This window comes from Achromobacter anxifer, from assembly GCF_903652925.1.
Lineage (GTDB): Bacteria > Pseudomonadota > Gammaproteobacteria > Burkholderiales > Burkholderiaceae_B > Achromobacter > Achromobacter anxifer.
This window is the reverse complement of the sequence record NZ_CAHLAR010000005.1, coordinates 1-105817: the sequence shown is the minus strand read 5'-3', so window position 1 is coordinate 105817 and position 105817 is coordinate 1. Positions and strand designations below refer to the sequence as shown.

Below are 105817 nucleotides of genomic sequence, written 5' to 3'. Positions count from 1 at the left end.
GAGTCTGGCTGGAACGAAGACAGCCAAATCGTGCATCTTCTGGGCTTTCTGCGAGACAACTGGCTGATGACCACTTTTGCTTCATACGCCAAGAAAGCGGCCGAGGAGGAGAGTGCAGACGCCGGCTTCGATTGCGACATCGATGAGGTTCCGGTGCCGGCCGCCGCCGTATCTGGACATTCATCGCATTGCGTTGATTGCGGCAAGGTGCGTGGGGCTCATGATGGCCACGATGGCCGCTGTGCCGACTGCTGGATGAAGGACTCCGTACCGGTGGTCAACACCGAGACGTATGCCCTCTACTCCTACGAGCTGGCGCGCCTGGCGCGACACGACTTGGAGGACCTGGTCAAGGCTGCGCAGAAGGATCTGCACCTGGAACCGCTGGAAACCGCGCACTGGTCGGAGGCCGACCTGCGGTCCTTCCTGCTTCGCTCCTACGAGAAGATGTTCTGCCGTGCGGCCGAACTGGCCTTCGAGACCTATGATTTCGGTGACGATATCGTGGAATCTCACAGCGGGGCCGAGCATTCTGTCCAGACGGGGATGTGGCAAAAGCCTGTCTTTCTTCGTCAGGAGGGGGATGCTGGGGATACCCGCAAGGTCGTCTTCAGCGTGTTTGTGTTTGATCTGAAGGCCACTGGCATCAAGGTCATTGAAGGCTAATCCCTAGCCACTCCGCGCCACCCTCCTTGCATGGGTGGCGTTTTCCGTTTAATCGCGCGCCGGACGTGAATAGACCCCGCAAAGCGGGGCCTGAGTTAAGGATGGTTCGATGCCGGTCTTCATGCGTTGCGGAAGGAGTCCCGCGTCAGCTTGTCGATCAGGTTTTCAGAATACAGGCGATAGGCCACGGCGTAGGCTGTCCGACCATTCGCCTTGCCCAACTCGACTGGGGTTTTCCCTTTCTTGAACTGGGAGGCGACCCAGATCTTCTCCGAGTCGGTCCAAGGCTCACCCTGCCGTTCGCGACCGTCCTTCACCAGGAATGACGGATCGAATGGCTGACCAGTGCGGCGGGCGGGCTTCGATGCTTCGGCGTCCTGGACGTTCTGCGTGAGACAGAGCTGGCCACCGACGATCTTGTCGCCGAGCGGCTCGCCTTGCGTCAGCAGGCCTTCCAGCAGCAGCATGGTGAAACGGGAATCTGCCAACGCCCGGTGGGCGCCAGAGACTTTCACGTCCGGCCAGAGCATGGAGACTCGTTCGGTCAGGCTGCCCTTCATATCGCTGCTAACGCGCATGAGATCCAGATGGAGCAGGACAGATGCGTCAACTCCGGCGACCGCGCTTTCCTTGCGCACGATGGGCATGTCAGACGATCGGCTGTTGAAGCCGCACCAGATCGCGTCCTTGTTTGGCAGAACGAACTGTTCGAGTACGGTACCCCAGGCGGGTGCTTGCTCGACTGTCTCAGGCCAGATACCAGTGAGCCGGCATACGAAAGGCATGAACTCGCACTCGGTTCGCGGCTTGACCAGGGAGACGTACTCGAGGACGTGGCCGTCGGGTGTCACCCCGGTAGCGCCGAACTCGGTGATGCCACGGCCTTTGCCGCCGGTGTGTTCCAGATCGAAGCCGATCAGCGTCTTGTTCAGGCGCTTGGCCAAGGCAGTTGCGTGTGGATAGGTTTGCATAATGTCCTCCAATTGTTAGATACCTGCTGCGTATAGGCTCAGGAGCTCATCGACGCCGTCGCACGTCGCGGGTCAGCGCTGGCCCAGCCCGGGCGCATCACGGCTCCGGCACTGGCCAATAAGAAAACGCCGTGCAAGCACGGCGTTGAGGGCGGATGTCAGAATTGCGCGACGGGTTTTTCCCTTGCGCGCTTCTTTACACCGCGGATCTGGTTGAGCCACTGACCATCTTCTTGCTGCTTGGAGCTGGTGACGACGCCATAGGTGTCCCAGGGACCGTTCACAGCCACGTAGCTTCCGTTTGGCAGGCGGTTGCGGCTGCACAGTTGATATGCCTGCCCCGTGAAGCGAGAAGATCCGGTTGCCATAGTTGCCATGATGTTTCCTCTTGGTGAAGTTGTACCTGTGTTTGTATAGCGCATTGGCAAAAGCTCCGTATAGCGATATACTAGGTCTACTTTAGCAAATTCTCGGATGCGTCCTAGCGCGTGCCGGCCTTGCACAAAATCCATGTTTTGGCTTACCGCGGAACTTCCGCCTGACATTCCTGCTGCCTGCATCATCCAGGCGTCGAACCATTACTCGGTACCTCCCGAACTGATGGTTGCTGTGCTGCGTCAAGAAGGCGGCAAGGTCGGCGTTGCCTATCCGCGCAGCCATGGGACGTACTTCGGGCCCTACCAGATCTCCGATAAGTGGATTTCGCACCTGTCGAAGTGGGGCTACGACGCAAATGCCCTTCAGCACGACGCCTGCGCCAACGCCACGGCCGGCGCCTACGTGCTGGCCTACTACAAGATCCGCGAGAAGAACTGGCCGGATGCCATCGCCCGATACAACGTCGGTTCGATTGATACGCCGACCCGGCTGGAAGCTGGTTCGCGGTACGCGCGCAAGGTGATTCAGCACTGGCGCGACATCTACTACAAATGGAACGGCAATGCGCCAAAGTAACCCGGTGGCCCTTTCCCGTGCTCGTGTGGCAGGCCTGTACGCCCGTGCCTATGGTGGAGGCGCGATTGGCGCCGCTATCGTGCTCATGGCCGCGCTCTGGCAGTGGTCCATGCCTGGTCAGCCTATTCCACCCAGCCTGACGCAAGCTCGCTTCTCAGTGGCGGTCCTGGCGGGCCCCAAGCAAGCCGCCCAGACGGCTCCAGAGAATGCGGACCAGGTGGTGGAGGCGACGGTGACGCTGCCCAAGCCGCCCAAGGACGCCCCCGTGGTCGTGGCTGAGCGGGAGACCAGCTTGCCCGAAGCAAAAAAGGCGGCCCAATCGACCGCGCCTTCCCCGGCTCCGGTGGTAAAGCCCGTTGAGGTTCTGCCGCCAGCCCGCGTGTCGATGCCTGGCGGCAAGCTCATGGCAGAGGATGCTCCGATCGGTGATGGCGTCCAGGATCCGTTCGCAATCAAGCCGCGCCAGGTGTTCATCCGGCTTCTGGTCAACAAAGAGGGCAAGGTCACCCGGTCCGGCATCGTGCGCAGCGGTGGCGAGCCTATGCGCGACGGCCTGATCCTCAAGGCCATGGCCTCCCGCACTTACGCCACCGAGAACCTGCTGCGAATTGCCGGCGATGTGCCCACATGGCAGGTCGACATGGTCATCGACTATGGCACCAACGACTTCCTCCCGTAACCCTCGTACCCACGTCACATCACATCGGAGTTCCACATGATTGGTCAAATCGTTCAATTCGTCCTCTACGGCCTGCTGGCTCTTGTCGTCATGCTGGGCGTCGCCGGGCTCTTCCTGGTCTTCCAGGTCCGCCGCGGCCTGATCCGCCCCGAGGTTGCAATGAAGATGCCCCTGGTGGGCCTGGCGCTGATCGCGTCGACTGCGCCCTACATCGGTCTGTTCGGGACGGTCTGGCACATCATCGGTGCGCTTGGCGGCATCGGCGCCGGCAACCTCAACGTCGCGGCCATCGCCCAGCCGATCGGCGAAGCGCTGTATGCCACCCTCTGGGGCCTGGGAAGCGCCATCCCTGCCCTGATCATGCACCGCGTGCTGATCGCCCTGGTCCCGGACGAAGAGCCTCACCAGTCGCCGCACGCCGCCGATGCGGTCAGCGCCAGCGCGCAAGACTCCGCCAAGTGAGGCCGACATGCGCAAGGACTTCCTGAAATCCCAAGGGGCGGAGATCAATGTGATCCCGCTGCTCGATGTGCTGCTGGTGCTGGTGGCGGTGCTCCTGCTGCTGACCCCGTTCATGGCCAAGTCGATCAACGTGGACCTGCCGACGACCGCCTCCGGCGCCGTGATGACGCAGGACACGGCGATTACCTTCGAGATCAAGCTGGACGGCTCTGTCTGGCATGAAGGCGTGGTGGTGACCGACTGGTCGACGGTGATGCCACGGATGCGTGGCGCGACCGTCGCCCGGATCTTCGCCGACAAGGGGGCCGCTTTCATGGCGGTCACCGGCGTGATGGACAAGCTGGCCGCGAACGACATCCACAACATCCAGTTCGGAGTGAAAGACTGACCATGGCCGAACTGACCAAGCTCTCGGACTATCTCGACGCCCGCAAACGGATGATCGCAGCACGCGAGGCCTTCTTTGGCGCGCTGAAGATGTACCTGGGCGCCGAGCAACGTCCCGAAGCCGGTGACCTGGATGAACCCCTCTGGAACCATGCTGCACGACGCATCAAGGGCCAGGACTGGGTCATGAACGAAACCCGGGGATACCTGGTGCTCAAGGAGGACCCCAGTTCGAGGCCGTTCCGATTGACCGTCGATCAGCCTGGTCACCTGCTCGTGATCACCCTGAGCCTGGTACCGAAGACACCCTTGTCGGCGGGTCAAGACCCCTTCAGCCTCGTGCAGGCCTCGCTACGCGACCTTGGCATCGGTACAGGGCATCAAACCAAGCTGGAGGCCGCCGATGACCAACATGGCCACCGGCGGCACTACTGCCGTTGGCAGATCATCATGCCCGAGCTCTATACGGACCCACGATCGTTCGAGCAGGCCCATCACATCGTGTGGCGGGTTTTCGACGCCGCCGTGGTTCACCTGTCGCGCACCTGATTGACAGAAAGGCTTCCTATGAAAAAGACAATTTCCATCATCTCCTTCGCCATCGCGGCCGCCATGTCCGCCGGCATCGCCCATGCCCAGACCGCAAAGTCGGCCGGCACCCTTGTCGGTCTCGGTCAGGAGTCGGCGCGTGAGCCGAGCAAGATCCGCAATCTGCGCCTGGATGACCCCCTCGTCCAGCAGAAGTACCTGAACGAGCCCGACATGCTGCGGTTCCTGCGGGCGAGCTACGCGGAGGCTTGCACGCGCGGCGCCGTGCTGAACGCCACGAAACAGGTGCAACTGAACCTCAAGAAGGAATACCCCGCAGAGGCGCGCGAGGTCGCTGGCCGGATGATCGAAGCCAACAGGATCTGGAAGATGAGCTCGTTCGAGCTCGAGGCGCTGGCGGGCAAGGGCTACCTCACCGCGGCCAACTACTGCGACTGCCTGATGAAGGAAGTACCGGATACTGACCTGGTGAATCCCAAGAAGGGCCTCGAAGTGGTCGAGAAAATCCCACAGAGTGTGCGCAATGCCTGCGAGGTCAATGCCGAAGGGCTGGCCCAGAAGCAAATGAACGACCGCAAGAAGATCGAGGCCGAGATGAAAAAGGGCAAGTAGCCAGGGACCGCTCCCGACTGGCCGCTACCCTTTTCCCATAGAAAAACGCCCTAGCATCGCTAGGGCGTTTGAGTTTGGCATCAAGCACAAAGTGCGGTTGCCTGGGGTTCCAGCATGTCCATGACCACGTCGTTCCAGTCCGCGCCCACCTGCGTAGGCATGCGAATCTCGATGACGAGGTGCGGATAGCGCTCAAGCAACAGTTCCCGCGTCTTCTCGGCAGCCTGCAAGCCTGCACCCTTGGCATCGTTGTCCGCGAAGATGACGATGCGCTTGAGTGTAGGCAGGAGCGCGGCCGGCACGACGAAGTTCTTCATGTTGTCCTTGGAATAGCAGGCCCAAACGGGAAGCTCGCCAAGGCCTTCGAAGTAACCGTCCATCGCGAGTTGGAAGCTCGAGATGCCAGTTTCGATGCCCTCCGTGAGACCGAGGTCTTCACAGCCAGTAGCATCGAACAGACGGACTGCTCCGCCGCGTGCATCGTTGGTCTCAGACAGCTTCTTGGCCTTCTTGACGGGAGCCTTGCCTGTACGCTCTTGATTCAACCATGTCCGGTGGATGGCCACAGGATGGTCTTCAGCATCGCGCATCAAGCCCAGGATCGCCGGGAAGACGCCAACCTTCTCAATCTTCGGTCGGCCTCGATCGTCGACCTCACCCTTTACCTTCTGGTAGTAGGCCAAGCCAGGTGTCACGCGCAGGCTTTGCAGCTTGCGCAAGACGTCCAGACGGATACCTCGGCAACCATAGTAGGGAGTCGTGACGGGATCGTAGACCGGGGCCGGATTCCAAAGAGCACGACGCTTTTGCATGAGATCTTCGTCAGATGTTCGAGGTTTGGGCTCGACCAGTGGAACGGGTGCTCTCATAGGCAATGACTTCGGTGCGCTGGGCACGCCCGTATCCACGTTCGGACCGTTGAGGTACTCATCCACTTCCTTGAGGATCTCGGAGAAGGAGCAATTAAGCGCCCGCTCCAGAACGTTCAAGCCATCGCTGAACACACCGCATGTGCACATGGCAACGCCACAGGCATCGGTAGACAGTCCCTTCTTAGTGGATACCGCTACGAAGCGGAAATCGTCCTCACCACCGTGAAACGGACATGTGACATGATCGCCAAGATTCCGAATGGCTTCGTCGAACATACCAGGACACATGTACTGGAATATGGCCAGCCACCGGCCCGTTGCATCTCGACGGACACTCGCCGCTGTAACTTTACGTTTTGCCATATGATCCTCTCGATAAATAGTGAAACTCTCCACGTATAGGAAAAAGGCCTGGCATAGGTCGCAAACGCGAACCAGGCCAGGCGTGGAGAGGTGTTGTCCTCAGGTAGGCATCCGGCAGTACCGGGGCATGCTGTTGAGCTGCTCAAGCAGCGGCATCAGCTCCTTGGTCAAGGCCGGGGCCATGTAGTCGTGCACGTCCTTCAAATTCCAGACGATCGCCTTGCGGCGCAGCTGCCATTCCGAATCCGAGTTGGAGAACGTCTGAAGAGCCGTCTCGTAGTTGTCGCTATTAACAAATACGATCTGGTAGGCCCACTCAATGAGATTCACGCTCAAGCGCTGGAGTGCTCGTTCGTGGACCCCAGCGCAGCGGGTGTTCATGCCAAAGTGGGTTGCCGCCAGTTGTGCGGCTGTGGGGCTGCGCAACAGGCCTGCGGTGCAGCAGAACACAACGCGGCGCGCCCGGCCCTGATGCTCGTTGTCGTAAGGAGCGGACAGTTCGAAGATCTCGTCTGTCTTCAACTGAGCGCCTTCGAGTAGTTGGTCCATAATTGTTCCTTTAGTGGCACCGTCAGACCCGAATGTCCGACGGCAGACGGTCATACACGCTCAGGCCAGTGCCCACCGCGCGTCCGAGTGGTTAAGGGAAAGCCGTATGCGTTCCAGCATCTCGCGCGCCGGCAGAAAGGCCTCACCAATCCAGCTGCGAACCGGACCCGTGTAGGGGCGCCAGAACTCGAGATTTGGATGCTTGAGGTTGATGGCCTGGTCAATGCGTTCGCCGATGGGCATGCGGACCTTGCGAATCAATTCGGGCGCATGGCCATCCAGGTGCTCGCACACCCGGTCGACGTCCGCGATTCCATACCAGTTCGCCTTTTCCAGCAGTTCCAGCTCATTGCCGGTCTGTACATACATCGTCAGCGCCAGCAACTGGTCCAGCACAGGCGTCTTGTCGAACAAAACGCACAGCTGAGCCAACCTCTCGCCCTTCTTCGTCTCCAACGTCAACTGGTAAGGCACATGGGATCCGGGAAAGACCGTGCGCTGCACGAGCCACCCCTGGCCTTTGTGTGCCTGCAATCGGAACTGGAAGTACGAGTCAGGATGCGAGATCACGACCTGTTCTCCGCTTACCAGGAGGCGAGCGTTGTCCTCGGCGCCGAAGCGCGTCAGGAGCTTGATCGCCTTCTTGATGGCGCCTTTGGCAGACCGCAGCTGCTTTCGCTTTGCCGCAGCCACACCGCCGGTGTCCACCAGGTGCTCCACCGCGATACGAATCGGCGGCTCAGCAGGAACCCGTAGAACGCGGGCAGCGATTTCTCGCGCCGCTTCCTTGTTGCCAGGTTCCGCAAGCCAGACGAGCGCATCTCTGGTCAGCCGGATGTCCTCTTCGAGCCGGGCGATGGCAGATGCGAACAAGGGATTGATGAAGGCTTGCACCTTCGTCCTGTTCACATCCTCCACCGTGTCGAACACCTTGGGAGGGACGGCGTTGGCCAATTCGGGGTCGTGGTCCTGGATCAGCCGGGAGAAGTCCTCCTGCATACCGAAGTCAACCCGCGCCTTGGTCTCAACGAAGAACTCCATCCGCTCAGAGAGCGCCTTGGCCCCGTACTCCAGATCACGGATACCGCGCAACGCTACGACGTAACGCTCTGGTAGCGTTAGACCGTCCAGGAAGGACCTGGCGGTGTTTCGAAGCCAATGAGCGGACCAGTCGTCAGGGTGCTGACGCCGGCGTTGATACAGCTTTTGGGCTGCGTCGGTCTCATAGGAAAACACCAGGCGTTCAAGGGGCGAGATTTCACCCAACTCGACAGCGCAGTCCAGGCAGTACATCAATTCCGGGTCGCGATCGAAGAAGGCGTGCGGGGGCGGAGTTACATCCACCCCGCGTTCAGCCAGCCTCTGGATCGCGTCCTGAGGGTCGATAACCAGATCGCCGGGCATGATCAGCCTCCTACGATTGGGCGTACAGCCACGGTTTGGTGACGGACGACCTCCTCGGCGGTCACGGCACGGCCCTTTGTTTGGATGTGCGAAGTCCGACCACCGCGAACCAGCTTTGCCGACCCGTCGGCGACCGCTTGCTCGAGGATTGAATCATCCAGCTTGGCCTTCTTCAGCATGGCCAGCGCCTCGGCATCCTCGACAACGACAGCCCCGGCCCTGCGGGCCTGGTCGATGTTCTCGAGGGGCACCTTCTTGGTACCAAACAACCCGAGAAAGCGCGGTTGCACGATGAAAAAGGAATATCCCTTGGCCATTTTTTCCTGGACCAGCGCAAGCATCTGCTCGCGGTTGGTGTCATCCCAGGCAATGGTGATGTCTCCGGTCATGTTCAGAAACGTGATCGAAGCCTCGTTAGTAGTCAGTTCAGTTGCTTGCATGATGTCCTCCATGAAAAGTTGTTACCTGCTTGGGTATAGGTGCGAGGTGGTCTGCTAGGCCCTATGAGGCGGAAACAGGAACGCCGCTCATAGAGCGGCGCTTCTCGCAGGTGGGTTGGAAGGGTCAGCAGCCGGAGCCGCCGCCCGCCATGGGGCGCACATCCTGGGGCGTGGCGGCAAAGCCGTCACCGCTGCCGGGGGCAGCCGACGCCATGGGGCGAACATCGAACCAGGTCTTCTTCATGGATTCCTTTCAAGCAGGGCGCTAGATCAGTGCGTCAGAAGGTTTCGGTGCTGTGGGGGCCCGCATAGCCGTCGGGGTCTCCGGCGACCAGGGCAATGCCGTCCGCTTCCGCGGCAGGTGCATAGATGCCGTCATCGTCCGCGAAGCGGCGGGCAAGCGTGTATTTCATAGGCAATCTCCTTTCAAGGTGTCCTCAGTATAGCGTGTAAGTAGGCATAAAGCTACTAGAACGGTATACTACGGATCAAGCACCAATCCCTGTTTCTCAAGAAAGCCGTCTCCCGTGGCCAAGAAAAAAGCCGTCCCCACTCATATTCCTTTGCAACAAGGCTTCGGATTCGAGGTCTGCGACGCCGCCGGCAATGCGCCTCCGTTCCTCTGGCAACATGACGACGTGATCGATGCTGTTCGGGAAATCGAGGGCGTGCGCTGGGTGGCCACGGACACCGAAGGAACGGGACTGACCGACGCATCAATGCCCGTTGCGCTGAGCCCGGCCGACATCAAGCAAGGTGGCTCAAACATTCTGCGCACCCGTACGCTCCAGGTGCGTATTCCGACCATCAACGGACGGCGCGGGCCGCGCAAGAACTTCGTCTTCGACTGCGACAAGATGGGCCCCGCCCTTACTGAACGGGTCTGTCGAGCCATCCTGTCGCGCGATCTCTATGTTGCCCACAACGCAGGGTTCGACTTGTACTGGCAACGCAAGTACGACGGCCGGCGCACCATGCCTCGGATGGTGGCCGACACCATGCTGCTGACCCGGGCGCTCAATCCCACCCTGGTGCTCAAGCGCGCGGAGATGGTGGAAGGCGTGAAGGACAGCACGCAGATCCACCATTTGTCGCCGGAGGCGCAGGCGGCCTGGAAGTCCCTGGTCAAGGGCGGCTCGGGCGGCAGCCTTGCCGACGTCGTGCTGTCGATGTTCAACGTCATCCTCGACAAGACCTACCAGAAGCCGAATAACTGGACGGGTCTGCTCGGCTTCGAGCACTACGACTACGCGATGGACGACGCCGTCTGGGCCGATCGCGTGCTCTGTAACCTCCTGGGCATCGACGACGAAGGCGACCTGTATCAGGCCTACCTGGGCAATCGTGCGAGACGGTCGGTCGTCCGTCTCATCGAGCCTCAGGTACCTGAGCTGGTCTATCTGCGCGAGAACGGGATGCCCGCCAGCACGCGCGTGGCCTACAACTACGTGCGCCGCAAGCGCCGCGAGTTGGCCGAGAAGGTAAGCGAGCTCATTGCGCTTGAGCCGCGCCTCGAGGCTCACCGTGCCCGCCTGTCCGACCCGGACGCTGGCCTGGATGATGATCTGAAGGAGACCTTGGCAGTCGCCTTCCAGGAGCGTGGTGTCGCGCTGCGCAAGACCGCAGCCAAAGGCTCTGCGCAGGTGGGCGAAAAGGACCTGCGCGCCTGCCGCGCCGCCCAGATCGACGAATCTCGGCCGCTGTTCAATGCCTGGGTCGCCGTGTGCCGCTCGAAGAAGGCCAGCTCCATGGCCCTGGAAGTCGCTGGGTTCATCGAGCGCGGGCCGGATGGCCGACTGCGCTCCCTCCTCTCCCACGGTCCGATCACCGGGCGTCTTGCTGCGTCTGAGCCCAATTGCCAGCAGTGGCCGCGCGATCAACTTTTCCGGGCAATTTGCGTTTCAGAGACTGAAGCAGGGTGTGAGGAAACCACGATCCTGGTGACCGAGCACAACCGTACTTTCATGTGCGACGTGATGGACTCGATCGTCGAGGTTGGTGAGCAGGTCACTGTCATGAGCGCATGGCTGGCGGCGATGTTCTACTCCACCAGGCTCCTGGACGGCATGCCCGACAAGGAACTCGACAAGCTGAAGGAGCATGTCGGCAAGCTCAATCTGGATGGCGAATCGGCTGATACCGTCCTCCGGGTGACCGAGCACAATCGTGTCTTCCTGTGCGACCTGACGGATTCCGTGGTGAACCTGGGTGACCAGGTCACTGTGAATAGCGCCCGGCTCGTTGACGCCTTCAAGACGACCAAGCTCTTCGAGCCGATGGCCGGCGATGAGCGCAAGGCGCTCCGTGAGCACATTGATTCGCTCTTCACCCACGTCATTGTGGCATCTGACTTCGGCGCCCTTGACGTGCGCGTGGGCGCGGCGCTGTGCGTTCGCTCTCAGCGCGAAATGATCGCCGCCGTCAATGGGGTACCGGTTCCTGGCATCGTCCAGCCGCCTGACGCTGTCATGGGGGTGTTGAAGACTGTCATCCCCGCGCTGGATACGCCTGACGCTGTGGACCAACTCGCAACGCTCAAGGCCAAGTACGGCAAGGAGCTCGAGCGCCTGGAAAAGCGCATGGAAACCCTGAAGGCGGACTTGGATGCGGAGCGCATTCCCCGCAAGCAGTTCTTCCAGCGCCGCAGCGAAGTCAAGGAACTGATGCTGTCGGTCAAGCTGGGCTGGCGCCTGGCTCAGTGCCTCGAGCTGGCGGCACGCCGAGGCGAGCGGGAATACTCGGCCTTGCGTGACGCTTTCGTGGCGGACATCGACATCCACACCTTCACGGGGATGAAGCTGGTCGGCCGCGACCCCATGGCGGAGTTCTCAGGACTTTCCGTTGCCGATCGCAAGTCGCTGGAAAAAAAGCTCAAGAAGGAGCTGGGCCCCCGGCGCCAACAGGGCAAGATCGCTAACTTGTCGCTGCTGTACGGGATGGCGGATGCCGGCTTTCAGGAGGCCGCCGCCCGCGGCTACGACGAGCACTGGACCATGAAAGAGGCCCATGACATCCGCGCCTTGTGGATGGACGCCTACCCAGAAGTGGAGCTGTGGCACCTCTGGACCGAATGCTTGCAGGCGGGTGTCGTCTATGTGCCAGACCAGACCAAGGAAAACCAGAAGGCCGTTCGCACGGGGTGGTGGCTGACCAGGACGCTGGCCGGGCGCGAGATCGTGGCGCTGGGCCTGAATGCCGCACTGTCGTACCAGGACCAATCCTCGGGCGCCGATATCCTGGGCAACATCAATCACCGGCTCAAGCTGGATCACGAGCGCATCTTCTTCTGCTCGATCAACCAGGTGCATGACGAGCAGGTGTTTGCGCTGCCGAAGGCTACGGCCGTGCCCGACCTGGTCGTGATCGAGGACGTAATGGTGGACGAGGCCAACAAGCTCACGATGCCCTACGGGGTGCCTTGCGCGGTGTCGCCCGCGTGCGGCCCGATCTGGGTGAAGGACTGAGGGTACTGCCCGGCGCCTATACGAACGAGTGGAAATCACTCGTTCGTTTTCAATTTAGGAGCACACATGTCCATATCCATCTGCAAGGAAATCGGCCTCTACCTGCGCCCCGAGCGCGCGATCGCCGTTCTGGTGCCTGACGCGCAGCAGCGCATCGAGGACGCCGCGGAGGACTCCATCCTGTTCGACGGGCTGCTGGAGTTTGTTCAAGAAGCGGCGGCCAAAGACAGCACGCTCACACCGACTGAGCGCGTTTTGCTGGAAGCTAACGCCATAATGCTGGTAGAACACTACCTGGATGGTGAAATTCAGACGTTCGAGCTCGTGAAGCGCGTGCTGTCCTACGACACCTTCGAGGGCTACCTGTTTTGCAATGAAGACAATGCGAACTTGCGTCGTCGCAACAACCAGATCGACTGGCTAGAGCAAAGCACCAACCCCGACGAGTGGCTGTTTCAGGTCAAATCGCTCGAGCGCCCGGCGCACTCCTGGGGCGGCTACCGTGTGGTGGGCCCGGTCCATGAGGAGCTGGCTGCACTGCTCGAGGAAGGCGTCCGTTTGCCGCGTGAATCCGTTGGCCTTCTCGTGCGCATGATGGAAGTCGAATCGGACTGTCCCGCCAGCCGCCACCAAAGGGCATGGCAGGCCTTCATGCAACACTTCCGGCCGGAACGAGATCCGATGTGTTCCTACCTGGCCATGAAGCTGGGGCTGCTGAAGGAAGGTGTTTCACGCGCCCAGTTCGAGCTGGCGCTCGAACCGAGTATCTTGACGACCTGGAACTGACTCGGCGCCCCTTTCGCAGGGGCGCTTTTTTCAAGCTGCAAAGAATAAAACCGGCGCGAGGCCGGTTTTGAGTTGTGCAGGCCTAGGCCCCAACTTACAGGCTGATCTGACGCTCCCTGAACTTCTCGCTCAGGCGTCGCATGCGAGCGTTCGAGCTCTTCGTGAGATCCGAGATCGGGCGCCATTCAGCAGCGTGTACCTCACATTCTTGCGCGGTCGGCACGAAATCGTCCGGGGCCGTGGCCAGGAACATGAAGTCATGATGCCAGTGCGGGCCTTCGTTCTTAGACGGACGAGCCGGGATGGGGTGGGTGTCAATGTCCAGCAGGGGAAGGTACCGGTCCGTCAGGACCAGGCCCGTCTCTTCCAACACTTCGCGCGCGGCCGATTGCCAGAGGCTCGGTGCGTCAGGCTCCATGTGGCCACCAGGCGGCAGCCACAAACCGTACGCTTTGTGGTGAACCAGGAGCGCATGGGTTTCGGACTCGTTGACCACCAGGGCACTGGTTGTGATGTGCCCAGCCATGTTCTTTCGATCAAAGACCGAAACATCGTCCTTCCCCAGGTCGGTCAGTAGACGACCCAAGGCAAAGATTTGCCAGGGATGCTCCAAAACGTAGTTGACAACTTGCTCTTTGGTATTTTCGAGAATTTGCGCCAGATGGTTCATGTGTTTCCTTTCGTGCGAACGTTATCGTTCAGCTTCGTATAGGCGCGAAAGGACCGACCACGAGGGTCGGTCGCGAGAAGAATCAATCAAGATTCCTGGAAGTCGCCCAACGGCAACCACACCGGGTCACTGCCGCCAAGCTCGCAGTACCACTCCCAGCCTGGCGAGCCGGTATCCGGGCCGTCCAAGTTGAGCTGAACCGAGTCCGTGACGTCTGCTCCATCAATCTGGATGGTCAACACACGGTGCATGAATCCTACATAGTCGCTGCGAATCGTGCCCGTACGGCTGTCGGCATGGCGCACTTTGATACCTGCCCAAGACATAGTCATTCCTTCCGTTCCTGTTTCGCCAGGTGAAGATCGGCTTCACGCTGAACCGCTGCAATGGCGTCCTCGCTGGCGGCACTGGCTTTCGCCGTGTCGCCGGTCTGGGCCATGACTTCGTTGAAAACCCGGCTACCCTCGTTGAGCGCAATGGTCTCGCCGAAGCTCGTGAACCCGCTTCCGTCGTTATCCGGATGGACCCAAGCCACATAGGCCTGCGCCAGGCGGGCATGTATATCCGGACCGACGCAGTAGCGGGAGTTTTCAGGCGAATGCATCGACGGTCTCTCCGGTAGCAGCTGCGTGCAGGAGGGCCAGGCCCTCGGTCTGGTGAATGCACAGCTGAGTCTCGATGCCGGTGTTGATGTTCACGACGCGGCAGGCCTCGGGATGGCACTCGCGCACGCTGCGCAGGTCCGGCTCGACCAGGGCATAGCAACCCTCGATCGGCGCCAGGAGCGTGTAAGCGCGGTACTCAATGTCACCACCGATACTGCTCTGCACGCGATCACGCGCCTTCTCGGCGTAGCTGAACATCACGGCCACGGCCAGCTCCAAAGGAGTCTGGCTGGTGTCAACGCTCGCTGTTCCGGCCACGGCGATGGACCAAGCTTTCGCCTCGGTGCCTTGCACGCGCATATATAGTTTCATGTTTGTTTCCTCGATGTGGGCAAAATTGCCTGATTATGTATAGCAAAGTTGGATAAATGGCTGAAAAGAGGTATACTTTCATGAATTAGCCCGTTTCGAGGGCAAACATCTACACCATGACTGCTCACCTGCTACTGATTGACGGCCTGAATCTGGTCCGGCCGATCTACGAGACAAATCCGAGCTCTGACCCGACCGAGAAGCTCGATGGCGTGTTGACCACGCTGAATCGTTCCTTTCTGCGCGCACTGGAAAAACATACCCCTACGCATCTCGCCTGGGTTTTTGAGCGCCGGTGCCATACTTGGCGCCACGACATCTACCCGGAGTACAAATCCAGCCGGGAACCGCCACCACCCCTCTTGCTCGAGGTGGTGCGCCACTTCCGCCAACAGATGGCTGACCAGGGAGTCAAGACGATGGAGTACGAAGGGCTGGAGGCCGACGACGTCATCTCCTGCATTGCAGCTCGTGCGCGGAAGGCGGGCATCAAGGTGACCGTGCTGTCGACGGACAAGGACCTGGCTTTTCTGCTGACCCTGGGAGTTGACGTCTACAACCACTTTGCCAGTTCCTGGCGTGATGCCGAGTGGTGTCAGCGAAAGCTCGGTGGTATCCAGCCGCACCAGATTCTGGACTGCCTTGCGCTCATGGGTGACAGCGCGGACGACATCCCTGGTGTGTCGAAGATCGGGGTGACGACGGCCGGCGCTCTGCTGAACCAGTACGGCGATCTCGAGGGTGTGCTGGCGGCGGCCGCCGCAGGCAAGATCAAGGGTGTCAGGGGCGCTCGGCTGGTGGAAGAAGCCCATCTGGCAAGGCTTTCCCGTCAGCTGACCGACCTGAAGTTCGATTGTGTAACAGACCCGCTGCGGCTCACGGACTTCAAGGTCCAGGCCCCGGCCCACGCATAAGGAGAAGTCCCATGGGACAAGCAAAGCAACGTGGCACTCGCGAAGAGCGTGTTGCCCTGGCCCGCGCCGCTCAAGAGCGGGAAGAGCCGATCAACGTGCCCTGCAAGACGTGCAAAGCGGTGCTCAACGGCTTCAAGCTGTTCAAACACACAGCGGCCGGCGCGGCGTGGCAGAAGACATGCAAATGCGGGGCGGTGACCACGGCGCTGGTGCAGCCGACGAACGGCAATCTGGTGCGCACCTTCCGCCAGTCGCTCAGCTTGCAGGAGGCTATCGTCGACCGGGACCGCCGTACGTCGGTGAGTTTCCTGGAGAAAAACCTCGACACCGTGGAAACCGGGATCATCCGGCTCTGATCATGCTGGTGGCCGTAGATTTCATCAGCCTGGCTGCGCTGGAGGACACTCTCCCGGCCTCAGACCTGGCAGTCCTGAGCCTTGGCGACCCCGACGCCGGGCAGCCGGTCAACCTTCATCGCTTCCCGTGGTACTCGCGGCTGGAGTTCCTGGACGTCGATCCGCGGGAAACGGAATTGCGTGACCCCCAGATGGCCTGCCTGCCGTGGCAGATGCTGGAGATCATCGAGTTCATCGAACGGATCCACCTCGACCCCGAGCACTGGCGTCTGGCGGTGCACTGCACCTTTGGCTCTTCACGCAGCGCGGCGGCGGCGCTCATCGCGCAGGCCATGACCACCTGCCAGATGCCGCGGCACACCGAAGCCCATGGCGCCAACGCTTGGATGCTGACGCTCGCTCAAGGCCAGCTGGGACAACCTATTTCCGTCCCCGCCAAGCCGGAACCGGACACCTACACCTACCTGTCCTCCCGCCTCCAGATCTGATTTCGAGTGGCAGAACGCCTGCCACAGGCTGCTTTCTCGCTATACGGAATGTCTGTATTTGCAAGGAAACATACCATGATAACGAAAATCACTATCGATGATGTGGAACGTCAGTTCGTCGTGTCCACCGGCAACAGCACGAGTTGTCTCAGTTTCGACGTGGTTTTCCACCAAGCGACTGAACTGCTCCGCCGTTTGCGCTCTACCCTAGCTCCATCGGGCTATGTCAGCCCGTCGGAACAGGTGTTGGTGTCGGAGATCGGGACCGAGGCCCAGTACATGCAGCACCAGCGTCTGCTGGAGCTGTACTCACTGATCACCGACAAGCAGACCTGGTTCGATGGCAGGACGCCGGACGCGGTTCAGGAGGTCCTGGAGCGTTATCGGCGGTCGGGTGCCGGCGTACGGATCTACATCGGCGACCCGGCGACCGGTCGTGACGGACTCTATGAGTACGACACGATCGGTACGATCGGTAGAGTCGGCGGTTGGATGTGCCTGCCCACGCTTGTGCCTGTTGGCCAAAGTGAAGGCGGCGCGATCGTTACCCACGCTGTTATTCGCATTCAGGATATAGGGTCCAGCACCGATGTCTACCGGCATCCGCTGTACCACGTACCTGAGATGAAGCTTGTCGAAGTCGTTGCCCCCGATCTGAAGGAGCTCGGCTACACCCACGAGGTCCTCGTTGAGGGCCCTGATGGGCATCAGATGTCTCAAACTCGTACGAAGTCTCTGGCACATGCCGCGCACTGGATTGCCTTCATGCATGGCCGCGTGCACAACCTGCACGAGGCTGAGATCTAGGTCATCCACCACTCAAGAAGCCCTGGTATAGGGCTTCTTTTTTTGCGCAGAACGTTGGCTATTGATGTGTTGTAGTTATACTGGAAATGATCTACCTAGACCCTCCCGAGCCCGAGTCCGAACGCGAACTGGCCCTGCGCCGGCAGGTGGTTGGCTACCTGTCGAGTCTCACCACGCGAGAGCTCTACACGCTGGTGCAGATCCACATGCAGGCAGAGTCTCAACGACGCAAGCTTCGAGCGGAAGCAATGCGCTCGTACAAGACGCTGTTGATGGAAGATTCGTCCCTCGGCTTTGACGATCAGACGCTGCAAATCAGCATGCATGTCCTCGAAAAGGCCGCCCGAAAGGACGACTGAAGCATGACGCTATCCTTCCTTGGCGCGCGCCGCCTACTGACTGCTGCCTTGCTGGCCGCCGGCGCCGCTCACGCTGCCCTGCCCTCCCCAGCCCAACCGCAGGATCTCGCTGGCTTTAAGGACTGCCCACAGCACTTCTTCCGAGGAGCCGCGCCGGTTCCGTTCGTAGGCAGCGCACAGAACCCTGGCAAGCTTCGGGCGCTGTGCTTCGACGGCTTTGCGGTCCTGCATTCTGGCGAAGCGAAGACCCCGGTCTACGTCGCAGAGTTCATCTCACGGGAATCGCTGCGGGACGCGAAAGGTCAGAAACGGACCAACCGGTTCTACGAGGAGGCGCGCCTGCCCGCCAGTGAACGAGCTCGGCTGGCTGATTACCGCGGCAGCGGCTACGATCGTGGGCACATGGCAGCCGCCGGCCAACGCAACACGCCGGAGTCGATGGCCCAGAGCTTCTCCTTGGCCAACATGGTGCCCCAGGCGCCGGAGAACAACCAGGGTGCTTGGCGCGCGCGCGTCGAGGAGCCGACGCGAAAGTATGCCGCACGAAGTGTGGCCGGGATTTACGTCATCACCGGGCCCATCCACAGCCCGCCAGTGGCGACAATCGGTGCCGGGAAGGTCTGGGTGCCATCGAAGCTCTTTAAGCTCGTGTATGACCCGCAGAGCCGCCGCGCGTGGGCATATCTCGTGGATAACACCGACACTGCCAAGGTTGGGACCCCCCTTAGCTACGATCAACTGGTACAGCATCTGGGCATACACTTGCTGCCCGCCACCGCGTTCCAAAAGTAGGCGGCGCGCATCAAAGGAAGGCTATTCGGATTTTTGTGTGGAAGCTAGGCGCCTCTGGACCTCAAGCGTTGCACCAAGCTCTATACCAGTAGATGGACATATTACGAGGACCACCCGATGCACGCCTATTTCTGCGACGCCACCACCGAAGCTCGATACTCTAGCGCTCAACTACAGCACTCTCACCTGCCTGACGTTATGTTTGACGTCTCCCTTGTTTCCGAAGAGGGGTTGAAGCTGGTGGTGAGACTTCCGCTCGAAACGAAACTAGACCCGAATGTGCTCATGAAATGCGCAAAAGACTCGGGCAACGAGGACTGCTACTACCATCCGAACACTGGCGAGATTCTCTATCTCGTATACGACGGATGCGAGCCGGACCACTGTTACACACTAGCCGACCTAATTGCACTGCGTACCCCGGGCAAGGGCCTAGAGTTTGATGTCCAGGCCGATAAGGTCACAATTTTCTGACTCTCAACGCGACCTCTTCGGAGGTCGCTCTTTTTTGGGCCGACGGCAAACCCACATGAAAATCCGAATAGCCCAAAAGAAAGGGGCTCAGTGAACGCCACTGAGCCCCTTTCTTTTGGGCTATTCGCCGGCCGCTTCGTCAGTCCCGTACGGTAACTGGGGTGCGGCTGTTCACTTTCGTCCCGTCACCCAGTTGTCCGTTGCCGTTGGCACCCCAGCACTTTACCTGGGTGCCGACGGTCGCGCAGCTGAACGCCTGGCCCGCGGAGGCGTTGACTGCGCCGCCACTGGCGGCAAGAACGATGTTCGGGGAGAACATGTTGCCGGTGGTCGCAGAAACCTGGCCCAGGGAGTTGAAACCCCAGCACTTGGTATCGCCAGCGCTGGTCGTTGCGCAGACATGTCCGCCGCCAGTCGACAAGCTGGTCACGCCGCTTGTAAGGCCCGTCACGTCAACAGGGACCAGGCTATTGCCCCACGCGCTGTTGCCCAGTTGACCCGAGGCGCCATTACCCCAGCATTTCGCACCACCTGCCGTGGTGACCGCGCATGCGAACTGTGCGTTGGTAGGCAGCGAGATGTACGCCACGTTAGCCGCGAGCCCTGTTACGTCGACTGGCACCTGGCTGTTGTTCTTTGTGCCATTTCCCAGCTGTCCCTCTCCGTTGGCTCCCCAGCACTGGGCACCTCCGGCAGTATTGACCACGCAAGTCGAGGTGCTACCGATGGCGACCTGTTTGGCGGTGACGCCCACCGCGGTCACGGGAGTAATCTTGTCCACTGCGGTACGATCACCCAGCTGCCCCATGTTGTTAGCACCCCAACAACGGACTTCCCCAGTGGTGAGCACTGCGCAGCTATGCGATGAGCCCGTTGCGATGGACTTCACGCCGGAGGTGAGACCGACAACGTCGACCGGAGTCAGCTGGTTGTTCTTGGAAGTGCTATCGCCCAGCTGTCCCGAGTAGTTCCCGCCCCAGCACTTTGCGCCGCCGGCCGTGGTGACGACGCAGTTTTGCCCGCTACCGACGGCCAACTGGGCCACACCCGAGGTCAGGCCGACTACATCCACAGGGGCGACGCTGTCGGTAGTCTTCCCGTTGCCGAGCTGTCCGTTCCCATTCATGCCCCAGCACTTGACACCATTGGTCATGGTGAGCGCGCAGGCGTGGGAATAGCCGACCAGGACCTGCTTGGCAGTCAGGACCGCATCGCCCACCCGGATGGTGTAGGTGCCAATGCCAGCCTTGCTCTTGTAGGTCGCCTGAGCCTGGAAGACGTTCGGATCCGCTTGGATCTTGGTCGGCGTTCCCGAGATGACACCCGTTGCCGGATCCAGCTGAAGGCCAGCTGGCAGTTGGCCCGCATCGCCCTGGTAGATTGACCAGGCGACGCTCTGGACGTCCGCGTTGGGGTCCCCCTTGATCTGCATGTAGGGCACGAGATCCACGCTGTAGGCGCGGCCGATCTTTGCGTCCGGAAGAGCGGCATCCGCCAAGACAACGGATACCGGTTCCTCTACGGTCGCAGCAGCAGTCTTCCCTGGTACGGGAACGAGAACGAGGTAATTGGTGGCGGCAAGCGCCTGGCCAGCGATTGCGGCAAAGGCAAGTGCGACGGTGAGTTTGGAAAGGGAGCGCATCGAGAGTGAGATAGACAGGTGCACGGAAAAGAATCCAATGCATGTATAGCCAAATTCTTTGCGTGAGCGAGCAGATGGCTGGCCAGGTAATGAGCCGCAGCGGCGCAAAGGCGTCGTTGAAAGAAAGACCCCGGGCGAGCGCCACGGGGTCGGAGGTGGATCAGAGCCAGTTGTGCAGCTCAGTCAGCTGCTTGGCGGCAGGATCTGTTGCGTCGAAAGCGATCATCGGTTCGGAGTAGCCGTTGAAGCCTGCGTTTTCCTTGGCCAGTTCGTAGTGCTCGCCGGCCGCGCGCTGTGCGTCCGTAACTTCGGGATCGCAGGAGTGGAACTCGGGGACCCCTTCACTATTTCGGCACAGTACGATGACCTTCACGTGGGTGGTCTGTTCGGCCTGGCAGCTGTCGCACTTGCCGATCTGGCCTATTTCCAGGTCGGCCGAGCAGTTGGTGCAGTTTTCCTTCATGTCGTTGAGCGTCATATGTGTTTCCTCGATTGGCTTAGGCGGGTGCCTGCCTACGTATAGGCTTATGACGCGAGAGCGCTATACGACTCCAGGTTCATCTCACATCTGGAGGTACTCATGAGCACCGAAGCAGCAGTAGGAAGTAGTGGTTGGCAGTATTCGCATTTCAACCAGCAGCATTGGTTGCGTGTTCGCCAGGCGCGTAAGGATCTCGGTCTGCCGCACAAAGGGCCGGATGAAGGGTTCATCGAGGGCCATCCGCTGGTTGGCCGCAAGCTGGTCGACAAGAACGGTGTCGAACGCACGATTTTGGCGGTCGAACGTGATTGGTACCTGGGTTACGGGGTGAGCATTTACCTCGAATCCAGTACGGGCAGTCATGGGCGCTTCTATGTCCGCGGCAATGCCGAGTGGCAAGTCCGTCAAATCGAGTCGTTCATCGAGTTCTTCCCGTCCTGCGCCGCTGAAATCATTGCGCTTAGCTGATCCCCTCTGGCCGCCCCTTCTGGGCGGCTTTTTCTGTGCCATCAATCACAAGGTGCTCTTCAGCGGCATCGCTGGCCCTTCCGTGTGCCTATACTTTTCTTCCACAAAACCATCCCTCAAATATGAACTTCTTCAACAAACTGCACAAACCCGATCACGCTTACCTGATTCTGCGTATCGTCCTGGGCGTTCTCATCGGTATGCACGGCATCGCCAAGCTCAGCAAAGGCGTCACCGGCATTGAAGGCATGCTTACGGGCGCCGGCGTGCCTGCGTTTATCGCGTACGGCGTCTACATCGGCGAGCTGGTGGCGCCCGCGTTGCTGATCCTGGGCCTGTTCGTGGCGCCGGCGGCACTGATCATCGCTTTCAACATGGTCGTGGCGATCGCTCTCGCCCACAGTGGCCAGGTGTTCGACCTGTCGAAGAACGGCGGCCTCGCGCTCGAGCTCCAGTATCTGTTCCTCACCTGCTCAGTCGTCGTAGCCCTGCTGGCGCCGCCCCGCAAGGTGAAACCGTTCGCCTGATTGGCTGCCACGATCAAAGCACTGAAGGGGCCGAATGGCCCCTTTCTTCTGCCATGACCTGATCGAACGGTTGGCTGCCGCCTATACCCCTTCAGGACAACTCAACCTGAAGGAAAGACCGTGAACACGACTATTGACACTGCAACCCTGGCCGACCTCGTCAAGGCTCTTCTGACCAATCCGGATGCCGTCGGCGAACTGGACACCAGGGAGAAGCAACAACGCTTCGTCACCGACATCGCGCGTGTCGTTGCAGAGCATTGTGGCGGCTCCGTCTCCAGCGACGCGGCGCCAATGCAAGAAGGCTTTCTGGTGACCGTGGAATCCGATGAGAGCCTTCCGGAAGGTGGTGGCATATGGGCCGCCATGGCGAAGGACCCTGTGCTGGATGTGCCATTCTCGGACTTGCTCATCGAGCGCATCAATACGAAGGGCGCATGGGCGGCGCGTTACAACGGCGTTCGTCTGACGCACAAGCCCACGGGCGCCCATGCGTCAAGCACGGAGACGTCGAAGTCGGAGCATGCAAACCACTTCGCCGCCCGGGAACTGCTGGCCGCCCACCCGCTGGTCAAGGCCTACCTGGCACGTGGCAAGACACCGGCGCCGATTGTCTCGAACGAAGAGATCACCGCCGTACTGGAGGCGGTTCGCCCCTACGTGAGCGACTGCTATGAATGTGCCTTCCCTAACGAGCAACAGAATGCTCAAGTCTTGCATGATCTGGACGAAATGAAGAAGACACTGAGCTGATTTTGCTCCTCCCCGACCCTGGCCACAACGCCAGGGTTTTTTATTTGGTCTCTTGCCTATACACCAAAGCAGCATTGTCGCTGTGTATGAAGAGGAAACATCAATGAACGAGACAGAATTCAAGGAACTGACCAAAATGGCCAACCGTGTGAAGCGGGTGCGCGATTTGGTGCTGGAGAACATGACTCCTCGCTCGCTGATCTACGGCTACACCTGCGATCGCAAGACCTTCCACGTGTATCTCAGCGAGAAGGACGGGGTCATTCTGGTGATCTACGACAGTGATCGTCTGCTGCGCGAGACAAAGCGTGCGGACGAAGACCTGACGCTGGCGGAATGTGTGCCCGACAAACGCCTCTATCCCAACAAGTGTGACTACGAGTTCTGCTCGAAGCTCATTCAGGCCGGAGTTTCTCTGTCATTCACCATGTGGAATGACGCTCCCGCTTCAAATTGGGAAGGCTTGCGGATCGAGGAGCTCATCACGAGTCTCTCACCGGATGACTTCAAGGTCACCACTGATCTGGCACTGGAGGATCTCGGCATCAATGCCGGCCGACTCATGAAGCCCGATGATTTGCTCGCGAGTTTGCATGAAAATTACTGCGGGCAGATCGGCGGCTACCTGCGAGCCGAAATTCTCGATCCGGAGAACAAGGGCCCCCAGTGGCTCGAAAACATCCCCTTGTCGTTGAAGTCGGTCATCGACCGCTACCTCCGCTACGAGAACGTCGCAGTACCCTCGGGACTGGACGAAAAGCTCGATGCCGTGAAAACCAAGGCCATCACCCAGGCGCATCAGGTCCTGGCTTCCCTGAAAGCCAAGCAGCGCTCGACTGAATCGACGCCGGCATAACCAACGCCGCAACCCTCACAGCCCCGACCAGGTCGGGGCTTTTTCACGCCGTCCCGGGCTGATGCCCCTTACCAGCATTGCGCTCGCAGCGCGTAAAGGCATCATCAAAAAGCTGTCCCAGGTACCTCGCCTCCTGAATTGCCTCATCCAAGAGAGCCAGCACGTCTTGAGGTGTTTTCGGCGTCACGAAGGCCTCGATGTCGAACTTCGTCAGCACTTCGGGGTGCCCGGGCCAACGGGCACTGGTGGCATCACAGGAGAGGGTCATAGGGGCAAGCAGTGGAGTCAAAACAAGGATGGTTGCTGGGGCCCTGGCGCACAGGCATCGGGCCGCGCAACGGCCTCTCTGCGCGCCCGCCATATCTCTGACGCGCGCCGGCGGTCCAGTACCTCCACCGCCCCGAGGCTGACGGCCTTTGCTCGGCGGTTTGGTGTCAGGTCGTAGTGCGGGGCGACCCGGGACTGCTGGAACCACTCTCGGCGCATTCCGATGCGTTCCGCAAAGCAATGCAGCTCTTCCAGGTCCAGCGAATCGGTGAACATGTGGCAACTGTCGACCGTGCGGCCGCGCATGCGCCAGCCCCAGGCATGTAGAGAGTCCACGTAGATCGTCATAGTGTTGACCACTCCCCGCCCTGAAGGACGGGGATTCTTGGCTTTTCAGCCTTGATCTCCGCCCCTGGTGGGGTTCCTTCTGCAAGACGCGCTAGTCCACGCGCGAGGATGGTCTTGGCAGCATTGACGTCGCGATCGTGGATCGTTCCGCAGGCGCTGCAAGTCCATCCTCTCATTCCAAGACCACTTAGCCCGCGGGGACCGGTGCGTTCGTCGCACACATGGCAAGTCTGGGTAGAATACGCCTCATTGACTTCATCGAACCAGACACCTGCGTCATCGCACTTGTACTTGAGCATGGTTCGGAACGTGCTCCAGCCGGCGTCGAGCACGGATTTTGCCATCCGTGTCTGCGCCAGCTTGGAGGCGCTCACATTGCCAATGAAGATCGCCCCATGCTCTTTCACGAGCTTGGAGCTGAGTTTGTGCAGGAAATCCTTCCTGCGATAGGCGATCTTGGCGTGGATCGCCTTCACGCGATGTTTTTTGCCGGCGCGCTGGGCGATGGCCAAGGCGGGCTCGAGGTCGCGGTAGAAGCGCTGGGCCCCTTCCTTGTGGCCATCGCTGGTGGCGAAGAAGTCCTTCAGGCCCAGGTCGATGCCGACTGCCGTGCGCCCCGGGCTGGGGGCCTGTTTCTTGACCTTGACGGTCACGTTGAGGTACCAGCGCCCGCGGCTGTCTTCACTGATGCTGCCGGCGCCGAGCTCGTAGTCGCCCAGGCCGTAGGAGTCCCACAGCGACAGCGCGATGCCCTGGAAGCGCACCTGGCCGGCGCGGTAGGTCAAGCTGCGGGCCTTGAACGGGATCCAGCCCAGGCTGTAGCGGCTGCTCTTGGGGTTGGAGACCCGCCAGGCGAGCCGCGCCTTCTTGAATTGCCGGCGGCGCGTGGCGAATTCTTCGGCCACCTGCTGGAACACTGCCGAGCCGATGCCCAGGCCTTCCTTGCTGGCGCCGTTGAGATACTTCTGAAAGTCGAAGCCGCTCATAAAGCGACCCTCGCGGCGCAGCACCTGCATGCCCAGGTCGTTGCAATAATTCCACACGAAGTTCACCTCGCGCGCCATCGCACGCAAGGCTGTAGCATGCCTGTCCTTCAGGCGGACACGCAACACACGGGTGGACACTTCGGGAGCCATCATTGCGTACAGTCTACCTTAAAACGACGCTTTCGCAAAAGACCTCGCCATTCCTCCCCGCCCAAGTCAAAAGGCGGCAGGGAGACTTGGACGAGGCTTCCTGACGAGTTTGGGTGAGTATATCGAGAAACGTGCCAATGGCCTCGGTCCGGCTATACCCATCATGTCCGAAAAGAACCTTACAAAGGAACGATCTGTGCAGCGTTGGCGCCTGGCTTACCAGGCAATGGGGCTGACGGCGGTGCTGAGCCTCTATCCGCTCACCTTGCAAGCGCTCGAGCACCCGCTGCTCGGTTCTAATCCTGCCCTGCTCCGCCTGGAGCGCTGGAACCTGCCCTTTCTCAAAGCCACGACGACGGCGACCGCCGGCTGGATGTGCGTCTTCCTCGTCGCCATGATGGCACTCTCGGTGTGGCGCATCTACAGCCTGATGGGTGTTCACCTTAAGGATGCACCGCCCCCCGTCAGCCAGACCAAGACGCCGGCGGCAGCCAAGCGTACCCGGGCCCGGAAAGAGACTGGGCGTGGCGGAAAACGATGAGCCGAGCGGGCAAAAGAAAACCACCAGCCGAAGCTAGTGGTTGAGAGTAAGAGAGTTAGGGTGATCTGAGCGATCTGAGCGACGAGGCGCGATGCGTCTCATGACCTCAAGAGCAGGATGTGATTCTCATATTTGTATAGCGCAAAACCGCGGATTCCCGCGGTTTCTAAAAGACCTTGCGCCGTGCCTGTTAGTTCAACAGTCGCCCGATCCACTGAAGCGTGGTGCGATCATTCCAGGTGTTCAGGCCGGGTTGCAGGTAGATCGGCACGACCTCGCCTTCTGCTGGCTGGCGCTGGTTGAACAGTACGATCGTCGTCGGATTGCTGCGGCCGCCCACAGCTGCCTCGACCTTCCAATGCAGGCCCGACTGCCCCAGGGGCTTCACGGATCGGATCTTGGCCTCATCATCAAACGCTGGCGCCTCGAAACCCTGGCCCCACGGATGGCGCATCAGGCGGGCAGCAGACTCCAGGGTGAGATCCGGCATCGGTCCGTCCGATTGCAGGATGTTGTCGAGCATCGAGTCCGTGATGCGCTCGCGCGCGACCTGGTCGAATACATCGCGGAACTGCGCCAGCGATTGCGGGCTGCTCAACGTGGCGCCGGCCGCCATGGCGTGGCCGCCGAACTTGGCAAGGACACCTGGCGCGCGCCGGGCAACCTCCTCGAGCGCATCCTTCAAATGCAGGCCCGGGATAGATCGGCCAGAACCCTTGGCGACGCCGTCCAGTAGGGAGAAGATGAAACTTGGGCGGTGATAGGTGTCCTTCACCCGGGACGCGACCAGGCCCACAATGCCGGGATGCCATGACTCGGAGCCGAACACCAGCGCCCGCACCTTGTCGTCGAAGGCGAAGTCGATGGCGGTGGCGGCATCATCCGAGGCCTCTTTCTGGAGGGCCTTGCGCTGGTCATTGGTTTCGGTGAGCAGGCGCGCCAGGCGGCGGGCTTCTTTGGGATCGGTCGCCAGCAGCAGGTCAATGCCCGCGTCCATGGTTTCCAGGCGTCCAGCGGCGTTGATGCGCGGTGCGATGCCGAAACCGATGTCCTGTGTGGTCAAGCAGTCCTGGGGAAGACTGGCCTCTTGGATGAGCGCGCGAACCCCTACGGGGATCTCGTCGCCCAGCCGGCGCAGACGCTGCATGCCATTCACAACCAACGCGCGGTTGGCGGCATCCAGTGGCACCATATCCGCTATCGTTCCGATCGTGACGTACGCCAGGAGGAAGCTCAGCGGGGGCGTATTGACGCCTTGGGCCGCCAGCAGCTTCTTCACCAGAACCACCAGCCACAGCGCCACGCTCACACCGGCGAGCTTTTGCAGCCCGCTGGTGCAGTCTTTGCGGGACGGGTTGATCACGGCCACGGCGTCGGGCAGCGTGTCGCCAGGCAGGTGATGGTCGGTGACGACAGCCTCGAGACCTCGGTTTGCGGCATGGGTCAGGCCCGCGTGTCCGAGGATGCCGTTGTCGACGGTGATCAGCACGCGCGTGGCTGGAAAGCGCTCAAGTACCAGATCGACCACCGAAGGGGAAATGCCGTAGCCGTGGACCATGCGGTCCGGCACTACGTAGTCGATCTTTGCGCCCAGCGCGCGCAGGCCTGCCACCGACACAGCGCAGGCGGTGGCACCATCGCAGTCATAGTCTGCGACCACAACGATGGGCTCCTGCTTCCTGATAGCCGCGAGGATGCGCTTCGCGCCCCTCTCCAGATCCATCATCGGACGGTCCATCAGCTGGGCCACCGGCACGGCGTCGCCGGCGACCATCCCACGGGAAGACAGAATGGCCGCTTCGAGGGGAGACAGGTTTGCGCTGGTCTGGAGGGAAAGCGCTCGATCAGAATCGACCGAGCGCCTTTGGAGAATGCAGGTTGAAGGCATTCGAGATACTACTTTCTGATCCGATGGATCGGTACTACTGGATGTACTTCGCAACCGAGGCGGCAACCATATCGTTCAGGTTGACGCCAAATTGCTCGGCACGCTGGCGTTCTTTTTCGACACGCTTGTGCAAAGAGATCTTCTTCGGATACTGATCCTCGGACATTCCCATTGCAACACAGCGATCGCGCAGGGACTTCCATGCGCCATAAACCGACGAATTTGAAACCAATTCTTCTTGGATCATCTTCTCGACTTCGTCGCTCCAGAGGCGACGGGTCATGTCGTATTCCTTGATCGGCACCCACGGGGAAAACATCAGCATGCCGTTGAGCAACTGCCAACGCCCACCCGCGCGACGAGCCAGCTTCGAGAGTTCGGGATCATTGTAGATCTTCCACTCAATGAAGGCTTGCGCGTACTCCTCGTCGGCGTCTTCCGGAATCTCGGCCACGAGAGCCTGGGTCAAACCGAAGAGCTGCTCACGGTTGTTCTTCGACTCCTCACCGACCCGCACGCCGATATGGCTGTTGGCCGGCAGATTGTCTTCACCGCCGTCTTCGAGCCACGCGACCGGCACGTCCAGGAATTCCGCCACTTCGGCAGTCCGAGTACAACGTTGCTGACCGATGCCCCATCGACGGATCAACTCCCGGCTGAGACCCAGATGTTGGGCGACAGCGATGTCTCCCAAGCCCTTGTAGTCCCGCGCGATCCGATACCGATCGCCGAAGCTCTCTGCCACTTCCGCGCTCCGAGCCTTATCATTGACCTTGTCCTCCAAGGCCTTGACGGGGGCATCTTCGTATCGCGGCAGACGTCCCGTACGGGGTTCGTCCAAATCCTTGACGAAGCCATGCTCCCTCAGGAACGTGCGTTTGTTGAAACCCATGAATGCGCGGAGCGCCTCCACATATTCCGTCTTAGTATACCTATCGAACTGGCTCATTACTCAATCCTTATAATCGCACCTTCGAGAAGATGCTTTATCCAGTTACTACCTATGCTGATTCTACTTGATATAGCGGAAATGTCAAGTCAAAGAGGTTGAAATTCGCATTGTTGCAATTATTCTACCCAAAAACTCGACCTCCGCCGTCCTTGTTGCCTAGGAATGCCCGGTAAAGAGCTCCCCTGCCATCCCGTATAGCGTGTATTGCGAAATCGCTCTTTAATGGTGGGAATGTTGACGTTAGAACGAAAAAAAGCCCTGGGGAACCAGGGCTAGTTGTGGCCGGATGTGCCGTTTATTTCGCTTCGGCGCCTGTCTCGCAGGCTTCGGGCGTCGGCTTGGCGCTCAGTCGCTCTCGCACGGCCTCGAGATCCTCGAAAATCTTGTGGTTGGTAGCCTCAAGCGCCGTCACCGCAGCCTTGCAGGATTCCACCTGGTCATGCAGCCGGCCCACAGTCTCGCCAGACTTGTTGAACTGGTCGGTGCTCGTTGCACGCAGCTCAGCGATCGTGGCATTTGCCGCGTCCAGCTGGGCTTGCAGGTCCGATTCCAGCCGTTTGGCCGCCGTGAGCTGCGCGCTCAGGGCCGTGTTCTCACCACGCAGCCCTTCCGTCTCAGCCTGGTAAGCCTGGCCTTCCTTCTTTGCGGCCGTCAGCACCTCGATGGCCTTGCCAAGTTCCGCGGTAAGCCCCTGAACCTGGAGGTTGAGTGAATCGACCTCCATGTGGGCAACGCTTGCCGCCTGCCCGGCCAGGTCCTGCGTCAGCTTGGCGGCCTCGAGCTTCGTGTAGAGGTCGGCGGCATCCTTCTGGGCAGCCTGAAGGCTGGCTTGGCTGGCGTCGTAGTCGGTCTTCAACGCGTCGTACTTGTCGAGAACCTCCAGGGTAGTCTCCCCCAGGTGCTTGACGTTCACGAGGGCAGCATTGCGCTGCTCCGTCATGTCGACCAGTGCGGAGTCCGATTCGGCCACGGCACGGGTCAGGGCGACGATGCTCTCCTTCGCCTGATCGAGCTCGGCCCGGGTTTGAATCAGGGCGCGCTCACGTTCGGCGCTGGTGGCCGTTGCGGTAGCCAGCTCGCCGGCATGAGCCTGCGCAAGAACGGCGGCGTCCTGCACCTGGCCTTGAAGGTCTTGACGGGCGCTGTGGGCATCATGCAGCTGAGCCTGGGCGGCAGCGGCCGCGGCCGTGGTTTTGTCGAGTTCTTGACGGACACTCGCCAGCTGCGCCGTCAGGCTCTGTACTTGCGCCATCAGCTCGTCGTTGGTCTTCTGGGCGCTTGCGGCCGCAGCGCTGTCTTCTGCGCGCTGAACGGCGAGCTTGCTCGAGTAGCTCGATTCCAGGCCGGCAAAGTCCGCAGCATGTTCGGCTTGAGCGGACTCCAGCGTCTGCCGCGCAGCCGAAAGGTCGGCAGCAAGAGCAGCTTCGCGGGCTTGCAGTGCGGAGATCTGGGCCATCTGGCTTTCAACCCGCTCGGTCAGCTCCTTGCGCTCAGCCAGCAGGCGAGCCATCTCGGGCGTGACTGTGATGGAGGCCTTGGACAGCTTCGAATCACCCCCCAGCGGCCGATACAGCGTACAGCCGATCTCGGGGCAGTCACGCAGGGCCACGTTGCCGTTGTCCAGGAGAACCGCTTCGCGCAACAGCACTTGCCCCAGCTGACTGGGCTCAGCAAGACGTGCGGTCCGCGTTTGCACGAGATTGGTGCCGTCAGGGTGCGTCACCGCCACCCGGTACTGGGCCAGAACGGACGAAGAGCCGGCCGGCACCGAACCCTTGTAGGTCAGCCGCCAGGGCCCCGCTTCGCACGAAAGCGAGTAGCCGAGGCCTGCGCCGCCGCTATGGGTTACCTCCATCGGCTCACAGGTTTGGATCTGAGGGGCCGCCGATGCCAGGCCGGATGCCATCAGCAGTGCCGCGAAGGGAAGAATTCGAAATTTCATATTGCGGAATTTGTGGGCGAAGAAATGGACGCCGCTCGCCGGCGTCCGCATGCATCAGGGCAGCACGTACGGCTTGATACGCTGGACCCCGTGCTGGAACTCCTCCAGCAGATTCGGGTTGTGCGCGGCCACCTTTTGCTCGGCATAGCGCACCTCGTCGGTCAAGCCGAGGAACTGCGCGCGCGCCGCCAGGCCCCAAGCCCGAGTGATGTCCTTCGGCTTCTTGTCCAGCTGCGCGAGTGCGCCTTGGATCGAGGCCTGTGTCGCCGCCCGGGTGTCGCCGATCAGCACTTCGAACTTGCCATCACGCAAGCCCAGCTGTGCCTCGACCATTGCGGCATCGGCGCCGGAACCAGCGAAGCGGGAATATGCCTTGCCCAGATCGAGACGGATCGTTGCTCGTCCATTCTTCACCGGGGTGGACGCCACTCCGGCATTGACCACCGAGCCATCATAGATGCCGGACTGGCTCATGCTGAAGGCGCGCCACTGTCCGGGAATCTCCTCGATCGACAGCACATTGGCCATCGGGTCCCAGTAGGACTGGGCGGCGAACTGCGAAGGCAGCGCGGCGATCGAGGCGGTGCTTGCCGTCAGCGTACCCGTAGCGACCTGGTCGACCCGCGCTTCCTCGCCCACCTTCCGGGCATGCAGCCCGCGGGTGTCGATGTTGTAGGTCGATTTCACGAGATAGGGGGGGGTGCCGTTGGCAAAGACCTCGCCGGCGAAGGTGATGACGGGGGTGACGGTATTGATGTCCGGCCCCGAGCAGGTGACCGTGTACTGAGCCGATGGGTTCCGAACATCGGCCGGGACTTGAACCACCGGAGGATCGCACTTGAGGTTCGAGCCGCCACCGTGCTCCTGAGCAAAAGCGGGCGCTGCGACAGCGCCCAGCGCGGCGGCGATGGCCACCAAAAGTTTCTTATCCATAAGGGAATCCTTGCGGTAATGCTATTGAATGTGAATCAAGTCACCAAACGACAATGAATGTCGAAATTAGTATAGATAGAAGCCTGCAAATCGCTTGCCCGCTACCGGATCTGCATCTCTGCCGCAAGAACAAGACACGCGTTGAGGAAGCCGCTGAATTCTTCCACGCTCAGCTCGGAGGTGGATGCCAGCGCGTGGAGGGTGATGCCATCTTCGGTGACCACGTCGACGTAGCCGAGAAAGCGCTCCACCAGGTATTCATTCCAGTAAGCGACAGAGCGGCCCTGCTGCTGGGCAAACTTTTGCAGCAGGCGCCGGTACAACCGGTTCTGAGCATCGGTGCGCTTCGCGCCGTTTGCCTCCACGAGGTAGACGGTCCAGCGATGAGGTTTTTCCTGTGCCTTGCTGAGGTCCGCCTGAATGGCAGCATCCGCAAGAGAGCCGTAGAGGTTGACCATGGGGTGTCCTTGAGTGGCAAGTAGTATCACTCAGAACACCTTATTAGTCAATGAGATTTAGAGAACAAAGGTTCCCCCTGCTAGCTTCCAGACGCCGTAGCCGCCGGCTCCGAAGCCCAGAACGATCAGCACCTCATGCTGACCGGAGCGCCAGAGGCCCTTTTTACCGATACGAATTCGCTTGTGGGGAAGGACCCAGGGGATGCCCATGGGATTGGGGGCGTCGCCGATGATGTGGGCGAGGGCACCGATCGCCGCGCCAAATGCCGCAGCGCCTACCCAGCCGCCCATATGGATTCCCCAGGCGATCACTGCGGCCCAAAGCCAAGGCCAGTGGGTGATGGTGCGGTGGGTGATCAGCGACCCTACTCGCTGGCCATTGCGGTAGAACGGAATTTCGGTCCAGTCCGGGATGGTGGTTGAGACGGCAGCCACTGCTGCGGCGACGAATTCGGGCAAGCCGGCTACCCGGGCTGCTGCTGCGGCAAAGAACGCCGTCCCAATGCCCGTCCAACGATGCCCGCGACCTGTCATAAACCCCACCTTTCAACTGAAATCTGATCGCTGGGTATAGAGATAAGTTGGCGTAATGCGGCTAAAAATATATACTATCGACCATGGTACCCACCCTCACCTTCAATGTCATCTATGACCGGCTGGCGGACGCTGCGCGTAAAGGCGCTGTGCCGCGGCAGCTGGCCTACTGTGCTGCTGGCTGGATCTCGATGTTCGGGATCAAACCCAAGCTGCCGAACGCGAATCAGTCAATCCATCTCAGCGCCGTTCTGATCGCTTCCGTGCTGGCGATCCTGTTCCTGATGGTCGTCAGCGCCATCCTGAGCGCCCTCCAGCCTGCCATGATCGCCGTGGGCGGACTGACGCTCGAGCGCGCCGTGGTCGGCACCCTTCTCCTGTTCTTCGGCTGGCGGTACCTCATCGGCCGATCGCTGGTCAAGGCTGTTCTGGCTCACCAGGACGCAGCGGTCCAAGGCGGTGAGCGTGCGTAAATTCTTCCTGGCGGTGTTGCCGTGCGCCATTATGCTGTCGTTGGGCGTCATGGCTGCCGGCTTCTTTCTAGGCCTGGGCGCCAAGGCGGGCCAAATCACCGGCGAGATTCTCTTTCCAGCACCGGTAGAGCCTGCGCCCTCGTTCGTTTGCTATGGCAGCACCGATCTGAGGCGGCCGTTGTGCAAGGCGGTCACCCCTGAACAGCTCCAGCGCATCATTTCAGAATCGGACGTGGCCGAATGAGCATCCTGACGAACCCCACCTGGCGCCTGGTCGGTCCCATCTTTCTGCGCGTCGACTGGCGCCACCGCTACTGGTTTGCCACCCGCAAGGCAGCTTACAACTGGCTGGTGCTGGCGGTACTGTCCGATCTCCTGGCTAAATCGATTGCAGGCAAGTGGGATTGGTGGTCCCTGGTTCTGGCCGTTGTCACCCCACTCCTCTTGAGTCGGCTCCCTCCCCGATTCGGCGCTGCGGCTGGCGGGCTGCTTGTCACTCAAGCCCTGGCTAGCGTCGGTATTGCGTTGGGGCTCTTTATGCTAGGGGTGCCGTACGGCTGGCGCGAAGCGGTTCTTTCCGTCTGGGCGATCTGGTGCGCTTTCGCACTGCTGTACCTGGCGCTCACGTACCTCCGCACCCCGCGCCGGGAGATGCCCGATGCGTGAGTGGGCTTTGCTGCCCTGGCGAGCCTTCGTGGCGATGTGCCGTTCCGACACTCGCTACCCCGTGATCATGAAGCCCGCCCTTGCCGCCATTGCGCTGGCCGGGTCGATCACGGAATGGAACCAGGGCCGCCCCCTCCCTCTGGTTGGCGTGGCAATTCTGCTGGTGCTTCTGATCGACTACCTGTTCACCCTGCGTGACGTGGCCCGGCAACCACCGCCCCGTCAATGAAAAAGGCCCCTCACGGGGCCTTCTCGTTTCTCGCCATTCAGCGGTAGATGGCCTGGGGGACCGGCGTCATGTCGGCGCTGATGCGGGCGGCCACCTTCATCCCGATCATGTCCAGCATGCGCTCAGCCAGCGGCTTGCGGCGCACGAGCGTCTGGGTCGACTCAACGCCCAGGTAGTCCTTGGCTGCGGAGTTCACATTGCCCAAGGCATCAACCAGGCCGAACTTCATCGCCGCCTCACCCGTCCACACGGAACCTTCGAAGAGTCCTGGTGTGCCCAATTTGAGACGATCGCCGCGCCCTTCCGTCACCTCATCCTTGAAGTGAGCGTGAATGGCATTGAGCAGTTCGCGCTGCTTGGACAGCTCAGAGGCGGTAACAGGGCGGAAAGGGTCAAGCATGCTCTTGGAGTCGCCTGCCGTGGTGACCCGGCGCTCCACACCGAGCTTGTCCAGCAGCCCGGTGAAACCGAAACTGGCCGAGATCACGCCGATCGAGCCGGTGACAGTCGAGCGATTGGCTACGATCTTGTCCGCGGCCACTGCAATGAAGTAGGCGCCGGAAGTCATCATGTCTTCGCCCACCGCAACCACCGGCTTTGAGTGCTTGACCTTGAGCTCCTTGACCAGGTCGTGGATCAAGGCGGACTGGACCGGGGTACCGCCGGGGGAATTGATGCTGAGCACCACACCAACCGACTTTGGATGCTCGAAGGCCTGGCGCAGCAACGGGGCCACGGCGTTGTAGCCAGCTGCGCTATCGGGGCCGATCATGCCGTCGATTCGTACGACCGCGGCGAAGGGTTTGTTTGGGGCGTCCGAGCCGGAGGTCATGTTGGAGCCAACCAAGACATACCACCCGATGGCATACGCGATGACAGCCAGCAGGACCAGACTGGCCTTGATGATCCCCGCCTTGCGGTCGCGCCGGCGCTCGCGCAGTAGTTCTTCCACAAGGATATCGGAGGTGAGGTGCGCCGGCGAGCTGCCGGTGTTGATCGGTTTGGGGGTGACGTGCATGGGCCTTGGCTGAAATGTCAAAGCTGAGTATAGAGACACCAGTGGGACAGAAAACGAAAAAACCCGACAACGCTCCTGAGAGTGTTGTCGGGCTGAGGGTTACGAGATGTCCTGAATCAGATGTCGTTGGACGCGTCGTAGTCGTCAGAAGTCAACGCTTCAGCAACCTGCACGAGGTTGACGTTCACGTTTTCCGGAAGAACGCCAGGGGCGGCAGCCTTGGTCAAGAGCGCACCCAGAGCGGCCGAACCGCCCACTTTCGTCACGGCAGGCGTGGCGCTGGCCGTGGCAGTTGCTGTCGCAGCCGGTGCAGGGCTCGATACCGCAGAGCCGCCCGTCTTCTCCGGAGGAGCGCAACGGATGCTGCTACGCAGATCGCACTCGTCCTTGTCATCGCGCTTGCCGAGGTACACGGGTTGGTACAGCGAACCTCCCGGATGCGCATAAAGGTACTTGACCTCGATCAGATCATCAGCCTCCGGCAAGGGATAGCTGACCGGGATCGTCACGTTGCCCGCCGGGATTTCTTCGCCATCGTCATCGCGCAGCGCGATTTGAACAGAACGCTTCGAGTTCACCGTGAGAACACGGCAGGTACACGATTCCCAGAACTTCTCCTTCTTGATGGCGTCAGAGACGCCAGCCAAGTAGAGAGCGTCGACGTCCAAGTGCATCAGGCCTTCCCAGGCCTCAGCTTCCGCGCGAGCGCGCATCGCAGCCTTCTCAGACTCGCTCCATGCTGTTTCTGCCAGGAGACCAAGGTTGGAGTCCAGCAGCAGTTCCAGGGCAGAGAAACGCTCAGCGAATGGCATGTCACGCATGTCATTGTTGCGCAGGGTAAGGATGTCGTAGGCCACGTAGACGTCGCCCATCAGCTCGCCGTCCAACACCGTCTCGCGAGCGTTGTTGAAGTCGGGCTGCGTGAGCAGCGCCTCGAACTCCTTCTCAACTTTCGCACTGACGGACATTTGCATGCCCTTCAGATTGAAGCCGACAATCTGCCCGCGACGCAGCGACATCACACAACGCTCGCCGTCGTATTTGCGCTGAGTTGCCCAGTCCGACGAAGCATTGAAGACGACGATTTCTGCCGCAGCAGCGACCTTGGCCTTCTTGGGCGTCGGACCGATGGCCGCGGGCGCCGCAGTGCTGGCGCTCGGCGTACCAGGTACCGAGGCACCGCCGAAGACAGGGACGCCAGATGGCATTCCTGCAATGGTCGCGCCAGCAGACACAGCCATGGTGGTGTAGCGACTCGAGCCGGTGCGCTTGTCGCGCTCGACCGAGTTCGCCTTGGCCAGGGCTGACGCTTCGCTAGGTCCGTTGTACTTCTCCTGTTCCGTTAGCCTTCCGCCGCGGCGACCGGAGTAGCCGCAGGTGCGAAAGTTGGGAATCGGGCCCGTGGTGTCTTTCTGCACCTGGATGACGTAGACCTTGTCACTGGTGCCGGAACGGCACTCGAGTGCGACCTGGTGAATGCATTCGATTGTCATAAATGTAACCTCCAAATAAGGAATTGCACTAGGGAGCCCAAAACTGGGCCGATATGTCCAGTTCTGTATAGCTCGCAAATGGCAATCTCCCGCCACCAGCTCCTGATAAGACATAGCCATACAGCAGTGTGGAAGCTATACGAGACGTAGGAACACATCTCGCGCCGCAAGGTGCATTTTGATTAACTCAGGAGGTAAACCATGGCAATCATTGCCCCAACCAGTATTCCGTCCCACGTGCAAGGCGCTGGCGACGCCAAGTCGGCGACCGTCAGCCTGTCCGGCAGCATCATGGAAATGCTGGCCACTGTGTATTCGCACATCCTGATGTCGGCGATCCGCGAGGCCATCCAGAATAGCTGTGACGCCGCGCGGCGGGCCGGCCTTTCGTTCGCGGAGGGCGTGCTCGTTGAGCTGCCCACTGCTGAAAACCCGGTGATCACCATATCGGACAAGGGCTCCGGCATGACGAAGGAGTTCATGGAAGCCGAAGACGGCTACTTATCCTTCGGCACGTCCACCAAGGTAGCGGATGATGACTCGGCCGGTGGCCTGGGTGTTGGCCGATGGGCTGCTTACGGGTACATCCGTGAGTGTACTGTCGCGACCACCCATGCCTCCGACATGATGGAGCATTGCTACTTCCAGTTCCAGGGCAGCAACGACATGCCGCAGGTGGCCCCCGCGGTCTCCCGCCCTGGTACCAGGACGGGGACAATCGTTTCCTTTCCTGTGCACCTGGGTGACATCGAGGAGGCCCACCGCGCTGTGGCCTGGCTGAAAGACGTTATGCAGCTGACCATGGGGGATTCGTTCTCTGTGGATGCGCCGGCAGCGCTGGCGGCCGCCACTGCAACGGCGACCACCAAGTTGCCCGGGCATAGCGGCATCATCCTCGATCTGGAACCTTTCGATCCCATGCTCAAAGGCGTCCGCGTGTACCCCATGCTGACGAATAACCTGCAATACAGCCCGAAAGAGTTGACAACAGGGTCACTCGTGGTGCTTACGAACCAGAAGTCAGGTGTGGGCGGCTTACCGTTCCATGTCAAAACTTCCGGGATGTCTGCATTCGGTGGCGGCATGATCGTCGAGATCCCGATGTCCTTTCGCGTCCCATTCATGCCCTCGCGAGAGGAGCTGAAGTACACCTCGAAGGTCAATGCGTTGATGGAAGCCATCGACGCGGCGACTCAAAAGGCGGCGGTTGCGAAAGTCAAGGAGCTCTACGAAGACAAGTCGCTTTCCGCTAAGAAGACCTTGAACCGGTTCATCGGTTCAACCGTCAATCACTTTGTGGCAGTTGCCATGCGTGGTGGCAAGTCGGACTTCGGTGCCGAGCTTGTCGAAGCTGGAGGCCGTTCAGCATGGACTGGCTCTATGCAGCTGGAGGGTTTTGACGAGATCCTCCACACAACGCCGCGTCTTCGCCACAGGGACTCTACCCTGAGCAAGGGCTACACCTCTGGCGGCCGGATGTTCCTCCCGCAGCCGGGCGGAAAGGCACCCGAGCGCGTCTATTTCGACGTCATGAGGCCGCCCACCCTGGTGGCTAATGACTTGGATAGTGGTGGACTGGCCCGCTTTCGCGAGTGGGCTCTGGGTCAGGAAGGTATGGTCGTGCTGGTCTCGGGAGAGAACCCAGCAGACGCGATCGAACAGGTAAACAAGGTCAATTCACACTACGGTAACGAGCTGAAGACTTTCAAGACGTCTGACTTTCCTGCTGCTGCAAAGCGTGTGATCAAGGGAGCAAGTGTGGTCCGGGCAACCAAGACCACCATGCTTTTTCACTCATTGAATAGCCGCAAGCAGGAGACGGCAGCGATGTCGTATCTGAGCGCGGAGCCCGGCGTGACAAAAGTCAGGCCGCGGATCTGGGTCGGGAAAGAAGGACGAGCTCTGGCGGGCCTGTCGGATAGCGCGTCGTTCGCGGCGTTGCTTGACGCTGGTCTGGATTGCGCGCTCAGTCGTGCAGGCGCCGACCGTGTGTACTTCTTCAGCAAGAAAGAGGTCCAGGCCTTCGAAACGCTGGTCAACAGCGTCAAGGAGTCCGGAGCTTGGGATATGCCAGAGGAAGAGTTCGCGGAACTCGACATCGGCATGTCCTACGGTGAACTGCAAACGCTGAAGCTGTGGATCCCGCTGGAAACGGCGCTGGGTCAACTCACTGAAGCTGGGGCGATCAAACGCGTTCTGGACGGTTTGGAGATGCACACGGTGCATGCCCATGCCGGCCTGACGATGTTGCTGGAGAACCTCGGAAAGAGGCCACGCCTGGAACTGACTGGTACCAAGCTCGACAAGGCGCTGGCACCGTACTTCGACGCCCTCACCGGGGCCGTCAAGTTGCCGGTCGCCAAGTTGGACCATACGTTGCATAAGGCTACCCAAGCCATGCAGGCGTACGGAGAATTCATGGAGATCGCAGACACCGACCCAGAAGAGCGCAAGGCTCTGAAGGCAAGGTTCGTCAGTCTCGCGCAATGCGGCCGACTGGTGGTCAGTGATATCTATGAAGACCTATGCGCCAAGTTCCCTTTGCTCAGACCCTTGTCGGCGGCACGCTTCCCTGATTCCACGCTGGATCAGTACACGCAGGCCTTGGCTATGGTGTGCCGCTAAGCAGTGATCCTTCAGCCGGGAAACCAGCTGAAGGAGACCTGTCACTCAATCACAATGGAAGGAAACATGATCTCATCAATGGAATCACAGTTGGGCCTGACGATCTTGGATCAATCGGGGACAAATCTGAGAGTGTTCCGGTCGAACCCGGCCTACGAGGAAGTGCGTGCACTGTTGCGAGACTCGAAAGAGCCATCCAACGTGACGATGGACCGCATCCAGGCGTTGCTTGCCGACCCGATGGAGGCGATACTTCGCTGGTCAGCACGGATGGGCTTCCCGCTCAGCCGTTCACCGGCGCCGGGGGAGATAGTAGTGTCCAACTGGGCACCCTTTCTCTCGCGGCTCATGAAGGTCGGGAGCACCCCAGAAGTGGCAATTCGCTTGGCTCGCCAGGTGGCTGCTGACGGAACGGGAATCGCAATGGACCAGGTATGTACCCTGTGGACGCCGGCGAACCGCGGCAGGGACGCGACGGTGCAAGTTTTGCATCATTGTGCTCTGCCCGCGGAAGCGCGGATCGGCGATCACGTGGCCAACCTCAAGACTGTGACAGGCCCGAGTATCGGGTTGGTCGCAACCTTGACTCCCTGGGACGGCGTCGCCGACATGGCAGGCGAAGTTGTTCAGGTTGGTGGCAACGTGCAAGCACTCAACGACGTGCTGCGCGAGCCATCGATTCTGGGCCTGAACCGGACCTATCGTTGCGAGGAAGCTGGTGAGTCCGGCTGGCTGGAGGACTTCTCCTTTGACAGCTTGACCAGTGCCATCGAAAACCTGAAGGACATTCGTGCGCATGGTGCCGAGGCTCGCCTCGTGAATCGGATCACCAATACGGTCATCAACGTGTGACCTCCCTCAAAGCCCGCTTCGTGCGGGCTTTCTTCATGGACATGAAAAAGACCAGCATCCGAAGATGCCGGCCTGAGAGTGTCGTTATCCGACAGTGCGACGATTGCGCGTCAACATGGCCTCAACCACCTGTTCGATGGTGTCGCGGACGATGTTCTGGGGGAAATGGCGGTCCATTTCTCCAGCACGTGATTCCTCACCGACATACAAACCGACAGGCCAGATCTGGTGCTTGGCAAAATAGCCTCGATCCAGCGGCTCATCGGTGATGCAGGCGTCCGTGTAGACGAACACGTCATCCATGCCCTTGATGTGCTTCAGGTTGTCCGCCAGGGCGGACTGCAAGCCCTCGCTGCTATGGGTCGGCGCGATACGCAGAATGATGTCCTCGGAGACCGGGAACTCATACTGCAACCAGCCGGGTTGGCCATTGACGTACCCGGACAACACCAGAGAACCTTGCAGGTACCCGCGGCGCGCCAGGTTATTCAGAGCCAGCAGCAACACCTTGCCCTCACGGTCCGGTGTTCCACTCATCGAGCCCGAGCAGTCATAGACGATGGAGTAACGGCGTTTGCCCTTCCCACCCATCACCATCTTGCGCAGGAAACGGATTTCTCCTCGAGCCAGATGCCGTGAAGACATCCGACGTCCAGGTGCTTCCGTCGCCACGGGCAAAGAGATCGTGCGGAACATGCGCATGAGCATGGTCGTAACGCCATCAATGCGCTTGCGGAACGACTCGTCCACAAAACCAGGATCCTTGGCCAGGAATGCGTGCTCGGTCGCTCGGCCGCCGGAGGCCGACGGGGTGACAGAGTCGGGAATACCCGCACCGCCATCCTTGTTGGGGTCTCCTTTGGCACCGCTGCCACTCTTACCGCCGGACAGCTTTTCCTTGGCTTCCGCCTCGGCTGCTGCGCCTTCGGCATCGGTGCCACCGACGACCTCAGCATCCTTCTCGAACTCCTCGAAGAACTCGTCACCCTTGGCGGCGGCTTCGGCAGCAACGGACAGGTCCGTGCCACTTTCACCAGCCTCCTCAGTTTCCGCTTCCGTGGAGCCGTCTTCGGCGCCAGGGGCGCCAGGCGAACCTCCAGATACAGAGCCGCTTCCGCCGGAGCCCGAAGGCGGCGTGGAAGGGATCTCCTTCATGTAGGGTTCGAACTCCTTGATGAACTCAGCCATGATCGGAAAAAGCGATTCTGACGTGGTGCAAGCGATTGCGCGCTTGTAATACGACTCGACGCTCTCTGCGACCACACTGACCTCTTCGCCGTGGCGCAGAGTTTCAGTGCTGTCCAGTGCTTCTGTGTCCGGCTCACCTTCCAGGAAGACGAGACGGAGGAACAGGTTCACTGGATTGTCCATCTTGCCAATGTTCTCGAAGTTGCGCCAGCCGAAAGGCGTGGACAGCTCCATGCGAGAAATGTGCTCGATTCGGGCGTCCTCGAAGCAGTTCCACACTGTGAACGGAATGCTCAATGACTTCAGATCGGTCTGCATCTGAACCATGTCCTTGGGCGTATGGCGTGCATGCTGGCGCTCGTGGCGGCCGAATGCGGCCACCGCGGTCACGAGCATGTCGATGAACGCAGCCCACTGATCCGTCGACAGGTTGTCCTTGAGCCAGAGAACGAGCTGATTCAGCAGGTCCAGGCCCGTGGGCTTCATGTCTTTCAGCTCAGGCGCTTTGACGCGGGCCCGGTGAGAGGCGCCGGCCTTCTTGTACGCGGCCAGAGCCTCGTCCAACAGGCGGGTGCAGGCAGCCGCCGCCAGATCCTCCTTCTTTGGCAGATCGGGCATGTCGGCCTTATTCTGCTCACAGAAGAACGCTATCGTGCGCTCCAGCATACGGTCGCCGTAGTAGATGCTGTGCGAACCGCGCGATCCCACTGGGGGAACCCAGCAGGCCGTGTCGAAGTTGCGCTTCAGCATCACGCGGTATTCGCCAAGCTTCAGGCGCTCCATCAAATACAGCACGTTGACTTGCAAATCACCTTGGTGATAAGCGCGGCGCAGTGCATCACCCAAAAGCCGATTCAGCAGAAATCCAGATGACATGATGTTTTCCTTTCGTATTTTGCTCACACCCAAGAGAAAATCTCCCGAGCAGATGAGCGAATGAACAAGGCAATGCCTTGCAACGGTTTGCTCAAATGTCCGGGAGACAGAGTTGCTTGGGCGCTTACTTGAAGCAGCCAGTGACCAGCGTTTTGAAGAGCATTTCCTGCTCAGGATCCAGCTCGCCGATTTCGAAGTTCACAACTTGAGCGATTTCTCGCTCAACCTGCTTCTTGATCAGCGGCAGCCATTGCGAGACCTTGGTCAGCACCTTCTTGTCACGCACGGTCCGGAGATACACAGCACGAATCACGTTCGACGCCAAACGAGTCGTCACCTCCTCGTCCAACGTGCCCGCCGTCTGGGCTTCGTTGGCCGCATTGATGAACTTCTCGAACTTCTCTGCAATCTCGAGCGGCATTGAATACTTGCTCAGCTGTCGCTCGAGGATATGGCGCGTGCGATCCGCATTGGTGTTCATCAGCTGAATCTGGAAACGAGCGCGCACACTAGGTGCGATCTTGTCCAGGCCATACCGAGCACCGATGTTGGTCGTCGCTACCACCCACAGCATGTCCGCCGGCACTTCAACAACTTCAGGGAGGGCCATACCGTTGGGTTTGCCCTCGTCATCCATCGTCGGAATGAGGCGACCAGTTTCGATCATGTAGGTGTCGTCCTTGGTCAGGCTCAGGGGGCTGTTGATGGTAGTCGTGTACATGGGGTTCATGTTCATGAACTCGTCCAGGCACAGAACCACACGCTTCCCCTTCTGGATCCAATAGACCGCTTGAGCAAAGACGCCCAGCACCGTGTAGACCTTGCCGTCAGCGGCGCGGTCGTGAGCACGGAACTCCCACGGCTCCATCGAAGGATGGCATTGCAGCTCGAGATAGACCGCATCGAACTTGTCTGCGGCTGCGCGCGCGAGGAAGGTTTTACCCGACCCACGTTCGCCGGCCAACAGCACAGGCTGAATGAAAGCTGCGTCGTAGAACGCCGCTTCTTCTTCAGAGGTCACACCTGCTATAGGTGTGGCCGTCACCGCGGCACCAGACTTCCAGCCGATCAAATCGGTGGCCATCTGGTCGAGGCTTTCCTGATTCAGCGATTTGAGCACGGCCTGCGTGTGAGTGCAGAACCGGCCCGAACGCTCGAGGGTCTTGAAAAAGCCACACTGCGCTTCTTGCTTGATCTTGTCGACCCAGCCCGAAGCTTCGACGTTGTTGGCCAGGGCGTTCGCCACTTTGCCTTCTGTTCGCAGCTGCGTTGCCAGGTTCTTGCCGTCGTTGCGGAATTTGCCGCCCACTTGGCCGTCACCGCAGTAGATCGTCCATTCGGGGTTGCCATCCGGTTTGATCCGGCACAGCACCACCGCGGCATAGTCGTCGTCACCGACGCTTACCTTGTGGATATGGGCGTTGACCAGTTCCAGCTTGAGACGATCGCCCGTGGCGTCCTCCACCAGCGGGAAGGGACCCTTGTAGACCTCGAACACGTTGCAGCCAGGTACGTCGTTACCGACCTTCAGCAGTGTTTCGGCCGTATCGAACCATTTGAGATTGGACATGATGATGTTTCCTTCCGTTTGATGAAAATGCGCTATGGCTTGTAGCCAAAGCATTGGTTGTGTTCCTACGGATAGGTATAGCGAAAAAGCAGATTCATGCCGCTTCGATACGTGAAAAACGTTGTGAGTACGCGCTTATGCGCTATACGGGTATGGCCTTTGGCCTTTTTTCATTCGAGAGCCATGGAACCATTCGTCCAAACCATCCCCTGCTGTGTCCCGTACTGGGATCAGACGCAATTTCTCAATGCGGGCGGCGCTTATAGCGAGAAGCTCGGCTTCTACGTCAAGGAAGACGCCTACCTGCCTGCCTTCGAGGAGTGGCTTCCCCGGAAATGGCAGGACCGTGGCGACCCGCCGGCGCCGGTCCTGCTGCCGGACATGCTGCCCAGCTCTACGTGGGAAGCGAATCTGCGCACAGCGCTGACGCAGGCGGAGTGGGATCGGCTTCGGAAGTTCTGTTACCAGGCCGCGGGCAATACATGCGTGGCATGTGGCTCGCGCGGTGAGCCACATGTGGAGGCGCATGAGGCCTGGTCTTTCAATGAAGCGGCGGGGGTCCAGAAGCTCGTGGGACTTCGTTGCTTCTGCCCGACCTGCCATAAGGCAAAACACCTCGGATATGCCAACAGGATCGGCCGGTACCGTCAGGTAGTCGATCGCCTGAAATGGCTCAACGACTGGAATGACGCAGAGCTAGAGCTGGAGCTGCGCAAGATGGCCGACCGCCAGGAACGTCTGTCCCAACGGAAGTGGACGCTCGATTTGAGTTTCCTGCACAGCTACGGGGTTCGATAGCCCCGCGCGCATCACCCGGACATGCCGGTGGAGCGCTCCATGGTGCGTTCCATGCCCCGATCCCGGGTCGACTCCACCACTTGTCCCACGGCGGTCTTCGCCGCAGTGCCGGCACGCTGACCAATCACATCGGTGCTGTGCTTGAGCTCGTCATTGCTGACCATTCGTTCCGTCGACTTCTGTTGGGCCCCCTCGGCGGCGAAGATACGGTCGTAGAACGACAGCAGCTTGTCGGCAAGCCGGGAGCCGAGCTCGGCGCCGACGACGGCGCCAGCCACAGATCCGAACCCCGCGCTTACCATGCCGCCCCCCAACCCGCCGGCGGCGCCACCCAGCACGGATAGTGCCGCCCGGAAGATGTGGCGGCTTGTGTCCGCGGCCGAGTCACCGCGCATCACCGCTCCAGCTACGATCGCGACCGAGCCGACGCTGCGCGCGCCGACGGTTGAGATTGCCTCGCCGGTGGCCATGGTCACGCTTCCCAGGGCCTTGCGCAGCTCCTTGTCGCTCGCGGCCGCCATGACACCATCCAGCACATGGTCCGATTTCGAGATCAGATAGGCAGCGCGACGGAGCGCCTCGGGATTGGACGCCATTTCGGCGATGACCGTGAACTTGCCGGAGTGGTTGCGCAGAACCTCCTTGAAGGCATCCCTGGTAACCCCGTGGGCCGCCAGCCAATTCATCGACTGGTTCAGGTTGTTCTCGAGCGTGTGCCGCATGCCGGTGGAGGTCGTAACGGACGCGGTGGTGGCGCGGAACACATCTGAAAGCTTGTCCACCGCATGGCTGGCCAGCACACGGAAGCCTTCCTTCTCGAGGGCACGCTCCAGGGAGTAGCCAATCACCGAGGAGGCCGCAGGGTCCAACCCGACCTTTTCCCCGATCTCACGCGCTGCGAACATCATCTGGGCGCGAGCTTCCCGACGTAGCTCGGTGACCACGCCAGGCTCCGCCTTGCCATGACCATGCTTCTGGTCCCAGTCATGCGCGGCGACACGGGCCGCCTTGGCCACCGCCGAGTCCCGGCGAGCCGGACTGGTCTGGTTGCCGGCGTCCTTGATGTGCTCGAGGAACTTCGCCTCCGCGGCCGGAGAAAGGTGACCGGAGTCGGAGCGGTTCTGCCCAGGCTCCGCGACCCCAGGATAATGGGGTGTGGCAGTCAGCTTGAAGGCGGGTGAGCTGAGGCTGCCAGGCCCGTCCACCCTACTGGCGACCGGCTCACGCAGGAACATATCCTGGTCGCGCAGCCGGGCTCGCGCCTGCTGCTGCTCGACCTCACGGTCTCGAGCGGAGCGGGCCAGGTCATCCTGGATCTTGTTCATGACCTCATCGGCGGTCATGGCACCTTGCTTGGACATGCTGCTCTCCTTTTACGCTGCGCCGGTTGGTTGTCGTGCAGAAAACTCCGCGATCAGTGGCCGATAGCCCAGAATCATCAGCCCCTGGGCCAGTGCTTCATCGAAAGCAGGGTCTTGGCTGCCAATGACCGGTCGCGGCTCTTCATCGAGGGCATGCTCCTCGATCAGACGCTCCAAGTCGCGTGCAATGGCGCCCGCCTGGACCCAAGCCGAGCCGCCTTGCATCCATTCGGGATAGCGAAACAGGCACCAGTCGGGCGAGTACATGGGATGGCCAGGCGGCAGCCCGCTCAGGCGCAGGTAAAACTCCGCAGAACGACGGTCGAACGCCATCGGCTGCTGCGGCACGCGGTCGGGATGGGTGTAGTCGATGAAGGGCATGGACGTGGTTAGACAGAGGGATCTAGTTGTATAGGCGTGATCGGCCTGTTGGCATGGAAAATCCCCGGTCGAACCGGGGACTTGAGGGGATTGCGCCTAGATCGGCAAGGCCGCCGCGGCGGCTTCCAGAAAGATAGAGAACTCAGGAACATAGGCATCCGGATGCCGGCGCCGGTATTCCAGCTGACGGGAGACCGCCAGCACCAGCACCTCTTCCTGTTCACGTGTGAACGCCTTGAGTACATCGCAGGAGCGCGCAGCAAAGACGGCCATTTCCTCGCTGTTGGCGATGTTCACCAAGCGATCTTCGGCAATGTGAACCCCGGTCTCCTCGTGCAGCTCACGCGCGGCGGCGGTACGAGGCGACTCGCCGGGGCCCACGCGGCCACCAGGGAAGGTGATCTTCCCGACCAGCTTTGCAGGGCCCTTCGACTTGACCAGCCCGATGGCGTACTGGCCATCCTCACTGAGGACCACGGTCATGACGTACTTGGGATGATCGTTGCGTGGGGTGCGCGAATAACCCTTCATCAGGAGACAGAAATCCAAGTTGGACTGGTCCCGTTGACGCTGAGCATGCAGCTTCCGGATTTCGGCGACATCCAGGGATACGCCTCCGCAGTAGAGCACTGCGCGCGCCTGACGAAGCATGTACAGCGAAGGACCGACATTGCCCGGCTGCATGACTTCGATTTGACGTTGCACCTTTGCGAGCGCCTCATCGAGTGCTAGGGGGTGGCCGCGCACTTCGCCCAGGTAGTTATCACCGTAGTAAAACGCGATGGACGGGGGTGGAGGGCCGTAGAGATGGCCAGGGGGCTGTGTGTTCATTGTGTTTCCTCGCTTGAATAGTGACACTTCGTATAGCGCCCTGCCCACGAAAAACCGGACCCAAGGGCCCGGTGAGGAGGTGCAATCAGCGGTCTTCGCCGACTTGCTCGGCCAGGTAGTTCAGCAACCAGAACTGAAGATGGCCACTTTCGTTGGGGTTGTAGCCCTTTTCCATGCAAGCCCGGACCAGGCGGTAGCCGGCCTCGGCGCGCATCGTGAGCGCGTGGCCCAGGCGCTTGGCGCCGGCCTCGTACTCGTCATAGCCTTCCGGATAGGAGAGCATCGCATCCAGCTTGTCTTCGGTGAGGCCGATGGTCGGATCGCGAACCAATGGGCCCTCGAAGACGAAAAGCGGGTCATTGCATTCGACCAGGGCGTACCAGTCCTTGGGCCAACCGGAGATTTCCTTGCGGCCTATCATGATCGAGAAGCCGGGGATCACGTTTTGCTTCAGCGTGACTGCCTCCGCGGAGCATTGCATGCACATGTGTTTCCTTTGATGTGGTTGTAACCAACCACGTATAGGAATGCGCTGGGTGGATCAGTGAGCCAGCAGCCATAACACATAGCCCGTTGCCGCATACATGCAGATGGAGAGCGCGCCGACGCGAATGTCCGTGGAGGATGGCAGGCCAGAGAAAAGGCAGGCGGCAACCGGATACCCGAGGACCAGCCAGAGCCCATAGCGCTCCTGCTCAAAGAGAGGCTGCAACAGGTGCACGAACGCCAGGCCTCCGAATGCGAAGAGCAGCAGCGGCGCCAGCGCCACTGGCGCCGAGTTCCAGATGTTGAGGCCGGTGAAACCGACTGCGCCCAGGACCCACGAGTTCCCCTCCTTCTTCGGCCAGAGCGAAAAGCTGACCGGCTTGGCGGCCAGGATCAGGCCCACACCCCAATGTGCGACCTCATGAAGCCAGGTGCCAGGAAGCGACACGAGCGCCATGCGCCAGCCCGACGTGCGGCTCGCGCGCAGGAACAGCAGCCAGCCGAAGACCAGCACGCCCGAAGGTATGCTGGAGGATAGGGTTACAAGCAGGTAGTCAATCATGAGGCGCTAAATGGCGGATCTGTGGCGGCCATGCCCAAAAGCATATCAATTTCTAATGCAAATATTGCTATACAACGCATTTATCGGTATAGTAACTTGAAATGCTGGAGCAGCTTTTCCGGCGATAGAAAGCCCCAAATGTTCATTATGACCCAATCTGCGGCGCGCATCGACTTCCAGGATCTGGAAGCGTCGACCGTACGCCTGAATGATATTGCCCATGCCTTGTCGTGGGTGAACCGCTACACCGGCCACGCAGCCTTCGGGTTCTCGGTCGCTGCGCACAGCCTGGCCATCTCCTACTTCCTGGAGAAGCGCGGAGAATCCGCTGCGGTGCAAATGGGCGGTCTTATGCATGACGCGCACGAAGCCTACTTCGGCGACGTTTCGACCCCGCTGAAGAAGTACCTGGATGTCGTGCCCGAGCTGCGCACGCTCGGCGTGACGCAAGAGCAGATCGACAAATTCCAACTCGCCTTCCGGGCGCGCGAAGATGCTGTCCAGGACATGGTCGCCAAGAAGCTCGGCATCGACGTCTCCCTGACCCGCCATCCGGCCGTGAAGAAGGCCGACCTGATCGCCCTGTACGTCGAGCGCTATGCCCTGCTGCCCCCGGACGAGCCCGGCGAAGGCCCCTGGCCGATCATTGCCGGCATCACGCCCGACATGTGCAAGGGCATGGCGGCGCCCGTCAAGGGTCTGGCGCCGGAGGCCGTGGCCAAAGTTTTCGTGGCACGCTTCCATGAGCTGGAAGCCAAGATGGCTGCTGAAGAGGCCGACGCGCGCAAAGCCGGATACCTCTTTGGACCATGATGCCTGCCGAATCGTTTTTGGTGTTCGTCAACGGCGTCTCAGTCGGACGGATCTCCGCCCAGGCGCTCAACGACATTCGTGCCGCTGCTTGGCGTAACGGCCAGGTGGCCTTTGCCCAGGCCTCCAATTGCCTGACCGCGGCCATGAATCTGGCCGGTTTGGTGCTGTTCTTGCCATGGTCGATCCTGGGACTGGTTCTCACACTCCTGTCCGTGCTCGATCCCACCTGGGTAACAGGGGCGCTCGCTCAGATGCAGGGTGACCTGCCGGTAGCTGTTCCACGCCTTTTCCAGACCATGCTGCTCATCAGCGTCGCGATGGCGCCCCTGCTGCTATGTTTCCCAGGCCAGCTGCGGCGGCTCGGCCTGCGCAATTGTTACCAAGAGCACATCGACTCCGAGATCCGCTATCGAGTCAGCTGCCCCGCGACTGGGGTCGTATCGCTTCTGGATGACCGAGCGCTGACTGAGCCCATTGAGGCCGCGAAAGTCGACTAGCCTGAACATCTCCTGAGTCGCATAATGACTGCTTCTCCCTTTGCCGACATCGTTGCAGGATCATGGGTTGCCCGGTTTCGCAGCCTTCACGACGAACGGCCCGAGCTGGGCCAGGTCCGTGATGCCTACGACGGCAATCTGAGCATCGAACGCTTTGCGCCAGATGGCCGCAGCCTAGGGCGGCATCTGGCGTTCGCGGCCGGCGCAGGGTCAGACTCCGCCCAGGACTGGGAGCCCATCGACCCTCCAGACTTCCAGAGCCTGGCGATGGTCTTCGCCTACGGGAAGCTGCTGGTGCGCCGGCGCAACAGCCGCACGCAGGCATCCCTCGCCCTGATTCGGTCCAATTGCCACCGCCCTGTCGCCTGATCGCGCGTCAGCCCCGCCACTGACGAATGCGGTCGGTGTCCACATGGACGAAGCTGTCAGCTTGGTAGATTCCCACCCCGCCCTGTGACAGCCAGGTATAGAGCTTGCCCAGGTAATCGGCGCTCAGGCCATGGATTCTCAGGTCCAGGGCCTTGCCCAGCCGGTGTTGTGAGTTCTTGGCAGCCTTCTCCAGGCCCGAATTGGTTTTCTCGGTCCGATAGCCAGAGAGAAGCTCAATGGGATCGTTGTAGCCGAACTGGCGCAGGTAGGATTGAGTCCAGTCCAAGACCGCGATCAGCGTCCGATCCATGGCGACGTGCTGACCGGCCTTAACATCGCGCATCAACCAGCAGATCTGATTGTAGGCGTCTCCTACCCACTTTCCGTCACGCAGGTACTCGATCCGCAGACGCTCGCGGGAGTCCTTCCGGTACAGGTCCAGCACCCGAGATCCCCGGGTGAGGTCGAACTGGGTCTGCGGGGCGGGCGCGGCACTCGACAATGCGGGAAGCCAGAGGCCTCCCGCGGTAACCACACCGGCGCCCAGAAACTGGCGTCGGTTCATGAACTCCTCCTCAGCGCTTGGATTGCGCGGCCTGTTCGATGTGGGTGGCCAGGCGGCTGCGGGCGCCGCGCGGCAGAATCACATGGCCGGCGTGTTTCCAGCCCGCCAGGAGCTTGACGGCCCAGACCAGACCCGAAGAGCCTTCATCCAGGTATGGCGTATCGATCTGGGCGGTGTTGCCCGTCAGCACAATCTTCGAGCCCTCTCCCACCCTGGTCAGCAAAGTACGCATCTGAGTCGAGGTGAGGTTCTGCGCCTCATCGATGATGATGTACTTCCGGTGAAAGCTGCGGCCGCGCATGAAGCTCATCGACCGCAAGCTCACCTCGGGGGGAACCATGTAGCCGATCTTTTCGCCCGTCTTGTCGGTCTTGAAGAGCCCGAGCGCATCGAAGCAGTCCTCGAGCGTGCCGCCCAGCCAGGCGTTCATCTTGTCTTCTTCGGTGCCTGGCAAGAATCCGATGTCCTCGCCCACGGCCACGGTCGCGCGGGTCATGATCACCCCGGTGAAGCGGCCACTGCGGGTCTGCTCCAGGCCGGCGGCCAGCGCCAGCAGCGTCTTGCCGGTGCCGGCAGTGCCCAGCAACGAGACGACGTCGATGTCCTCGTCGTGGAGCAGGTCCAGCGCCCCGGCCTGGAAATGATCCCTTGGCATCAGCAGTGGGCCCGCGGCATCCGACCCGGCGACTGCGCTCTTTCGCCCGGCGCGCTTGCGCGCAGGCGCCTTGTTGCGGCTGGTCGGGACCGCATGCAGCATGCTTTCGCCATCCCCGCTGTGCTCCACGCGCCACAGCCCGTTGGATGAGTCGCCAATGTCGACGACGAACGAGTTCACGGGCAGCTCGATCGCGACTCGCGCCTTGCTTGCGCTGCCTTCGCGGTAGAACGCCGCCTCACCTTCAGGGGAATTTTCTTCCCAGAACGTGGAATTCACCTCGACATAGCCGGGCGGGATCAGGTCGTTGTCGGAAAGCACCCGATCGTTGCGGTAGTCCTGCGCCTCGAGACTGAGGGCAAACGCCTTGACCCGGAGGTTCACGTCCTTGCTGACGAGCGTGACTGCCTTGCCCTGCGTCTTGAGCGCTTGAGCGGCCGCCAGGATGAGGTTGTCGGCTTTGCCGGCCGCCAGACCCATGTTTTGAAGGGTCAGCCCCTCTTCCAGGCCAGGGAGATGCCACAGGAACAACTTCCCCGTCGCAGCGCCGCCGGTGCGCTCTGCGAGCGAAATCCCCTTCTCGATGCCCTTGCCGTTCCCGATGAGGGCATTGATCTGCCGTGTCACCTCGCGCGCATTGCGAGCCAGGTCCTCGCGGCCTTTCTTGTGCGCGTCGAGCTCCTCGAGGACCGCCATGGGCACGTACAGGTCATGTTCGGCAAAGCGGAACAGGGCCGTCGGGTCATGCAGCAGCACATTGGTGTCCAGTACATAGCTGGTCACCCCGGGAGCGACAGTCCCTGCGACCAGCCCAGGAGGTTTCAACGCGGCGCCGGCAAGGGTAGATTGTGGCAAAACTTGGGCCAAGACGCCTTTGGATGCGTGTTGGCCATGAGCGGTACCGGGGGCGGTGGAGATGGCGGCTTTTGCGGACATTCTTTCGATCCAAGAGGTAGGACCCTTGTATAGGAAAGAACGCTCGATTCCGGCCAGGATTCAATGTAACAGGGGGGCGTACACTATGATTTGGATAATCGCGCTTATACGAAGCTAGGGCACACTATTAGAGGAGAATCCTGTGAACCCAAGTCAACTGTTCCTAGCACAGCGCGTGCGCTCAGCAGAGACCCAAATCACTGCCGCACTGGCCCGCGTGACCAGAGTGTCGACCTTGGCCGAGTTGATCTCAGCAAGCCATGTCGTCATTCCCGCCGAGCTTCGCTCGGTGATCCGAAGCCAGCCCTCCTACCGACGGCTCAAAACGGAGGTCACCCGCCGCGCGCAGCAGCTGGTTAACCAGGATCTGGACTACCTGAAGGCAATGACCCCGGATCCTGACCAGGCCAAGGACGACTTCCTCAAGCAGCTTCGGCATGCCTATGGGACCATCCGCGCCAACAAATGGCGTCACCTTCAAGGACACGAGCCCCTGGTGTTGACGCAGGCCTGCCGGCAAGCGGAGCTGCTGTTAGCCGATCGTACCAAGGCATAATCAGCCTCTCATGCCCCGCCTATTGGCGGGGTTTTTCAGTCTGCGAGCCTGGGCTGATCGGCCAGCAAATAGGCGATCTTCTTGTCCCCCACTTGCAAGATGCTCTCAGCCTCGTTGTAGCGAAGTCCTGGGCAGCGGGACAGGTCTGGTGCTTGTTTGAAGCGCGGCACCAATGCGTGAATGGTGATTGGCTTTTCTTTGAATGCGGCCTGCCACAGCAAAACCTGCTGGAGGGGCGCGCTGGTTATCTCGTTGACTCGCTCGACGTCATAAAGGACGCTGAAACAGGTATGAGTGCCTTCGCGCCCATTCAGAAACACCCAATCAGATGATTCGGCAAAAACCCAGTGGACACTGGTGGTCGCGTATTTCCCGCTGGTTGTTCGATGAACCAGGTCGGATACGGTGAACCCTGTCGTTTGAATGAACTCCGGCACCTGGCGGTACTTGGCGATGAGTTCCTTCTGTTGTAGTTCGTCAATGTCGTCCGACCAGAGACCGAGACCAACAAGTGCCGCGATAATCGCCAGCATAGCGGGAATTTTCAGATTATCGACGAATGCCATTTGCCTGCTGTTCGTTAAGTCATAGCCTGGCCAATGTGGCCAGGCTACGTGTTACATGCTGCTTCATTGGACCCCGGGCTCTGGTTCCCATGCGCTCTTTGACGGCGGAATTGATGGCGCGCTTACGGCGCGCCCCGCACCCCTACTTAGGCCAGACACTGTGGTCGCACTTGTCCTTCCCCTTGGCGAAGAAGTTCGAGCAGGACAGGAACTGCTTGCCCGGCGTCTTGCTGGTCGGTCCGCAAGTTCGCACCTGCATCTCGCCCTTGCCACACTTGGGACACTTGTCGCCACTCGTGACGCCGTCGAAGGTCACCTTTGTCGTGACGGGCGCGGCCTTGGCCACGGGCTCGCCGCCGACGTCCTTGAAGCTGGTCTTGCAACTGGGCTCCTGGCAACCGAAGAACCAGCCGAACTTGCCCTTGATGTGAGCGAGTGCCCCGCCGCATACCAGGCACCTGTGCTTGGTGGGCTTGGTTGTCAGTCCGCCGCCGGCGCCGGCGGCCGGCTTTGACTTGTCGATCAACGCCTTGCCGCGGAACCAGTCGGGCACCTCGTCGATGGACTTGCGCAGCCAGGCGGCCTGCTTGGCCATAAAGGCATCGTAGCCCGCCTTGCCTGAGGACCGAATATCCGCCATGTCTTGCTGCCACAGCGCCGTCATATCCGGCGCGGTCAGCTGACGCGGGAGCGTATCGATCAGTTGCTCTGCCAGCAGCGTCGGCTTGATCTCTTTCTTGTCCAGCACGAAGAAGGACTTGCGAAAGAGTTCCTCGATCGTGGCCGACTGCGTTGCCACTGTGCCAATGCCGGCGTTTTCGCGCAACGTCGCCTTCAGAGCGGGGTCCGTGACATACCGGTGGATCCCGTTCATGGCGTCCAGCAGCGTGCCCTGTGTGAAGCGTTTTGGAGCCTTGGTGCGCGTAGCCGTTACGCCCGCGGACGCCAGCTTCACCTCCTGCCCCTTGGTCAGGGCAGGCAGTGCCGGACCGCCGGCGCCATCGTCTTCGTCCTCATCGCCCGGGCTCACGAAGGCATCCTTCCAACCGCGATTTGTGAAGACCTTGCCCGTTGCGCGGAAAGCTTCCTTCGCACTGGTCAGCTCGATCTCGGACTTCAGAAATTCGGCCGCAGGGAAAAACTGGAGCAGATAGCGCTTGGTGATCTCCAGCCAGACCAGTTGCTCGTCACGCGACAAAGCATTGAACTGAGCGAAGGTGGTCGGGCGCGGGATGATCCCGTGGTGCGGATTGGCCTTCTTGTCGTTCCAGGCGGCCGAGCGCAGCGTGGTGTCAGCCTTAGGGATTCCCGCAGCCAGCTGCGTGAGCCCCATCTTGCCGATGCTCGCGACCAAGGCCGGCGCGTCGGCGAACTGCGCTTCGACCAGGTGCTCCGAATCCGAACGTGGATAGGTGGCCAGCTTCTTCTCGTAGAGAGACTGGGCATGCTTGAGGGTGTCGCTCGGGCTCATGCCAAAGCGCTTGTCCATGTACGGTTGCAGCGTCTGCAAGGCAAACGGCAGTGGGGGCGCCTCTTTGCCCTTGGTCGACTTCACCAGGGTGACCACGGCCTTGCCGTCCGCTTTGCAGGCCGCGACGATGCCGTCCGCCACCTTGCGATCGAGCAGGCGTCCTTCCGGATCCAGACGCGAATCCTTCTCCTTGTCGGGGTTCCAGCTGGCCTTGAAGCCAGGAACCGAGGCCAGATCGATGAATGGGGTGTAGTAGTCGACCGGCTTGAAAGCGCGAATCTCCTTCTCACGGATGACCACGAGGGCAACTGTAGGCGTTTGCACGCGACCCACCGGAAGCGTGGCGTTGCCGCCATTCGCCTGGCTGGCCAGGGTGGCGGCGCGGGAGAAGTTCATCCCGACCAGGAAATCGGCGTGCGAGCGGGCCAGCGCCGACCAGTACCAGCCAGCGTAGTCCGCATTGGGCTTCATTGCCTTCCAGGCCTTTTCAATGGAGTCATCGTCCACCGCGGCCAGCCACAGACGCTTGACGGGGGCCTTGTTGCCGGCCCACAGCAGGAATTCATCCTGCAACAGTTGCCCTTCCTGGTCCGGGTCGCCCAGGCCGATCACTTCAGTCGCCTTGGAGAGCAGGCTCTTGAGCGCTTTCACCTGCGCCAGCGTACCCGGGTCGGGCTTGCCGGTCTTGCGGCGCGTTGCCTTGTCCACTTCTTCGCGGATCTTCAACTGCCAGGTAGCGGGGATGAAGGGAAGCGAGGCCATGGCCCACTTCTTGAGGGCGATATCGTAGTCGTGAGGTTCGAAGTTTTCGAGGACGTGGCCAAACAGCCAGGAAATGTTGTACTCGCCGACTTCAATGTGGCTTCGGCCTACAGGTACTTCTGAGACACCGAGCTTCTTGGACAGCCAGACGGCGAGCGCTTTCGCGACGGAGGGCTTCTCCGCCACGACGAGGATGGACTTCTTGGACATTCAACGGATTCTATGCAAACGCGAGCATTTGTATAGCTTAAAGACGCATTCCCGCAACTCTTACTCGGTTTTTTGGTTTTTGAGCTATACCAAATGTCCGCATCGCCATGCGATCTCAAGGCCCCTGCCAGTACGGAGGGGCTTCTGTTGAACCCATAGTGCAAGGCGATGTGAGGGTCGGCATGTGCCGGCCCTTTTCTTAGTTCAAGGAGTTCCATGACCCAACCCGAAATCGAACGCTTCTCCGATCCGCTGGATGAAGCCAATCAGCTCGCAGCAAACCTGACGGACAGCGCTATCGCGGCGGTCCGTCTGGCGAACGCGCCAGAGCACCATCCCGACTTCGACGGCGTTACCTGCGTTGAATGCGGGGACGATATGCCGAAGGAGCGGCTCGCGATGAAACGCGTGCGCTGCGCGCCCTGCCAGACTGTTCTGGAGCACCGCAACAAGCAGCTCGGGGGCCGGCGCATGCCCGCTGGATGGCCTGAGTAACGACTTTAGACTACGAGTGCGACCGGATACGGACAACGGCTACTACCGATCTGTCACTGCCACAAACATCATCACCTTCTGCGCAGTACAGGCGCGTAACGTTAACGTTACATATGCTGTGCGAGAGAAGTTACGTTAACTACCAGAATTCATTGAAAAAGCGCGGAAAACGGTCATTTTCGGCATTTTTACGCGGAATTGTTAACTGTTGGCCGGAAAAGTTGCCAAAAAACTTGACAAAAAGCACGTCACAAGGTATATTTAGAAAATAAGTGTTGCACAACAAATTAAGCAACTACAGCATACCTTAGTGAACCGAGGACTCATCGCATATGTTTTTTACTGAGCTGACGCCAGCCACGCTGGGGCCTGCGCTGAAGGCAATTTCGACCTCTAGGTCTGAGCAGGAGTGCTCTGATGCTCTCCTGTCCGCCGTTACGTTGTTACAGAATGCAGTTCTGAGCAATCAGGATCCAGATAGCGTTAACGCGGCCTTGAAGAGCGTTCCGCCGGAGATGGCCCATTGTCTCATGGAAGTTCTCGGTTGCGCTGTTGATTGCCACCAGGAAAGCAATGGCGCCACGCTGGGACTGTGGTTGCTGCCGGTATCCATTGCCATCGACAAGGGTTTCAAAACCCCCGTTTCGCTCGTGAGTGGGATGCCCGCGCTGCGCGCCAGCGGGCAGCTGCTCGAACAGCTTGGGCTGACTCCGACCCAACTCGGTACGGCGGCCGGCGGATGGGTATATCCGATCCCAGCACTGTACACACCGGATCAACTGAATTCGAGTGAAATGTCCGTCCTGGTGCAGCTTCCACATGTAACTCGCCGCGTGGTCCGCGGTGATGCAAAGGGTGTAGCTCTGCCTCTCGGCAACGACAGTTGCCTTGCCGGAAGCAACGTGCTGTACATGCCAATCATCGCCTATTCCCCCCGTGGGCAGGAAGATGTCCAGCAGCTCTCCGAGAAATTCGTGTCCGCGATGACGAAGTGGGTGACGGCGTCGCTGACCGGCAGCGGGCTGACGGGTAGCATCACTGTCGGCGTGCCGGCGGTGCCACGGCCTTTCTCCGAATCGCTCCAGGATGCGCCGATGCAGGCGTTCCGTGCAAAGCTGCGTTACTTCCTCGACCTGGCCGTGCGCAACTCGGGCGTGACGCCTAAAGGCATGGTGGCCCATCTGTCCCTGAGCGCCACCCCTCAGACGTGTGTGCAACAGTTGCTTTGCATCCGCCTTAAGGCACACCTGACGCGGCAACCGCTGGGCAGTATCGCGATGCCCACGTTCACGATCGAGTCTATCGACGAATTGATCGAAGCCAAACAGCTGTTGCGAGAGCTTGGAGTCGCGCGGGTGCAATCTAGCCGGGCGCCCATCGACTCGCTGCCTGGCTCGCACCGTGGTGGCTTGCAAGTATTGGCACCACCCGATGCTCTGGCCGAGCACTCGATGGTAGACACTCCTCCTTCCCTGCACTGACGGATCTGCACTGCCGATCGTAAAGCATGTCTGATGTCCTCAAAGCTCGTGAAGCTGCCATCCAGGCCGAAACCGCCGCAGAACAGACCTGCAACCTCGGCCTCGACCAACTTCACAAGATGAATGCGCGGCTCGTGGATTTGCACGACGAGATCCGAGCCGCGCAACCCGTCGCCAACAATTCCGTCTGCCTCGAGCTATATGCTTGCGGGCCCGGATGCGCCGGCTGCCCCCACCCTCGCTGGATCCAGTATCGCTGGACCGATCCGCCCGAAGGCAAGAAGGCCATGCTGCTGGGTATGAACCTTGGCGCCAAAGGTAAAGACCCCATCCTCGCACTGTCTCGGAAAGAGAAGCACTATGCGGCGACTGCGGGCTTGATTCGCGAAGCGAAAACTATACTCATTAAGCGCGCCAAACTCCTCGCAGTGTTCAAGTCATTGCGATACGCGGCGCAGTCAAAACTTCCATAGCCCGCTTGTGCGGGAGAACGCCCGCATGATCCTCTTCATTGTCGTTGTCCTTGGCCTGGCGCTCTATGGTGCAATGTCCCTACTGGGCGGCCTGTTCGCCAGCGCGTCCGCGCCCAAGGAACCTCCGGTTGCGGAAGTTCAAGTCCAGGCTGCGGGTGCACCAGAAGGAGGCGTGCGCCAATGGCTCACAGATTCCGCCATGAACATGGCCGCCGCGTCAGCCGGGTTGGAGTTCGCTCCCCTGGATCCTGAACTCGAGGGTTGCAGCGCCAGCATCCTGGCCCCGTCGCAAGTTGAGAACCTGGTCTTGTCGCTGCCGGAACCACAGCGCAGCGCGCTGGCAAAGGTCATGGTATCCAGTGCGTCCGTATGGACGGCGCAGCTCTATACGGGTCCGCGCGGAACCGGACTATGCCTTCCGAATCAGTCAAAGCTGGTGGTGTTCTCCGGCATCAGCAATCCCCTCTCATCCTTGAACCCCTCCTGACATGAAGCTGCACGTACTTTCGGATCTGCACCTCGAGTTCTGCGACTACAGGCCTTCCGCGCTGGCGCAGGACGCCGATGCCGTGGTTCTCGCCGGAGATTTGTGCCCAGGCACATCAGGCATTGCTTGGGCGGCCAACACCTTCCCTGGGAAGCCCGTGATCTACGTGCCTGGCAATCACGAGTTTTACCACGAGGATATGGTGGCGTGGCACTCAGAAGCCGACGCCCTGAAGACCTCGTTCCCGAATGTCCACGTGTTGCAGGCGGACAGTTTGTTGCTGGCCAATGGCGATGGTGCCCCGTTGCGCGTGCTCGGTGCCACCCTGTGGACCGACTTCGAGCTGTACGGATCGAATCGGCGCGAATTCGTCGCCAAGAAGGTCGAGACTGCGCTCATGGACTACCGGACCATCAAGTTGAACAAGCAACAGCTCAGCTGGAGGGACACTTTGGAGATCCACAAGGGGCAGCGGGCATGGCTGTTGTCGCAAGCCCGGGCTGCACGCGGCCGCGGCGAGAAGGTCGTCGTTGTGACCCATCATGCCCCAAGCTTGCGTAGCTCGGCCCCGAGGTACGTGAACGATCTGGTGACGGCCGGCTTCGCCTCAAACCTCGAGTCCGTTGCCTCGGAACTCGTAGACGTCTGGATCCACGGCCACATGCATAATTCGTCGGTGTACTCGCTGGGTCGATGCCTGGTCGTGTGCAATCCCCGCGGATACCCTCGCACCCACCGCGCCCACCTGGGCGACGTGCAGTTCGAGAATCCCCGGTTCAACCCGGACCTCATCCTGACCCTGAATTGACCTCATGACCAAGCATTTCCATTCCTGCCTCGTTCTCGCAGTGGCCGCGTTCGCCAGTACCGCATGGGCCTCAACAGCACCGGCGCCTGGCGCCGCTTCTGGACCTTCACTCCAGGTGAAAGGGGCAAGCTTGCAGGCGGGCGCCCCGCTCCTGCTGGCCCTGAACGGCGGCACGGCGAGTGAACCCTCCTTCGAAGTTCTGTCCTATGCGGTGAAGTCGCATCCCACCTGGTCGATCGAGTCGATCGGACCCTCGCACGCATCCGAGCTGGCGCGCATCACGCTCAAGAGTCCCGCCGGCGCCAAGCTGTCGATGGATGTGGCCGCAGCCCTCAAGACCAGGCTCGCGCTGAAAGCCGGCGACCAGGTGACGGCAGAACAGACCAGGACGGGCCGAGCTGCAATGGTCGTGTTCTACCGTGGCTCCACGCCGCTGGGCCTGGTGCCAAACGACGAAGTCACACTGCCAAAGTAGTCTGGGGAAGGCTGATCGCCTGTAACAGCTCGGCGTAGTGCGCCTCGTCGACCCCCAGGCGTGCACACCACTCCTTGAAGTATTTGGTCAGCCGCTCACGATTCTCGTGGGTGGCTTCGTGGTAGATGGAGTAGTCCTTACGATTCTGCACCTTGTCGCCGATTAGCATATGGTTGACGGCCGGCAGAGCACTCAAGCGAATCCCCCCGGCACGCATGGCGTCCTTTGCCAGGTACTCATTGGCCACCGACCGGTACTCCATGGCGTATGCGAGGGTCACGTGCCCATCCGGTACCTCCGCCAGCGCATTGATCACCGACTGAAAGTTGGCGGTCAGGTCCGCATCGTTCTGCACCAACGGGTGCAGGCAGAAGGCGCGCAACGCCTTATCGCTGGCGCCCACAGCACGCATTACCCCCAGGCCCTCATCGATGTGGTTCATGAGGAAGACCTGGCTGCGCTTTGCAACCTGATCGCCATAGAAATCCTGGATAAGCTGGTACTCGACGCTGTCGAGGATCGCCCCAACCAGCTTGAACTCGGCGCCCTGGGCCGCCAGGATGCTTTGGATGTTGCACGACCTGGTCGTCAGGATGGGAGCGCGCTGGCAAAGCTGTGACATGATTTGCTGCCTACGCGCCGATGCCAGCACGTAGAAGGAGCTGTAGCGCTCCTGAGGGCGATCCGCAAACCAGAACTGGGTCTCGCACGCCTTGCCCTCGAATCCGGAGGCCCAGCGAACCGCACCAGACCACCGCACGCCTTCATACAGGAACTGTCGTGCGCGCGTCTCGTAGTATTGCAGGACCTCCGCCAAGGTGTCGGCGGCGTAGGGAAGGCGCCGCTTCCCCAGGGTGGTCTCAAGCATAGTGTCACTCCTTCAGAGTTTGAAAGGGGCCGCCACCGGGCTGCCGGGAGTGGATGGAAGGGCGAGGTACCAAGTGAGGACTTCCATCGCGGCAGCGATGCCCAGGCAGGCTCGTGCGAAGTAGCCCTGGGCACGCATCTCGTCAATCCACTCCTGCTGCTTGGCGGAGACCTCGGCATCGTTTGGAGGCGAGGCCTTGAACTCGATCCACAAGCCAAAATAACCGCCACGCGCCACAGGCAGGAGCAAGTCGCTCACGCCCGCGCGCACGCCCTGCTCCTTCATCCGCCAGCCTTCGAAAGCATTCTTTCGCGATCCGCCGTTGGGAATGTGAATAAGTAAGCTACCGACATCCGGGTACCTCAGTCGGAACTCCTTGATGAGCAGGGCCTGCTCATCTCCCTCGATTTCTCGCTTGCGCGGTGATGTAGCACCAGGTTCCGTTTTCGCCTTCTTGCCGGCCGGTTTCTTAACTGTCGTCGATTCGCGAACGGGCGCCAACTCCTCGGGCCGGATCCAGCCGCGAGCAATAGCTTCTTCGGGGGAGATACGCATGCCGGCAGTATATCAATAAAGCGCCGTGGCGTCGTGTCTGAAAGTAGCCGAAATGGCGAAAATGACTATACGAATTCAGGAAATCTATACACGCACTCACCTGAAAGGACAGTTTATGACTATGACCTCTAAAAAGCTGAAGCCGTACGCGGTCGTTCGCGCAGACCACAGCCACGGATACGGCCACATACGCGTGTCCTTGTACGACCTGTGGCCGAGCCATTGCGATGCCCCTCTCTTCACGATTCGCTGTCAAACTGGCAGTACCGACGCCACCCACAAGCACTACAGTTATGCCTGGAAATACGGTATCGCAAGCAGCTATGATCCGCTCACCACTGCCCAGTTGCAAATGGGGCTGCGCGTCATGCGACGCGTGGACAAGGCTTTTCTGAAGCTGTCGGACGACGGCAAACGGCCCAGCCAATACCCTGAGTATGTTCTGGCGATCTTGCATGCCGTCGGGGCTCGCTCGATGTACGTGCAAGACGTGGTCAATGCCAGCGTTCCGCGCGAACACACGGACCTGCCAACGTTCGACTGCTTCAAGGACCCTGATTCGGCCCTCAACAAACTCTTCGCTATGCTGGAGGAGCTCAATGGCCGGATCTGAACAAGCCGCAGCGATCTGTTATAGCCGCCCACGCGCCGTCGTGGCCATTGAATGGGCCGGCTGCGTTACGGGCTTGTTCGGCTCGTACCTGGTGGCTGCCAATGTGTCCGTATCCGGATTTGGCTTTGTCGCGTTTCTCGCATCTAACATGCTCTTCCTGGCCTACGGGATCAAGACGAAAGCATGGGGCATCGTGACCATGCAGATGGGCTACACAGGCTCGAGTGTGATGGGAATCATGCGCTGGTTGGCCTGACGCTGACCTCTCGGCGCCTCCTCTCGTGAGGGGGCGCTTTTCTTCGTCTAGCGCACCTATACAAGGGAGGCATCTATTCCCTAGGTCAACTCAACGAGGACATCATGAACCTGAGCAACAACTTCGCGCGAGCACTGCGTATCCAGAACCTGACCTTCAGCGGCACCTTCACCGACGGTCGCGATTGGAATCTAAATTTGGTGCGTAACAGCATCAGTGCCAGCATCAGCCGCGGGATCACGAAAAGCTGGGAACACCAGACTTTCTCCACAGCCGGCATGTGTGATGCCGAAATACTGAGGACCATGGCCGCAGCGCTGCCTGCCCACGAGCTGATGACGTATTTCACCCGCAATTCGGGGGCGAGCACTGCGTTTTCAATGGGGCTGGCCGACCGGCTGCGCAGGGCATATGAAGAGCCTGACGTGCCGAACAAGAAGTACGAAAAGCCATTGATGGATGCCGCGAAGGTATTCTTCGCGGCGGTCATGGAGGCTTTCGATATGCCGATCAGTTCGGACCGGCTGATCGATAGTCGCGCCAACCTCATCGTGAGGCGAGGCGCAACAGCCAGTGCTTACAGCCCCGTGGTAGCCGGCGTGGTCATCAAGCTTCCCTTTGGTTCGAACAGAACTCGCGATGTTCAGCTGGTAGCGGACCCAAGTCCTTTCTCGGACAATGGCTGGTCGCTGCGCATCAACCCCATCGCGTTCTCGCCAGAAGAAACCAGTGAGCTTCACAAGAGGTATTCGATCGCGATGAAGCGACTTGAGGACAAAGGCTACGAGCTCTCACCGATTCCCTGGGTTGGTCAGTTGTTCTGACGCTCAGCTTCTCCAGACCCCCGCCAGCCGGGGGTTTTTTGCTAGCTACACGCGAATCCAGTGAAGCCACTCCGCCGGCGGGATGAGACGCTGGAGCGGGATGTTGTAGATCTCGTGACCAGGGCGAATCGCGTAGTCCGCGTGGACCTTATCCCCGGGCCCGTAGTAGGTGGCTTCCTTCAGGAACCGGGTGGACTGGATGGCCCCTAACAGCCACAGAACGCGCTGTTGGATCGAATAGTTCATAAACATGAACCAGTGGGACGGCTCTGCGGCGTGGCGCGCGCTGATCTGTGCCGTGTAGTCCAGCTGCGGCGCCTGCTTTCGCTTGACCGTCTTGGCCCCGATCGTGATGCCGCTGGCCGTCATGAAATCGGCTTTGCCGGCGACATCGTCCGTGAGCCACTGGACATGACGCACCCCCTGCTCCGTCATCCAATCCAGCAGCACCAGCTCGCCCAGGTCCCCCACCCAGCGTGCATCGGTGGCAGATTCGCTGTACAGATTCGAGTAGCGAGCATCACGACTCGAGCGGATGCTCTTCGCACGATGCTCCTGATCGGGTCGGACAGGCAAAAGGACCCAGTCGGAGGGGGATTTGACCAGCATGAGACAAGCAGAAATTTCGACCGGAAGTATAGGTAGAAACTTGCATATGTCTACATCGGCGCAGGAATGTTGACTGCCGCTAATGGTTATCGAGTGCCGCCACGCGGCCCGGCGATCGCGTGAGACGTTCGGAAAGACTCTGAAGGACCGGCGCGTCGAGCCGACGCTGAATTTCGCGTGCCACGATCAGCCCTTCCGCAAAGGCGGCCGCGCTACTGGGGCGCATCTTTCCCGCCATGTCGCCGATGGCGAAAACACCGGGTACTGCGGTCTCGTAGTGGTTGTCGGTGAGTACCAGGCCCTCGGGCGACAAACCCACCATGAGCCCCATCAGCGAGCGGCGCGGCACCTCGTAGCCGTAGCAAACGTGCACCAGGTTGTAGGGCTGGCCGTTCACCTCGTTGTGGATCGGATTCACGTCGTACTCCCCCAGGCGTACGTCAGTCTCCGGCACGGCGGTGACCAACTGAGCCCGGGCCCGCAAGCTGCGGGCGAAGATGGTGATGCGCGGAGCGCCTGCCTGCTTGAGCGCCAGGTAGGACTGAAACGCGGAATCGCCTCCCCCGAGAATCGCGACCGAGCAATCTTCCAAGGTCAGATCGGGCGGCAGGGGGTCGGGGCCGAAGATCCGACCTGGTCTCGGCGCCAGGCCTCCGCTGCGAGGCGCGATGCCGCATGCCAGAACGAGGCACCGTCCGCCAAGAACAGTACCGTCCTGGAGGACCAGACCGAATGATGTCCGCCCGGCCAGGGCCTCGACCGCTGGGTTGGAATGACGGACATCGAGAGCCTGGCCCATCGCAGCAATGTTCAAGGCCTGGGCGGCTTGAAGTGCAGTAGGACCCCCGTCGCCACAACCAGGCTGGCGAACCTCACGCAGCCGGCCACCGCAATGCGCTGAGCCCTCGATCACAACAACCGTGTATCCGAGCTGCTGGAGCGCCAACGCGCACGAAATCCCAGCAGGACCGGCGCCAACTACAAGGACATCCTTGAGACTTTGAGAGGACATGATGAAACTTCGAGGCAAAAAGGAAAACTCGACACGAATCGAATCCACCGTATAGCTCAAGTCCACAGGCACACAGAGCGGTTCACACGCGCTTTCGCTCCACCCGACCCTCTCCACAACGACCTCGGCTGGCTGACCAGGCAAGCAGCTCGTTGCGCCGCGCCACAGACATCCGCCCTGGCAAGCCTTTCGAGAGACGCCTCCCACAAGCATCTCACCTCTGAAAAACGCCTATCCGGAGCATCTCACCTCACGATCCGCGCTTCGAGATTGCCGGCTGATCCGCGGTCAGGTTTGAGTGCGCAGACCAGCCAGGCTCAGCCATAGCTGAGGAGGTCGATCGCGCCCGAGAAGGAGGGAGAAAATCTGTATTGAGGATATCTTAAATAATTAAAAGATAATTACGGCTCAAAAACTCCCATGAAATACAAGGCGTTTTTGCAGAAAGTTAGCTATCTCTACACGTCGTTTTAGCAAACTCTACACGATCAGTGTTAGCCATCTCTACACAGCCATGCGGCGTGGCTTATGCGGTGGCTTAGCAATCTCTACACGAGGGTCTCGGCTGATGTATACTTGAAACCTGCCTTATGCCAACAACCAAATCCGAACCCACGGTCGATGTCATGTCGGACCCCACTTTCGCCGCAGCACTCGATGGCGCGGAGCCGGCCCCGGAGAATTTCCTCGGCCTCGCGCTGCCCTACGGGCCTGGCAACAACGTCGTGCTGCCCTATGCCGTCTGCCGCGGCGCGATCTTCTCGTCAGTGGAGTACGTCGGGCGCGGCGCGCGGCTGCGCCCTGCCTATGTCCGACCGGTCCTCATCGCCTCGTTCGGCCCCGTCCAGGTCTTCCAGACCGCCGGTGAGCAGCTGAACCAGGGGGCGGCGGATGTCTACGCCGAGCTGGTGCGTCTGGCCCTTGAGCGGCGTTACAGCCCTGGTGAGCGGGTGGAAGTCCAGATTCAGGCTGATTCCTTCCTGAAGTCGATCGGACGGGATCGGGGGATGAACAACCGGCTGTGGCTGGCCGAGGAGATCTCACGGCTCAAGCGGGCCTCTTTCCGTTACGAAATGCCTGGACTGAAAGCCTGGGAAACCAGCTTCATTTACGACTTCACAGAGGACCGCAGTTTTCGGGATGTAAAGACGTCGGCCGCGTACACGATCGAGCTGAATCCCCGCATGATGCGGGTCTACCAGCAAGGCTGGACCTTCCTCAAAAAGCAGGTACGGACGCAACTCCAGGCGAAGAAGGATTCCCTGGCCAAGGCCCTGTATGCGCTGTATGCAACCCACAAGGCTCCACGGGCCATGAAGGCTGCTGAACTCAAAGGATTGCTGGGCCGCGATGAGCTGCGCGACCCGCGCGGTACTGTCATGCGACGGGAGCAGCAGAACAGCAAATGGCTGCACGACCTGCGTGCGGCGCTGGCCACCCTAAAGGAGGCCACCGGGTGGCGAACCTGCGATCTGCGCGATGGCGTGGTGCATGTGGTCAAGGGCGCCAGCGCCGCACGCAGCGAAGACCCCTACGGCGATTCAGACGATATTTGATTGCCATAAGACCTTTTACGAGATATACTAATGGCCTCATTATTTCATCCTAGCTTGGGTTCCATGTCTCATTGCGTCTTGCGTCGTCGTTTGATCCTGTCGTTGCCTGCATTGGCGGTCCTGTCTGCCTGCGGCGAAGGCGGCTCTGCTTCTTCGCAGGAGTTCGGCATTCCGAAGCAACAGCCGCTGTCGGTGGCGGCGATCGAGAAGTTTGCTACGGGGTTCGATGTGGGGGCCGTCATGAGCCGCCGTCGCGTGTTTGTGTTCTTCGACCCGCAGTGCCCGCACTGCGCGCGCTTCTGGCTGGAAACCAAGCAGCTGGCCTCGCAGGCTCGCTTCACCTGGATGCCGGTGAGCATTCTCAATCGTGCGAGCATGGCGCAAGGCGCGACGATCCTGGCCGCGCCGTCGCCTGCCGCGGCCATGGACGAGCATGAAGCAGCCTTTACCTCCAGCGGTGGTCGTGGCGGCATTTCGGCAGCAGACGTCGGCGCGCAATTCAAGGCGGCGGTGACTAAGAACACTCGCCTGTTCGAGAGCTTCGGTCTTGCTGGCGTGCCCTTCGTGGTTGCCGAGCACGCGCGGACCGGCGCACTGTTCTCTCGCCAGGGCGGCCTTCCGGCGGACCAGTTGGCCCAGACACTGGGTTGGTGATATACCACTACCTAGAGAGCAAGGGGCCGTTCACGGCCCTTTCTTATTGCGGCATGCTGTTATGTCGCTATACTCAAGCAGCAACTTCACTACCACAATAGGGGACTTGCGCCAGAGGGGCGCTATTTTTGCGCCCGATTTCAAACTGCAATTGTTCATAATCAAGCACATGAAGTGAATCATCATGACTCAGGTTCTCGCACTCGATCAGGGTGGCCGCCCCAGCCGGTGGGCCTCTTGGGATGAGGCTCTTTGCCATATGCTCAAGGGCCATGTTTCGTGGCAGCTCGGCGAAACGAAGACGTACCGTGGCGGTGTTAACCGCGCCACGGGGAAAGACAGCGTCGTCTATGTACCGAGCATCATCGCGCTTCACAATGAGGTGTTCGATGGTCGTGTCGCACTGACAAACCAGAACCTGTTCCTCCGTGATGATTACACCTGCTGCTATTGCGGCCAGCGGTACCTGCGCCAGAAGCTCTCGCGCGAGCACATCGTTCCGGTGTCTCGTGGGGGCGCGGATAGCTGGACGAACTGTGCCACGGCCTGCAAGAGCTGCAACAACCGCAAGGGCGACCGGCTGCTGGAGCACAGTGGCATGACGCTGCTTTATGTCCCGTACGTACCGAACCGGGCCGAAGGCCTGATCCTGGAAGGGCGGAACATCCTGAGCGATCAGCTCGACTTCCTGCGGAACTGCTTGCCGAAGGCTTCCCCGCTGCGTACGCGTTCCTTCCAAAAAGGGCAGTTGCATGTTCTGCATTGATCCGGGGCCGCACAGCCCAGTTTCAACCACCCGTCGCGCGCTGCTGAAAGGTGGCGCGGCGATGGGGCTGGTTGCCGGCCTGGAGGGTCATGCCCTGGCTGCTCGCCCGCGCGAGGTTGGGCGGATGCCTGTGCTGTTCATTGGACATGGAAGTCCCATGAATGCTGAGCGCATGGGCGTATTTGGTCAGACCTTGCGCATGTTCGGCAAGCGCATGCGTAAGCCCAAGGCGATCCTGGTTGTCTCCGCACATTGGATCACCGAGAGCGGCACGTCCGTTCTCGGTGAGCCCGAGCCTCGAACGATCCACGACTTCTCCGGTTTTCCTCAAACACTCTACGACTTCGTCTACCCGGCGCCGGGCAGCCCTGCGCTCGCGGCGCGTGCTGTGGATCTGATGACCCCGTATGCCGGCCTGCGCTCCGACTGGGGCTTTGACCACGGCACGTGGACCATCCTCAAGTACCTGTACCCGGAAGCCAACATCCCTGTGTTCCAGGTGTCGGTCGACATCTACAAGCCGGGACCGCACCACTACGCCCTGGGCGAGCGGCTTTCCGCGCTGCGTGACGAGGGCGTGCTTATCATCGGCAGCGGCAACATCGTGCACAATCTGCGCCGCACTGAGCGTGTCGAAGAATCGGCAAATGCCTCGCAGCTCTGGGCCTACGCGTTCGACGAACAGGTTCGAGTCGCCCTGACCCAACGCGACGATAGGCTGCTGACCAACTACGGCGAAATGCAGCACGCCGAGATGGCCGTCCCCTCCCCGGACCATTACTACCCGCTTCTCTACGCCCTGGGCGCCGCCAAGGATGACGGTCCGCCGGCGACGCTCTACCACAGTTTCCAGTCAGGGACGATCAGCATGCGCTGCCTCCAGTTCGGCCGCTGAGTTTCTCCGTCAGGTTGCCTATACGCGCATAGGTACACCTGTCAACGGAGGAAATATGCAATATGGCGCAATCATGAAGTGGGTTCAAGGACTGACTCATGCCGGCCGCGAAGCACAGCGAAAAGAGAAGCTCGAGAAGCTGTTCCAGATCAACAACCGACTGGTCCATCGTCGCAGCGGCGAGCAGTACACCGTATGCGAAGTGAACACGGGCCAGGCGATGCTTCTGGATCCCAAAGGCTTTCCGATCATTACCAGCTGGTTCACCAGCGCCGGCCGTCTGAAAACGGAACTGGCCGACGTCTGGGATATCGTTCCGACCTGATCCGCAGCTCAATGCCTCGACCTTGTCGAGGCATTTTTTGCTTTATGGGCAGAAAAACAACCGCGATTCCTATACTAATTTCCGGCTTCTTCCCTGCACGAGGGATGGCCATACTTCCGGAGTCCCCGTGTTCGCAACTGCCCCCTATCCCCTTCAGCTGTTCCACTCCCTCCAAGAACGCCTCTTCGCTCAGCACGCCGAAGGTACGCAGCGCCTGACGGAACTGCTCAAAGGCGTGGAGGCGTCCGTCGACAACTACAGGACCATTCTCCCCGCGCTGAGCCGGCGCCGCGAAGAAGCGATCGTGCTGCTCCAGGAGCTGGATGCTCGCCAGTTCCTCATTGCAACGCTCAAGGCCGCAATCCGGCGGGCCGAGCTGTCGGTCCACATTCCGGACCTACGCGATCGCATTGCGTTCTACGAGAATTCCGTGTCACTGTGGAATGATGTCCTATCCGGCCTGCCCAGTCGCATGGCGCCCGAGGAACAGATGGAAGGGCTTGTGGCTCAGCTGGAGAGTCTGCGCTCCGCCGGGTCAACCGACACGGCCAACCACCAGCGGCATGCCCTGCGCGCGATCAAGGCTGAGATTCCGCCCTTGGGACGGGAGGATCTGAACAAGCACCGTGCGGACATGGACCAGCTTCACATGACGCTTGCGCTCGAGCGTGCCGAGATGCAACGGCTGTTGGCCCAAACCCCCATCTCCCTTCGCGTGCAGAACAAGGGCCTGGCCGTGATGCTGGAGGCCCTGGGGCTCGAAGTCTTCGAAGTGTCCGACGCGCCGGCCGATAACGCCGCTGCGACCGGCGAAGCAGCGGATGGAAGTAATGGCTAAGTTGTCTGGCGACCTGAACTTCGTCGCCCTGGACCTGGAGTTCAACCAGCCCAGCCGGCGCGTGATTCAGGTCGGGTTGAGTGTCGGGAATCGCAAGCAGAGCGAGGATGCGTATCGGCGGTATCAATGGGTCGTGAATCCCGACGAGCCCATCGCTCCCGAGATCACCGATTTGACGGGGATCTCGAATGGGGATGCTGCGTGCGGCCTGAGCCTGCCCGACATGGCCATTGCCGTCGTTGACACCCTCGCACGCGAAGGCGCATACCTGCCCAATCCCGTGGTCTGGGGTGAGGGTGATTCGCCGGCGTTGCGGGCCGCGTTCCAGGCTGCTGGGGTCCCCTACCCGTTCGGCTTCCGGTCGATCGATACGAAGGGCTGGCATGCCTACCTGGCGCTGACCAATGGCGATAGCCCGCAGGGTGGCCTGCGCTCGATCATGAGGCGGTACGGCCTCGCCTTCGAGGGGGAGCCCCACCGTGCGGACGTCGACGCATTCAACACCCTTCGGCTGTTCTTCAAACTGCTGGAGCGGCAGCGCCGGCTGACCGGGGTGGTCGCCCACGCAAGCGAGGTGTCCGCTTCGTTGAAAGGCTGACGCCCCCTCGCCGCATCGCGCACAAGAAAACGCCCAGCTTTGCAGCTGGGCGTTCGAGTTTCCGGCGTGATCAGATCTTGCCGGTGCTGCCGTAGCCGCCGGCGCCGCGCGCAGTCGTGGACAGCTCGGATTCGTCTACCACCAGGAAGTGGGTACGGGTGACCTCGTTCAGTTCGGCCTGGGCGATGCGCTCGCCATGCTTGACCACGTAAATTTGGTGACCGTGGTTATGGAGGGAGACCATCACTTCGCCACGGAAATCGTTGTCGATCTTGCCGACGTTGTTGCCCAGACGGACCCGATGCTTGAACCACAGGCCGCTACGGCCCAGGACGTCCATGCGCCAGCCGATGGGAATTTCCACCTTGAGGCCGGTGTGGATTTCTGACGACGTGCCTGGCGGGATGATGAGTCCGCCGGCCGCCGCGTCGATCTGCTCGGGCATCAGGACCGCATGGAGGTCGAAGCAGGCCGCGCCTTCCGACTGGTAAGCAGGGACGCGTGCGTCGGGGTGGATCTTTGCGATCTTGAGCTGGATGGACTTCAGGGTATTCACAGGAGTATGCCTTTCGGTTGGTTGGGAGAATCTGGTTAGGCGGTTTGGCCAGCGGCGCGATCGCGGAGATAGCGCATGACTTCAGGCCACTGGTGACCGCTCTTGAAATGAAGGAACGTGCCGCGGAATGCGTGACAGTTCGCTTTGTGCGGGCGGTCATCGATCAGGATGTCGCCTTCGTCGCCCAGCAGGCCTTTGTCGTGGGTGATGATGATGCGGGTTGACAGCTCGGGCAGATGCTTCAGGATCCATTCGACCTTGTCTGCGTACGCATGCGGGATGCCTGTAGGCGGCTTCGTGGCGATCCAGGCCTCGTAGCCGAGACGAATGGTCTCGCGTACGCTGTCCAGCGCGCCGGGGACCGGCTTCATGGAGCTGTAGGCGCCAGGCATCGTCTTGAGGATGTGGCCCGGCAGACCCAGCTCGGCCATGCGGCCATCAAAGTCCACGAGCGGTCCGTCCATATCAAAAAATACACGGTTCATTTAGGTGTCCTAAGGTTATGTGAAGATTGAGATGACCTCCCCTTCGTATAGGCTTTCGCACAGAAAAGGCGCCTCATTACGAGGCGCCGAGGGGGATCAGCCGAGGAGGCGGGTCTTGATCTTCACGGTGGCACCGAATCCCGGCGCCAGGCGATTACGAACACCGACCAGTGCACCGGCAAGACTGCGCATATCCTGGCAGAATCCGGAGTGCTGGCGATTCAGCCAGGCCTTGTCGCCAGGGTAATGCGTGGACAGCACGACGTGCCGGCCGGTGTACTTCAGAGGCGAAAACAGCTTCTCACGGACCTGACGGATCGAGGTGCAGCCAGGGGCCTTGACCTTGGTCCGCGTCGGGCCCACATAGGCGCAGTTCAGCTCAGGGGCGTACGTATGGCGCTCGAGGATGATCTTCATGCTTGGGCCTCCTTGTAGATGACTTTGTGCTTGTCGATCCCGGGCGCCTTGCGATCGTCCTTGTAGCGCATGGTGATGAACGCCGCGTGCGGCCGCGATTCTGCGTCGCTCATGCGCTGGCGCTCGGCCAGCGCGTCCTTCAGGGTCATCTCCACGTTCTTCTCCGCGAAGACGTACTTCGAGTCGCCGTAGGGAACGGACGTCATGCCGCGATCGAACTCGGCATGTCGGACCACTATGGAAAAGTCATACAGGTTTGCCATCGATGTTTCCTTTCAGAGGGGTTGTACTCACCCTCGTATAGTTAAAGATGGCTATCTCGACCGCAGAAATGCACCGGCAGCGGATCCGGGGTGCTTCATGGCGCGGTGGCTTAGCCGATCAAGGCCTGATCGTTATCACGGGCCTTGCGCACCGCGTCGGCCAGGCAGGAGAACCCGGCATTGAGCGGGAACGAGACCTGGACGCGGTCGTAGGGCAGGTTCCAGCCGATATCTGCGCGTTCCGCCATCCACTGGAACAGGCTGGCCTCGTCGCCCTGCGTGCTCGATCGGGTGGTAGCCGAGCCACCTTCGGAGAGGAAGATTAGCTGCAACGAAGCAGCGGCATCCGCGCGCTGCTCATACGCGTTGGGTCCCGGCTTTGCGGACGAGGCTGCCCGGTGCGCGGCAAGGTATGCCTGTGCTGCACGCGCTAACGCATCATGGTCAATGATCACTGTCGATCCTTTCGTCGGTTGTTGGATCACCAAGCCGTATAGCGAAGGAAAAGCGCCCGCAGCAGAAGCTGGGGCGCTGAGTGTAGCCGTTACGGTCAGGCGGTCATTTCGAACTTGATGGCTGGGTGGTGCTCGTAGCCCACCAGCTGGACCTGCTCGGGATCGAGGCGGGCGAAGATGCCTGAAATCTCGCTGACCGAGGTGAGCGTCGGAATGTTGCCCAGGTCCAAAGTCGGCTGCGGATAGTGCTCACGCGAGAGCATGAGCTCAACCCCTTCCAGGTGCTTCTCGTAGATGTGCGCGTCACCCACATGGTGGGAGACCGTGCCGGCGGTCAGCCCGGCCAGGCGCGCCATGATGTGCAGGAACAATGCGCCCAGGACCGTGTTGAAGGCCAGGGCGGTGTCCCATGAGCGCTGGTAGAAGCTCAGGTGCAGCACATTGGACGTGGTGTCGACGATGAATTGGTAGTCGACGTGGCATGGCCTCAGGCACATCTGATCGAACTCGTCGGGGCGCCAGCCGGTCACGATGATGCCTCGATCCGAGGGGTTGGTCATGATCGTGCGGAGCGCCGCCTCGAGCTGGTTGATGCCTCGACGCATGATCCAGCGGCCGCGATCAGGATCATGAGCCCGGATCTCGTAGCCGTGGGCTAGCAGGTCGTCACGCTCGCCTTCGGATTCGGCTTCGCGCCAGTCGCGCCAATCCGTCCATTGCGCGCCGTAGATGCGCCCGGCGTCGTCAGGACCGCGACGCGCTTGCGAGTTGAGCCAGGCCGGCGTCACGTTGGCATTGGTGTCCCAGACCTTGCAGTTGAGCTCGTCGCGGAACTGCTTCGCGCTCTGATAGCCGCGGAAGAAACCGAACAGCTCGCCCTTGGCCGGACGGAAGTACAGCTGCTTCGAGGTGATGGCGGGGAAGCCATCGGCCATGTCGAACTTCAGCATGTGGCCAGGGACGAAGCGAACGTACTCGCCGGTACGGGAGTTGAACTGCCGAACGCCATGGTCACGAATGTGACGCAGAAGCTCGTGGAACTGCTCCATGGGATGGGGTTTGGTCATGATGATTTCCTTTCTGGTAGATGTGGTCAGCCGGAATGGCCTGAAGGCGTATAGGGTAGAAAATGAAAGGGCCCAGCCGAAGCCGGGCCCACTCCCTACACGCGCATCAGCCCGCGAGCAGGTTCTTCTCGATGGGCTGGCCGTGCATCCAGTGCTTGACGGTCTGCACATGCCCGCGGCGCACGAACTTGGCTACCTTGTGACGGAACTCTCCGTAGCCGATCGGGCCGGCCAGGCGCAGTACATAGCCTTCGCTATCGCCCCACTCGGACTCGGTCCACAGCGCGCGGATCAGCTTTTCGTCATAGACGCCGCGGTAGCGCACTGGCACCGGCCGCACGCCCAGGAGCTCGAACCACTCCAGCGTTTCGTCCCAGCCGAGGCAGACATTGCGCTCATTCCACATGGAGAAGCCCATGAAGTACGTTGGCAGCTGCTGATAGTGGATCGAATGCTTGGCGAACAGATTCTCGCCGCACAGGCGCCAGCCTTCCGGGATGTCCTCGGCGATCGAGCCCCAGAAGCCCTTGGCCCAGCTGCGGCTTGGGTGCCCGCGGCCATCCACACTGCGGGCATGGAAGTAGTCGCGGTACATGGAGGTGTTCTCGCCGTCCATTTTCTCTGTAACGATGACCTCCAGGCCCTCGAAGGCGGCCATCGAGGCGATCACACGATCGTCATCGTGGATGCCGGGAGACCATGGGAGATGGTGCGTGCGTGGGTACTTCACCTGGTTGGCGAAATCGCCCAGCACCCCACCCTCGCCCAGCACCTTCTGCACGCTCTCGTCGAAGAAGAGCTCACCCTTCAGGCGCTGCCCGCTGGCCAGCACCGGATTTCCCCACTTGTCGTAGGCGTGGTCCGGGTAGAGGTGGGAGGGCACCAGGATCGAGGTGATACCGCAGGCCTCGCGCACCTGCTCGACACTGATGGTCGTGCGCTCGCATTCCATGTGATGCTTTTCGCAGACAGAGGCGCCGTTGGCCAGGTAGTAGCCACCATCGGTCCACAGGCGGCGCTCGATGATGTGGTGGGCATCTACCGCGGGCTCGCCGCAGAAGACGCAACGGTGACCGTCGCGAGCGAAAACGCCCTCTCGGAAGTCGTCACGGCTCAGCAGGCGCGTTTCGTTTTTCGTTTTCATGTCCTAATCCAATCTTCATTCAGGGACCCTGGCTGGCGCGCAAACGGGTACCAATTCACCTTCAGACCTGCGCCACGCGGGCGCGGAACCAGGCTGAGGCCCTACGGTTGATGTCGCCCATCACGTCCTGGCGGGAAAGGCCGCTCGATTCGAGGGTGTCCGCCTCCTCTTTGATCACGTCCTTACCGAACCAGGCCAGAAACGCTCCGATATGGTCCATCCCGACCGAGCCGAGCTGCGCGCGCAGAAGGTCGTAACCCTGCTCCAGGCGGCTTTCCGTCGTGACGGCGTCAGCAAACGCCTGCCGGCTGGCCAGGACTTCAGGTGCGATCTGCACCAGGCGCGAATTCTTCGTGCCCTTGTGCTTGGCGCCCTTGGTCTTGAACTCCAGACGCCCCCAGGCGGGATCGGTGCAGGACCAGACGATGCCTTCACCGATTCCGACCAGGCCCAGGGCCTTCGCCACGGGACATGCCTCTTCGACTGCGAGGGTGCGCTCCTCCAGGTAGTCGAGCATGGCTTCCGGCTGGTTGAAGTCGATCGTCACTTCGAAGCATTCGAAGTCCGTGATGAACCGGATCTTGCACTCCCCCTGGCTCTCGAGCGCGTAGTGGGCATGGTATTGCGCCGCCAGCAGGTCCACCGACAGCCAGTGCTCATGGCCTGCGGCATCCGTCGCCAGCGCACGCAGAACGAACCAGCAGTCGGGCAGCCGACCCACCGCAGCCTTGCGGTTGACGGACGGGCCGCAGAATTCTCCGAAGACGTGCAGCGTCACCAAGTCGCGCAGACCACTCAGCACCGCGGTGGCGATCGTTGCGGCCTTCAGCACGTCCAGGTCTGAGCCGCCAGCGGCAACCCGCGCGGCGAAGCCGAAGTTGTCACCACCCTTCTCGATGGCGTCCGGTACCAGAAAACGTTCACGGCTCTGGGCATACACGCCGGCCTCCGGGCCTGCGAGCTCAAAGCGGATGCCTGCGTTGGAGCCATGCAGCTTTGTCGTTCCTCGGAACGTCAGGACGGGCTTGGGCCGGGATGGGTCATACATGGGCTCATCGGCAGCATCCTGGCCGATGTAGGTCGAACGATGCTCGACCGTGGCAACAACGTGTCGGAACTGGTCAATGGAGGGGAAAGAGCGGAGCTGCATGGTACTTCTCGATTTTGACTGCTGCAATTATGCGCGCAGTATATCAAAAAAGTAGCTTTAAACAATAGAAAAAGCACCATCAGAAATGGTGCTTTTGAGAAGAGTGATGGAGCGATTACAGATCGTTCAGAGCGGCCTGACGCTTCTCGATGGCAGATGCCACGGGATGCTTCTTGACGGCGACAGGAGATTTCGGGTTGATCAGAGCCGTGGTAGCCATTATGGCCAGGGCGATGATCGCGCCGTAGATGGAGATTGCCTTCATGATGTTTCCTCGTTTTGCATCGACAGTGATGCAATTACGTATAGCGAGAAACACATTCATGACGATTTTCGGAGCCGGCGACGTGTGTGCCTGCTATACGGGGAATGTCCTCTCCCGTCGACTTCACCCATACAACGCTTGTCTGCATCACGATCGCCAGCGCGCTGCTGATCATGATCCAGCTGCACACGGGGCGTTGGCGCGCCGGCGCCGGCCGGGTACTGATGCTCTTGGGCGCCGCGGTGCTGGCGCTGGCAGCGGGCCGCCTGGCGCTGCTTTACGAATCAGGCTCCTTCCCTACTCACTTCCTGCTGGCAGTAGCCCTGTCGCTGACGATCTCGGATGCGCTGGTAGCAGTGTTCCGCTGGGTGTGGCGCCGATTGGCCCGGCAAGGCCCCTCCGTGGGCCGCTGAGCCCACCGGAGGCCGAGCCTATACGCAGGTGTAGGCCAAACCCATTTCAGGAACATTGAGGAGTTTTTCATGGACACACCCAGCAAGATCACCCGCGTCCTCCATCGGCCTGACGGCTCAGATGTGCGGATCGTTGCCCAAGCATGTTATGGGCTTGGATTGAGACGCTCGATTGACTTCTACGTGCATCGTCGCGAGAGCCCGAATCACGACTGGAAGCTATTGGGCGACCGTCCCCACCCCGATTGGCGAAGCATGTCCGTGGATGAGTACATCAAACGCGGCCGCGCCGAGATGCTGCAAGCGGTTACCTGGGGCGAAATCTTCAAGGTGACGAGTGAACTTGCAGCCATAGCACCGTAGCCCATCTACTCCGCCCCGCGCATTCCTTTGAATGCCGGGGCTTTACTGCTGGCGCCCATGGCCAGGCGCCAAGTGCCGCCGTAGGCCAGAAATGACTACAGGGCCCATAGTGGGCCCTGGTGATTGTCAGAAAACGCGCTACAGCCCGTTTGCGAGCCTCACGCCTCACGCCTTCTGCCTGGTCAGCCGGCAAGCGCAGCCCGTGCCTGGTCCTTGCGATCGCGCCATGGCAGCTCGCGCCAGAGGGGAGCATGCTTGACCTGAGCGGCGGTGTTCAGAACACGCCCCAGGGCGACAGGAAACTCGGCCAGGTCACGGCCTAAATAGAAGCGACGCTTTGCCTTGACGCGGGCGGCATGGTGCCGGCGGGCTGCGCGAATCATGTTCTTGATCATGGTTGGATCCTTTCGTTCTGTGCTCGAGCAGGTGTGTCAGCAGCTAGGGAGCTGATGGCACGCCGGCAATCGACAATCGCAGATCCGAGGACCCATGAGGCCGGTTCGCCGGCTGTTTCCGCTCTCGCGGTCTACCGGAGTCCAAATGCCCCGGTAATGAGTATAGGTGCCGGGATATCTCACACGGTGTTGTTGTGCATGAGATCGGCGGCCTTGAGCGTGGTCCTCTGGTCCGTCTTCTCCAGCCACTGGCGCACGGCCACTGAATCCAGGATGCGCGATTCCCGCCGTTGGCCGTCCATGAGCACGATCAGGGTCTCCCTGCCTTTGATCATGGCCTGCATTACCAGGCAGCGCCCTGCCTCGCGGATGTAGCCGGTCTTGGAGACGCCGATGTCCCAGCTGTCGCGCTGCACTAGGGGGTTGGTATTGCGAAACACCTGCTGGTGGCGGGCAATAGCGACCTGCATCTGGCCGTCGGTGGAGAATTCACGGATCTTCGAGTAGTCGGCCGCCGCGGACACCATCCGCGCGAGGTCTTTAGGGCTCGCTACATTGCGCGCGTCGAGACCCGTGGGGTCGAAGAACTGGGCTGACGTCATGCCGAGCGACCGGGCCTTGCGGTTCATCGCGGCCAGGAACGCTGGCATCCCGCCCGGGTACGTCCGGGCCAGCGAATGGGCTGCGCGGTTCTCAGAGGCCATCAAAGCCAGGTGGAGCATCTCCTGCCGGCTCAAAGTGGTTCCCACGGCCAGGCGCGATGTACTGAACTTCACCCGGTCGACGTCGGCATCCAAAATCTGAATTCGCTCGTTCATGGGTAGGCCAGCATCGAGAACAACCATGGCTGTCATCAGCTTGGTGATCGAAGCGATTGGCCGCGCATCGCCGGAGTTCTTTTCCAGCAAGGGCATCCCTGTGCGCTGGTCCATGACCATGATGGCATCGGATTCAAGCATGAGATCTCCCACGCGCGAGGCATAGCGCATGGAGGGCGCCGGCGCGCGAGTTGCTCCAGCTCTTCGCTTGGCCTGCCTCACCGCACCGGAGGCTGTCTTCTTGCGCACGGTCTCGACCTTTTTCTTTTGAGGGCTGGTGAGCTGTGATTTGCTCTTCGTGGGGGCGGCATGGGCCGGGGCCGCCATGGTCATGGCCAGAGCCAGCGCGACGGCCGAGAGCGCGGAATTCTTGATGGCTCCTACGCGCGGGAGCCAGGGTTGTGGGCCAAACATCTCTTTTTAACTTCCATTCCTGTAGCAACGAGAAAACCATCGACTTAGCGATGGTCCGATGGCGTATAGGCGCGAAAGCTCAAAATTGTTGAGGAAATGTCAACCAGACCACAAAATGGGAAGAAAAGGACTTGAAATGGGGATCAGTATGCGGACGCGCACCTAGGGTGGCAGTGGTGTGGCGCGAAGCCAGGTGATGCGATTTCTGCGTGAATATGCAGGGTCGCTATGTCAGTGACAGTCGAAAGGAGGACTCATCCGCGACGGCGGGAATCTCCTTACTGGATCATGATGCATTACATGCTACTCGGCAGGTGGCTGAGCGGGATCAGCGGTTTGCGGAAACAACAAAGGAGCTTGCATCAGGCGCCCTTCATGCTCCATCGCCTTTGCTGTGGCTTCGGCTGACACAAACGCTTCGTCGAGCGATTGGGCCGCCTGATCAAACAAGCGCGCAGCCGCACGGCGACGCGCTTGAGAAGCGGCGGTCATGTGATGCGGTGTTGGGTAGGTTTGCATGGCTCGTTGCTCCATCTGGAGTTGCCGCACCTGGGTCTTTGCGGTGAAATTCCCGCAAGACCCCCAGTGGTCAGTCGGCGGGCACCGATTGCCACGATCGATGTACGCGCTCGCAGCTCGCGAGGGCAGCTTCGATCTTCAGGATGTCGCGCTGCTTGGCTTCAGAAAGCTCTCCATGCGTGACCTTCGCACCACCGGGGTGCTCCAGGTCGATGATGATCGGCTTGCCGGGGAGTTGTGGAATGCGAACGAGCTTGAGTCCGCGGGCACGCTCGGCGTCGAGCCAGGCTTGAAATTCTGGGGTGAATGGCATTATGGTCCTTGATGTCAATGCGCGTTGGCGTCTTGCCGGCCAGAGAAAAGGTCTTTGCAGCTGCGCCAGGTCAGCACGGCGGACATCACGATGACCTGACCTGCCAGGACGCCGATGAGCATGCCCAATGACCCGTCGTTGATGTCGTGCTGGAGGTCGCTTGGCAGAAGCGGGAGCACGTAGACGAAGAAACCGAAGCAGGCAAAGAGCACGATGGGCAGCGCCAGCAGGAATGGCCAGTCGCTTTTCGCCTGGCGGCGCATGGTTGGAGAGGGATGCATGATGGCCTTTCACGAGAATCTGGCGGAGGGACAGGGATTCGAACCCTGGTGGCTGCTCATCACAACCCAGCTGCTTTCCAAGCAGTGCCGATAGGCCTCTCTGGCACCCCTCCTTGATTTGACGCTTACCTCGGTGCGTAGACCAGTTCACGCATGGTCGGCTTCGAGCCGGAGGCCCGCCTTTTCGCGCGCAGCTTTTGTTTAGGCTCGCTGTGCATACGAGCATCACCGGCTGGCAGGCAGGGTTGGATACCTGCACGCGGTTCTCCATGGTGGGTTTCCGGAGGTGGTCGAAACCACCCGTGATCTTCCGCTACGGCCGGCCATCTGTTGCAGTAGACCGCGATGCCATGCGAGTTAGCGTGTCATTCCACGCTTCCACCAGCCAGTGAATCCTGTAATTGCCCCGTCCAAGTTGCGCGGACTTGTGCACCGAGGACTTTAGCCTGGCGAGGGCCTTCAGACAGGACCGCGGCGTCTGCCCGACGCCTTCGCGATATGCGTAGCCTTGCGGCCGACCCGCGTTGTCGCGATGCCCTGTAAACCCTGGATGCGGGGGACGGAATCGAACCGCCGCCTCTGGGACATGAACCCAGCACGCTACCACTGCGCCACCCCGCGTAAATTGGTGGAGGACTCGCTTACCAGGCTATCCCCCTGGGCACTTTGCCAGTCAATCAGGCAGGCATCCGATACTGAGCCGCGCCTCCGGTCAACGCCGGTCGCTTGCCGTTCTCAGTGCCCTATCTATCCGTCGTTCCAGCGCCTGACACGCTGCCCGCCTTACTCCTCTGGGAAGCGGGTTCCCCCTCTATCGCCAACAATAGGCACTCTGAGGAAGAGTTCGGCTTTACGAGGCACGTCTCGGGTTTGATTTGGGTAGGCAGGTAGTGAGCCTGACGATGTTGTGTTCCGGCACCTCGTTTCGCCGCGAACGCCACGGCCGTCGCCCTGGTTCTTTGCGGAGCGCTTTCATATGGAACACCAACACCACACAGCACGAGGTAGCGCCACTGTGCACGGGATCTCCCGTTACTACCCAAAAATGGTTGCGGGGATAGGATTCGAACCTACGACCTCCGGGTTATGAGCCCAGCGCGCTACCTGACTGCGCTACCCCGCCAAATTGAAAATTGATGAATACTGGATTACTCGGTGGAGGGTTATGAGCCTTGTCGCGACGCAGCAGCCCTCACGATTGGCCGGTCAGCCATCCGGCGAAGGTTGAGCCCTAGCCCTGCCACTCCGATAAGTATGAGTGTGGCCGCTAAAGCATGGAACTGTTCACCAGTTACGCTGAGGTTGACGGGCGACAGCCCTCCCCAGCCGATTGTCAAGCCTATGCCCAGCCAAAAGCAGAATCCGAGCGAATCCGGAAATCCAGCGGTAATCAGGATGAATGCAGCAACCGCGCCACGATTACCCAGGCTTGATGTCAAGAAACCTTCGTGTAGCGTAAGGGCTGCTCTATCCACCAATCGCATCAGTTTCGTCATTTCAACTCCATTGTGGTTTCGTCAAATTCGGCACCGCGCCATGTCCACCGGATAATCTGTATACCCAAATTGATCAGCCTGCATGACAGCGAACGATCAAGGGTGGTCCATCCGGAGGGATTCGAACCCCCGACCAAGCCGGCTAGGAGGCGGCTACTCTATCCACTGAGCTACGGACGGATAAAACTGGATGCGGTGGGCAGGATTCGAACCTGCGACCTTCGGCTTATGAGGCCGACGAGCTACCAGACTGCTCCACCCCGCTATAAAATCTGCGCCCCGCTTCCTGACGGCACGGCTTGTGTCTCTACCCACCAGCGATCGAGTTTCGCTTTTTCGTTCCTCGCAAACGCATCTACGTATTTCAGCTGGTTTGAGGCCTCGCCGGACAGGACGCAGAACAGTCACCATCACTTCGCAGCGGCCGGCGCCGACGTAGAGCGCCGGGACTCGCCATTTAACGCATGACTGCGAGGAACCGGTGCAGGAGCTGGAATCGAACCAGCGGCCTCCAGGCTGGGGTGCCTGGTGATCCACCACTGATCTATCCTGCGTAGCGGTCAGCATCGTGATCGATAGCGGCACGGGTCGTCTCTCTAACCCCTTGTTTATCCACCAGGGCAATTCCAGACTGTGCTGAGCGTGTCCGGCTGTGCTGGTGGCCCGTGCGATCTAGGCTCGATCGGTCGCTAGTTGGGCGCAAGGCCCGACTCGGTCACGATGGTGTGTGGGGCCGCCAGCTTGATTCGAACAAGCGTTGCCCCCTGAACTTGGGGGTGTCCTAGGCCTCTAGACGATGGCGGCGAAAATGGAGAACCGTACGGGTGTCGAACCCGCCTGAACAGGGTGAAGACCTGTTGACCTCCCGGAAGTCGAACGGTTCAAGGGAGCTGCCTAAACGGCAGTGAGGGGGCCGGCCGCTTGAATCGAACAAGCGTTTCCTCTGAATGGGGAGGCGTCCTGTGCCACTAGACGAGGCCGGCGAAAATGGAGCTGGTAGTGGGATTCGAACCCTACGTCGTCCGCGTGAAAGGCGGGTGTCCTGGGCCTCTAGACGATACCAGCGTACGAACTTGGCTCGCGGAGCAGGGTTCGAACCTGCCATACCAGCGCTTCATCACAGCCCGTCGCGGACTTGGATGAGTTCCCGCGAATTGAAACTGCTTTGGTCGACAGACAATATGTCTGCCGGCCAAAGGAGTTTCCCCCTAAGGCATAGGCCTGAGACTACGGCCTACATCACCACTTCCTGAGCAGATTAGAACCGGCTTGCGACCGATCTTCCTGCCTTGTCCACCGGGACGATCCCGGTCAAGCAGCATGGCTACCGTCTTTCGAGTTTCCCTTTCGAGAACCCCGGGGCTGGTTAAGCTCCCCGTCGCGTCGCGCTACTCGATTCTTGATCTACCGCCGACCTTGCGGGCCGTTCGGGGTTGCAGCCCCTACGTGCGATCGCCAATCAACACCGCTAGCCTTGCGAGCCTTTGGTGCCTGCCTTCAGCCGAAGCTGGACAGGATTAAGCCACTATCACGTGACGCCGGACACGTCTTTGCAATTTTGAAGCAATGATGGGTATCAGCCATCGGCCTCCAGATTTCCATTCTGGTGCTCTAAACTGAGCTAAATGCAACCCACTGCCGCGAGCGTGTCCAGTTGCTTCATGCCCTTTTGAGGCACAAAATACAACTCGCAGCGTGTCTTTCTCCTGCCGGATACTCGACCGTCTTTCGGGACGAAGGTGATGACTCCCTTTCGGGTCCATCCCCTTCACCCGGGACAAGCGGCAAGCCGCCATCCCTTCCCAGACTGCACCTGAGCCATTGATCGCATCTACGACCCTGGTGCTACCTTTCCCAATGCGGTTTCGCATGTTGGTGTTGACTGGACGACGGCACCACCCGTTTCTGTTCGGTGACTCAAGTTCCCCTTGCAAGTCCGAAGACCGCTCAGGCTTGTAAGCCACCGTTTTTCCCAGTCACATGCATCCACCATACCGCCGGCGCTCTTTTCACCGACGGGCCCCTCACGAGGCCGGGGAGGCTTGCATGGCTTGACCACGTAGAGTGGCGCGAGTTAGTGGGCTACCTCGCTTTACGCGTATTGCTACGCGCTGTCGTCCCCATGCGGACATGAATCCTGGTTATTCACCAATCCCTCGCCCCGCCAGCCGCTCCGTAGAGCGGCCAGCGATTGCGCCAGAGGGTGAAGCCGGTACACCAGGACTCCCGGCATGACTTACGCAGCCCGAAGGCAGCGCAAAATCGAATTCTTTGGCCTCTCCGACAGGGATCGAACCTGCATGTATCCAGCTACCCTTTCGACGGCTTCGGAGGCCGAGGGGATACGGAGAGATGTGTTTCAGGCAATGCGGTCGCGTGATACGCGATACCGGAGGGGCGTCGCGTCAGCACATCAACCCCGACGATGCTCATTTCGGCTGGGCTTGCATCCCGTGATTCGAAGTAGTGCAGCAGCTGGAGCATGCTGCACTTCACCATCATTGCGTCAACGTCTTCTAGCCGCAGGCGCGCTTCCTTAATCCCAGCAGGCCCATGCGCGTCAAAGAGCCCCTCTAGCCATTGAAGTGTGTTCCCGCCTGTCCCGCAACACGGTTCATAGAACGTTCGGCTACCAGACTCACCTACCAGGCGGACCATCAGCTGGCCAATCTCGGGCGGCGTGGGGAAAAAGCTGGTGCCCTTTTGATCGAAGCGGAACTCGCTCAGCAGGAAGCCCAGGACGTCAGCAGTGGGGTCTGACCGCATTGCCGTTGACAGCACCTTGGACAGTTCGGCAGCGACGCTCTCGAATTCTGCCGGCATTTGCTCCTGAGGCTCGTAAAGCCCAGTCTGCTTGAATGCCCAGGTATCGATGAAGAGGTACAGAAACTTTCGAGTTCCAAATCGAAACCTCGTTTCTTCGACCAGGGACGAAGCCTTACGCAGCAGCGCTGTAGTCACCGGATTCAATTCATCGTCACCTTTGCCAGTGCTGCTGGCGAAAAAGACCGTAGGCTGCACCGCGCGGGTGAGGTTGCAATTCACCAGTTCGCATGCGGCTTCAGGTATGTTCTGGAGCGGGAGAGGGGAATCGAACCCCCGTCTTCAGCTTGGAAGGCTGTTGCTCTGCCATTGAGCTACTCCCGCGAATCGCTATTCCCACAAAGTCGGGCGCTTCTCCAATGAATCGAAGAAGCTCCCTAATTGGGTACTCGCATAGCTTGGAGCGGGAGACGAGGGTCGAACTCGCGACATTTGCCTTGGGAAGGCAACGCTCTACCAACTGAGCTACTCCCGCATGAATTTAGACGACCAGGCGCTGCACGCCTGAGGACACTTTCAACAGCAGTCCTTCCGTCTGTGAGAGTCTCCTCTCGATCACTGAGCCGTGATTTAAATTGGTCGGAGCGGCCGGGATCGAACCGGCGACCCCCTGGTCCCAAACCAGGTGCGCTACCAGACTGCGCTACGCTCCGAATGATCTGCATGGTGCTGATGGCGGGAATCGAACCCGCGACCTCTTCCTTACCAAGGAAGTGCTCTACCGACTGAGCCACATCAGCGCTGCTGGAAATCAGGATGGCCAGGCGACGCTCTGGCTTTGCACGCTTAGGGCATAAGGCCCGTTACAGTGAGTTCTCGGCCGGCACATGCCTGTCGAGGCGTGTTCTCTATCCACGCCGCATCCTGACGAAAATGGTGCTCCGTTCCGCGGGGGAATAAACCTGTCCCGCGAGATACGAAGGCTTTATCAGCGCCGAGGCCTCGACGATGACTTTGTATGGTGGAGGTAGACGGGATCGAACCGACGACAGTCTGCTTGCAAAGCAGGCGCTCTCCCAACTGAGCTATACCCCCGAATTCTTGGTGCATCCTGACGGGAATCGAACCCGCAAAACCAGTTCCCATAGCGGCCGGAGTCCGGGACCCGCGTAGGTAGCAGGACGCAAGTGTAGGTGCTCGCGACAGGGCTCGAACCTGCACGCAATGTTTTCCCCGCCCCGGAAGAGGCGGTGACTCTACCAATTCGTCCACGCGAGCATATTCTCTCCAGCAAGGCCCAGGCTGTGACTCCGGGCGCCTATGGGTTTACCAGAGCCCCGAAGGGTTGGTTTCCAAGTCTGCCAGCGCACGTCGGCCTGGAGAGAAATCTTGAATAGGTCCCGGCTTCTGGTCATGAAGACGCCGTCGTTATCAGGCGGCCGGGATGATCGCACGCGTCAGCCGGAAACCAGCCGAGCAGACCAACCGGCGAACCAGTCAGTCGGTGCGACCACTTCACAAGGCATTAGGCGTGAGCCGCAACCTTGAAGTGTGCATCGTTTGCAGTTACTTTGGTTTTGCTTGTTCAACGATGCAAGCATCGTTCAGGAACCGCTTCCCGAGTGGTCAAGATCCATTAGCTTGCGTTGTCGAAACCAGGGCAGCCCCATCAAAAGGCGTCTCGTTGCTTGGATAGGAGCTACCTACCCTCACGTCATCAGCCAACCCGTCGCTATGCGCACTTGCGATAGGGCTCGCGGACCGTCTTGCCCGGCGTGGGCAGTCACGGAGACGACTTGTGGTGGAGCTGGCGGGAATCGAACCCGCGTCCAACACACATTCACTTCACTCTCCGGCCTCTTACGAGGCCATACCACCATATTCAAACTGCTGGCCGACGAACTGGCGCACCCGCTTGAAGTTTGGAATGACGCAGCCAGGGCTGCAACATCAGTGAGCAATCCTCATAAAAGACGGCTTACTGATGCCCCGGTGGGTCCGGGCCATCAGCGTTTACTTCACCCGCAGCCTCATGACTCGCACGAGGGCAACGTCTTACGACGGCCTGCCAGGTGAAAACTTGGAGCGGGGGACGAGGCTCGAACTCGCGACCTCTACCATGGCAAGGTAGCGCTCTACCAACTGAGCTACCCCCGCGTAATGCATCATGAATTTTTTAAGAGCGATCGGCGCCACCGAGATCAGCGGGCCGACTGTTCGCTGTTTGTTGCAGCGATGTTGCTAGTATATCGCATAAAACGCTCATAGCAACATCAACAGCGAAATTTTTCGAAGAAAGTTAGTTTTGGCGTAAAACCAACAGTTAACTCAATGCGTATGTGGCCGGAGCTTCGCTCCAGGCGCTGAAGCTCACGCCCCGGCAAGCCAAATCAGGCCATCTGCATGGCACCAGGGTAGGGCACCCACTGGCGCCTCATTTCTTGGATACGTTCTGGCGGAATGCTGTGGATGCTGCCGAAATCGCCGTTGCACTCCACCACGAGAAAGTTCGGTTCCATGTCCATGTAGACCTGCATGAAGCGGGGCTCCAGAAAGACATTGGAGACGACAACCTTGCTGCCGCTGAGCAGCGCGTCCGAGACGTTCTTGATGCACCAGCCAGACGCTTTAGGCTGGGTCTCGGGGTCGTAAGCGTAGCCCGCTTCAGACTCGAAGAACATGTCGTTCTCGAAGTGGAGGAATCCGCAGGATCGTGCGATCTCCTTTGCCAGAGTGGACTTGCCGGAACCAGGTAGGCCGCGGATCAGTACCAGACGCACGCCGGCGAATGGGTCCTGAACTTGGGCACCCTTTGTTGGCTCGGTCTCAGGCCCGATGCTTGCGGGAGGCTGCCGCCCTTCTGCTTGGTAGGCTGCATGGAACAGTGGCCGAGAGAATTCACGTTCGCTGGCCGTTGTCAGCCGGCCCGACACCGTAAGAACGCCCTGGATGAAGCCAAGCCAGCGAGAAACTTTATCTACTGGCCAGCCATGGATGTTCGCTATGGCGGTCTCGCACATCCACCTCAGGTGGTTGTCGTCGGTACCCACCTCAGAGGGTGTGGGGGTGGCGCCGTGGCTGGCTAGTAGCGCGTCATAGCGCATCAGGAGTGCCATGTTGGCGTCTGCGAGCATGTGATGTACCTGTGAAATCTGGTAGCCCGTGACGGTGTCGAACCGCCGACCATCGCCTTGTAAGGGCGCTGCTCTACCGCTGAGCTAACGGGCCATTGAAATTTGGTACTCGGGAGCGGTTTCGAACCGCTGACCTCCGCCTTGTCACGGCGGCGCTCGTACCAGCTGAGCTACCCGAGTAGAAAACACATTGCGTAGGCGGAAGGAATCGAACCATCAACCTGCGGTTTTGGAGACCGCTGCTCTGCCAGTTAAGCTACGCCTACGCAATGTGCTTGCAAATAGTATATGTGAAAACAGCCTGTTCTGCTAAAATCAAGTCATGTGGAAAAACCCTTTGCCCCTCAAGCTGATTCAGTCCCCTGCTGACAGGATTGTCTTTCCGGCCGGGTGCACCGGGCTGCCTACCGGCGAGCACCCAGGAGCCTTCGGCGTTGTCCGCAAGCACCACGTACACGAAGGCATCGACCTCTACGCTCCCGAGGGCACTGAGGTCCGCGCAGTCGAGGATGGTGTCGTGGTCGCTGTGAAGCCGTTCACCGGACCTGCCGCGGGACTGCCGTGGTGGGAAGACACCGATGTTGTGCTGGTGGAGGGCGCCAGTGGCGTCGTCGCCTACGGGGAGATCACTTCGGCAGCGGTGAAGGGGCAGGTGCTGCCGGCGGGTGCCCTGGTGGGCCGCATCAAGAGGGTGTTGCGCCGTGATAAGGGCCGCCCTACCTGCATGCTCCACTTGGAGCTGCATACCCGGGGCACCCGGGCCACGCCGGAGTGGTATGCCGATCGGGGGCGCCCTGCGACGCTGCTGGACCCTACTCCCCTTCTCCTGCCACTCGCTTCTTCCGATAGCGAATAGCGGTGCCGTAGCAGTTGGCCATCATCATGCGATTGTTCACGTCTCCGTGGTCAATTCGCACTGAGATTACCGCGTTGGCGCCGGCCTGCTTTGCCTTCTTGCACATGATCCGCAGGCTGTCTTCGATCGCCGCATTCAAGGCGCTCTCGTAGCCACGGACGCGGCCGCCGATGCGGTCCGCAATCCGGGCGAAATAGTCCTTGATGAAGTTGCCACCGTAGATCGCCGAGCCAGAAACCAGGCCGAAATACTCCTGGATCTCGATGTCCCCTGCGATGTTCGAGGTAGTGAAGATGAAAATTCCGCTTTCTCGCTGGATCTTCAGCATGTTGGCTCCTTTAGCGCTTCCATGCCGCGTATAGGGCCAGTTGCTGATATTCGGTTCAGCCCAAGCCCAGGTCCGCGCGTACCGCGGCTACCGAGGCGTCAACCTCTGATTGCTCACCAGGGCAGTAGTCGTGGGCCTGGGCGATCGGCAGCACACGAACTGGCGCATGCCCGAATTGGTCGGCCGTGATGTCGATCACCACGTGCTCGCCGGCGGCGGTCATGGCCTCGATCCAGTAGTGCCCGTGCCAGCGGCCGTCCACGTCACGGGCGCCCTGCCCGCGCGCGCCACTGCCGCCGCGGATCACCGAGCGCGCCAGGTTGAATCGGCCGAGAGTCTCGGCCAGCAGGATCGACGCGTACAAGCAGGAGCCGGCACTGATTACTCGACCGTCGACGTCCCGGTCGAGGCCTGGCTCTAGGGCGCGGCGTGTGGTCTCTGCGAAAGATTGCAGGTCAGCGGCGGAGGTCATGCGATTATTGACAGAATTGAGCCGGTGGATATACTAACCCAATGCCAGAAAAGACGCACGAACCAACAGAGAATTTCTCGTTCGAAGATCAACTGCGCGCGGCCGCCGCGCATCGCGCCTTCGGCCCGGAAGGCCCTTTCCAGATCGACCTGTCCAGGCTGAGCGATGGCGCATCCTTGCATTTGGTGCTGGGTGACAACGGCAGCGGAAAGAGCTTCCTGGTCCAGCGCCTGGCCAAAGTGGCGCATGCGGCAGGCTGCTCACCGATGCAGCTGTCCATGGGCTACCGGGCGCGCAGCGGCGTCGAGCGGCAGCTGATGTATGGTGACGAAGCGACTCAGAGCACCGGGCTGGCAAGTCTCGGGGTCATGCGTCGGGCATTCCGCTCCATGCAGGGCTGGGGCTCCAATCCGCATGTCGCACTGCTGGATGAGCCGGATATCGGCTTGTCGGACCGATTTGCCTATCCGATGGGCCAGCGCATTGCCATGTTTGCCATGACGCGCCCGGCGGGCACTAAAGGAGTGCTCGTGGTGACGCACAGCCGGGCCCTGGTGCGCGGCGTGCTGTCCGAATTGCCATCAGGGGAGAGCGAGCCCTCGGTGATCCTGCTCGGCAGCCGCTACAAGAGCCTCGCGAACTTCCTCGAAGAGCCGGCCTATGCCACGCTCGATGAGCTGGAGCAGCTCGAGGAGCAGAACATAACCATTCGTGCGCGTGTTCGCACAGGAGCACCGTCATGAAGTTTGGACCCAAAACGATTTCGCCCCGCCTGTTTGAGCTGGCGCGAGAGCGTATGGAGCGGGCGACGAGCACGCCAGATGAAGTGCGGAGCCACCTCATCAAGCACGGCATCGCAGAGCTGATGCAAACATCGGCCATCGTTCACAATCACAAGATCATCGCAGACCGTGTGTTTCAAGCAGTTCGCCGCCAGATGGTTGATGCCGGCGAGCTCACATCGCTCAAGCGCGGAGTATGGGCAACGACTGAGTTCCTGGCCGCCGCTGAGCGCAAAGAAGAAATCGTCGCGTAGGATATGGTACCCCGAGTGGGACTCGAACCCACAGAATCCGACTTTTGAGGCCGGCACGTATACCAGTTCCGTCATCGGGGCATTGATTTGATGCGCGAGCCAACTGCTCTCTGGTCAGCATCGCGTTGAAAAAGCCGCCGGTACGAAGATCGCGGTGATCATCGCTTGAACCGACGGCGTTGTTGCATATGTATAGGGTGGTGGAGACGAAGGGAGTCGAACCCTCGACCTCGGCAATGCGAATGCCGCGCTCTCCCAACTGAGCTACGTCCCCGGGGGATTGATCTGGTGCTCTCGGCTGGGGTCGAACCAGCGACACCCGGTTTTTCAAACCGGTGCTCTACCAACTGAGCTACGAGAGCGTTTGACCGGCGCGCGGCGCCAGCCTTGTTCGTGCACTGGGGGTGATGGATCCCCTCGTCCGTGCGAGACTGTGATGGCGGGGGCAGTCGGATTCGAACCGACGTTCTCCGGGGTCAGATCCCGGCGGCTTAGACCACTTGCCTTCATACCCCGTAAAGTGGTGGAGAAGACGGGAATCGAACCCGTGACCTCTTGCATGCCATGCAAGCGCTCTCCCAACTGAGCTACAACCCCATTATCTGGTGCGTCCGACTGGAATCGAACCAGTGACACCCGGCTCTTCAGGCCGGTGCTCTACCAACTGAGCTACGGACGCGTATGCCGGCGTCACGCGCCAGCAAGGAAATCTGTGCACTGGGGGCCATCCCCTCAAGCCTGTGCCAGGCACCCTCCCCGCGGACATATCCGTGGTTCAGTTCCGGTTCACGCCGGTTCGGTTAAGACGGTCACTGCGCCGGGCGCAGCGTGTGCCGGAAGGTCAGGTTCACCCTGGGGCCGGCTCCCGGCTCCTTGGGGATCCCATGAAGCCACTTGCGCTGGGTGTCGCCCTTCATCACCAGGAGCGAACCGCCGGCCAGTGGCTCCGACAGCATGAGCCCCGAGGCGATATGCCTGAACTTGAAGGTGCGCGTGGCGCCAAGCGACAGCGAAGCGATCGTCGGATCCTGCTCGAGCTGCGTCTCCTTGTCCGCATGCATGCCGATCGAGTCACTGCCGTCGCGGTAGAAGTTCATCAGTACGCTGTTGAACCGCGCTTCGAGGCCTTGCTGCGCCAGCCAGGCCTCGATACGGTCAGCGATGACACGCAGCTGGGGAGGCATCGGCGCGGCCGGATGATGAAGGCCTGAGTAGGCGTAGTCGACGTCGCCGAACCAACCCAGGCGGCGCGGCACCGCGCGCTCAATGCCGCCCGAGAAGCGGATATGCATGTCGCGCCAGGGCGCCTGGTGCACGCACCAGGTAAACAGCTCGTCGTGCTCCGCCGCCGTCAAAAATCGGGCATCGCTGAGGATGTCCGGTCTTGGCGCATCGGGCGCCGGGAATAGGTCTGGTGTGAACATCGGCTACCTCATAGCAATATGGCGGGGGTGGCAGGGATCGAACCTGCTCATGACTGGGTCAAAACCGGTTGCCTTCCCATTTGGCTACACCCCTATCAACTGGAACTTCGTCGCACGGCATTTCGGCTCTGATCGCCTGGTGCGGGACGCGACGGGAGAAATGGCGGTCCGTAGGAGGATCGAACTCCTGACACTCGGCTCGACAGGCCGGCGCTCTACCACTGAGCTAACGAACCGAAAACTGGCGGGGGATGCGTGACTCGAACACGCGCATTGCTGGAATCAAAATCCAGTGCCTTACCAACTTGGCTAATCCCCTACAAAAATGGCGCGATAGAGGGGGCTTGAACCCCTGGCCTCATGCGTGACAGGCATGCGCTCTAACCAACTGAGCTACTACCGCATTGATCGTGTTTCCCTGGTCGCCAGGGAAGAATTTGGAGCCGGCACGTGGATTCACACGCGGATCATCCGGCATTGACTTGGAGCCCCCGGAGGGCATCGAACCCCCGACCTTGCGCTTAGAAGGCGCCGCTCTGTCCGACTGAGCTACGGGGGCGTGGAAATGGTGGTGCAAGCGGTAACCCCGTAAGCGGGATTCTGTTCTATGCGATCATTCATCTATGCCGCTACCTGAGGACTCGGCGGGCCGCGTCATGATCCTCTGTTTGCGTTGCTGCCGGCCACGTTGCGGTGCGTCGGCCGAAGCCTCCCGCAGAGCGTGGACACGCGCCCTGTGCAGTCCCGACTTTCCTCCACCTGCCACCACGGCAGCCAGCGATCGCTCGGGTTGTCGCTTGCAATTTGGTCGGAATGGCGGGACTCGAACCCGCGACCCCTTGTCCCCCAGACAAGTGCGCTACCAGGCTGCGCTACATTCCGATGAAATTGGCCCCGTCAACACGGTTCGAACGTGTGTCTTCCCCATAAATCGCATGAGCTGGTGGGGCTGATCTACCGACTCTCGTAACTGGGCGCATGGGTGCTACAGAGGTGGCCAGAGCCCAGATCAGTGAGGCCCCAATCATCAGCGCGACCTGCCTTTCGGCGGTTGAGCGGAGCCCATGCGATGTTATCGCGCAGCTTCATGGGGATAGTGATCCAGGAGTGCCACATGCAGACCGTCTGCGAACCCCCAAGCCAGAGGAGAGCACACTGATCTACGACGGGATGAAATTGGTGGCCATGCCCGGATTTGAACCGGGGACCTCCGCCTTATGAGGGCGATGCTCTAACCGCTGAGCTACATGGCCATCTTGTTTGGTGCGGCCGCGCGCCAGGCGGCCATGGGGTGAAATTGGTGCTCTGGGCGGGACTCGAACCCGCACGCCGTTTCCGGCACTTCCACCTCAAAGAAGCGCGTCTGCCAATTCCGCCACCAGAGCATTTGGGTCGTGGCGAGCAGTCCGGGAATGCATCCCAACTACTGCTGCCCTTCCCGGGGTTTATATTGGTCGGCGTGGCAGGATTTGAACCTGCGATTTCCTGCTCCCGAAGCAGGCGACTTGGGCCAGACTAGCCTACACGCCGTGAAAATGTGGTGCTTGGCGTTGGAATCGAACCAACGACCTGTCGCTTATCGGGCGACTGCTACTACCGCTGAGCTAGCCAAGCATCGAATGCATTGCAGAGGTGGAAGGACTCGAACCCTCATCGCGCGGATTTGGAGCCCGCCGTTCTGCCAATTGGAACTACACCTCTGCAATGCACTCGGCATTGCGGCTGACCAGGCCGGAAGGTGCCCCGCGCGGTGAGGCGCGGGGCTGTGGTCATGCGCCGACGTATCCCCTGAAGGTCAGGGAAATCCGCGGGCCACACTCGCGATCCACTTTCGGGATCCTGTGCACGTGCGTGTCTTGCATGCCGGCCGCCATCACGCACAGGCTGCCGGTACCCAGCAGGACCTTGGTGACATCGGAACGATCGGCTGCGGGGGCGAACCAGATCTCCCGCTCGGCGCCCAGGGTGACGATGGCGATCGGCCTGGCGTCATCCATCTCCGGCGAGTCGTCGGCGTGCCATCCCAGGTGGTCACGAGAGTTCTCGTAGCCATTCAGGAAGCACACCTCCATCTTGCAGCCCAGCTTCGCCTCGACCGCGGCCTTGATGGCCAGGATCTCCGGCGTCCAGGCCGAAGGATGGTAAGTCCGCTCGCCGGCGCCCTTGCCGTAGGTGTAGGGCACGTCGACGTCGTTGCAGTAGTATTCGCGCCTCGGGGTGCCGCCCCTGCGCTCCCAGGCCAAGGTTTCCCACAGCTTGGTGAAGATTCCGGCCGGCTCAGCGATGAAGCCCGGCTCGTAGGTGATGGTGCTCAACATGGTGACCTCGTATGCCGGCGAACCGGACGGTTGAAATGGTCGGGACAGCAGGGCTCGAACCTGCGGCCTCAAGCTCCCCGAGCTTGCGCGCTACCAACTGCGCTATGCCCCGAATGGCGTGAAACTGGTACCCTCGGCTGGAATCGAACCAGCGACCTACGCCTTATCAAGACGGTGCTCTAGCCTCTGAGCTAAGAGGGCAACGGTGAATGGTGGACCTGGTTGGATTCGAACCAACGGCGCCCCTGGGGGCAACGGATTTACAGTCCGCCGTCTTGAGCCTCTCGACCACAGATCCATGAAAACTCGGCAGTACGCTGCCAGCGTGCCGCGCCGGGCCGGCCGGCGGGCGGTGATGGTACCCTCGGGGGGCCTCGAACCCCCAGAACCTGGATTCTGAATCCAGTATGTCTTCCAATTCCATCACGAGGGCATTGTTGGTGCGCCGCCTGGGGGTCGAACCCAGGTAAATCGGATTAAGAGTCCGGTGCATAACCGTTCTGCCAACGACGCGTTAAAGATGCGCCCCGCCGCCTGCGAGGCGAGTGTATGGCCGACGGTGCAGGACTCGAACCTGCGACCCCTGGATTCGTAATCCAGTGCTCTGATCCAACTGAGCTAACCGCCGATGATTGTGTGGAGGGCCACGAGGGAATCGAACCCCCATCCCGAGGTTCGTAGCCTCGTACTCTATCCATTGAGCTAGTGGCCCATCAAACGTGTGTGCTGGACTACCTGGCCTCGAACCAGGGACCACCGCATTAACAGTGCGGCGCTCTACCGAACTGAGCTATAGCCCAGCACACAGGTCTGAAATGGTCGGCGCGGTGGGGTTCGAACCCACGCCTTGCGGATTAAAAGTCCGCTGCCCTACCAACTGGGCGACGCGCCGGAAATGTTGTTTGGCTTCCGCCCGCAAGGCCTTGTTGGTCTTGCGATGTGCCCCGGCCTTGCGCAGCACCGCACTGGCGACCAGTGGGTTGCGCGGTTTGGACGCCGGGACGATCAGGGCTCCCGACGATTTGGTAGGTTTTCGCGACATGCGCTGCTCCTATAGGTTTGATGGCGCCTCGTGAGCCCAGCGGGGCCACCCATTCCTGCTGGCACTTGCCGCAGGTTGTCGAGGACGAAAATGGCGGAGGGCATCGGTCTCGAACCGAATCCGGCTTTCACCGAACGAACTGCTTAGCAGGCAGCCCCGGCACGCCTGTCCGGTTTACCCTCCATGAATTGTTGGTCGAGCCGATGGGAATCGAACCCACCTCACTTGAGAACCAATCAGAGCCTGTGTGACCGTCAACGACAGTCGTGCTCACTGGGTGATTGGCGCGAACCGCTTGGAAAACCCGCTTCCCTTGCTGCTTGAAGGCCACCCGTTGCCGGGCCGCTATAGGTGCTTCTGCAAACCATGCGCGATTCGCTCTTTCGTCTCAAGCCCGTGCTACCGGTCACCTCTCGTTTTAGGTGTGCATTTCCGCTTTGCTACGGCCCGAAGAATGGGGCGGGGTACGAGATTCGAACTCGTGGCCTACAACATGGCACGCTGTCGCTCTACCAACTGAGCTAACCCCGCAAAAATGGTGGTGGAGATGACGGGCCTACGTAGTTACCCGTCCGACCCGTGGCATACGCTCAACAGGCTGGCGCTTCGACGCTGCTACATCCCCGGAAAACTGCTTAGGGGTGACTGACCGGGATCGAACCGGCGCATGCGAGGGTCACAACCTCGCGCCTTACCACTTGGCTACAGCCACCCCTAAGAAGTCTTGAGAGAAGAGCCCGGTGCAGCCAGCCTCGGGCGGTTTTGGGCTGGCCTGGAGCTCAGGCCGCTTCGCCCATCAGGTACTCCCGGCTGACGTCCAGGAACTTGCGCTCCTGCATCGTCACTTCGCCGCGGTACTTGCGCGGATTGCCGCACACGTGGCACGAGCACGAGGCCGGCGTGGCCGCATGCATGCCGATCGCCTTGGGCGTTTGCTGGTCGCGCATCAGGCGGTGCCCTGCCCTGTTACGCTTGACGCGCTCGGCATCGTGCCGGCGCTGGGCCTTGGTCAAGTCCTTCATGGACATCTCCTTCTTGTAATGGCGGAGAGCGGGTGTACTCGAAACCCAAGCTGTTCATCACAGCTCCAACCGCTTTCGAGGCGGTGCCGGCGCGCCTGTCCGGTTCACTCTCCATGATCGATACTGGCGGAAGACGGGTGCACTCGAAGCCCAAGCGAGGTACCAGCTCGCTCCCACTGCTTTCAAAGCAGGTCCAGACGCCTGTCTGGTTCGTCTTCCATGTCTGGGATGAATAGGCGCCTCCCGAAGAAGGCGCCGAGACTCATCGATGAGCCGAGGCTTGCCGAAGCAATGGATTGTCCCGGTGCATCGTGCTCGCAATTGCTTTTGTGGCGGGAGCGTGCGGTCGAGGCGGAAAGGATTCAACCCCCTTCCACACAGGTTGCAGGCTCCACAGGTTGACCGGCCCGAACGATATATTCGGCCAGGACACCGCGGCCCTCATTGATGTTTGCATAGCTGTTTCCTTTTGAGCTGATTGTTCTTCGTATAGCTCGCTGGAGTCAGCAGCGCATATTGGTGCCCAGGGCGGGCCTCGAACCCGCAGAATCCAGATTCTGAATCTGGCACGTATGCCAATTCCGTCACCTGGGCATGTGTACTGGTGGAGGCCCTCGGATTCGAACCGAGAATGTTTACCCAGTGGGACCGGATTTACAATCCGGGGCAGCACACGCCATAGCTGCAAGACCTCCAGGAAAAGAGATGGAGTGGGGTACCAGAGTCGAACTGGTCTAGCCGGGTTTGCAATCCGGTGCATGGCCGCTTTGCTAACCCCACATATCCATGGTGCCGGCGACAGGTCTCGAACCTGTGACCTGCTGTTTACGAAACAGCTGCTCTGCCAACTGAGCTACGACGGCGATGTTTGGCTCCCCAGGCAGGGCTCGAACCTGCGACATCCGGATTAACAGTCCGGCGCAACTACCAACTGTGCTACTGGGGAATCGAAACTGGTGCCGGTTGTCAGACTCGAACTGACGACCTCCCGCTTACAAGGCGGATGCTGCTTCCAGCTGAGCTAAACCGGCAAAAAACGTTCAGGCGCTTTCAGCGAGCCGGGAGTCAAAGTCCACCTGGATTCCGTGTCGGCAGGGGTCGGTCCTACTTTGTTCGGCACCGACTGATTCCCCACCTATTTCTCCACTTCCGCTATGGCGTTTGGCTGCACCTGAGGGCGTTCGGGCTAAACCCGTCCGCCAAACTGGATTTCCAAAGCACCCAGCGCATGGATGCTTTGGAAACCCGACGAATCTGTGCTGAGGTGGGCCAATCTCACGACTGTCCTTTACATGCAGTGCCATCACGGCATTAGCAAAACCTCGACTCATCGAGTGCGACGGTTGTCCCGTCACTGCCCTTCTTACTCCTGCGTTCTCACCACAGTTTCATACCGGGACCCCGCCCATTTGCTGCTCCTGGATCCCTTTGGCTTGGGTCAGGTTTTACGTGCCAGCTACGGTCTCGTTCCGCATATACACGTTGTTTGAGGCTCCAATGCAAAAGCCCCGGTCTGCTTGCGCATTCCGGGGCTCCACTGGGAACCTGCTAGGTGAGATTCAACTTAGGCGTTGATCCTCTCCCCGGAATGCGACGACGGCAGATAGTTGAGCGATTGCAAGCTCACCATCGGCTGAGGAAGTGCATTGAAGCGAATATCTGAACATCCGCCGCCAATACGCGACACAGCACGCCATGCCTTGGGCATGGAGTGTTTGTGAAAGCGGCTGGTTGCGAACATGGTCAGAAATCCTATGAAATTCGGTTAACGGTTAAGTCGTTGGTGCTTAGTATAGCGGCTAAAGTTCCCATGTCAACACAAGTTGCGAAATATTTTCGATCCCTGTGTTTCAGGCCTGTTTCCCGCCGGAATTAAGCTTTGTGAGTGCTGAGTATATGTGAAGTTCCACAAAAGTGAAGCTCGCGCCCAAAATTTCTTCGGACGCGAGCTGCTTGTGTTGCAAAAATGCATAATTCGCAAGCTACATGCTGACTTCCAAGCCCTCGGCCAGGTCATTCAGCGTGTCCTCGTATTCTTGAGGATCGCCATCCAGCGGGTTGGGCCGGAGCTTGAGAATCACGGGCTGTGGCGCTGATGATTCCTCCACAGCCGCGGCTGGTGTAGGTTCGGAGGTAGAGCTCGGTGTCATTGACGCGCCGCCAGCGCTGCCACCTCCTGCCTGGTCAGCCGTTTGTACGGGCATCAGGCTCAGCATGGGCTTCTGCTCGAAGTCGCGCTGGGCGTAGTGTTCTGCCGCTGGGGGGCGCTTGGGCGGGAAGCTCAGCTTCACGTTGCAGATCGGGTAGTCGCCAGACAGCTTGAAGAAGCCCTGGAGGTTGGCCAGGCGCTGGAGTTCGACAGGCATCACCGCACGCTGAGTTTGGATCTGCTCGTTCACTCCAGCGCTGCCGCCGCCAGTGTCCGAGTCCGATTCGCTACGCGTCATCCGGGAGATTTCCGTATCCCCGATGTACTTGGAGATGTATTCAGAGGTGTCGGCGTCCGAACAGCGCAGGACCAGCCACGAGGACAAGCAGGAAAGAATGGTCTGTGCGGAGTGTTCGCCGTAGCGGTCCTTGAGCTGGGAGACCGACTGCAAGCCGACAACCAGGCAGCCGCCAACCTTGCGTGCCTTGGTGGCGACCGCCTCGATGGACTGCACCTTGCCGATGGACGCAAACTCGTCGATCACCAGCCAGACACGGCGCGTGCTGTTGGCAGGGAGCGCGAGAATCGTGCGGGCAGCGATGTCCAGCGCACAGGAGATCATGTTGCGCAGAGAGTCCAGCTGGTCATCACGGTACGTCATGAACAGGAAGCCAGGCTTCTCTCGGCGGATGAACTTGGCCACAGAGAACGGGTTGTCGCTGTCGGTCAGGTAGGCGTAGGTCGCCAGGTAGTTGGCGGCGATCGTGCGAATGGAGCCGAAGGTCTTGTCGGAGACCAGCTGAGCCGCCGCCGGCGTGCCGGCAAGGAACGGCTCCAGCTCAGAGACAGGTGCCGCCTGCACGTAGTAGAGGAGATCCCTGATGGACAGTTGACCCTTGGCTGTGAGCTGCCGGAGGGTCGACGTCACCAGCGTTTGCGCGTAGCCATTCCATTCCTTGGAGTCGCCTACCCCGTCCGGGATCATCGACTTGGCCAGTGCTTCGGCGTCCCAGGGCCCGGACATTTCGGCTGTCGGAGACCAAGGCGCGCAACGATCATCGAAGGGGTTCAGGATGTGGTCACGATCTGGGTTGTAGTAGCGTGAGGCGTATTCACCGCCAGAGTCGACCACCAGGGCGATGTCGCCGCGGGCCTGGATATGGTCCAGCAGCCCGGTGAGGGCCACCGACTTGCCGGAGCCGGTCGAGCCTACAACGAAGAAGTGATATGGCTCGGCACTGCGCGGCACCTTGACGCCGCCAATCTGAAAGCTCTCGTGGAAGTCCTCACGCGGCAGTTTGCTCGTGGCCCGGTTGACGTCGGAGGGCTCACCTACCCGGGCGCCGCGACGAACCTTCTCCTTCTTGCGCAGGCCTCGGGCGGCCGTATTGATTGCTGGTGCCGCAAGCGCGCCAATAAGGATAGCCAGCCAGGACTGTGGGCTGAACTCGTTGCTGCCCAGGACAGAGATGGCAAGGAACAGGATGGCCACTGCTGCGCCATACATGGCGAAGCGAACCAGCTTGGCCAGGAGGGGGAACCAGTTCACCCAGCGAATGGAGAGCCGGCGCCAGAGGATGAAGAATGCGTAGACGGAGAACCCCAGGCAGAGGCTCATGCCGAGGTGGCTGTTGATCAGGGAGGTAAATTGGGGCATGTCGGACATACAAAGCGCAGCGCCACGCGCCGGAGCTTTGTATAGCGACAAATGGCCTGCGGGCTAGGTAGATTGCGAAAAACAGCTTGGCGATATACTCCGCGCAGGAGTTGCTCCGCCATTGCAGTAGCGAACGCGCTCTTCACGCATGCCCAAGCGACGCGCTTGCGGATCACCTCACGCGCCTTCAACGCTTCCTGTACCGGGCCCAAGCCCACCACCTGAAGGCGCAACGAAGTCCATTGCTCGACGACTTCTTCTTGCGAAGCTCTGGCCGGCCCGGCATCCCCTCGATCCACCACAGGGTGTGGGCCTACGACGGCCTGGCCATTGATCGGCTGATTCCAACACTGGGTCAGCTCCCGATGTACGCAATATTTCCCATATCCCAGCCACCGACAAGCTGTCCTGGCGACTGATTAGAGAGTTGTTGCTCAGCTATGGCGCCGTACCTGAGGCGGAGTTGCTGATATGGATCGTGGGGGTGGGCTCGGCGTGATGGTCTGTGCCGACGCCGCGCGACTTTTCAATCCTGGATGCTGAGATTTGTGGAATCTGCGCAATGCATCAAGGGTACCGGGTGGTATTGATAGCTATACCCAATCTATCATCGCCCCCTAAGCCATTCACTGTCATGAAAACGAGATTCCTCCTGTCACTGACCCTTGCCGCGGCTGCCTGCACCCATGCCCTGGCCGCGCAGTTCCTGGTCGTCATTCCAGTCCCTGGTCAAGCGAGCTCCAAGCCGCCGATCCAGCTGGTGCTACACCCTGCCGCACTGCCGGATGCAATCGCTGGCAAGCCATACAGCCATGACTTCACCAACTACCTCCAAATCACGGGGGATGAGGCAGCACAGCCGACCATGGCGGCGTGGTCCGCGGATTCGGTGCCTTCTGGGCTTGCGTTGAACGCGGCAGGCCTGTTGAGTGGTTCCCCGCTTGAGCTGTCGCCGGCGGGGAAGAGCTTCACGGTCACTGCACGGTACAAGGGGCAGTCCGGGCAGCAGGTCTACACGTTGCGCGTCGGTTACGAAACTCTCGACGTCGTGAAGGTTTCTGCGGGTTACGAGCATGCATGCGCAATTACAGTGGCCGGTGAGCTGAAGTGCTGGGGCGGGAATGCACAAGGGCAGCTGGGGAACGGGTCCTCGACTGGGTCGAACGTGCCGATTCAGGTGCCGGGCCTGACGAACTCGGTCACGGAGGTGGCTGCGGGCGGCGCACATACTTGTGCTATCCGCAACTCCACGGTGTATTGCTGGGGTCTGAATAGCTCTGGGCAGCTCGGAAATGGGAACACGAACAACTCGGCCGTGCCAGTCGTTGCCAGTGCGGCGGGCAGTGCAACGGCCTTGACGGTCGGGGGATATCACACGTGCGCGGTCACCACTGCCGGCGGGATTCAGTGCTTCGGTTATGGTGCGGGCACGTTCGGGTTCACCAGCGGGGTTACTGCGGTGGCGTCCACGAGCTATCACACCTGCGTCATCCACAATGGGGCGGCGAAGTGCTGGGGCCCGAATGACCAGGGCCAACTGGGCGGCGGCCACAATGAGGGGACGTGGGATGTGCTCCAGGTCCAGGGCTTGACCAGCGGCGTGACGTCTATTGCCTCGGGCTACAGCCACTCCTGCGCGACGAAGTCGGACGGCACGGTTTGGTGCTGGGGATGGAACGAATTCGGCCAGATCGGCGCCGCAGGCGGGTCCAGCGCGTTTGCGCCCGTTCAAGTTCCTGGTGTCGTGGGTGCATCAAAAGTCGTCGCAAACAGTTCGTATTCGTGCGCGTCTACCGCGTCGGCCGTGTACTGCTGGGGCGGAGCCCCTGGGCTGGCGCAAAGCCCTGTAGCGACCACCGTCACTGGTTTTGATGGTGGTTCCCAGATCACGGCGGGCGGCACGTTCATGTGCGCGGTGGGCGGCAACACGGCCAAGTGCATGGGGGGAAATGGCAGCGGCCAACTGGGGAATGGCGGGGGGGATGTGGCAGCGGGGGCCGTGCCCGTCCGGAAGTGAAGTCTTCCAATGATGAAGCGGGCGCCTGGCGCCCGTTTCCTTTTGATGGCAGCCGTGATCCGTTAGTCGAAGTAGAAGGAGATGGCCAGGCTGTTGCGTCGGTACCCGGCGTTGACACCCTCGATCGTGAAACTGGTCGTGCCGGTAACGGCCGCCACGTACGTTTCAGGTGACCACCAGTCGCGGGCCATCGGGCGCCCCGTCATTTTCCCTAGGGGATGTTGCTTGTCCTGGCAGATCAGGCCCTTCACGTTCTGGCGTTCGCAGAAACGGATCTCTCCTCGAATGTACTGGACGGCGACGTCTTCGACCACGATAGTCTGGACGTAACTGCCGGGGCCGATGCGCTGCGCGTGCGACGCGCCAGTGCTGACCAGTGCGGCCGCAGCGAGAGCCGCAGCTAAAAAAAGACGAGTGTTGACGGCCTTCATGGAAGCTCCGGTACAGTTAGGCAGCGCGTACGAACTGGATCGGCTGCCAGTATTCACAGGAATTGCGGGTACGTCCATCCTGGGCCAGGCAGCAGTTGTCTCGCTGGCCCTGGTCAATCACACAGGCGTCCGGCATCTGCCCGGGTGGCAGTTCGCAGTGACAGCCGTACCGCCCCGCGGGCTTGTCGTCTGCGGAAGGGGCAGAGCCCAGACTTTTGCGACGTTGCTCGGACAGGTGCACGCTGATCGAAGCGTGCTCATCATGCTCAGGCCAAGCGATCGTCTCCAAACTGACGTCAGCCTGGGTGCTGGTCGGCGGCTTGGACATGATTGTGGTGCAGGCAGCGACCTGGTCGTTGAGCCATGTGGCCAGGGTATTGGCATAAGCGAGACGCTGATCATCGGAATCGAAGTTCCCCATGATGGCAAGCGCAACACGGTGTGCGCCCGCGTCGGATTGCAGCACCAGCTGGTTCGAGGTGTGCCATTCACTGACCCGCCAGGGGCCGGCGTCCGGCGCAGTGCAGATCGTGTGCGCTGGCGGAGCAGCGGGAGGAGCCTTGCGGCGCAGAAAGAAGTTGATCAAGGGCTGGAGGAACATCTGTGAGTGTTAAAAGCAGCTGAGAATTAGCCTTAAATTGCGTGAATTAAGTATACGCCAATCGCAGCAAAAACTGATAACGGCTAGATTACAGATATACTATCCAAGATGTAGGCCGCGTCCGTGTGGCTACACCGATCGATTCACCTGGCCGCCTTGCGCTGGCCGTTCTTCGTTCCATGAGTATCTCTATGACTGGTGCTGTGATCCCTGCCGAAAAAGCGTACGACGAGTCGGCATTTGACGTATTGGAAGGTTTGGAGCCGGTCCGACAGGTGCCGGGCATGTACACCCGGACCAAGAACCCGCTGCACATCACTCAGGAAGTCCTGGACAACGCGATCGACGAGGCCCAGAACGGCCATGCGACGAAGGTCACCCTGACGCTGCACAAGGATGGATCCGTTTCGGTGCAGGACAACGGCCGCGGCATCCCAACCGGTCTGCACCCCACCCAGAAGGTGCCTGTGGTGGTCCTGGCCTTCACCCGGCTGCACGCCGGCGCCAAGTTCCGCAAGGGCAACAGCTATGGACGCTCTGGCGGCCTGCACGGCGTGGGCGTGTCGGTCACGAATGCCCTGTCGTTGAAGCTCTCGGTCGAGATCCGCCGCGACGGCGGCATCTACCGGGTGCAGTTCGAGGACGGCGACCGCAAAATCTCGGCGGTCGAGCGCATCGGGGACTATCAGCGTGGCGGCACTGGCACGCTGGTGCGTTTCACCCCCAACGCAAAATACTTCGAAACTGCCAATCTGCCCATGGCCGAGCTGACGCACCTGCTTCGCGCCAAGGCCATGCTGCTGCCGGGCATCACGGTTGTGCTTGAAAACGAGCATACTGGCGACACGCAGACCTGGTGCTATGCAGACGGCCTCAAGGATTATCTGGCTGAGCGGGTAGCCGGCCTTGAACTGGTGGGAGTGCCCTTCGTGGCTTCGGGCCGTCTCGAAAGCCAGACTGACGATGATGGCAACACGGTGCCTGGTGACGGCGCGGACTGGGCGGTGGCCTGGGCGGTGGAGTCGGGCGCGGGTGAGTCGTATGTCAACATGATCCCGACCCCGCAGGGCGGCACGCACGAGGCCGGGCTGCGATCTGGGTTGTTCGAGGCCCTTCGGGACTACTGCGACCATCATGCCCTGCTGCCGCGCGGGGTCTCGTTGCAGGCCGAGGACGTCTGGAGCCGCGCCAATTTCGTGCTCTCCGCCCACATCGTCAACACTCAGTTTCAGGGCCAGACCAAGGACAAACTCACCAGCCGCGAGTCCGTTCGGGTGATCAACCAGGTGTCGAAAGACCCGTTCATGCGCTGGCTGCTGGCGAATCCGGAATCGGCGAAGAAGATCGCCGAGCTGGTCATCAAACAAGCCTCGGCCCGCCTCAAGCAGGGCAAGGTCGTGGAGAAGCGCAAATCCTCAGGCGTCGCCACCCTCCCTGGCAAGCTGACCGACTGCCAAATCACAGATATCAGCCGCAACGAGCTGTTCTTGGTGGAAGGCGACTCGGCCGGCGGCGGGTGCAAGACCGCGCGTGATCGTATCTACCAGGCCATCCTGCCGCTGCGTGGCAAGGTGCTCAACACCTGGGAGGTGGCGCGCGGTGAGCTGTTCGGGAATAACGAAGTGCATGACATCTCGGTGGCGATCGGGGTGGATCCTCATGACCGCGATGCGCCGGATACGGTGCTCGAGAACCTGCGCTACGGCAAGGTCATCATCCTGTCGGACGCGGACGTCGATGGATCGCACATTCAGGTGCTGCTGCTGACCCTGTTTTTCCGCCATTTCCCCTGCTTGGTCGACCAGGGGCACGTCTACATCGCCAAGCCTCCGCTGTTCCGCGTGGACGTCCCTGCCAAGGGAAAGAGCAAGCCGGCGCAAAAGGTGTATTGCCTGACCGAAGCCGAGCGGGATGACGTGCTGGCACAGTTCCAGGCCGATGGATTCAAGCGTGAGCAGCTGGTTGTATCCCGCTTCAAGGGCCTGGGGGAGATGAACAATGCCCATTTGAAGGAAACGGTTCTGAGTCCGGATACCCGAGTTCTGCTCCCCGTGACCGTGTCCGACATCAAGCAGGCGGGACAGACGTTGAATAGCCTGATGGGCAGGCAGGAAGTCGCCGCTCGGCGCAGCTTGCTTGAAACCGAGGGCGACAAGGCAGCGATCGACGCATGACCCATCTGAAATTCGCGCCGCCAGCCGCACTCGAAACCCATCCTGCGCCGGCACGACGCCATGCTGAAAAGTCGATCGTCGTGCTTCCGCGCGAGGAGGCGGAAGCCTGGATTCCACGTCCCGGCGAAGTGGCGATCTCCATTGCAAACCCGCGCCAGTCGCGCGCGCAGCTGAGCCGCGACTTTGCCGATGTGGTTGCTCTTGGCTTCCACGATACGGACCGCGAGGGCGGTGGGTTCACCACGATGAACCAGATTCAAGCCCGCGCCGTGCTGACGGCCGCGCTTGCCGCCCAAGACAAGCCATTCATGGTGCATTGCCAGGCGGGCGCGTCACGCTCGGTCGGGGTTGCGCTGTTCCTGGCTGCTTGGCTGCAAAGGCCGCTGGAGATCATTGCCACCGACGTGCTTATTCCAAACATCTGGGTGATCAACCAGCTTCGAGCGGCAGGGGTTCGGACTGGCTTCCGACACAGGAATACGCGATTGCTCTGCTGCGGGCTATTTGGCTCTATTGACTGGCTCTCGAACCACTGCGCAGGAGTGCGCCTCGGATCGAGCTTGGCGCTGCTGCCTAAGCAGCTCTGAATCATCACCATGACCACACCTCAAACGACCACACCTCAAACGAAAGACACTTCTCTGGCGCACTGCTCACCCAAGCAGTTTCTTGAGCGTTGTATCTGGCTGGCTCGACTTCACGGCAAGCATTGGCAAAAGTGGATGGGGCGACATTCCATCAGTGGCTCGCTTTACGAGGATGCGGCGTTACGCGTGGATATCGGGTGGTTGACGGTCCAGGTGACCGTCAAAGCGGTTCGCCGCGGGAAGAAGGAAGAGTTCTTGATCGCAACAGGATCTGATCGTGACGTTCGCTTCGCATCAGGCGATCTGTACAAGCGATGGTTACCGCACCTTGAAAGTGCCATGGGTGGCCGCGTCGCGCGCGAACCCGTTGACCTGGGCCAGATGGGCTTTATTGTCCAAGATCTTCGAATTCTGCAATGACACCCTTTCCAATTGATAAGCCCGAACCCGGGCAGACATTCCGCCATACCGATGGGGGCCTTTACCGCTTCGAGGGGGTCGCTCGTGATTCCCGGGATACGGCGCCGCTGTACATCTACAAGCATCTGTGGCCGTTTGATCCACTGGTTTGGGCTCGACCGGCGATCGAATGGGCTGGGCGTTTCACCGCCATCCCACTTAGCGCAGTGCAGGAGGCCATGAAAGGCGACCGCGTAGCTGCACAAGTCCAGGTGATTCAAGCAAAGGAAGCACGCCGAGCACTCCCAGGCTGATACGGGGCTCCTGTGCTTTTCGACAACCATCCTGTGCGCTTCGGCGCTAACCCACTTTTTGACTTATGAGCGAATCCACAGAAATCACCGCGCATGCTGTAAATGACAGCGTCGACCTTGAAGCCTACGCAAAGAGCGCATACCTGGACTACGCGATGAGC

Annotated in this window: 123 protein-coding genes and 52 tRNA genes (1 of these 175 cut by a window edge); 58 read left to right on the top strand and 117 right to left on the bottom strand. The window is 60.5% G+C overall.

Going from position 1 to position 105817, the window contains the following annotated elements:
- Positions 1-666: the 3' portion of a hypothetical protein gene (locus HWY37_RS17055; RefSeq protein ID WP_176089220.1), read on the top strand. 588 nt of this gene lie to the left of the window's left edge; 666 of the gene's 1254 nt are visible here — the last part of the coding sequence; its start codon lies off the left edge, out of view; the stop codon is at positions 664-666.
- 119 nt (positions 667-785) lie between these two features.
- Here HWY37_RS17055 and HWY37_RS17050 read toward each other — a convergent pair whose 3' ends face one another.
- Together HWY37_RS17050 and HWY37_RS17045 are read right to left on the bottom strand one after the other, a co-directional pair.
- Positions 786-1637, bottom strand: a complete 852-nt coding sequence (locus tag HWY37_RS17050; protein WP_176089219.1) for a 3'-5' exonuclease — start codon at positions 1635-1637, stop codon at positions 786-788.
- A 158-nt stretch (positions 1638-1795) separates the two neighbouring features.
- Entirely contained in the window at positions 1796-2014 is a 219-nt protein-coding gene (locus tag HWY37_RS17045; RefSeq protein WP_176089218.1) for a hypothetical protein, read from the bottom strand.
- A gap of 133 nt (positions 2015-2147) precedes the next feature.
- On the opposite strand from HWY37_RS17045, the gene HWY37_RS17040 reads away from it, so the two are divergent.
- The 6 genes from HWY37_RS17040 to HWY37_RS17015 are packed head-to-tail and all read left to right on the top strand — an operon-like array spanning position 2148 to position 5280.
- Entirely contained in the window at positions 2148-2591 is a 444-nt protein-coding gene (locus HWY37_RS17040) for a lytic transglycosylase domain-containing protein (protein WP_176089217.1), read from the top strand.
- Positions 2578-3270: a hypothetical protein gene (locus HWY37_RS17035; protein WP_176089216.1), complete on the top strand. Its 693-nt coding sequence runs from the start codon at positions 2578-2580 to the stop codon at positions 3268-3270. The genes HWY37_RS17040 and HWY37_RS17035 overlap by 14 nt, the downstream gene beginning before the upstream one ends.
- Positions 3271-3306: 36 nt before the next feature.
- On the top strand, positions 3307-3732 hold the full coding sequence (locus HWY37_RS17030; protein WP_176089215.1) for a MotA/TolQ/ExbB proton channel family protein: 426 nt from the start codon (positions 3307-3309) through the stop codon (positions 3730-3732).
- A 7-nt stretch (positions 3733-3739) separates the two neighbouring features.
- On the top strand, positions 3740-4120 hold the full coding sequence (locus HWY37_RS17025) for an ExbD/TolR family protein (protein ID WP_176089214.1): 381 nt from the start codon (positions 3740-3742) through the stop codon (positions 4118-4120).
- Positions 4121-4122: 2 nt separating this feature from the next.
- Positions 4123-4668 (top strand): hypothetical protein, encoded by a 546-nt coding sequence (locus HWY37_RS17020; RefSeq protein ID WP_176089213.1) that lies wholly within the window; start codon positions 4123-4125, stop codon positions 4666-4668.
- Positions 4669-4686: 18 nt separating this feature from the next.
- Positions 4687-5280, top strand: a complete 594-nt coding sequence (locus tag HWY37_RS17015) for a hypothetical protein (RefSeq protein ID WP_176089212.1) — start codon at positions 4687-4689, stop codon at positions 5278-5280.
- Between the two features lie 80 nt (positions 5281-5360).
- Here the strand turns inward: HWY37_RS17015 and HWY37_RS17010 are convergent, their stop codons facing one another.
- From HWY37_RS17010 to HWY37_RS34780, 5 genes are all read right to left on the bottom strand, one after another.
- A complete protein-coding gene (locus tag HWY37_RS17010) occupies positions 5361-6515 on the bottom strand; it encodes a DUF7146 domain-containing protein (protein WP_176089211.1) in 1155 nt (384 codons plus the stop codon).
- A gap of 99 nt (positions 6516-6614) precedes the next feature.
- Entirely contained in the window at positions 6615-7064 is a 450-nt protein-coding gene (locus HWY37_RS17005; protein ID WP_176089210.1) for a hypothetical protein, read from the bottom strand.
- Positions 7065-7124: 60 nt separating this feature from the next.
- Positions 7125-8468: a hypothetical protein gene (locus tag HWY37_RS17000; protein WP_176089209.1), complete on the bottom strand. Its 1344-nt coding sequence runs from the start codon at positions 8466-8468 to the stop codon at positions 7125-7127.
- A 2-nt stretch (positions 8469-8470) separates the two neighbouring features.
- Positions 8471-8908, bottom strand: coding sequence for a hypothetical protein (locus HWY37_RS16995; protein ID WP_176089208.1), 438 nt, complete (start codon positions 8906-8908; stop codon positions 8471-8473).
- Positions 8909-9186: 278 nt separating this feature from the next.
- Positions 9187-9321 (bottom strand): hypothetical protein, encoded by a 135-nt coding sequence (locus HWY37_RS34780; protein WP_281372233.1) that lies wholly within the window; start codon positions 9319-9321, stop codon positions 9187-9189.
- A 114-nt stretch (positions 9322-9435) separates the two neighbouring features.
- Here HWY37_RS34780 and HWY37_RS16990 point away from each other — a divergent pair, with 114 nt between their 5' ends.
- Together HWY37_RS16990 and HWY37_RS16985 are read left to right on the top strand one after the other, a co-directional pair.
- On the top strand, positions 9436-12372 hold the full coding sequence (locus tag HWY37_RS16990; protein ID WP_176089207.1) for a DNA polymerase family A protein: 2937 nt from the start codon (positions 9436-9438) through the stop codon (positions 12370-12372).
- Positions 12373-12438: 66 nt separating this feature from the next.
- On the top strand, positions 12439-13158 hold the full coding sequence (locus HWY37_RS16985; RefSeq protein WP_176089206.1) for a hypothetical protein: 720 nt from the start codon (positions 12439-12441) through the stop codon (positions 13156-13158).
- A 94-nt stretch (positions 13159-13252) separates the two neighbouring features.
- Here HWY37_RS16985 and HWY37_RS16980 read toward each other — a convergent pair whose 3' ends face one another.
- From HWY37_RS16980 to HWY37_RS16965, 4 genes are all read right to left on the bottom strand, one after another.
- Positions 13253-13828, bottom strand: coding sequence for an NUDIX hydrolase (locus HWY37_RS16980; protein ID WP_176089205.1), 576 nt, complete (start codon positions 13826-13828; stop codon positions 13253-13255).
- Positions 13829-13914: 86 nt separating this feature from the next.
- Positions 13915-14160 (bottom strand): hypothetical protein, encoded by a 246-nt coding sequence (locus HWY37_RS16975; RefSeq protein WP_176089204.1) that lies wholly within the window; start codon positions 14158-14160, stop codon positions 13915-13917.
- Positions 14157-14432 carry a hypothetical protein gene (locus tag HWY37_RS16970; protein ID WP_176089203.1) on the bottom strand — a complete coding sequence of 92 codons (276 nt, stop codon included), beginning with the start codon at positions 14430-14432 and terminating at the stop codon, positions 14157-14159. Before HWY37_RS16970 ends, HWY37_RS16975 begins: the two co-directional genes overlap by 4 nt.
- Entirely contained in the window at positions 14419-14805 is a 387-nt protein-coding gene (locus HWY37_RS16965; RefSeq protein WP_176089202.1) for a hypothetical protein, read from the bottom strand. Before HWY37_RS16965 ends, HWY37_RS16970 begins: the two co-directional genes overlap by 14 nt.
- Before the next feature lie 116 nt (positions 14806-14921).
- Between HWY37_RS16965 and HWY37_RS16960 the strand changes: the two genes are divergently transcribed.
- From HWY37_RS16960 to HWY37_RS16930, 7 genes are all read left to right on the top strand, one after another.
- Positions 14922-15719, top strand: a complete 798-nt coding sequence (locus HWY37_RS16960; RefSeq protein ID WP_176089201.1) for a 5'-3' exonuclease — start codon at positions 14922-14924, stop codon at positions 15717-15719.
- Between the two features lie 11 nt (positions 15720-15730).
- Positions 15731-16075 carry a hypothetical protein gene (locus HWY37_RS16955; RefSeq protein ID WP_176089200.1) on the top strand — a complete coding sequence of 115 codons (345 nt, stop codon included), beginning with the start codon at positions 15731-15733 and terminating at the stop codon, positions 16073-16075.
- Between the two features lie 2 nt (positions 16076-16077).
- Positions 16078-16563: a hypothetical protein gene (locus HWY37_RS16950; RefSeq protein ID WP_176089199.1), complete on the top strand. Its 486-nt coding sequence runs from the start codon at positions 16078-16080 to the stop codon at positions 16561-16563.
- A 75-nt stretch (positions 16564-16638) separates the two neighbouring features.
- Positions 16639-17370 (top strand): hypothetical protein, encoded by a 732-nt coding sequence (locus HWY37_RS16945; protein WP_176089198.1) that lies wholly within the window; start codon positions 16639-16641, stop codon positions 17368-17370.
- Positions 17371-17456: 86 nt separating this feature from the next.
- Positions 17457-17729, top strand: a complete 273-nt coding sequence (locus HWY37_RS16940) for a hypothetical protein (protein WP_176089197.1) — start codon at positions 17457-17459, stop codon at positions 17727-17729.
- Between the two features lie 3 nt (positions 17730-17732).
- Positions 17733-18521 (top strand): DNA/RNA non-specific endonuclease, encoded by a 789-nt coding sequence (locus tag HWY37_RS16935; protein WP_176089196.1) that lies wholly within the window; start codon positions 17733-17735, stop codon positions 18519-18521.
- 117 nt (positions 18522-18638) lie between these two features.
- Positions 18639-18995: a hypothetical protein gene (locus HWY37_RS16930; protein ID WP_176089195.1), complete on the top strand. Its 357-nt coding sequence runs from the start codon at positions 18639-18641 to the stop codon at positions 18993-18995.
- Between the two features lie 139 nt (positions 18996-19134).
- Here the strand turns inward: HWY37_RS16930 and HWY37_RS16925 are convergent, their stop codons facing one another.
- Positions 19135-20661, bottom strand: coding sequence for a putative Ig domain-containing protein (locus tag HWY37_RS16925; RefSeq protein WP_176089194.1), 1527 nt, complete (start codon positions 20659-20661; stop codon positions 19135-19137).
- A 136-nt stretch (positions 20662-20797) separates the two neighbouring features.
- The gene (locus tag HWY37_RS16920) at positions 20798-21115 is read right to left on the bottom strand and encodes a hypothetical protein (protein WP_176089193.1); all 318 of its coding nucleotides are present in this window, start codon (positions 21113-21115) and stop codon (positions 20798-20800) included.
- Between the two features lie 102 nt (positions 21116-21217).
- On the opposite strand from HWY37_RS16920, the gene HWY37_RS16915 reads away from it, so the two are divergent.
- From HWY37_RS16915 to HWY37_RS16900, 4 genes are all read left to right on the top strand, one after another.
- On the top strand, positions 21218-21586 hold the full coding sequence (locus HWY37_RS16915) for a hypothetical protein (RefSeq protein ID WP_176089192.1): 369 nt from the start codon (positions 21218-21220) through the stop codon (positions 21584-21586).
- Positions 21587-21708: 122 nt separating this feature from the next.
- Positions 21709-22113, top strand: a complete 405-nt coding sequence (locus tag HWY37_RS16910) for a DoxX family protein (RefSeq protein WP_176089191.1) — start codon at positions 21709-21711, stop codon at positions 22111-22113.
- Positions 22114-22233: 120 nt separating this feature from the next.
- Positions 22234-22866, top strand: coding sequence for a hypothetical protein (locus HWY37_RS16905; RefSeq protein WP_176089190.1), 633 nt, complete (start codon positions 22234-22236; stop codon positions 22864-22866).
- 103 nt (positions 22867-22969) lie between these two features.
- Positions 22970-23722 carry a hypothetical protein gene (locus HWY37_RS16900; RefSeq protein ID WP_176089189.1) on the top strand — a complete coding sequence of 251 codons (753 nt, stop codon included), beginning with the start codon at positions 22970-22972 and terminating at the stop codon, positions 23720-23722.
- A gap of 43 nt (positions 23723-23765) precedes the next feature.
- Here the strand turns inward: HWY37_RS16900 and HWY37_RS16895 are convergent, their stop codons facing one another.
- The 3 genes from HWY37_RS16895 to HWY37_RS16885 all read right to left on the bottom strand — a co-directional run bounded on the left by HWY37_RS16895 (position 23766) and on the right by HWY37_RS16885 (position 25476).
- Positions 23766-23939 (bottom strand): hypothetical protein, encoded by a 174-nt coding sequence (locus tag HWY37_RS16895; protein ID WP_176089188.1) that lies wholly within the window; start codon positions 23937-23939, stop codon positions 23766-23768.
- Between the two features lie 68 nt (positions 23940-24007).
- Positions 24008-24337, bottom strand: coding sequence for a DUF4031 domain-containing protein (locus HWY37_RS16890; protein WP_176089187.1), 330 nt, complete (start codon positions 24335-24337; stop codon positions 24008-24010).
- Positions 24334-25476, bottom strand: a complete 1143-nt coding sequence (locus HWY37_RS16885; protein WP_246302338.1) for an RNA-guided endonuclease InsQ/TnpB family protein — start codon at positions 25474-25476, stop codon at positions 24334-24336. The genes HWY37_RS16890 and HWY37_RS16885 overlap by 4 nt, the downstream gene beginning before the upstream one ends.
- Before the next feature lie 160 nt (positions 25477-25636).
- Between HWY37_RS16885 and HWY37_RS16880 the strand changes: the two genes are divergently transcribed.
- Entirely contained in the window at positions 25637-26014 is a 378-nt protein-coding gene (locus tag HWY37_RS16880; RefSeq protein ID WP_176089186.1) for a hypothetical protein, read from the top strand.
- A 190-nt stretch (positions 26015-26204) separates the two neighbouring features.
- On the opposite strand, the gene recJ is transcribed toward HWY37_RS16880, so the two are convergent.
- From recJ to HWY37_RS16850, 6 genes are all read right to left on the bottom strand, one after another.
- Positions 26205-27902, bottom strand: a complete 1698-nt coding sequence (recJ, locus tag HWY37_RS16875; RefSeq protein WP_176089185.1) for a single-stranded-DNA-specific exonuclease RecJ — start codon at positions 27900-27902, stop codon at positions 26205-26207.
- 34 nt (positions 27903-27936) lie between these two features.
- A complete protein-coding gene (locus HWY37_RS16870; protein ID WP_176089184.1) occupies positions 27937-28851 on the bottom strand; it encodes a helix-turn-helix domain-containing protein in 915 nt (304 codons plus the stop codon).
- A gap of 298 nt (positions 28852-29149) precedes the next feature.
- Positions 29150-30796 (bottom strand): coiled-coil domain-containing protein, encoded by a 1647-nt coding sequence (locus HWY37_RS16865; protein ID WP_176089183.1) that lies wholly within the window; start codon positions 30794-30796, stop codon positions 29150-29152.
- 54 nt (positions 30797-30850) lie between these two features.
- Positions 30851-31729, bottom strand: coding sequence for a hypothetical protein (locus HWY37_RS16860; RefSeq protein WP_176089182.1), 879 nt, complete (start codon positions 31727-31729; stop codon positions 30851-30853).
- Positions 31730-31830: 101 nt separating this feature from the next.
- Positions 31831-32187: a hypothetical protein gene (locus HWY37_RS16855; RefSeq protein ID WP_176089181.1), complete on the bottom strand. Its 357-nt coding sequence runs from the start codon at positions 32185-32187 to the stop codon at positions 31831-31833.
- A gap of 57 nt (positions 32188-32244) precedes the next feature.
- Positions 32245-32721, bottom strand: a complete 477-nt coding sequence (locus tag HWY37_RS16850; RefSeq protein WP_176089180.1) for a metal-dependent hydrolase — start codon at positions 32719-32721, stop codon at positions 32245-32247.
- 83 nt (positions 32722-32804) lie between these two features.
- Between HWY37_RS16850 and HWY37_RS16845 the strand changes: the two genes are divergently transcribed.
- The 4 genes from HWY37_RS16845 to HWY37_RS16830 are packed head-to-tail and all read left to right on the top strand — an operon-like array spanning position 32805 to position 34089.
- Positions 32805-33194 carry a hypothetical protein gene (locus tag HWY37_RS16845; protein ID WP_176089179.1) on the top strand — a complete coding sequence of 130 codons (390 nt, stop codon included), beginning with the start codon at positions 32805-32807 and terminating at the stop codon, positions 33192-33194.
- Positions 33187-33438 (top strand): hypothetical protein, encoded by a 252-nt coding sequence (locus HWY37_RS16840; RefSeq protein ID WP_176089178.1) that lies wholly within the window; start codon positions 33187-33189, stop codon positions 33436-33438. The genes HWY37_RS16845 and HWY37_RS16840 overlap by 8 nt, the downstream gene beginning before the upstream one ends.
- Positions 33435-33860 (top strand): hypothetical protein, encoded by a 426-nt coding sequence (locus HWY37_RS16835; RefSeq protein WP_176089177.1) that lies wholly within the window; start codon positions 33435-33437, stop codon positions 33858-33860. Before HWY37_RS16840 ends, HWY37_RS16835 begins: the two co-directional genes overlap by 4 nt.
- Complete coding sequence (locus HWY37_RS16830; protein WP_176089176.1) at positions 33853-34089, top strand: hypothetical protein; 237 nt, start codon at positions 33853-33855, stop codon at positions 34087-34089. Before HWY37_RS16835 ends, HWY37_RS16830 begins: the two co-directional genes overlap by 8 nt.
- 37 nt (positions 34090-34126) lie before the next feature.
- Here the strand turns inward: HWY37_RS16830 and HWY37_RS16825 are convergent, their stop codons facing one another.
- Both HWY37_RS16825 and HWY37_RS16820 read right to left on the bottom strand, forming a co-directional pair.
- The gene (locus HWY37_RS16825) at positions 34127-35107 is read right to left on the bottom strand and encodes a S49 family peptidase (RefSeq protein ID WP_176089175.1); all 981 of its coding nucleotides are present in this window, start codon (positions 35105-35107) and stop codon (positions 34127-34129) included.
- Between the two features lie 116 nt (positions 35108-35223).
- The gene (locus HWY37_RS16820) at positions 35224-36600 is read right to left on the bottom strand and encodes a hypothetical protein (protein ID WP_176089174.1); all 1377 of its coding nucleotides are present in this window, start codon (positions 36598-36600) and stop codon (positions 35224-35226) included.
- A gap of 201 nt (positions 36601-36801) precedes the next feature.
- Between HWY37_RS16820 and HWY37_RS16815 the strand changes: the two genes are divergently transcribed.
- Together HWY37_RS16815 and HWY37_RS16810 are read left to right on the top strand one after the other, a co-directional pair.
- Entirely contained in the window at positions 36802-39225 is a 2424-nt protein-coding gene (locus tag HWY37_RS16815; protein WP_176089173.1) for an ATP-binding protein, read from the top strand.
- Positions 39226-39291: 66 nt separating this feature from the next.
- Positions 39292-40077 carry a hypothetical protein gene (locus HWY37_RS16810; protein WP_176089172.1) on the top strand — a complete coding sequence of 262 codons (786 nt, stop codon included), beginning with the start codon at positions 39292-39294 and terminating at the stop codon, positions 40075-40077.
- Between the two features lie 84 nt (positions 40078-40161).
- Here HWY37_RS16810 and HWY37_RS16805 read toward each other — a convergent pair whose 3' ends face one another.
- Complete coding sequence (locus HWY37_RS16805) at positions 40162-42141, bottom strand: hypothetical protein (protein WP_176089171.1); 1980 nt, start codon at positions 42139-42141, stop codon at positions 40162-40164.
- A 124-nt stretch (positions 42142-42265) separates the two neighbouring features.
- Complete coding sequence (locus tag HWY37_RS16800) at positions 42266-43711, bottom strand: AAA family ATPase (RefSeq protein WP_176089170.1); 1446 nt, start codon at positions 43709-43711, stop codon at positions 42266-42268.
- A gap of 183 nt (positions 43712-43894) precedes the next feature.
- On the opposite strand from HWY37_RS16800, the gene HWY37_RS16795 reads away from it, so the two are divergent.
- Complete coding sequence (locus HWY37_RS16795) at positions 43895-44509, top strand: hypothetical protein (protein ID WP_176089169.1); 615 nt, start codon at positions 43895-43897, stop codon at positions 44507-44509.
- Between the two features lie 11 nt (positions 44510-44520).
- On the opposite strand, the gene HWY37_RS16790 is transcribed toward HWY37_RS16795, so the two are convergent.
- The 5 genes from HWY37_RS16790 to HWY37_RS16770 all read right to left on the bottom strand — a co-directional run bounded on the left by HWY37_RS16790 (position 44521) and on the right by HWY37_RS16770 (position 48130).
- Positions 44521-45870: a hypothetical protein gene (locus HWY37_RS16790; RefSeq protein WP_176089168.1), complete on the bottom strand. Its 1350-nt coding sequence runs from the start codon at positions 45868-45870 to the stop codon at positions 44521-44523.
- Positions 45871-45882: 12 nt separating this feature from the next.
- Positions 45883-46251, bottom strand: coding sequence for a hypothetical protein (locus HWY37_RS16785; RefSeq protein ID WP_176089167.1), 369 nt, complete (start codon positions 46249-46251; stop codon positions 45883-45885).
- A 96-nt stretch (positions 46252-46347) separates the two neighbouring features.
- The gene (locus HWY37_RS34890; protein ID WP_246302337.1) at positions 46348-47082 is read right to left on the bottom strand and encodes an NUDIX hydrolase; all 735 of its coding nucleotides are present in this window, start codon (positions 47080-47082) and stop codon (positions 46348-46350) included.
- A gap of 85 nt (positions 47083-47167) precedes the next feature.
- On the bottom strand, positions 47168-47563 hold the full coding sequence (locus HWY37_RS16775) for a hypothetical protein (protein WP_176089166.1): 396 nt from the start codon (positions 47561-47563) through the stop codon (positions 47168-47170).
- Positions 47564-47623: 60 nt separating this feature from the next.
- Positions 47624-48130, bottom strand: coding sequence for a hypothetical protein (locus tag HWY37_RS16770; protein WP_176089165.1), 507 nt, complete (start codon positions 48128-48130; stop codon positions 47624-47626).
- 138 nt (positions 48131-48268) lie between these two features.
- Between HWY37_RS16770 and HWY37_RS16765 the strand changes: the two genes are divergently transcribed.
- The 3 genes from HWY37_RS16765 to HWY37_RS16755 are packed head-to-tail and all read left to right on the top strand — an operon-like array spanning position 48269 to position 49809.
- A complete protein-coding gene (locus HWY37_RS16765; RefSeq protein WP_176089164.1) occupies positions 48269-48943 on the top strand; it encodes a hypothetical protein in 675 nt (224 codons plus the stop codon).
- Entirely contained in the window at positions 48940-49440 is a 501-nt protein-coding gene (locus HWY37_RS16760; RefSeq protein WP_176089163.1) for a hypothetical protein, read from the top strand. Before HWY37_RS16765 ends, HWY37_RS16760 begins: the two co-directional genes overlap by 4 nt.
- A gap of 24 nt (positions 49441-49464) precedes the next feature.
- On the top strand, positions 49465-49809 hold the full coding sequence (locus HWY37_RS16755; protein ID WP_176089162.1) for a hypothetical protein: 345 nt from the start codon (positions 49465-49467) through the stop codon (positions 49807-49809).
- A gap of 7 nt (positions 49810-49816) precedes the next feature.
- Here the strand turns inward: HWY37_RS16755 and HWY37_RS16750 are convergent, their stop codons facing one another.
- Together HWY37_RS16750 and HWY37_RS16745 are read right to left on the bottom strand one after the other, a co-directional pair.
- Positions 49817-50374, bottom strand: a complete 558-nt coding sequence (locus HWY37_RS16750; RefSeq protein WP_176089161.1) for a YcbK family protein — start codon at positions 50372-50374, stop codon at positions 49817-49819.
- 10 nt (positions 50375-50384) lie between these two features.
- Positions 50385-51965 carry a PhoH family protein gene (locus HWY37_RS16745; RefSeq protein WP_176089160.1) on the bottom strand — a complete coding sequence of 527 codons (1581 nt, stop codon included), beginning with the start codon at positions 51963-51965 and terminating at the stop codon, positions 50385-50387.
- A 142-nt stretch (positions 51966-52107) separates the two neighbouring features.
- On the opposite strand from HWY37_RS16745, the gene HWY37_RS16740 reads away from it, so the two are divergent.
- Positions 52108-52521 (top strand): hypothetical protein, encoded by a 414-nt coding sequence (locus HWY37_RS16740; protein ID WP_176089159.1) that lies wholly within the window; start codon positions 52108-52110, stop codon positions 52519-52521.
- Between the two features lie 35 nt (positions 52522-52556).
- Here HWY37_RS16740 and HWY37_RS16735 read toward each other — a convergent pair whose 3' ends face one another.
- Entirely contained in the window at positions 52557-53087 is a 531-nt protein-coding gene (locus HWY37_RS16735; protein ID WP_176089158.1) for a hypothetical protein, read from the bottom strand.
- Between the two features lie 142 nt (positions 53088-53229).
- Positions 53230-55530 carry a DNA topoisomerase gene (locus HWY37_RS16730; RefSeq protein WP_176089157.1) on the bottom strand — a complete coding sequence of 767 codons (2301 nt, stop codon included), beginning with the start codon at positions 55528-55530 and terminating at the stop codon, positions 53230-53232.
- A 216-nt stretch (positions 55531-55746) separates the two neighbouring features.
- On the opposite strand from HWY37_RS16730, the gene HWY37_RS16725 reads away from it, so the two are divergent.
- The 6 genes from HWY37_RS16725 to HWY37_RS16700 all read left to right on the top strand — a co-directional run bounded on the left by HWY37_RS16725 (position 55747) and on the right by HWY37_RS16700 (position 59749).
- A complete protein-coding gene (locus tag HWY37_RS16725) occupies positions 55747-56025 on the top strand; it encodes a TraR/DksA C4-type zinc finger protein (protein ID WP_176089156.1) in 279 nt (92 codons plus the stop codon).
- Positions 56026-56357: 332 nt separating this feature from the next.
- Entirely contained in the window at positions 56358-57506 is a 1149-nt protein-coding gene (locus HWY37_RS16720; protein ID WP_176089155.1) for a hypothetical protein, read from the top strand.
- Positions 57507-57532: 26 nt separating this feature from the next.
- Positions 57533-57979 (top strand): hypothetical protein, encoded by a 447-nt coding sequence (locus tag HWY37_RS16715; RefSeq protein WP_176089154.1) that lies wholly within the window; start codon positions 57533-57535, stop codon positions 57977-57979.
- A gap of 25 nt (positions 57980-58004) precedes the next feature.
- Positions 58005-58466 (top strand): hypothetical protein, encoded by a 462-nt coding sequence (locus HWY37_RS16710; protein WP_176089153.1) that lies wholly within the window; start codon positions 58005-58007, stop codon positions 58464-58466.
- Position 58467: 1 nt separating this feature from the next.
- Complete coding sequence (locus HWY37_RS16705) at positions 58468-59274, top strand: metallophosphoesterase (protein WP_176089152.1); 807 nt, start codon at positions 58468-58470, stop codon at positions 59272-59274.
- A 4-nt stretch (positions 59275-59278) separates the two neighbouring features.
- The gene (locus HWY37_RS16700) at positions 59279-59749 is read left to right on the top strand and encodes a hypothetical protein (RefSeq protein WP_176089151.1); all 471 of its coding nucleotides are present in this window, start codon (positions 59279-59281) and stop codon (positions 59747-59749) included.
- Here the strand turns inward: HWY37_RS16700 and HWY37_RS16695 are convergent.
- Positions 59733-60617, bottom strand: a complete 885-nt coding sequence (locus HWY37_RS16695) for a hypothetical protein (protein WP_176089150.1) — start codon at positions 60615-60617, stop codon at positions 59733-59735. The genes HWY37_RS16700 and HWY37_RS16695 overlap by 17 nt on opposite strands.
- 12 nt (positions 60618-60629) lie before the next feature.
- Entirely contained in the window at positions 60630-61172 is a 543-nt protein-coding gene (locus tag HWY37_RS16690) for a VRR-NUC domain-containing protein (RefSeq protein ID WP_176089149.1), read from the bottom strand.
- A gap of 115 nt (positions 61173-61287) precedes the next feature.
- Here HWY37_RS16690 and HWY37_RS16685 point away from each other — a divergent pair, with 115 nt between their 5' ends.
- The 3 genes from HWY37_RS16685 (at position 61288) to HWY37_RS16675 (ending at position 62865) form a co-directional block, all read left to right on the top strand.
- Positions 61288-61785, top strand: coding sequence for a hypothetical protein (locus tag HWY37_RS16685; protein WP_176089148.1), 498 nt, complete (start codon positions 61288-61290; stop codon positions 61783-61785).
- Positions 61772-62041 (top strand): hypothetical protein, encoded by a 270-nt coding sequence (locus tag HWY37_RS16680; protein ID WP_176089147.1) that lies wholly within the window; start codon positions 61772-61774, stop codon positions 62039-62041. Before HWY37_RS16685 ends, HWY37_RS16680 begins: the two co-directional genes overlap by 14 nt.
- A gap of 104 nt (positions 62042-62145) precedes the next feature.
- Complete coding sequence (locus HWY37_RS16675) at positions 62146-62865, top strand: hypothetical protein (protein WP_176089146.1); 720 nt, start codon at positions 62146-62148, stop codon at positions 62863-62865.
- A 45-nt stretch (positions 62866-62910) separates the two neighbouring features.
- Here HWY37_RS16675 and HWY37_RS16670 read toward each other — a convergent pair whose 3' ends face one another.
- Entirely contained in the window at positions 62911-63474 is a 564-nt protein-coding gene (locus HWY37_RS16670; RefSeq protein ID WP_217706390.1) for a hypothetical protein, read from the bottom strand.
- Positions 63475-63553: 79 nt separating this feature from the next.
- The gene (locus HWY37_RS16665) at positions 63554-64486 is read right to left on the bottom strand and encodes an NAD(P)/FAD-dependent oxidoreductase (protein WP_246302346.1); all 933 of its coding nucleotides are present in this window, start codon (positions 64484-64486) and stop codon (positions 63554-63556) included.
- Between the two features lie 590 nt (positions 64487-65076).
- On the opposite strand from HWY37_RS16665, the gene HWY37_RS16660 reads away from it, so the two are divergent.
- The 7 genes from HWY37_RS16660 to HWY37_RS16630 all read left to right on the top strand — a co-directional run bounded on the left by HWY37_RS16660 (position 65077) and on the right by HWY37_RS16630 (position 70118).
- Positions 65077-66042, top strand: a complete 966-nt coding sequence (locus HWY37_RS16660; RefSeq protein ID WP_176089144.1) for a hypothetical protein — start codon at positions 65077-65079, stop codon at positions 66040-66042.
- A 63-nt stretch (positions 66043-66105) separates the two neighbouring features.
- The gene (locus HWY37_RS16655) at positions 66106-66696 is read left to right on the top strand and encodes a thioredoxin fold domain-containing protein (protein ID WP_176089143.1); all 591 of its coding nucleotides are present in this window, start codon (positions 66106-66108) and stop codon (positions 66694-66696) included.
- A 184-nt stretch (positions 66697-66880) separates the two neighbouring features.
- Entirely contained in the window at positions 66881-67462 is a 582-nt protein-coding gene (locus HWY37_RS16650) for an HNH endonuclease (protein ID WP_176089142.1), read from the top strand.
- Positions 67449-68357 (top strand): 4,5-DOPA-extradiol-dioxygenase, encoded by a 909-nt coding sequence (ygiD, locus tag HWY37_RS16645; protein ID WP_176089141.1) that lies wholly within the window; start codon positions 67449-67451, stop codon positions 68355-68357. Before HWY37_RS16650 ends, ygiD begins: the two co-directional genes overlap by 14 nt.
- 73 nt (positions 68358-68430) lie before the next feature.
- Complete coding sequence (locus HWY37_RS16640; protein ID WP_176089140.1) at positions 68431-68682, top strand: hypothetical protein; 252 nt, start codon at positions 68431-68433, stop codon at positions 68680-68682.
- 127 nt (positions 68683-68809) lie between these two features.
- Positions 68810-69520, top strand: a complete 711-nt coding sequence (locus HWY37_RS16635; RefSeq protein WP_176089139.1) for a hypothetical protein — start codon at positions 68810-68812, stop codon at positions 69518-69520.
- Entirely contained in the window at positions 69513-70118 is a 606-nt protein-coding gene (locus HWY37_RS16630) for a 3'-5' exonuclease family protein (protein WP_176089138.1), read from the top strand. Before HWY37_RS16635 ends, HWY37_RS16630 begins: the two co-directional genes overlap by 8 nt.
- 70 nt (positions 70119-70188) lie before the next feature.
- On the opposite strand, the gene dut is transcribed toward HWY37_RS16630, so the two are convergent.
- The 9 genes from dut to HWY37_RS16585 all read right to left on the bottom strand — a co-directional run bounded on the left by dut (position 70189) and on the right by HWY37_RS16585 (position 75920).
- Positions 70189-70674, bottom strand: coding sequence for a dUTP diphosphatase (gene dut / locus HWY37_RS16625; RefSeq protein WP_246302336.1), 486 nt, complete (start codon positions 70672-70674; stop codon positions 70189-70191).
- Positions 70675-70709: 35 nt separating this feature from the next.
- The gene (locus HWY37_RS16620; RefSeq protein ID WP_176089137.1) at positions 70710-71159 is read right to left on the bottom strand and encodes a 5' nucleotidase, NT5C type; all 450 of its coding nucleotides are present in this window, start codon (positions 71157-71159) and stop codon (positions 70710-70712) included.
- A gap of 96 nt (positions 71160-71255) precedes the next feature.
- Positions 71256-71576, bottom strand: coding sequence for a hypothetical protein (locus tag HWY37_RS16615; protein ID WP_176089136.1), 321 nt, complete (start codon positions 71574-71576; stop codon positions 71256-71258).
- Positions 71573-71839, bottom strand: a complete 267-nt coding sequence (locus HWY37_RS16610) for a hypothetical protein (RefSeq protein WP_176089135.1) — start codon at positions 71837-71839, stop codon at positions 71573-71575. The genes HWY37_RS16615 and HWY37_RS16610 overlap by 4 nt, the downstream gene beginning before the upstream one ends.
- A 110-nt stretch (positions 71840-71949) precedes the next feature.
- Positions 71950-72294 carry a hypothetical protein gene (locus HWY37_RS16605; protein ID WP_176089134.1) on the bottom strand — a complete coding sequence of 115 codons (345 nt, stop codon included), beginning with the start codon at positions 72292-72294 and terminating at the stop codon, positions 71950-71952.
- A gap of 95 nt (positions 72295-72389) precedes the next feature.
- Complete coding sequence (thyA, locus tag HWY37_RS16600; RefSeq protein WP_246302335.1) at positions 72390-73361, bottom strand: thymidylate synthase; 972 nt, start codon at positions 73359-73361, stop codon at positions 72390-72392.
- 106 nt (positions 73362-73467) lie between these two features.
- Positions 73468-74505 (bottom strand): RNA ligase family protein, encoded by a 1038-nt coding sequence (locus HWY37_RS34665; protein ID WP_246302334.1) that lies wholly within the window; start codon positions 74503-74505, stop codon positions 73468-73470.
- 61 nt (positions 74506-74566) lie between these two features.
- Positions 74567-75655, bottom strand: a complete 1089-nt coding sequence (locus HWY37_RS16590; protein ID WP_176089133.1) for an RNA ligase family protein — start codon at positions 75653-75655, stop codon at positions 74567-74569.
- A 115-nt stretch (positions 75656-75770) separates the two neighbouring features.
- Entirely contained in the window at positions 75771-75920 is a 150-nt protein-coding gene (locus HWY37_RS16585; RefSeq protein WP_176089132.1) for a hypothetical protein, read from the bottom strand.
- A gap of 104 nt (positions 75921-76024) precedes the next feature.
- Between HWY37_RS16585 and HWY37_RS16580 the strand changes: the two genes are divergently transcribed.
- Positions 76025-76333: a hypothetical protein gene (locus HWY37_RS16580; RefSeq protein ID WP_176089131.1), complete on the top strand. Its 309-nt coding sequence runs from the start codon at positions 76025-76027 to the stop codon at positions 76331-76333.
- A 69-nt stretch (positions 76334-76402) separates the two neighbouring features.
- Entirely contained in the window at positions 76403-76696 is a 294-nt protein-coding gene (locus HWY37_RS16575) for a hypothetical protein (protein WP_176089130.1), read from the top strand.
- A gap of 182 nt (positions 76697-76878) precedes the next feature.
- On the opposite strand, the gene HWY37_RS16570 is transcribed toward HWY37_RS16575, so the two are convergent.
- The 27 genes from HWY37_RS16570 to HWY37_RS16440 form a co-directional block, all read right to left on the bottom strand.
- A complete protein-coding gene (locus HWY37_RS16570; RefSeq protein ID WP_176089129.1) occupies positions 76879-77091 on the bottom strand; it encodes a hypothetical protein in 213 nt (70 codons plus the stop codon).
- Between the two features lie 179 nt (positions 77092-77270).
- Positions 77271-78050, bottom strand: coding sequence for a serine hydrolase (locus HWY37_RS16565; RefSeq protein WP_246302333.1), 780 nt, complete (start codon positions 78048-78050; stop codon positions 77271-77273).
- A 576-nt stretch (positions 78051-78626) separates the two neighbouring features.
- On the bottom strand, positions 78627-78842 hold the full coding sequence (locus HWY37_RS16560; protein WP_176089128.1) for a hypothetical protein: 216 nt from the start codon (positions 78840-78842) through the stop codon (positions 78627-78629).
- A gap of 70 nt (positions 78843-78912) precedes the next feature.
- Positions 78913-79155 (bottom strand): hypothetical protein, encoded by a 243-nt coding sequence (locus HWY37_RS16555; RefSeq protein ID WP_176089127.1) that lies wholly within the window; start codon positions 79153-79155, stop codon positions 78913-78915.
- Between the two features lie 14 nt (positions 79156-79169).
- Positions 79170-79436, bottom strand: a complete 267-nt coding sequence (locus tag HWY37_RS16550) for a hypothetical protein (protein WP_176089126.1) — start codon at positions 79434-79436, stop codon at positions 79170-79172.
- Positions 79437-79456: 20 nt separating this feature from the next.
- A tRNA-Ser gene (locus HWY37_RS16545) sits at positions 79457-79549 on the bottom strand.
- A gap of 434 nt (positions 79550-79983) precedes the next feature.
- Positions 79984-80057, bottom strand: a tRNA-Met gene (locus tag HWY37_RS16540).
- 425 nt (positions 80058-80482) lie between these two features.
- Positions 80483-80560, bottom strand: a tRNA-Met gene (locus tag HWY37_RS16535).
- A 39-nt stretch (positions 80561-80599) separates the two neighbouring features.
- Entirely contained in the window at positions 80600-80932 is a 333-nt protein-coding gene (locus HWY37_RS16530; protein ID WP_176089125.1) for a hypothetical protein, read from the bottom strand.
- Between the two features lie 103 nt (positions 80933-81035).
- Positions 81036-81112: transfer RNA gene (locus tag HWY37_RS16525), tRNA-Arg, on the bottom strand.
- Positions 81113-81119: 7 nt separating this feature from the next.
- A tRNA-Met gene (locus HWY37_RS16520) sits at positions 81120-81197 on the bottom strand.
- A 216-nt stretch (positions 81198-81413) separates the two neighbouring features.
- Positions 81414-81486 (bottom strand) — tRNA-Gly (locus HWY37_RS16515).
- 174 nt (positions 81487-81660) lie between these two features.
- Positions 81661-81736: transfer RNA gene (locus HWY37_RS16510), tRNA-Asn, on the bottom strand.
- A 5-nt stretch (positions 81737-81741) separates the two neighbouring features.
- Positions 81742-81815, bottom strand: a tRNA-Glu gene (locus HWY37_RS16505).
- Between the two features lie 105 nt (positions 81816-81920).
- Positions 81921-81997 (bottom strand) — tRNA-Glu (locus tag HWY37_RS16500).
- Between the two features lie 1245 nt (positions 81998-83242).
- Positions 83243-83977 carry an N-6 DNA methylase gene (locus HWY37_RS16495; RefSeq protein WP_217706389.1) on the bottom strand — a complete coding sequence of 245 codons (735 nt, stop codon included), beginning with the start codon at positions 83975-83977 and terminating at the stop codon, positions 83243-83245.
- A gap of 28 nt (positions 83978-84005) precedes the next feature.
- Positions 84006-84079, bottom strand: a tRNA-Gly gene (locus HWY37_RS16490).
- A 75-nt stretch (positions 84080-84154) separates the two neighbouring features.
- A tRNA-Gly gene (locus HWY37_RS16485) sits at positions 84155-84230 on the bottom strand.
- Between the two features lie 101 nt (positions 84231-84331).
- Positions 84332-84408, bottom strand: a tRNA-Pro gene (locus tag HWY37_RS16480).
- A gap of 11 nt (positions 84409-84419) precedes the next feature.
- Positions 84420-84495: transfer RNA gene (locus tag HWY37_RS16475), tRNA-Thr, on the bottom strand.
- A gap of 219 nt (positions 84496-84714) precedes the next feature.
- Positions 84715-84790, bottom strand: a tRNA-Ala gene (locus tag HWY37_RS16470).
- Positions 84791-84889: 99 nt separating this feature from the next.
- Positions 84890-84973: transfer RNA gene (locus tag HWY37_RS16465), tRNA-Gly, on the bottom strand.
- Between the two features lie 803 nt (positions 84974-85776).
- A tRNA-Gly gene (locus HWY37_RS16460) sits at positions 85777-85852 on the bottom strand.
- 233 nt (positions 85853-86085) lie between these two features.
- Entirely contained in the window at positions 86086-86829 is a 744-nt protein-coding gene (locus HWY37_RS16455) for a P-loop nucleotide/nucleoside kinase family protein (RefSeq protein ID WP_176089124.1), read from the bottom strand.
- 19 nt (positions 86830-86848) lie between these two features.
- Positions 86849-86923, bottom strand: a tRNA-Val gene (locus tag HWY37_RS16450).
- A gap of 9 nt (positions 86924-86932) precedes the next feature.
- Positions 86933-87009: transfer RNA gene (locus HWY37_RS16445), tRNA-Val, on the bottom strand.
- Positions 87010-87022: 13 nt separating this feature from the next.
- Positions 87023-87095, bottom strand: a tRNA-Trp gene (locus HWY37_RS16440).
- A gap of 71 nt (positions 87096-87166) precedes the next feature.
- Here HWY37_RS16440 and HWY37_RS16435 point away from each other — a divergent pair.
- Positions 87167-87685 carry a M23 family metallopeptidase gene (locus HWY37_RS16435; protein WP_176089123.1) on the top strand — a complete coding sequence of 173 codons (519 nt, stop codon included), beginning with the start codon at positions 87167-87169 and terminating at the stop codon, positions 87683-87685.
- On the opposite strand, the gene HWY37_RS16430 is transcribed toward HWY37_RS16435, so the two are convergent.
- A complete protein-coding gene (locus HWY37_RS16430) occupies positions 87642-88013 on the bottom strand; it encodes a YbjQ family protein (protein WP_176089122.1) in 372 nt (123 codons plus the stop codon). The two genes, HWY37_RS16435 and HWY37_RS16430, sit on opposite strands and share 44 nt — an antisense overlap.
- A gap of 55 nt (positions 88014-88068) precedes the next feature.
- Positions 88069-88377 (bottom strand): hypothetical protein, encoded by a 309-nt coding sequence (locus HWY37_RS16425; protein ID WP_176089121.1) that lies wholly within the window; start codon positions 88375-88377, stop codon positions 88069-88071.
- Between the two features lie 149 nt (positions 88378-88526).
- Between HWY37_RS16425 and HWY37_RS16420 the strand changes: the two genes are divergently transcribed.
- Together HWY37_RS16420 and HWY37_RS16415 are read left to right on the top strand one after the other, a co-directional pair.
- A complete protein-coding gene (locus HWY37_RS16420) occupies positions 88527-89228 on the top strand; it encodes an ATP-binding cassette domain-containing protein (protein WP_176089120.1) in 702 nt (233 codons plus the stop codon).
- Complete coding sequence (locus HWY37_RS16415) at positions 89225-89521, top strand: hypothetical protein (protein ID WP_176089119.1); 297 nt, start codon at positions 89225-89227, stop codon at positions 89519-89521. Before HWY37_RS16420 ends, HWY37_RS16415 begins: the two co-directional genes overlap by 4 nt.
- A 4-nt stretch (positions 89522-89525) precedes the next feature.
- Here HWY37_RS16415 and HWY37_RS16410 read toward each other — a convergent pair.
- The 38 genes from HWY37_RS16410 to HWY37_RS16225 form a co-directional block, all read right to left on the bottom strand.
- A tRNA-Leu gene (locus HWY37_RS16410) sits at positions 89526-89602 on the bottom strand.
- Between the two features lie 117 nt (positions 89603-89719).
- Positions 89720-89795: transfer RNA gene (locus HWY37_RS16405), tRNA-Ala, on the bottom strand.
- Positions 89796-89807: 12 nt separating this feature from the next.
- Positions 89808-89883, bottom strand: a tRNA-Phe gene (locus tag HWY37_RS16400).
- Positions 89884-90042: 159 nt separating this feature from the next.
- A tRNA-Ala gene (locus HWY37_RS16395) sits at positions 90043-90118 on the bottom strand.
- 6 nt (positions 90119-90124) lie between these two features.
- Positions 90125-90200, bottom strand: a tRNA-Phe gene (locus HWY37_RS16390).
- A gap of 130 nt (positions 90201-90330) precedes the next feature.
- Entirely contained in the window at positions 90331-90945 is a 615-nt protein-coding gene (locus tag HWY37_RS16385; protein ID WP_176089118.1) for an alpha-ketoglutarate-dependent dioxygenase AlkB family protein, read from the bottom strand.
- Positions 90946-91106: 161 nt separating this feature from the next.
- A tRNA-Asp gene (locus HWY37_RS16380) sits at positions 91107-91181 on the bottom strand.
- 90 nt (positions 91182-91271) lie between these two features.
- Positions 91272-91348: transfer RNA gene (locus HWY37_RS16375), tRNA-Asp, on the bottom strand.
- 80 nt (positions 91349-91428) lie between these two features.
- Positions 91429-91504: transfer RNA gene (locus HWY37_RS16370), tRNA-Arg, on the bottom strand.
- A 246-nt stretch (positions 91505-91750) separates the two neighbouring features.
- Positions 91751-91827, bottom strand: a tRNA-Pro gene (locus HWY37_RS16365).
- Positions 91828-92122: 295 nt separating this feature from the next.
- Positions 92123-92198, bottom strand: a tRNA-Met gene (locus tag HWY37_RS16360).
- Positions 92199-92243: 45 nt separating this feature from the next.
- Positions 92244-92330: transfer RNA gene (locus HWY37_RS16355), tRNA-Leu, on the bottom strand.
- A 66-nt stretch (positions 92331-92396) separates the two neighbouring features.
- Positions 92397-92475 (bottom strand) — tRNA-Pro (locus tag HWY37_RS16350).
- Between the two features lie 8 nt (positions 92476-92483).
- Positions 92484-92559: transfer RNA gene (locus HWY37_RS16345), tRNA-Ile, on the bottom strand.
- A gap of 13 nt (positions 92560-92572) precedes the next feature.
- A tRNA-Trp gene (locus HWY37_RS16340) sits at positions 92573-92646 on the bottom strand.
- Positions 92647-92714: 68 nt separating this feature from the next.
- Positions 92715-93263 carry an alpha-ketoglutarate-dependent dioxygenase AlkB gene (locus HWY37_RS16335; protein WP_176089117.1) on the bottom strand — a complete coding sequence of 183 codons (549 nt, stop codon included), beginning with the start codon at positions 93261-93263 and terminating at the stop codon, positions 92715-92717.
- A gap of 36 nt (positions 93264-93299) precedes the next feature.
- A tRNA-Pro gene (locus HWY37_RS16330) sits at positions 93300-93375 on the bottom strand.
- Between the two features lie 13 nt (positions 93376-93388).
- Positions 93389-93464 (bottom strand) — tRNA-Ile (locus HWY37_RS16325).
- A 9-nt stretch (positions 93465-93473) separates the two neighbouring features.
- A tRNA-Tyr gene (locus HWY37_RS16320) sits at positions 93474-93561 on the bottom strand.
- 58 nt (positions 93562-93619) lie between these two features.
- Positions 93620-93696 (bottom strand) — tRNA-Leu (locus HWY37_RS16315).
- 5 nt (positions 93697-93701) lie between these two features.
- A tRNA-Lys gene (locus HWY37_RS16310) sits at positions 93702-93776 on the bottom strand.
- A 37-nt stretch (positions 93777-93813) separates the two neighbouring features.
- Positions 93814-93891, bottom strand: a tRNA-Arg gene (locus tag HWY37_RS16305).
- A 9-nt stretch (positions 93892-93900) separates the two neighbouring features.
- A tRNA-Arg gene (locus HWY37_RS16300) sits at positions 93901-93975 on the bottom strand.
- A 14-nt stretch (positions 93976-93989) separates the two neighbouring features.
- Positions 93990-94063: transfer RNA gene (locus HWY37_RS16295), tRNA-Asn, on the bottom strand.
- A gap of 16 nt (positions 94064-94079) precedes the next feature.
- A tRNA-Lys gene (locus HWY37_RS16290) sits at positions 94080-94155 on the bottom strand.
- Positions 94156-94396: 241 nt separating this feature from the next.
- Positions 94397-94488 (bottom strand) — tRNA-Ser (locus tag HWY37_RS16285).
- Positions 94489-94760: 272 nt separating this feature from the next.
- A tRNA-Gly gene (locus HWY37_RS16280) sits at positions 94761-94836 on the bottom strand.
- Positions 94837-94945: 109 nt separating this feature from the next.
- Positions 94946-95017 (bottom strand) — tRNA-His (locus tag HWY37_RS16275).
- Positions 95018-95084: 67 nt separating this feature from the next.
- Entirely contained in the window at positions 95085-95327 is a 243-nt protein-coding gene (locus HWY37_RS16270; RefSeq protein ID WP_176089116.1) for a hypothetical protein, read from the bottom strand.
- A 124-nt stretch (positions 95328-95451) separates the two neighbouring features.
- Positions 95452-95546 (bottom strand) — tRNA-OTHER (locus tag HWY37_RS16265).
- Positions 95547-95844: 298 nt separating this feature from the next.
- Positions 95845-95921: transfer RNA gene (locus HWY37_RS16260), tRNA-Leu, on the bottom strand.
- A gap of 8 nt (positions 95922-95929) precedes the next feature.
- Positions 95930-96022, bottom strand: a tRNA-Tyr gene (locus HWY37_RS16255).
- A gap of 11 nt (positions 96023-96033) precedes the next feature.
- Positions 96034-96107 (bottom strand) — tRNA-Cys (locus HWY37_RS16250).
- A gap of 7 nt (positions 96108-96114) precedes the next feature.
- Positions 96115-96190, bottom strand: a tRNA-Thr gene (locus tag HWY37_RS16245).
- Between the two features lie 6 nt (positions 96191-96196).
- Positions 96197-96273 (bottom strand) — tRNA-Asn (locus tag HWY37_RS16240).
- 8 nt (positions 96274-96281) lie between these two features.
- Positions 96282-96358 (bottom strand) — tRNA-Thr (locus tag HWY37_RS16235).
- 533 nt (positions 96359-96891) lie between these two features.
- A complete protein-coding gene (locus HWY37_RS16230; protein ID WP_176089115.1) occupies positions 96892-97068 on the bottom strand; it encodes a hypothetical protein in 177 nt (58 codons plus the stop codon).
- A 241-nt stretch (positions 97069-97309) separates the two neighbouring features.
- The gene (locus tag HWY37_RS16225; protein ID WP_176089114.1) at positions 97310-99142 is read right to left on the bottom strand and encodes a type IV secretion system DNA-binding domain-containing protein; all 1833 of its coding nucleotides are present in this window, start codon (positions 99140-99142) and stop codon (positions 97310-97312) included.
- Between the two features lie 625 nt (positions 99143-99767).
- On the opposite strand from HWY37_RS16225, the gene HWY37_RS16220 reads away from it, so the two are divergent.
- The gene (locus HWY37_RS16220) at positions 99768-101150 is read left to right on the top strand and encodes an RCC1 domain-containing protein (protein WP_176089113.1); all 1383 of its coding nucleotides are present in this window, start codon (positions 99768-99770) and stop codon (positions 101148-101150) included.
- Positions 101151-101212: 62 nt separating this feature from the next.
- Here the strand turns inward: HWY37_RS16220 and HWY37_RS16215 are convergent, their stop codons facing one another.
- The gene (locus HWY37_RS16215) at positions 101213-101581 is read right to left on the bottom strand and encodes a hypothetical protein (protein ID WP_176089112.1); all 369 of its coding nucleotides are present in this window, start codon (positions 101579-101581) and stop codon (positions 101213-101215) included.
- Positions 101582-101597: 16 nt separating this feature from the next.
- A complete protein-coding gene (locus tag HWY37_RS16210) occupies positions 101598-102182 on the bottom strand; it encodes a hypothetical protein (protein WP_176089111.1) in 585 nt (194 codons plus the stop codon).
- A 191-nt stretch (positions 102183-102373) separates the two neighbouring features.
- On the opposite strand from HWY37_RS16210, the gene HWY37_RS16205 reads away from it, so the two are divergent.
- Genes HWY37_RS16205 through HWY37_RS16190 form a run of 4 tightly spaced genes read left to right on the top strand, consistent with a single transcriptional unit; the run spans position 102374 to position 105656 of the window.
- Complete coding sequence (locus tag HWY37_RS16205; RefSeq protein ID WP_176089110.1) at positions 102374-104356, top strand: DNA topoisomerase IV subunit B; 1983 nt, start codon at positions 102374-102376, stop codon at positions 104354-104356.
- Complete coding sequence (locus tag HWY37_RS16200; RefSeq protein ID WP_176089109.1) at positions 104353-104943, top strand: protein-tyrosine phosphatase family protein; 591 nt, start codon at positions 104353-104355, stop codon at positions 104941-104943. Before HWY37_RS16205 ends, HWY37_RS16200 begins: the two co-directional genes overlap by 4 nt.
- 9 nt (positions 104944-104952) lie before the next feature.
- Positions 104953-105363: a hypothetical protein gene (locus HWY37_RS16195; protein ID WP_176089108.1), complete on the top strand. Its 411-nt coding sequence runs from the start codon at positions 104953-104955 to the stop codon at positions 105361-105363.
- Complete coding sequence (locus HWY37_RS16190) at positions 105360-105656, top strand: DUF1653 domain-containing protein (protein ID WP_176089107.1); 297 nt, start codon at positions 105360-105362, stop codon at positions 105654-105656. Before HWY37_RS16195 ends, HWY37_RS16190 begins: the two co-directional genes overlap by 4 nt.
- The last annotated feature ends 161 nt before the right edge of the window (positions 105657-105817 follow it).

Bases quoted from the DNA above. Each gene is read 5' to 3' on its own strand.
- HWY37_RS17050 (WP_176089219.1), bottom strand. From the start codon at position 1,637: ATGCAAACCTATCCACACGCAACTGCCTTGGCCAAGCGCCTGAACAAG.
- HWY37_RS17045 (WP_176089218.1), bottom strand. From the start codon at position 2,014: ATGGCAACTATGGCAACCGGATCTTCTCGCTTCACGGGGCAGGCATAT.
- HWY37_RS17040 (WP_176089217.1), top strand. From the start codon at position 2,148: ATGTTTTGGCTTACCGCGGAACTTCCGCCTGACATTCCTGCTGCCTGC.
- HWY37_RS17035 (WP_176089216.1), top strand. From the start codon at position 2,578: ATGCGCCAAAGTAACCCGGTGGCCCTTTCCCGTGCTCGTGTGGCAGGC.
- HWY37_RS17030 (WP_176089215.1), top strand. From the start codon at position 3,307: ATGATTGGTCAAATCGTTCAATTCGTCCTCTACGGCCTGCTGGCTCTT.
- HWY37_RS17025 (WP_176089214.1), top strand. From the start codon at position 3,740: ATGCGCAAGGACTTCCTGAAATCCCAAGGGGCGGAGATCAATGTGATC.
- HWY37_RS17020 (WP_176089213.1), top strand. From the start codon at position 4,123: ATGGCCGAACTGACCAAGCTCTCGGACTATCTCGACGCCCGCAAACGG.
- HWY37_RS17015 (WP_176089212.1), top strand. From the start codon at position 4,687: ATGAAAAAGACAATTTCCATCATCTCCTTCGCCATCGCGGCCGCCATG.
- HWY37_RS17010 (WP_176089211.1), bottom strand. From the start codon at position 6,515: ATGGCAAAACGTAAAGTTACAGCGGCGAGTGTCCGTCGAGATGCAACG.
- HWY37_RS17005 (WP_176089210.1), bottom strand. From the start codon at position 7,064: ATGGACCAACTACTCGAAGGCGCTCAGTTGAAGACAGACGAGATCTTC.
- HWY37_RS17000 (WP_176089209.1), bottom strand. From the start codon at position 8,468: ATGCCCGGCGATCTGGTTATCGACCCTCAGGACGCGATCCAGAGGCTG.
- HWY37_RS16995 (WP_176089208.1), bottom strand. From the start codon at position 8,908: ATGCAAGCAACTGAACTGACTACTAACGAGGCTTCGATCACGTTTCTG.
- HWY37_RS34780 (WP_281372233.1), bottom strand. From the start codon at position 9,321: ATGAAATACACGCTTGCCCGCCGCTTCGCGGACGATGACGGCATCTAT.
- HWY37_RS16985 (WP_176089206.1), top strand. From the start codon at position 12,439: ATGTCCATATCCATCTGCAAGGAAATCGGCCTCTACCTGCGCCCCGAG.
- HWY37_RS16980 (WP_176089205.1), bottom strand. From the start codon at position 13,828: ATGAACCATCTGGCGCAAATTCTCGAAAATACCAAAGAGCAAGTTGTC.
- HWY37_RS16975 (WP_176089204.1), bottom strand. From the start codon at position 14,160: ATGACTATGTCTTGGGCAGGTATCAAAGTGCGCCATGCCGACAGCCGT.
- HWY37_RS16970 (WP_176089203.1), bottom strand. From the start codon at position 14,432: ATGCATTCGCCTGAAAACTCCCGCTACTGCGTCGGTCCGGATATACAT.
- HWY37_RS16965 (WP_176089202.1), bottom strand. From the start codon at position 14,805: ATGAAACTATATATGCGCGTGCAAGGCACCGAGGCGAAAGCTTGGTCC.
- HWY37_RS16960 (WP_176089201.1), top strand. From the start codon at position 14,922: ATGACTGCTCACCTGCTACTGATTGACGGCCTGAATCTGGTCCGGCCG.
- HWY37_RS16955 (WP_176089200.1), top strand. From the start codon at position 15,731: ATGGGACAAGCAAAGCAACGTGGCACTCGCGAAGAGCGTGTTGCCCTG.
- HWY37_RS16950 (WP_176089199.1), top strand. From the start codon at position 16,078: ATGCTGGTGGCCGTAGATTTCATCAGCCTGGCTGCGCTGGAGGACACT.
- HWY37_RS16945 (WP_176089198.1), top strand. From the start codon at position 16,639: ATGATAACGAAAATCACTATCGATGATGTGGAACGTCAGTTCGTCGTG.
- HWY37_RS16940 (WP_176089197.1), top strand. From the start codon at position 17,457: ATGATCTACCTAGACCCTCCCGAGCCCGAGTCCGAACGCGAACTGGCC.
- HWY37_RS16935 (WP_176089196.1), top strand. From the start codon at position 17,733: ATGACGCTATCCTTCCTTGGCGCGCGCCGCCTACTGACTGCTGCCTTG.
- HWY37_RS16930 (WP_176089195.1), top strand. From the start codon at position 18,639: ATGCACGCCTATTTCTGCGACGCCACCACCGAAGCTCGATACTCTAGC.
- HWY37_RS16920 (WP_176089193.1), bottom strand. From the start codon at position 21,115: ATGACGCTCAACGACATGAAGGAAAACTGCACCAACTGCTCGGCCGAC.
- HWY37_RS16915 (WP_176089192.1), top strand. From the start codon at position 21,218: ATGAGCACCGAAGCAGCAGTAGGAAGTAGTGGTTGGCAGTATTCGCAT.
- HWY37_RS16910 (WP_176089191.1), top strand. From the start codon at position 21,709: ATGAACTTCTTCAACAAACTGCACAAACCCGATCACGCTTACCTGATT.
- HWY37_RS16900 (WP_176089189.1), top strand. From the start codon at position 22,970: ATGAACGAGACAGAATTCAAGGAACTGACCAAAATGGCCAACCGTGTG.
- HWY37_RS16890 (WP_176089187.1), bottom strand. From the start codon at position 24,337: ATGACGATCTACGTGGACTCTCTACATGCCTGGGGCTGGCGCATGCGC.
- HWY37_RS16885 (WP_246302338.1), bottom strand. From the start codon at position 25,476: ATGATGGCTCCCGAAGTGTCCACCCGTGTGTTGCGTGTCCGCCTGAAG.
- HWY37_RS16880 (WP_176089186.1), top strand. From the start codon at position 25,637: ATGTCCGAAAAGAACCTTACAAAGGAACGATCTGTGCAGCGTTGGCGC.
- recJ (WP_176089185.1), bottom strand. From the start codon at position 27,902: ATGCCTTCAACCTGCATTCTCCAAAGGCGCTCGGTCGATTCTGATCGA.
- HWY37_RS16870 (WP_176089184.1), bottom strand. From the start codon at position 28,851: ATGAGCCAGTTCGATAGGTATACTAAGACGGAATATGTGGAGGCGCTC.
- HWY37_RS16865 (WP_176089183.1), bottom strand. From the start codon at position 30,796: ATGAAATTTCGAATTCTTCCCTTCGCGGCACTGCTGATGGCATCCGGC.
- HWY37_RS16860 (WP_176089182.1), bottom strand. From the start codon at position 31,729: ATGGATAAGAAACTTTTGGTGGCCATCGCCGCCGCGCTGGGCGCTGTC.
- HWY37_RS16855 (WP_176089181.1), bottom strand. From the start codon at position 32,187: ATGGTCAACCTCTACGGCTCTCTTGCGGATGCTGCCATTCAGGCGGAC.
- HWY37_RS16850 (WP_176089180.1), bottom strand. From the start codon at position 32,721: ATGACAGGTCGCGGGCATCGTTGGACGGGCATTGGGACGGCGTTCTTT.
- HWY37_RS16845 (WP_176089179.1), top strand. From the start codon at position 32,805: ATGGTACCCACCCTCACCTTCAATGTCATCTATGACCGGCTGGCGGAC.
- HWY37_RS16835 (WP_176089177.1), top strand. From the start codon at position 33,435: ATGAGCATCCTGACGAACCCCACCTGGCGCCTGGTCGGTCCCATCTTT.
- HWY37_RS16830 (WP_176089176.1), top strand. From the start codon at position 33,853: ATGCGTGAGTGGGCTTTGCTGCCCTGGCGAGCCTTCGTGGCGATGTGC.
- HWY37_RS16825 (WP_176089175.1), bottom strand. From the start codon at position 35,107: ATGCACGTCACCCCCAAACCGATCAACACCGGCAGCTCGCCGGCGCAC.
- HWY37_RS16820 (WP_176089174.1), bottom strand. From the start codon at position 36,600: ATGACAATCGAATGCATTCACCAGGTCGCACTCGAGTGCCGTTCCGGC.
- HWY37_RS16815 (WP_176089173.1), top strand. From the start codon at position 36,802: ATGGCAATCATTGCCCCAACCAGTATTCCGTCCCACGTGCAAGGCGCT.
- HWY37_RS16810 (WP_176089172.1), top strand. From the start codon at position 39,292: ATGATCTCATCAATGGAATCACAGTTGGGCCTGACGATCTTGGATCAA.
- HWY37_RS16805 (WP_176089171.1), bottom strand. From the start codon at position 42,141: ATGTCATCTGGATTTCTGCTGAATCGGCTTTTGGGTGATGCACTGCGC.
- HWY37_RS16800 (WP_176089170.1), bottom strand. From the start codon at position 43,711: ATGTCCAATCTCAAATGGTTCGATACGGCCGAAACACTGCTGAAGGTC.
- HWY37_RS16795 (WP_176089169.1), top strand. From the start codon at position 43,895: ATGGAACCATTCGTCCAAACCATCCCCTGCTGTGTCCCGTACTGGGAT.
- HWY37_RS16790 (WP_176089168.1), bottom strand. From the start codon at position 45,870: ATGTCCAAGCAAGGTGCCATGACCGCCGATGAGGTCATGAACAAGATC.
- HWY37_RS16785 (WP_176089167.1), bottom strand. From the start codon at position 46,251: ATGCCCTTCATCGACTACACCCATCCCGACCGCGTGCCGCAGCAGCCG.
- HWY37_RS34890 (WP_246302337.1), bottom strand. From the start codon at position 47,082: ATGAACACACAGCCCCCTGGCCATCTCTACGGCCCTCCACCCCCGTCC.
- HWY37_RS16775 (WP_176089166.1), bottom strand. From the start codon at position 47,563: ATGCAATGCTCCGCGGAGGCAGTCACGCTGAAGCAAAACGTGATCCCC.
- HWY37_RS16770 (WP_176089165.1), bottom strand. From the start codon at position 48,130: ATGATTGACTACCTGCTTGTAACCCTATCCTCCAGCATACCTTCGGGC.
- HWY37_RS16765 (WP_176089164.1), top strand. From the start codon at position 48,269: ATGTTCATTATGACCCAATCTGCGGCGCGCATCGACTTCCAGGATCTG.
- HWY37_RS16760 (WP_176089163.1), top strand. From the start codon at position 48,940: ATGATGCCTGCCGAATCGTTTTTGGTGTTCGTCAACGGCGTCTCAGTC.
- HWY37_RS16755 (WP_176089162.1), top strand. From the start codon at position 49,465: ATGACTGCTTCTCCCTTTGCCGACATCGTTGCAGGATCATGGGTTGCC.
- HWY37_RS16750 (WP_176089161.1), bottom strand. From the start codon at position 50,374: ATGAACCGACGCCAGTTTCTGGGCGCCGGTGTGGTTACCGCGGGAGGC.
- HWY37_RS16745 (WP_176089160.1), bottom strand. From the start codon at position 51,965: ATGTCCGCAAAAGCCGCCATCTCCACCGCCCCCGGTACCGCTCATGGC.
- HWY37_RS16735 (WP_176089158.1), bottom strand. From the start codon at position 53,087: ATGGCATTCGTCGATAATCTGAAAATTCCCGCTATGCTGGCGATTATC.
- HWY37_RS16730 (WP_176089157.1), bottom strand. From the start codon at position 55,530: ATGTCCAAGAAGTCCATCCTCGTCGTGGCGGAGAAGCCCTCCGTCGCG.
- HWY37_RS16725 (WP_176089156.1), top strand. From the start codon at position 55,747: ATGACCCAACCCGAAATCGAACGCTTCTCCGATCCGCTGGATGAAGCC.
- HWY37_RS16720 (WP_176089155.1), top strand. From the start codon at position 56,358: ATGTTTTTTACTGAGCTGACGCCAGCCACGCTGGGGCCTGCGCTGAAG.
- HWY37_RS16715 (WP_176089154.1), top strand. From the start codon at position 57,533: ATGTCTGATGTCCTCAAAGCTCGTGAAGCTGCCATCCAGGCCGAAACC.
- HWY37_RS16710 (WP_176089153.1), top strand. From the start codon at position 58,005: ATGATCCTCTTCATTGTCGTTGTCCTTGGCCTGGCGCTCTATGGTGCA.
- HWY37_RS16705 (WP_176089152.1), top strand. From the start codon at position 58,468: ATGAAGCTGCACGTACTTTCGGATCTGCACCTCGAGTTCTGCGACTAC.
- HWY37_RS16700 (WP_176089151.1), top strand. From the start codon at position 59,279: ATGACCAAGCATTTCCATTCCTGCCTCGTTCTCGCAGTGGCCGCGTTC.
- HWY37_RS16695 (WP_176089150.1), bottom strand. From the start codon at position 60,617: ATGCTTGAGACCACCCTGGGGAAGCGGCGCCTTCCCTACGCCGCCGAC.
- HWY37_RS16690 (WP_176089149.1), bottom strand. From the start codon at position 61,172: ATGCGTATCTCCCCCGAAGAAGCTATTGCTCGCGGCTGGATCCGGCCC.
- HWY37_RS16685 (WP_176089148.1), top strand. From the start codon at position 61,288: ATGACTATGACCTCTAAAAAGCTGAAGCCGTACGCGGTCGTTCGCGCA.
- HWY37_RS16680 (WP_176089147.1), top strand. From the start codon at position 61,772: ATGGCCGGATCTGAACAAGCCGCAGCGATCTGTTATAGCCGCCCACGC.
- HWY37_RS16675 (WP_176089146.1), top strand. From the start codon at position 62,146: ATGAACCTGAGCAACAACTTCGCGCGAGCACTGCGTATCCAGAACCTG.
- HWY37_RS16670 (WP_217706390.1), bottom strand. From the start codon at position 63,474: ATGCTGGTCAAATCCCCCTCCGACTGGGTCCTTTTGCCTGTCCGACCC.
- HWY37_RS16665 (WP_246302346.1), bottom strand. From the start codon at position 64,486: ATGTCCTCTCAAAGTCTCAAGGATGTCCTTGTAGTTGGCGCCGGTCCT.
- HWY37_RS16660 (WP_176089144.1), top strand. From the start codon at position 65,077: ATGCCAACAACCAAATCCGAACCCACGGTCGATGTCATGTCGGACCCC.
- HWY37_RS16655 (WP_176089143.1), top strand. From the start codon at position 66,106: ATGTCTCATTGCGTCTTGCGTCGTCGTTTGATCCTGTCGTTGCCTGCA.
- HWY37_RS16650 (WP_176089142.1), top strand. From the start codon at position 66,881: ATGACTCAGGTTCTCGCACTCGATCAGGGTGGCCGCCCCAGCCGGTGG.
- ygiD (WP_176089141.1), top strand. From the start codon at position 67,449: ATGTTCTGCATTGATCCGGGGCCGCACAGCCCAGTTTCAACCACCCGT.
- HWY37_RS16640 (WP_176089140.1), top strand. From the start codon at position 68,431: ATGAAGTGGGTTCAAGGACTGACTCATGCCGGCCGCGAAGCACAGCGA.
- HWY37_RS16630 (WP_176089138.1), top strand. From the start codon at position 69,513: ATGGCTAAGTTGTCTGGCGACCTGAACTTCGTCGCCCTGGACCTGGAG.
- HWY37_RS16620 (WP_176089137.1), bottom strand. From the start codon at position 71,159: ATGAACCGTGTATTTTTTGATATGGACGGACCGCTCGTGGACTTTGAT.
- HWY37_RS16615 (WP_176089136.1), bottom strand. From the start codon at position 71,576: ATGAAGATCATCCTCGAGCGCCATACGTACGCCCCTGAGCTGAACTGC.
- HWY37_RS16610 (WP_176089135.1), bottom strand. From the start codon at position 71,839: ATGGCAAACCTGTATGACTTTTCCATAGTGGTCCGACATGCCGAGTTC.
- thyA (WP_246302335.1), bottom strand. From the start codon at position 73,361: ATGACCAAACCCCATCCCATGGAGCAGTTCCACGAGCTTCTGCGTCAC.
- HWY37_RS34665 (WP_246302334.1), bottom strand. From the start codon at position 74,505: ATGAAAACGAAAAACGAAACGCGCCTGCTGAGCCGTGACGACTTCCGA.
- HWY37_RS16590 (WP_176089133.1), bottom strand. From the start codon at position 75,655: ATGCAGCTCCGCTCTTTCCCCTCCATTGACCAGTTCCGACACGTTGTT.
- HWY37_RS16585 (WP_176089132.1), bottom strand. From the start codon at position 75,920: ATGAAGGCAATCTCCATCTACGGCGCGATCATCGCCCTGGCCATAATG.
- HWY37_RS16580 (WP_176089131.1), top strand. From the start codon at position 76,025: ATGTCCTCTCCCGTCGACTTCACCCATACAACGCTTGTCTGCATCACG.
- HWY37_RS16575 (WP_176089130.1), top strand. From the start codon at position 76,403: ATGGACACACCCAGCAAGATCACCCGCGTCCTCCATCGGCCTGACGGC.
- HWY37_RS16570 (WP_176089129.1), bottom strand. From the start codon at position 77,091: ATGATCAAGAACATGATTCGCGCAGCCCGCCGGCACCATGCCGCCCGC.
- HWY37_RS16565 (WP_246302333.1), bottom strand. From the start codon at position 78,050: ATGCTTGAATCCGATGCCATCATGGTCATGGACCAGCGCACAGGGATG.
- HWY37_RS16560 (WP_176089128.1), bottom strand. From the start codon at position 78,842: ATGCAAACCTACCCAACACCGCATCACATGACCGCCGCTTCTCAAGCG.
- HWY37_RS16555 (WP_176089127.1), bottom strand. From the start codon at position 79,155: ATGCCATTCACCCCAGAATTTCAAGCCTGGCTCGACGCCGAGCGTGCC.
- HWY37_RS16550 (WP_176089126.1), bottom strand. From the start codon at position 79,436: ATGCATCCCTCTCCAACCATGCGCCGCCAGGCGAAAAGCGACTGGCCA.
- HWY37_RS16530 (WP_176089125.1), bottom strand. From the start codon at position 80,932: ATGACGAAACTGATGCGATTGGTGGATAGAGCAGCCCTTACGCTACAC.
- HWY37_RS16455 (WP_176089124.1), bottom strand. From the start codon at position 86,829: ATGCTCGCAGACGCCAACATGGCACTCCTGATGCGCTATGACGCGCTA.
- HWY37_RS16430 (WP_176089122.1), bottom strand. From the start codon at position 88,013: ATGCTGAAGATCCAGCGAGAAAGCGGAATTTTCATCTTCACTACCTCG.
- HWY37_RS16420 (WP_176089120.1), top strand. From the start codon at position 88,527: ATGCCAGAAAAGACGCACGAACCAACAGAGAATTTCTCGTTCGAAGAT.
- HWY37_RS16415 (WP_176089119.1), top strand. From the start codon at position 89,225: ATGAAGTTTGGACCCAAAACGATTTCGCCCCGCCTGTTTGAGCTGGCG.
- HWY37_RS16385 (WP_176089118.1), bottom strand. From the start codon at position 90,945: ATGTTCACACCAGACCTATTCCCGGCGCCCGATGCGCCAAGACCGGAC.
- HWY37_RS16335 (WP_176089117.1), bottom strand. From the start codon at position 93,263: ATGTTGAGCACCATCACCTACGAGCCGGGCTTCATCGCTGAGCCGGCC.
- HWY37_RS16270 (WP_176089116.1), bottom strand. From the start codon at position 95,327: ATGAAGGACTTGACCAAGGCCCAGCGCCGGCACGATGCCGAGCGCGTC.
- HWY37_RS16230 (WP_176089115.1), bottom strand. From the start codon at position 97,068: ATGTTCGCAACCAGCCGCTTTCACAAACACTCCATGCCCAAGGCATGG.
- HWY37_RS16225 (WP_176089114.1), bottom strand. From the start codon at position 99,142: ATGTCCGACATGCCCCAATTTACCTCCCTGATCAACAGCCACCTCGGC.
- HWY37_RS16220 (WP_176089113.1), top strand. From the start codon at position 99,768: ATGAAAACGAGATTCCTCCTGTCACTGACCCTTGCCGCGGCTGCCTGC.
- HWY37_RS16215 (WP_176089112.1), bottom strand. From the start codon at position 101,581: ATGAAGGCCGTCAACACTCGTCTTTTTTTAGCTGCGGCTCTCGCTGCG.
- HWY37_RS16210 (WP_176089111.1), bottom strand. From the start codon at position 102,182: ATGTTCCTCCAGCCCTTGATCAACTTCTTTCTGCGCCGCAAGGCTCCT.
- HWY37_RS16205 (WP_176089110.1), top strand. From the start codon at position 102,374: ATGACTGGTGCTGTGATCCCTGCCGAAAAAGCGTACGACGAGTCGGCA.
- HWY37_RS16200 (WP_176089109.1), top strand. From the start codon at position 104,353: ATGACCCATCTGAAATTCGCGCCGCCAGCCGCACTCGAAACCCATCCT.
- HWY37_RS16195 (WP_176089108.1), top strand. From the start codon at position 104,953: ATGACCACACCTCAAACGACCACACCTCAAACGAAAGACACTTCTCTG.
- HWY37_RS16190 (WP_176089107.1), top strand. From the start codon at position 105,360: ATGACACCCTTTCCAATTGATAAGCCCGAACCCGGGCAGACATTCCGC.